Below are 115,343 nucleotides of genomic sequence, written 5' to 3' on the forward strand. Positions count from 1 at the left end.
ATGATGCCTTTCTTTCGATTCTTCCTGGGCGTCATGACCTGGCTGATCTCGGTGGTCGAAGCGGTCGTGGCTATTCCACTGGTGGCCTTAGCGCATTTGAACCCCTATGGTGACGATCTCCCCGCCAGCAGTGCCAGGCCGGCTTATATGATGCTGTTGCAGCTGTTGTTCCGTCCCTTCTTGATGCTAGTGGGCATGATTCTGGCGATTGTGCTGGCCAATTCGATGATCGCATTTCTGAACGCCACCTTCTGGAGTGCCCTGGCCGTCATCGACTCGACCACATCAGGGGGGGCGGCCATATCGACAACGCAAGGCGCGTTATCGCAACTTATCTATCTCATCATCTATTGCATCATGGCCTATTCGATCGTCACGATGTGCATGAAGCTGATCGACATTCTGCCCACAAATGCCTTGAAATGGATCGGTGCAAGCCCGGTCGGCGAAGGGGGACGTGTGGATGACAGCTTCATTGGCGCGGCGGCAGGTGCCGTAACCACCTATGTTGCAGGCGGCATGGTCAAGGATGTCGTCACCCAAAGCGGCAATATCGTCTCGGGGAGTGTGTCTGGCATTTATGATGCGAGAAAAGCGAAGAAGGATGAAAACGATGCTATAGAAGCGGCGTATCGTGAAAGAGGAATGTTTGAACTTATTAAGAGAAATAACCCCGATGTTACCGGTGCAGATCTTGTGGATATAGGGCGTAAGTCATACGAAGCCCAAAGTGCCAACGCTTCAAAAGCATCCACATCGGGGCAGAGCACGAATTCGCAGCAGGCAGCAGACGCACAACAACAGGCCCAACAAGCTGAGCAGAAAGCAAATCAGGCATTGCAAGCGCTTAAGCGTGGTGATTCCAAACCCAAGCCGCGAGATGCCTCTGCTAAACGCTCGACAGGAAGTCGATTGAACAGATTAATGGATATGCTGACCGCTTTTTTCTCGAGGAAACCTCCAGGAGGCTTATCTGGTAGCTGAAATAATTTCTACAATGTACACTTTCTTAGCAGGGCTTAAACATTCATCACCCCTGGGTTCAGGCACCGAACAAGAGGAAAACAGATTATGCCTCCATCTCAGCGTACATCCGTGACGGCCTCTCCTGGAGCAGGAAGCCATGCAGGGATAGCGAGTGCCGGTGCTTCGCCTGTGACAGAACAGAAATCTGGGGCCAAAACTGAACCGAAGTTTAGTTGGGATTGGCTTCCCACTGCGCTGGGCTGGGCGGGGGGTGTTGTGATCGGATTGTATGTCATCGGCACAGCTTGCTCGACTTACAGGTTCATGAGTAAACCAAGCAATCCCCATTATCTCAAACACCGACCCCAACCCTATTTCGGCGATGGGGCAAAGAGCGTGACAACGCCAAGCAGTCCTCCCCCTGTCATTCAGTCGGAGGAACTTAGGAAACTATTTGAAAGTGGCGCTCCCGTCATTATTCCCGATGAGAAAGCCCCGGATTCTTCCGTCCCAAAAACTGCCCCCTCAACGCGGGCCCCTGCCCTCCCTAGAAAGCAAGCCTACCTACCTGGAATCACCGCGAGTTTTACTCTTTAACTCTGTAGCACCCTCCTATCACCTAGGCACATCTGTTGAGCGCGCTCGTCTGGCACGACTGGAGGACTTGGAGCGGTCTTGGGGCTGGTCTGCGGCCTTACATATGCATATGGCGACAACGTAGTCTTAGAATTACAGTCAATTCACGGCGATGCCTTGCATGATCACGATCATCAGCAAGGCCGTCAGCTCTGTCAGTTGTTGGATGCTGTTGAGCAACGGCCCGTTATAGCGGTGGCTTTGAAAGCGGCTGGCGGCCAGTGCCAAGGCCAAAGCCACGATGGTGGCCGCGCCGATGACAGGCCCACAAGTCGATTGCAGCACGGAGAAAGAGATCATCAGTCCCAGCGCCAACGACATCACCACGCGCAAGCCAGACGGACGACCAAAACGAGCAGCAAAGGCATCGTTCGGGTCAGGTCCCAGCCACGCCGCGACGGGAGCCATCACCGCGCGTGACCAGGCTCCTGCCACGATCAAGGCCGCAAAGACCGTTTCGCTCTCGGACAATGTTGCCAGAGCGGCAGCGCGTATGGCCAAGCCCATCAACACGGCTATATTGCCATAGGCCAAATTTTGCGACTCGTTCACTAGGTCTTTGGGTACGGCTCCGGGCAGCCGCGACAGATAGTTCACCAAGCCCGCCAAGCCGTTCTCATGCACGGCACCCGTCAGCCATAACATGCAGATCAAGGTCATCGGGGCCACCACATAGGGGGGCAACCCCATAAAACTGGCCAATGCGTCCACTGCGCCACCAAACAGACCGATCAACGCGCCAACCAGCGGAAACCATGTCAGCGATCGCGCAGACAATTTCGAGCGCTCTTCCTCGGACTCCGGTAACAAGCGGGAAACAAAAGGCAGTCTTGTCAGATAAACAATCGCGATGGCGCATTCCGTCCAAAGACTGGCATGCCGCTCGGCGCGGGAAGGAGGAACATCGGGCGGTAACTCGGACAAAGAACGGACCTAATCACACGAGGGAGCGGACATGGCACTCTGTTTTCTATGGCACGACTCGCAGGTGGAAAAAAGAGGTTTTCAACGGGCTTGCTCGAAATAATACATGCCTTAATCAAGCCTTAACGTCTGTCATGGCATTCAGGCTAAGATGAACGTGGTCTGCAACCTTCGAACAGGAGAGCGTGGCATGGACGGCTTCAGCCTTTTTACCGTCGGTTTGGTGGTTTTGGTGTTCGTGGTCATCACCCAGGGCGTCAAGACGGTTCCACAAGGCCAGGAATGGACCGTGCAGAGGTTTGGCCGCTACATCCAAACCTTGGACCCGGGCTTGCATCTGCTGATCCCTATCATCGACCAAGTCGGTGCGCGCCTGAATATGATGGAGCAGGTGGTGGATGTGCCCAGTCAAGAGGTCATCACCAAGGACAACGCCATGGTCACGGTGGATGGCGTTGTCTTTTACCAAATCCTCGATGCCGCCCGCGCGGCCTATGAAGTCACCAATTTGCAGCACGCTATATTGAATCTCACCATGACCAATCTGCGCACAGTGATGGGATCGATGGATTTGGACGAATTGCTGTCTCAGCGCGACCGCATCAATCTTCAGCTGCTGCATGTGGTGGATGACGCCACCAAGCCTTGGGGCATCAAGGTGACGCGTATCGAAATCCGCGACATTCAGCCCCCGCGCGATCTGGTGGACTCGATGGCACGGCAGATGAAGGCCGAACGCGACCGCCGCGCCGCCATCTTGGAGGCAGAAGGCATCAAACAGTCCGAGATTCTCCAGGCCGAAGGCAAGAAACAATCCGCCATTTTGCAAGCCGAAGGCCGCCGCGAAGCGGCTTTCCGCGACTCCGAGGCGCGTGAGCGTGAAGCCGAAGCCGAGGCTAAGGCGACGCGCATGGTGTCCGAAGCCATCGCGGCGGGTAACGTGAATGCCATCAATTACTTCGTGGCCCAGAAATATGTGGGCGCGTTGCAAGCCATTGCCACATCCCCCAACCAAAAGCTCGTTCTTATGCCTTTGGAGGCATCCGGCGTGATCGGTGCCTTGGGCGGCGTGGCCGAGTTGCTGCGTACCCCACAATCGGCGGGAACCGAAAAACGGACATCCGTCCCGCCGCGTGTATAATCGGCTGGGATGGTAAAGCCATCTAAGCACCAAGAGGGAAGTAGACATGATCGTTCAACTGGAAGCTTGGCACTGGTTGTTGGCGGCGGCGGTTTTCGTGACGCTCGAGATCGTCGCTCCGGGCGTGTTCATGCTGTGGTTCGGTATCGCCGCCGCCTTTGTCTCTCTTATCAGTTTCGCCATTCCAGGCATGACCTGGACGGTGCAACTGGCTTTGTTCGGTGTGATTGCCCTTATGAGTTTCGGTCTCGGCAGGGCCTATGTGCGACAGATTGCCCATGGCAGCGAAGGATCGTTCTTGAATCGCCGCGCCGAACAATACAAAGGACAGATATTGGTCATGGAAACCGCACTCGTGAACGGTCACGGTCAGGCGCGGGTAGGAAACGACACAGTATGGTCAGTGATGGGGCCTGATTTGCCGGCAGGCGCACGGGTGCGCGTGGTAGGCAGCGACGGCATTGTGTTGAAGGTCGAATCCGTCACCGACATACCAGAAAACAAAAAGCGCCAGACGTGATCATCCCTCTGTCGAACACACAAAAAAAGGCGGCCCCTGATATAGGGTCCGCCTTCTTTTTTCCCGTTGGAACGAGAGAGGTCTTAGCGACCGTTGATCTCGTCCTTAAGGCCCTTGCCAGACTTGAAGCGCACTTGCTTCGAAGCCTTGACCTTGACCTTCTCACCCGTGCGCGGGTTGCGGGCTTCGCCGGCGGCGCGCTTGTAGGTGCTGAATGTACCAAAGCCAACGAGGCGGATATCGCCTCCCTTCTTCAACTCGGCGGACACCGTGTCGAGCAGGGCATCAATGACCATAGCCACCGCCGCCTTCGAAAGAGACGACTTGGCGAGTTCCTTACGACCGGCAACGGCCGCGACCAGCTCATTCTTGTTCACTTGGACCCCCATCTTGAGGTTGATTTGATTCAAGGATGTGGCGCCACATCATATAGCCAACCTGCCCGTCAAGGCGGTACAGGACAACCATCAGCAACGCGGAGCAAACTGTATAGCAGTGTTTTTCATGCCGTCAACCGTACCAGCCACTTTTTTTCAGATATGTCGCGGAGTTCCATATGCACACTTGCGTAAATACGCATCTTGCTTTAGAACCCTGACTATGCGGGAGAGCATGTCTTCCGTGTCGCGCCGCCAGGCACCAGGCCGTCAAAGACGGCGTCTCATCTTCATCGTCGCACTGGCAGCTTTCGGCACATTCACCCTTCCAGACCGCGCCGTACCGGCTGTGGCCGAGGGTGTGTCTGTGCCTGCGCCTTCCGATGTCAAGGGCTTACCCACCTCTTTGCCGATGCGGGACGCTTTGCGCTATAGAGCGGCTTTCTCACTGATTTCACAGAATAAATGGGATCGTTTGCCTTCCGTCATGCGGCAGATTGAGGACAAGATATTGATCCCCAGTTTGCAAGCCGAAGCCTGGTTGGCTGGCGCGCCGCGAGACCCGAAAGAAATAGCTTCTTGGTTAACATCTTATGCCGATAGACCTCAGGCCATCGCCTTGGCAGCTTTGCCGGAAAATGCCGAGTCGAGAAAAATCGTTTCGGCTGAACCGGGTTTGCCGTCGGGGGAGGAGGCAGAACTGACAGGATCTCGGCTAGATGATTCCGGAGCAGATCCGAAACTAGTGGCAGCTTTTCGCCGTGGTGGGTCGGATCGTGATGCGGCTTTGGCCAAGGCGCGCGCTGGAGAACGCCCCGAGGATATGGCGGCCGCTGCGGCCAGCCTGTTTTATGGCGGCGATAGCGAAGCGGCGCTGGAGATGGCGACAGAGGCCCTGCAAAAGGGCAAGGAAGCCCCACCTTTGGCATTTTGGATCGCGGGACTTGCGGCCTATGACTTGGATCGTGTTGACGAGAGCCTTCCACCGCTGAATGAATTGGCCAAACAGGCCGAGGGGATGGCCGCATGGGATCGTGCCGCCGTGTGGTTCTGGACGGGGCGCGTGCTGGCGCAGATGGATCGACGTGAAGAGTCCGAAGAGTGGTTACGCCGTGCCGCCGCATGGCCGCATACGTTCTACGGTCTTTTGGCAACGCGCGCGCTGAAATCGAAGGCTGAGCTGCATTGGGACATGCCGCCGACCGAGCCCACATATCTGGCTGCGCGAGCCGTGCAAGAACCGGCCTTAGCCCGCGCTTTGGCACTGATCCAGGTTGGACAGGACTCCCTGGCGGAACAAGAAATGTTGAGCTTACTGCGCCGCCGTGGCTCGGCTGTAGCAAAAGACGTCCTCGTTCTGGCGGAGAATCGTAGTTTGCCCAGTGTGTCCATGCGCGCCAGTGCCGTATTGCGGGCGCATACTGGTCAGGCCTATGACCGGGGGCTTTATCCCGTGCCGCCTTGGACACCTCCGCCTTTGGCACAGCCTGCCACCCATCCGCTGCTATTGGCGCTGATGCGTCAGGAATCGCGCTTTGATCCCACAGCGCAAAGCAGCAAAGGCGCGCGGGGTCTGATGCAACTGATGCCCCAAACGGCGCGGTTAATGATTGATCGCGGAGATAAAATTACAAAGGCCGAAGATAAGGAACTGGAACGTATCCTCCACGATCCCCGAGCCAACTTGACCTTGGCGCATGATTACCTGGTCAGCCTGACACGGCAGCCTTCAATCGGCGACAATCTGCTGGCGCTGCTTGTTGCCTATAACGCCGGTCCCGCCAAACTGCAGCGTATGAACATAGCCACCGGCGCGCCGCATGACCCGTTGTTGTTTGTCGAGCGTTTGCCCTGGCGCGAGACGCGAGATTTCGTCGAACGTGTCCTCGCAGGGCAGGCCCTCTATCAGGACCGCCAAGGACATGCCATGTCCGCCCTCGACTCCATGGCCAAGGGAGCTTGGCCAACACACGGCCTATCGCTGACATATGCGCGTCTAGCCACTCAAAACACCCGTAAGGCCACGGTATCTGATGGTTTGGATTAGCCGCGTTTCATCCCATGATCATGATATGGTGGCATAGCCTGCAAATATCCACCTGGCAGCCCTCCATGCTTAATTTACCGCTTGGGAGTTCCCAGAATCCTAGCCAAAGCAATATAGCTCGATACAGGAACATTTTCGGCGCGCCAGGTGGGGTCAAGGCCCAGTTTGGCCAATAGCTCCTCGCCGCCCAAGTTTCGCAAACTATGCCGAAGCATCTTGCGTCTTTGATGGAAGGCGGCCTGTGTCACGCGCTCTAGCATATCCAGCGGCACCGAGGCGGCATCGGGCAAAGGCCGCAGATGCACCACAGCTGAATCGACCTTGGGGGGAGGCGTGAAGGCTCGGGCGGGGACGGAGGCAACGCGCTGGACCTGTGCCACGGCCTGGGCAATGACCGAAAGACGCCCATAACCGGACGTGCCAACCGAAGCCGTGATGCGCTCGGCTACTTCCTTTTGAAACATCAAGGTTAAGGACTCATAATCCGTGATGTTTTTAAGCCAGGCAACCAGCAAAGGCGTGCCGACATTATAGGGCAGATTAGCCACGATCACGCGCGGCGCGGTGCCAAAAGTCGCAGGGTCCAGACTCATGGCATCGCCTTCGATGATCGTCAGCCGCCCTAGGCTTTCGGTCGCCATCGGCTGCAAAGCTTCGACAAAACGCGAATCCTTTTCGATGGCCAACACCGCGCGGGCCGGGCTTTCCAACAAGGCGCGGGTCAGGCCGCCGGGACCGGGGCCAATTTCGATCACCGTACGACCGGCCAAATCCCCCGCCGCGCGGACGATCTTGCGCGTGATGTTCATGTCCAACAGAAAATGCTGTCCCAGGCTTTTTTGCGCCGGTAGTCGCGCTAAGCCTATGCCTTGCCCGCCGCCGTTCATGCCGCTTGGGCTTTGGCAACGTCCGATCCACCGCGCGCCGCCACACATGCCGCCATCGTCGGAGAGGCGCGGGAAATGCTGTTGGACTGGTAATAAGATTCGCGCGTCACGGGCATCACAAAGGCCGTATCCGCATGGATATTCTTAAGATCGACGGTCGCCGTCGCGCCCGGCCACGGCGCGGGAGAGATGGCATCGCGCACAGCCAAATGCGGCCAGCGGCCAGCGATCGAACCGCGCAAAGATTCAAGGCTGTCATACGGCAAGGCCTTGCCCAAGATCTGCGCCAGAGCCTGAATAATCGCCCAATCCTCCCGCGCCTGACCGGGCGGGGACACCGCGCGTCGTCCTGCCTGAACGCGGCCTTCCGTGTTCACATACAGGCCTTCTTTTTCGGTATAGGCGGCACCAGGCAGAATCAGATCGGCACGCGCCGCGCCCGCGTCTCCGTGATGGCCCTGATAGACCACGAAGGCCGAACCCAGTTGGCGCATATCCACCTCGTCCGCGCCGAGCAGATAGACAACATCCATTTGGCCAGCCGAGGCCGCCGCCAAGATTCCGCGCGTGGTCAATCCTCCCGCCCCTGGCAGAAAACCGATATCCAACGCCCCGACACGGGAGGCGGCATGATGCAGGACATTGAATCCGTTCCACCCCTCGCGCACCAGACCAAAGGAATCGGCCATCGCGCAGACCAAATGATGCAGCGTCGCGCCGTCTTGGCGCGTCAACACGCCCGCCCCCAGGATCACAACGGGATTCTTGGCCGTGCGTAAGACATCGGCGAATGGACTGTGTCCTTCATGCACATCCTGCAAGGCTTGCAAGCCGTCGCCCAGATGCAGATAAGGATAGGTCAGATCGACCGCCGGGCCGATCAAGCCGATCTTCACGCCGCCTTGCCGCCACCGCTTACGCAGGCGGGCATTGATCAACGTGGCCTCGTGGCGTGGATCGCAACCGACCAGCAACACGGCATCCGCCTGCTCTAGCCCCGCAATCGTGGTGTTAAAGAGATATCCAGCCCGATGCGTGGCATCAAACTCCGCGCCATCCTGTCGCGCGTCCTGATGCGGACTGCCCAAGGATTCCCACAGGTCTTTCAAAGCGACCATGGATTCCAAATCACACATATCCCCGGCCAAGGCAGCGATACGCCCCGGATCGGCGGTGCGCAGACGTTCGGCTAGGGCCGAAAGGGCTTCGTCCCAAGTCGCCGGTTGTAGGCGACCTTCTCGACGGAGCCACGGGTGATCCAAACGCTGACGCTTGAGCCCGTCGCAGGCAAAGCGCGTCACATCGCCGATCCATTCTTCGTTGACCTGTTCATTCAGGCGCGGCAACACGCGCATCACGACGCCCGCACGCGAATCGACGCGAATAGCACAGCCCACGGCATCCATCACGTCCACCGTCTCGGTCGCTTGCAGCTCCCAAGGCCGCGCCGCGAAGGCGTAGGGCTTATTCGTCAAGGCCCCCACCGGACAGATATCGATCATATTGCCCGACAATTCCGAGGTCACCGCGCGATCTAGCACCGGCCCGATTTCGACATGCTCACTACGCCCGAACGCACCCATTTCCGGCATTCCGGCGATTTCGTCGGCAAAGCGCACACAGCGCGTGCAATGGATGCAGCGCGTCATGGCGGTCTTAATCAGCGGCCCCAGTTCCTTCTCGGTCACCGCGCGTTTGGCTTCGGCATAGCGGCCACGATCCAGGCCATAGGCCATGGTCTGATCCTGCAAATCGCACTCGCCGCCCTGGTCGCAAATCGGGCAATCCAGCGGATGGTTGATCAACAACAATTCCAGCACATTGTGCCGCGCCGCTTGCACCGTGGGGCTGTCGGTATGCACCACCATGCCATCCGAACACGGCATGGTGCATGAGGCCACAGGTTTAGGCGCTTTTTCCACTTCGACCAAGCACATGCGGCAATTGCCTGCGACCGAAAGGCGGTCGTGATAGCAAAAGCGCGGAATCTCGATCCCCAAAGCTTCGCTGGCTTGCAAAAGCGAGGTCCCCGGAGCCACGGTGATCGTTAGGCCGTTGATGGTTAGACTGGGCATATCTGTGGCCGCTTTCCTTGCTTATGGGGCCTTGGCGCGCTGCGGATCGCTGGCCAATTTACCCAGGAACCGTGCCAAAGCATCCCGCATGGCATCGGCCTTTTTGGCGTGAGCCTGAGGGGCCTCGTGCATGAACATCACGAACAGCTTGTCCGTGGTCATATAGAACAGCAAAGCAACATGCATATCCCCCGCCTTGCCCTTGCAATCCAACTGGACGGGGCTGAGGCTGATATCGGTATAGGTTTCGGTTTTCCCTTCTTTCATCTTGAAGGTGCCTTGGCAGTTCGTGCGAAAAGCGTCGAGCATACGGTTTCGCGCCTGGTCAAAGGTCACACCCGCATCCGTGATCTTTTGTTCCCGCGCCCCGCCAATCACCGGCCCCCGTTTCCAGACGAAATCCGTCGGACGTTGGTCGCGCGGCGTGCCCGATACATCCACGGGCGTCACATCTCCCAGCCCCGCCGATTGCAGCAGCCTGGCCAAGCCTTCAGGAAAAGCTTTTGTTAACTTTGCACTTACAGTGACTTTCTGCGGTGTAACCTGAGGAGAGGCAGGTGCGGCAACGGGTAAAGCAGCAGCCGAATCTTCCTTATTGACGGCCACTTCCGCCCTCGGCAGCGTCTTGACACATGTTTCTAGCGCGCTCAGAGCCTTGGGCAAACCGTTCAGGGAAAAACGCGCGGCATCCTCTGGCCCCGTCAGCAACAGCACCTTGGCTTGCTTCCATACGGACAGTGCCGAATTGGCCTGTCCCAGTTTAATTTCAATCAGATCGGGCGCTTTGGTCGAAGCCGGATAGATGTTCGGCTCCTTTTGGTCCAGGGCTAGGCTGACATCATAGGCTTCGCCATCCGCAAATCCGGCCTTAGGAACGGCGACGCGAAGCATCACATCCCGCGCGGCGTTTTGAATCAGATAAAGTTGCAGGCCATTCTCGAAATTGGCCCGTGCCGAGCAAGCGGGCTGGACCTTGCTTTGACCGCTTTTCTGAACGGCCCAAGGCCCCGTCACGGGAGAGACGGTCGGCACGGTCACCATGCCGCCGCCGGCCGCCTCGACGGTCCCGGCACAACAAACGCCGACCAACAAAGCCAAGGCCCAAGCCCAGCGCCCAGAACAAGCAGCGTATGACATGAATTGCACCTTCGATGGATGAAACAACTCGCCTAGCATGCCAAGTCTTCGCCCCGAGGTCGAGAGGATATACATCCGCCCCCAACTGTCCTGGCCAGATGCTGCTGCGCAGCCACGTGTAAGAGGATGAGGACGGCAGGATGACCACCTCCCCTCGCCTGCTACGCGCTGTAGGGCAACTGGCTCGGCACGGTTTCTGTTTTCAGATCAGTAATTCGACCGGGGAGCGGCGGAAGCTCGTTAAACTGCAGCCGTATGCGTGTCAATATTCACTTGCGAACCCAAGGACCGAAGCGCCGCGCATAGGCCGAGGCTCTCACGGATACTGAGCATGTCATGGACCGTGAACCAGCGCAGTGTCTCGTTATGGTCAACGGTCTTTGTTCCCAACTGCGACCGATCCAAGTCAACCAGATGCCAGAACGTGACGTCGGTGTGGATGATATCTGCGTCCTGTACATTGGTTCTTGTTACGAAGAACGGCTTAGGCTCGACTTTGTCGGGTCGCATACCAAGTTCCTCGACGAGTTCGCGTTCGATGGCACAGGCAGAACGTTCATTGACGTCTAAGTGTCCTCCGACCGGGATCCAGGCTTTTGCCTTGGAATGAAAGACGAGTAGGAATTCATCGCCTGATCGAATCATGGCATAGGCCGCCAGGTGCATTTTTGGCTCATCGGGCTTGCGAATCCGGTAAGGCGTGTCGCAGGTCCTCAACCATGAGAGAACTTGCGCTCTTTCCTTTTGGCTTCGATATCGCGCCTCCGCGCAATCGCTAAGCAGAAGGTTCCGCAATTCCGGATCAATCACGTCCGACCTCGTTCAATGATCTTTATTCGTGAATAGCATCCGGCGTCGTGGGCATACGGCGTGACAGCCAGGTATAGGCCACCGGCACCACGAACAGGGTCAGCATGGTACCAAAGCCCATGCCGCCCACGACCGTCCAGCCGATCTGTTGGCGGCCTTCTGCTCCCGCGCCTGAGGCTAATGCCAAGGGCATGGCACCCAAGATGGTGGCGGCTGTGGTCATCAGAATGGGACGCAGACGGATGGCGGCGGCTTCGCGCACGGCGTCATGGGCGCTTTCGCCCAAGGTCAGGCGGCGTTGATTGGCGAATTCGACAATCAAAATGCCGTGCTTGGCGATCAGGCCGATCAGGGTGACCAAGCCGATTTGGCTGTACACGTTCATCGTGCCCCCCACCAGCCATAGGACAAACAACGCGCCAACAATGGCCAAAGGCACGCTCAGCATGATGATGAACGGGTCCAACCAGCTTTCATATTGCGCGGCCAGGACCAAGAAGATGAATATCAAGGCCAAACCAAAAGTGAACGCCAACGTCCCCGAAGCCTCGCGGAAATCGCGCGAAATGCCGGCCAGGTCGAAACTGGCCTTATCCGTGCCGATCACCTGACGTGCCGTTTTATCCAAGAAGTCTAAGGCTTGCCCCAATGACACCCCTTCCGCCAGTCCGGCAGTAAGTGTCGCGGCGCGCAATTTGTTGAAGTGGTTCAGCTCTTTCGGGGCAGCGCGTTCCTCGCTGGTCACGAGGCTGGCCAATTGGACCATCGACCCGCCCGGCGCGCGCACAAAGATCGATGACAGATCCTGTGGCTCACGGCGACCATCCGCGCCGACTTGCAAGATCACGTCATATTCCTGAGCGTTGGCCGAATAGCGCGTGACCTTGCGGCCTCCGAACAAGGTCTCCAAGGCATCGCCGATCGTGGCCACGTCTAGGCCCATCAGAGCGGCCTTGTCGCGGTTGATGGTAAAGCGCAATTCCGGCTTGGTCAGTTTCAGGTCGGTATCCATGTTCGAAAACAACTTGCTTTCACCGGCCTTGGCCATCAGCTGGCCCATCATGCCGTTCAGCTCGGTCCATGAAGCGCCGGTTTGCACCACGAATTGCACCGGCTGTTGCCCTGGCCCACTCCCCAAAGGCGGCGGATTGATCGGGAAAGCCAACACCCCCGGCATGGACATAAACTGCCCGAACATCTGCCCGATAATCGCCTGCACGGGTCGTTTGCGATCCTCCCAAGGCTGCAACCCGATGAAGGAAATCGCCTGATTGACCACGGGAAAACCCACAACCATGAAATAACGAATCTGTTCGGGTATCTTGTCGTACATGGCCTCCATCTGGCGGGTATAGCCATCCAGGAAATCCAGCGAAGCGCCTTCGGGCGCAATCGCGATACCCATGAACAGGCTGCGATCCTCCGCCGGGGCCAATTCCTGGGGCAGGATTTTGACCATCACACCGCCTAGAACAAGAACCAACAGCAAGCCCAGAACGACCCAGCGTCTTCTGTCCAAAACGTCCGCCAGGCTGCGGCGATAAGATGCCGTCAGATTGTCTAACAATCCGCCCAGATAATTATCCGTCCGCGCCAAGATGCCAGGCGGCTTTCCCTGCGTATCGTGGCCGGCGTCCAGATGGGGATGGCGACGCAACAACCGCGCGCACATCATGGGGCTAAGCGTCAAGGCCACCACGCCCGAGACCAAGACCATCCCGGCCAAGGTCAGCGCAAATTCCGTGAACAACCGGCCCGTCTTACCACCCGCGAAAGCGACAGGCGCATACACCGCCGCCAGAGTGATGGACATGGCGACAATGGCCATCACGATTTCACGACTGCCCTTGAAGGCGGCCTGAAACGGCGTCTCGCCTTCTTCAATATGACGCTGAATGTTTTCAAGCATCACGATGGCGTCATCGACCACCAATCCCACCGCCATGACCAGCGATAGCAGGGTCAAGGTGTTGATGCTAAAGCCCAGCAGACTCATGATCGCAAAGCCCGCCGTCAGGCAAATGGGGATCGTGATGATGGGAATCAAGGTCGCGCGCAGGCTGCGCAAGAATAAGAAAATCACCAACACCACGAAGATCACGGCCTCGATAATCGTGTGCCAGACAGATTCGATCGAACGCTCGATAAACACCGAGGAGTCATAGGCGATCCCGACTTCCATACCCTCGGGCAACTGGCTGCGCAAAGACGGGAAAACGCCATACAAAGCCTTGGCCACCTCAATCGGATTACCGATAGATTGCTTCACAACGCCCAAGGCCACGGCGGGACGGCCATTATAGCGCACATGGGTGCGGTCATCGGCGGCGGCCACTTCGATTCGCGCGACATCGGCCAGGCGAACCAGATACCCCTTTTCAGCCCGCAAGACGATATCCGCGAATTCCTGCGGCGTGGACAGGCGCGTGCTGCCCGATAACGTCAGTTCACGATCAGGCCCTTCCAAACGACCGGCGGGCACGTCCAGATTTTGGCGGCGCAAAGCGGCCTCGACATCCGAGGGCGTCAGATGAAAAGCTTGCAGACGGTCGCGGTCCAGCCAAATTCGCATAGCCTGACGCCGCTCGCCGAAAATGCGCACCTGGGCCACGCCCGGCAGAGCCTTTAGCCTGTCGGCGACCACGCGATCCGCAAAATCCGTGATTTCAAGCGGCGTGTGCCGATTGCTGGAAAAAGACAAATAGATAATCGGCTGGGCATCGGCCTCGGTCTTGGCGATGATCGGCTCGTCGATTTGGGTGGGCAACTGGCCGCGCACGCGCGACACGCGGTCCCTCACATCCGCCGCCGCCGCATCGGAGTCTCGCCCCAATCGAAAGGTCAGGGTGATTTGGCTTCTTTCCTGCCGACTGACCGAGGTCATGATATCGAGCCCCTCGACACCGGCCAGCGAGTCTTCCAGCACCTTGCCGATTTGGCTTTCCATAATCTCGGGCGCCGCGCCGCGATAGGTGGTCTCGACGGTGATAACCGTGGCATCGGTATTGGGGTATTCGCGCAAAGACAAGCGCTGATAGGCGATAAGCCCCAGCACAATCAGCACCAAATTCATCACCGTGGCCAAAACGGGCCGCTTGATACACAATTCAGGCAGGGACATCGCACACCATCAATCGTGGAAAAGGGTTGCGTATGTTTGTACGCCGCGCCACCCGTTTTGTCACGAATTACGAGTCCTGCTTGCCTTCCTCTTCGGTTCGGGAGGCAAATTCCGTCAACGTCACATAATCCATCTTCCCGCTGGGCAAAACGGGCAGGCTGGGTAACACCACCACACGGCGCGGCAAGGCCAATTCGCTTAAGCCCAAAGACGGCGCAGCTTGTTGCAATTCCTGGCGGGTGGCTCCGATACGGTCCGTATATAATACCAGATGTTCGCCCTTGCGCGGGTCAGGCAGATTGACCACGGCATGTTTGGATACCGGCCACAGATGCCCGGCGGCTTCCTCGACCGCCGCCAGGGACACCATCTCGCCGCCGATTTTGGCAAAGCGTTTGACACGGCCCAGAATGGTCACGAATCCCGACTCGTCCACGGTCACGATATCGCCCGTGTCGTACCAACCATCGGCCAAAGGTTGCAAAACACCGGGGGCTTCCGCGCGCAAATAGCCCAGCATCACATTCGGTCCGCGCACGAATAACCTTCCACCCTCGGCGATCCATGGCACGGTTTCCAAACGCCATTCCACGCCCGGCAAGAAGCGTCCCACCCCCAAAGAGCGATTGAACAAACATGTGTTCAAGGACAAGACAGGAGCGGTTTCCGTCGCGCCATAGCCTTCGAATATGCGCACGCCGAATTTATCCGACCATTGCCGGCGGGTTTCCTCACGCAGACGCTCCGCCCCGGCGAAGACATAGCGCAGGCTGTAGAAATCATAAGGATGCGCCATGCGCGCGTAACCGGACAGAAACGTGTCAGTGCCAAACAGGATGGTGGCGTTGCTGTCATAGCTTAGCTTGGGAACGATGCGGTAATGCAAAGGCGACGGATACAAGAAGGTGCGCGTCCCCGCCAGTAAAGGCAGCAACAATCCCACCGTCAAGCCGAAGGCGTGAAAGATCGGCAAGGCGTTGAAAACGATATCGCCGGGATGAAAATCGATGCAGGCGGCAAGCTGATACCGATTGCTCAGCAGATTGCCGTGACTGAGAGCCACGCCCTTGGGCGAGCCTTCCGACCCGGAGGTGAACATCACCACCGCCGCATCATTCTCGCGCAGTCCATAGCCTCGATGCCAGCGCCGCGCAAAAAAGCGCAAAGCCCATGCCGTCAATCGTTGCCCCAGATCGATTTGCGAGACGAGATCCTCGATATAAATCAGGCGGCATTGTGCCGAGAGAGCCTCGACACTTTTGTCCAGACGCGCGGCCTCGATAAAACGGCGCGATGTCAGCACCAGGCGAACGCCCGCCGTGCGGCAACAGGCAACCTGTATCTTGGCCGCCGCCCCGACATTCAGCATGGCCGGAACCCGCCCAATAGCCTGAAGGGCCGTCACGGTGACCGCCGTGCCCACGGCATTGGGCAACAACACGCCGACCACTTCGCCGCGCAGGCTTTCATGCTGCAATCTTCGCCCTAGGGCCATCGCGCCGAGCAACAGGCGGTCATAGCTCATCGGGCGACGCTGCGGGTCTTCCAGAATGATATGTCCGCCGCCATGCATGGCGCGGGCGTCCAAGATAGCCTCGAACAACGAGGGCGGATGCGGCCGCGTCTGTACCATCAATTGGCACATCAGGTCGTAAAGCTGACAAGCGGCCTTTTGCCGCCGCACGGAAGACTTGCCACCTTCGGGAACGGCAAGACGTACGGGCGCGCCGATGGTGATGCGAATGCGCGGAAAGCGACGCAGACGCATCTTGCGTCCCAGCATCGAGAACGTAGAGTACTGCGCCCCCTCGATGCGCACCGGCACAATCGGCGCATTCGCCTTATCCGCGATCATGGCCGGGCCTTCATTCACCTTCATCAATGTGCCGGTGGTGGTGATGCGTCCTTCGGGAAAGATCACCAAATGCGCGCCTTCGGCCACCAGATGGATCAAGGATTTGGCGGATAGAGGATGCATAGGATCAATGGGAACCAAGCGCACCAAGGGCGTGATGAACTTCATGCACCACCAATTGGCCACGTTGCTGTGGATGGCGAAACAAGGCCGACCCGGCAGAAACACCGCCAACAGCACGCCGTCCAACCACGATACATGATTGGACACGATCACCGCTTTGTCCCCCGCCGCCACTATATTCTCCGCGCCGACGACACGCACGTCATAGGCAGCGCGCAACAGGGCGCGCAAAGCCGACTTCACGATCCCTTGAGGCACCAGCACGCATACCGCCACGCTGACGAACAAGCTGAGAAAGGCGACCAAGGCGAACAGGCTTTTGATGCTTCCACCCATGGAAGTCACGGCAATCGCCAACAGCGAAGATAGCGTCATTAAAGCCGCGCTGATGATATTATCAGCCGAGATGATGCGTGAAATACGATCCGGCGGCGAGCGATGCTGAATAAGGGCGTAAAGCGGCACGGAATAGAGTCCGCCGCAGGCTGCGATCAGTGTCAGATCGGCCATGATGCGCCACCCCGCCATCTGGGTAACAAAAGCCGAGAGCGTCAGCAGTTCCTGTCCCTGCTCGCGCACGAAAACCGCGCCGCTGGCAAGGCTTAGGTCAAACGAGAAAACGGTCATGCCCAGTGCCGCGAAAGGCACCAGATGCGCCTCGATCCTGCCCTTCAAAATACGGTTGCACAGCAACGAGCCGGTAGCCACGCCGCAAGAAAACAGAACCAGGAACAACGTCACCAATTCCTGCCCGCCGCCCAGGCTGTGTTTGACGTAACTGGGGAACTGCCCCAGATAGAGCGATCCGACGAACCAGAACCATCCGATCCCCAAAACCGCCGGAAAGATCGTGGGCATGGCCGCCGCTTGGCGCACGGTATCGACGGTCGAGGCAAAGACGTTGCGCCGCAACGGCAAATCGGGTGCCAGACTGGGCGCATGCGGGATATGCAAACTGACCCACCAGGCCAGGATGCTCAGTCCCAACATCGTCGCGGCCACGGCCCATGCGCCGCCCTCATGCGCCGCCATCACACCGCCCGCGATGGTGCCCAATAGGATGGATAGGAAACTACCTGCGTCGATCAGTCCATTGCCCGCCAGCAATTCGCGCTGTTCTAGATGCTGGGGCAGCAGACCATATTTCAGCGGTCCAAAAAACGACGACTGCGTCCCTGTCAGGAACAAGGTGAACAACATCCCCGGCACGCTTCCCGCGACCATGGCCACACCGCCCAGCGCCATAATGCCGATCTCGGCCAGCTTCAAACGCTGTATCAACATCGGCTTTTGGTATTTGTCCGCCATCTGCCCGGCCAGGGCCGAAAAGAAGAAATACGGCAACATGAACAAGGCCGTGGCCAAAGGCACCAGAATCCCCGCCTGACTGCCTCCGTCTTCTTGCAGCAGACGGAACGTCACCAGAATGGCAAAGGCGTTGCGAAAGACATTGTCGTTGAAGGCACCCAAGGACTGCACCACCATCAACGGCAAGAAACGACGACTACGCAGCAAATCCATCAAGCCTACGGAACCTGTTATCATAGAGCCCTCATCATTCTTCGTGCGGATTAGGGGCTATTGGATAGGCTCAATCCTTAAGGCGACCTTAATTAAACCGCCTTCTGCGACCAATTGCACAGATCATGCACCGGACACGCCATGCATTTGGGCGCGCGCGCCGTGCAGGTATAGCGTCCATGCAAGATCAACCAATGATGCGCGCCCACCAACCAACGCGCGGGGATCACGCGCATCAATTCGTCTTCCACCGCGCGCGGCGTTTCGCCTTTGGCAAGTCCTGTCCGATTGGCCACGCGAAAGACATGCGTATCCACAGCGATCAAAGGCGCATGATCCAAGGTGTTCAAAATAACATTGGCGGTTTTACGGCCCACCCCGGGCAAAGCCTCAAGCGCTTCGCGGTCATGGGGCACCTGACCTTGATGCTGCGCTTGCAAAATATGCGATAGCCCGATGATATAACGCGCTTTTGAACGAAAAAGGCCGATGGTCTTTATCAGGTCGCATAAATTTTCTTCGCCCAGTTCCAGCATCTTCTCTGGCGAGTCGGCCAGTTTGAACAGCCCCGCCGTAGCCTTGTTCACACCGGCATCCGTCGCCTGCGCTGATAACACCACCGCCACCAGCAAGGTGAACGGGTTCGTATAGACCAACTCGGTCGTGGGATCGGGGCGCTCTTGCTTGAGGCGCGCAAAGAACTGGTCAATCTGGCGTGGGGTCATGGGGAAGGATGTCCGGCGAGGTGACCAACTAACAGACTGGGCCTTCCTGATGCGATGTGGGCCCTAGCCTCTTGGCTGGACGATGACATGTCCTGATATCGGATCGCATATCACGCCATTCTTGTAAATTCGAATCAACTCTGCGTTTAATGTTTGTGGCCGATTCTTGTTCTTTCGATAGCAGTAGTTTCGGCAGCCTTTCCATGACGATTCCCTGCACAAGCTCAAAATCTATAGGCCGACCTATCCGTTTCTGAAACTCAGCTGCAATGTGTGGTGAGATATTTGGCTTGGACAATAGAGGCGTAAAAAAAAGATTTTCTGGGATATCTGTCTCTTTTACCGAGGCAATATCAATAATGCCGATCTTCCCGTTTGGTGCGTCCGTATAGTTGCCATTGCAAATGTCAGTATGAATTGATCCATGTATTTCAAACAGAAGCGCCGAGAATTCTCCCAATGCTCTGCCAATTCTCTCAATTTCTCGGGGATCGGTCACATCCCATCCATGGCCTTTCCCTAGACGCTGCATTTCTATGTAGTCTGGAGAAGCGCCCCATGAAATAGGGATCGGTGTTACAAAATATTCTCCATCAAGTGATTGCAGCCTTTGCAGTGTCTTAAATTCTTCCGCTACGGATAGGCCATGTGGCGTATGCCCCGGCTTAATAATTTTGATGATGTGTTCTGGTTGGGCTTCCGGGATTATAACAACGCTACTCGGCCCAACACGCACGATCCGTCCGTCTTGGAACATATCTCTGTGTTCTGCATCCAGTGTCAGAAACTGCGCGTATAGATGCTCAACATTCATTCAACACCTCGAAACAAAATGCCTCATCGCCTTGGATCTTAGCAAAAAAATTAATGCGGATCGTTATAAAAAAAACTTTCACAGCGCCGCTGTAGTACGAGCTTTGCATGACTCGTAAAGGCTTGGCTGAGTGGGCAACGATAACGTAATGGCATGGTCTGGTAGCCTTAGCTACAAATTAGATGCACGCCCCCCCCCTCTTCCTACCCCCGCCACCTGCTTTCCTTAAATCAGAAGGGGAAGGCACCGCCTTGATGTCCAGGCTATAGGGCCTCAACATCGCGTCAGCCACCTTCCCCTTCATCACGGCCTTGGCCCTATAATTCAAACGACTTCTTCAATATACCGCCACCAATAAGCTAAACCAGTTGTTATACACCGCCACATTATTCTATGGATTTATAAAAAGCCAAGACCACACCAAAATATATGTAGTATTGAAATTGGTATTTATAAAATGATTACTTTGTATATACTTGTATTTTAATGAATTATTAACAATTTGTATGAGATAAAATTATTATATTTGGACTTACTCATCAATAACTATTTTTGTGTGGAATCGATAGAATAAATATATTTTGTCGTACATTTCGATGACAAAAAGCATATGCGAACCTTTTCATATGGAAGAATGCGCCTCGCGTCAGGACCAGCCGCCGCCGATGACCTCCTGATGGAATCCTCGCGCCGCTGTAGTATAAGCTTTCCATGCTTCATAAAGGCTTGGCTGAGGGGGCAACGATGACGGAATGGCAGGGCTTGGTGGCCTTGAGCATACAAAATGTCGTGTTGATCGACCGGCTCGATATGGAGCTGCAGCCGGGGCTGTGCGCCTTGACCGGAGAGACCGGCGCGGGCAAATCGGTGTTGCTGGATTCTCTGGGGCTGGCACTGGGCGCGCGTGCCGAGGCCGCCCTGGTGCGCGAAGGTACCGAACAAGCCATGGTGACGGCCCAGTTCGATCTGCCGTCCGAACATCCCGCTCTTGAACGCGCCCAGGATCAAGGCTTGTCCATTGAAGGCACATTGATTTTACGGCGCACCATTTCGATCGATGGGCGCAGCCGCGCCTTTATCAATGATCAACCGGTCAGTCTGGCCCTACTCAAAGACATCGGCGCTTTACTGGTCGAGGTCCATGGACAATTCGCCGCTCAAGGCTTGTTGGATCCGTCCACGCATGGGCGTTTGCTGGATGCGTTCGGCGGCCTGCAAGACCAAGCCGCCAAGGTTCGCGCCGCTTGGTCCGCCTGGCGCGAGGGCGACAAAGCCCGCGAAGCATTGGCCCAGGCCCTGGCCCAGGCGCGACAAGAGGAAGGCTGGCTACGCGCTTCCTTAAACGAACTGGACGAGATTAATCCCCAGGCGGACGAGGCTCAAAGCCTGTCGGAGCGACGCAACTTATTACAAAGCAGTGGCCGCATCCTGGAGGCCGTGGCGACGGCACGCGACATGCTGGAAGGCTCGCAAGGCGCGGAACGTCAATTGGTCGCCGCGCAACGGGCATTGGCGCGCGCGGCGGAAAAGGCCCCCGCCGTCCTGGCCCCCGCATTGGCCGCATTGGATAGGGCGATGATCGAAACGCGCGAAACCCTGGACGCGCTGGACGCCTTGGACCGCACGGACGAGTTTGATCCCTTGGGGTTAGAGCGCATCGAAGAGCGTTTATTCACCTTACGCGCCCTAGCTCGCAAACATGGGGTGGAGGTGGAAGGCTTGGCGGGTCTGCGCCGCCAATTCGCCCAAAGGCTCGGCCTGATCGAAAACGACGACGACACTTTGTCCGGCGTGGCCGCCAAGGTTCAGCTCTTACGCACAGAATACGTCAAGGCGGCTGAGCGTTTATCGGCGTCCCGAGCCAAGGCGGCGGCGGAATTGGAAAAGGCCGTGTCCAAGGAACTGACGCCGCTTAAGCTGGGCAAAGCACGATTCGGCGTCAATCTGGTGACGCTGGACGAGGCCGAGATGGGGCCAGGCGGAGCCGAGCGGGTCCAATTTATCGCCGCCACCAATCCGGGCGTCGCCCCTGCCCCTCTGAACAAAATCGCATCGGGCGGCGAATTGGCGCGTTTCATGCTGGCGTTGCGGGCTGTTTTATCGGCGGCGGGCGGCGTGCCGGTATTGGTGTTTGACGAGATTGATGTGGGCGTCAGCGGCGCGGTGGCCGATGCCGTCGGGGAACGTCTGGCCCTGCTGGCGACGCGCGTTCAGGTGCTGGCCGTGACGCATAGTCCCCAAGTCGCCGCGCGCGCGCGCGACCATCTGCGCGTGGACAAGGTTATGCAAAAGGGCCGCGCCCTCACCCGCATCACCCGCCTTGACGACGACTCGCGTCGCGAAGAGATCGCGCGTCTGCTGTCCGGCGCGGAAGTGACCGATGCCGCCCGCGCCGCCGCCGATAGCCTGCTTTCCGCCGCCGTCGAGGCCGCGTAATGGCCGGTACGCGCGGGATGGATGTGTCAGAACTTTCCCCCGACCAGGCCCGCGCCGAGATGGCGCGTCTGGCCAAGGAAATATTCCACCACGATATATTATATTATCAGCATGACTCGCCTCTGATTTCCGATGCCGATTATGACGCGCTGCGCGCGCGGTATCGCGCATTGGAAACACGCTTTCCCGATCAAGCCCCGACGCTAAGTCCTGAAAAGCGCGTGGGTGTGGGCGTGGATGCCGCCAAAGGTTTTGGCAAAGTGCCGCATCTGGTGCCCATGCTGTCGCTGGACAACGCCTTTGACGAAAGCGACGTGCGCGATTTCGCCGCGCGTCTCCGCCGCGCCTTGGGGCTGGGGCCGGATGCAAGCTTGCGCTATATGGCCGAACCCAAGATCGACGGTCTGGCGATCACCTTGCGTTACCAGCATGGCCGATTGATCCAAGGCGCGACGCGCGGCGACGGCCAAGAGGGCGAAGACGTCACCGCCAATTTGCGAACCGTTGTCGATATTCCGCATAACCTAACGCCGCCCTTTCCCGATATCCTGGATGTGCGGGGCGAGGTGTATATCCGCCGCGACGATTTTGCCGCCTTCAACGAGCGTCAGATGGCCGAGGGCAAGCCGCTCTTTGCCAATCCTCGCAACGCCGCCGCCGGCAGTTTGCGGCAATTGGATTCTGCCGTCACCGCGCAACGTCCCTTGCGCTTTCTGGCCTATGCGCTGGGCGACGTGTCGCAGCCTCTTGCCGCCCGACAAAGCGACCTACGCCTTCGCCTGAAAGAGATGGGCTTTACGTTGAACGAGCCTTCGCGCCTGTGCGAAGGCGAAGATGATCTATTGGCCTATCAGCAGGAGATGGAGCGTCTGCGCCCTGCCCTGCCCTTTGACATCGACGGCGTGGTGTACAAGCTGGACGATCTGGCGGGGCAGGAAAAGGCAGGCAGCGTCAGCCGCGCGCCGCGCTGGGCCATCGCGCATAAATTCGCCGCGCAAAAGGCTTTGACCCGCCTGCGTCAGGTGACCTTCCAGGTGGGGCGCACGGGCGTTGTGACCCCCGTGGCCGAGCTGGAACCTGTAACCGTCGGCGGCGTGGTGGTGTCGCGCGCCACCTTGCATAACCGCGACGAGATGGCGCGTCTGGACATTCACGAAGGCGATATGCTGCGCCTGCAACGCGCGGGCGATGTGATCCCTCAAATCCTAGAGGCCCTGCCCGATCAACGCATCCCCGGCGCGCAGCCCGTTATCTTTGCCGCGCATTGCCCGGAATGCGGCGCGACGTTGGCTCGATTGGATGGCGAAGTGGCCACACGCTGCCCGGATCGCCTGGGCTGTCCGGCGCAATTGCTGGAAGGTCTGCGGCATTTCGTCAGCCGCGACGCCCTCGATATCGAAGGCCTGGGCGAGCGCAGCTTGCGCGAGTTTTACGACAAAGGCTGGCTGGCCAGCGCGGCCGATATTTTCCGCCTGGAATCGCGCAATCAAAATGCCGATCCGCCTTTGGCCAAATGGGACGGCTGGGGCGAGAAATCGGCGGCCAATCTGTTCGCCGCGATAGCGGCACGGCTTACGGTGCCTTTGGCGCGTTTCCTGTTCGCCTTGGGACTGCCGCAGATAGGCGAAGTGACGGCGCGATTATTGGCGCGGCATTTCATCAGCTGGGCGCGTCTGCGCCAAAGCATCGAACGGACCGATGATTCGCCCGACTCGCCGTCGCGCCTGGAACTGCTGCGCATCGAAGGCATCGGGCCGATCATGGCCGAAGCCATCATCGGCTTCTTCCGTGAAACGCATAATCGGGCCGTCCTGGACGATTTGGAAAGCGTGATGACGATTGAGGACGAGGTGCCTGTGCAAGCTCCGGCATCTTCGCCTCTTTCGGGAAAGCGTCTGGTCTTTACCGGCGAAATGACCGCCATGACCCGCCCCGAGGCAAAAGCCGCTGCCGAAGCCTTGGGCGCGAAGGTCAGCGATTCCGTCTCGGCCAAAACCGACATGCTGATCGCAGGCGAGTCCGCCGGCAGCAAACTGACCAAGGCGCAAGCCCTGGGCGTGAAGGTGCTGAACGAAGAAGAATGGCTGGCGGTGCTAAGCATTGCGCAAACAGCATAAGGGGGAATAGGCACTGCCCATTCCCCCTCTATCATCCAGCTCGATCAGGATGACGCTGATCGCTTAAGCGACCTTCACGATGCGCAAGGAGTTGGTGGAGCCGGTGACGCCAAAGGGAGCGCCAGCCGTAATGACCAGGGTTTGCCCCGGCTCGGCCAGCTGTTCCTGCTTGGCGATCTGGCAAGCACGATCCGCCATATCTTGGAAGTCCTTGATGTCCTCGGCCACCACGGCATGAACGCCATAGCACAAAGACATACGGCGCGCGGTTTCCAAACTGGGCGTGACGCACAGGATCGGAGTCATCGGGCGAACCCGCGCGGCGCGCAAGGCAGTTGATCCAGAAACAGTGAAGGTGACAATCGCCGCCGCTTCCAAGGTGTCCGCCACATGACGCGCCGCCGCCGTGATGGCATCGGCGGAGTTCTTCTCGGAAATGCGAATCTGCGAGCCGAGGCGGTCCTTGTAATACTCGTCATCCTCGACCGTCTCGATCACGCGATCCATGATGGTCACGGCCTCGACCGGAAAACTGCCGCTGGCCGTCTCGGCCGACAGCATCACAGCATCCGCTCCGTCATAGACGGCATTGGCCACGTCCGAAACTTCGGCGCGCGTGGGGGCCGGAGCCTGGATCATGGATTCCAGCATCTGCGTGGCCACGATCACAGGCTTACCCGCCTTGCGCGAGCAGGCCACGATCTTCTTTTGCAGCACCGGCACTTCGTCCAAAGGCATTTCCACGCCCAAATCGCCGCGCGCCACCATGATGCAGTCGGACAACTGCACCAGTTCTTCCAAGCACGAGATGGCCGATGGCTTTTCGATCTTGGCCACCAAAGCCGCGCGATTGCCGATCAGGCTGCGTGCCTCTTGCAAATCTTCTGGGCGTTGCACGAAGGATAGGGCGATAAAATCCACCCCCATGGCCAAGGCCACATCCAAATCCGCGCGATCCTTGGGGGTCAGAGCGGAGATAGGCAGCACGGCGTGCGGCACGTTCACACCCTTGCGATCCGACAGGCGCGTCCCATGGATAACCTTGGTCTCAGCCCAATGCATCTTATTGTCGCAGCGCGTGATGCTCAGGCGCACCTTGCCATCGTCCAACAGCAATTCTTGTCCAGGGGCCAGCACCTCGAAGATTTCGGGATGCGGCATGCAGACGCGCTTGTCATCGCCCGGGGCGGGATCTGTGTCCAAACGGAAAGTCTGGCCAGCCGCAATATCGATCGCGCCTTCTGCAAACTTGCCCAAACGCAATTTGGGGCCTTGCAGATCTGCCAAGACGCCGATGGGGCGTCCCATTTCTTTTTCGATCTTGCGGATGGTCTCGTACCGACCACGATGATCGTCATGCGTGCCATGGCTGAAGTTCAAGCGGATCACATCCACACCCGCCTGTATCAGGCTGTAGATGCGTTCATGCGAACTGCTGGCAGGACCAATCGTTGCCAATATTTTGGTCTTGCGGTTGCGGTGGCGCGGCTGAGTCGGGAAAGCCATTGTGATTCTTCCTTGAGGTTTACGTTTTGGGAATACCCGGGCGGGACCTTAGCTTTCCGGAATGCATCTGAAAAGGTGCTTCTGAGGGGGCCCCCAGAAAATAAGCCACGGATTGTTACCGATGTCACATAAGCACCAGGCGAGTACGGATCAAACCGAGCGGACGAAAAAGAAAGCGCATAGCTAACCCAATAAAATATATAGATAACATGACCAGGCGCGCCGGTGGCAGAGTGCGACGCAGTAAGATATGATGCGTCTTTAAGCTTGAAAGGAACGACACGACCATGCTGCGCGAGCAAATGAACGAAGCTCTCAAGGACGCCATGCGTTCGGGCCAAACGCGCAAGGTGGCGACGGTGAGGCTGATGATCGCCAAGCTGCGCGACAAAGACATTGAATCGCGTCCCAAAGGCATCGACCAGATTCCCGATGGAGAGATTCTGTCCATGCTGCAAGGCATGATCAAACAGCGCCGCGATTCGATCGAGATGTACCGGCAAGGCAAGCGCGACGACCTGGTCGAGCAGGAATTACAGGAAATCACAGTGATTGAGGCCTTCCTACCCCAGGCTCTGGACGAGGCCGCCTCGCGCGCCGCGATTGCGCAGATCATTGGTCAGACCGGGGCCATGGGCGTCAAAGACATGGGTAAGGTGATGGCCGCCATCAAGACCGACTATGCCGGACAGATGGACATGACCAAGGCATCGGGCTGGGTTAAGGAAGCCTTGGCTTCTTGCTCTTAGCCTAAACGCCGACATGCCCTTTCCTTCTGGATTCATCGACGAAATACGAACGCGCCTGCGCATATCCGAGGTGGTGGCTCCGCGCGTCAAGCTTACCCGCGCCGGGCGGGAATGGAAGGCATGCTGTCCTTTTCATTCCGAAAAGTCTCCCAGCTTTACTGTGAACGATGATAAGGGATTTTATCACTGCTTCGGCTGCGGCGCACATGGCGATGTGGTCGGCTTTGTCATGCATTTCGATCATCTGGCTTTCCCTGAAGCGGTAGAACAACTGGCAACCCAGGCGGGACTGAAAGTCCCCGCCTCTAACCCTGAAGACCGCGAACGCTATGACCATGAAAAGCGTTTGTATGACGTGATGGACATGGCGGCCCAATGGTTCCGTCAATGCCTGGATCAACCGGTCGGTGATGCCGCTCGGCAATATCTGGAACATCGCGGACTGACGCGCGAAGCTATGGAGCGTTGGCGCTTGGGGTATGCTCCCAATGATGGACGCGTCTTGCTTAAGCATATGCGAAGCAAGGGTGCCAGCGATGCCGAGCTATTGGAATTGGGCCTGGCGCGACGGCGCGAAGAAAGCGGCGAGCTATTCAGCTTCTTCCGCGACCGCGTGATCTTTCCCGTCGATGATCGGCGTGGCCGTGTGATCGCCTTTGGCGCACGACTGATGGAAGGCGACGGCCCGAAATACATCAACTCGCCCGATAGCCCCATCTTTCATAAAGGCGAAGGCCTGTTTGGCTTGGCACGCTCCCGCGTGGCCAGCGGCGCGGGGCAGTCTATGATCGTTGTCGAAGGCTATATGGATGTCATCACCTTGGCCGAGGCGGGATTCATCGGAGCCGTGGCTCCCTTAGGCACCGCGCTGACGGAATCGCAGATCACGTTGTTGTGGCGGCTCTGCAGTCCCGACGCTCTCACTGTCCCCGGTCCCTATCTGTGTTTCGACGGCGATGCGGCGGGCGAGCGCGCCGCCATGCGCGCGTTGGATCGCTTGTTACCTCAACTGCAACCGGATCGCAGCGCCCTCATCACTTTTTTGCCCCAAGGCGAAGATCCCGACAGCCTCATTCGCCGCCGTGGCCCCGATGCTTTGCGCGCGCAACTGAGCCAATCTCTGCCGATTTCCGAAGTGCTGTGGCGCACCACCGTTCAGCGGAGATCCCTCACCACTCCCGAAGCGCGGGCCGGATTGCGTACTGAGCTGATGAAGCGAATCGCCGCCATCCGTGACAACGAAGTGCGCGAATCGTATCGAGCCGAAATGACGGTCCGGATCAATCACCTGCTTTTACCGGCACGACGCAAGAAAGATTCCAGACATACGGCCCACTCTGTCGGGCATACCATGACGGAGGCTCATCAACGCCCCCTCCCATCTAATCCGCAATCGCAACGAGCTAAGCAGATGTTGGCGATTATGTTGTTCCATCCTTATATCTTTACCGAAATTGATGAGGATTTTGCGATGCTTTCCATGCCCGAGCCGCGTCTGGATGCCCTTCATACCGAGATGATCAACTGGTTGAGTGAGGCCACGGCGCAAGAAAATGCGCATGAAACCCTTGACGCGGAGGCATTTGCCAGCCATCTCATGCAGCGTGGCCATGCGGAAGCTCTGGCAGAGCTGGAAAGCTCGCTGCGCGCGCATGGTTGGGGGGCACTGCAACGCAAATCTTTGGACGAAGCCAAGGATTTGTGGGTCAGTACGTTTGAGCACTACCAAGGCCATACGGCGCGCAAAATGGGCGCTGTATAGCTAGGTTCATCTGTTTTTTATGGCGAGGGGAGCCGACGCATATGGCCAAGACATCCGCGGGCAAGGGCGCAGCTAACAAGCCCAAGGCTGCCATCAAAGGCAAGACCGAGATCAAGGCCAAGAAAAAGCCTGTCGTCGCGGCCACGGCGACCAAGGCCGCCGCGAAGGGTAAAACCACCACTCCTGCTCCAGCCAAAAAGACTGTGCCTGCCGCGAAAAAAATTGTCACTGCCGTGCCGGAAACACGCAAGCAAGCGACGACCCCTGTCTTGAAGTCGGTGGATGACGCGCACAAGCGCTCGGCACCGACTGCCGCCATACCTGAACCGCAAGACGCCTCACCTGAAACCGATCGTCCCGTTCTGGATGCCGCTTCCGCAGAGGCCATCAAAAAACTGATCCATAAGGGCAAGGATCGCGGCTATGTGACCATCGCTGAATTGAACGCCGTTTTGCCGCCCGATCAAGTCTCCTCGGAACAGATTGAAGACACGTTGTCCTCTTTGTCTGAGATGGGCATCAACGTCATCGAGGAAGGCGACGAGCCAGCCACAGACGGAGAAGAGGCAGAGACCGAAAGCGGCGGCAACGTGGACGATGCTGAGGCCAGCCGCACCGACGATCCCGTACGCTTGTATTTGCGCGAAATGGGCACGGTGGAGCTGCTGTCCCGCCAGGGCGAAATTGCCATTGCTAAGCGCATCGAGGCTGGTCAGGAGATGATGATCAGCGGCCTTTGCGAATCGCCGCTGACTATTCAGGCCATATTGGGATGGTACGAGGCCCTGAACGAGGGCAAGATTCTTCTGCGCGACGTGATTGATCTTGACGCCACTTATGGCGGTGGACCAGGTGTCCAGGGGGCTGAAGGCGAGCGCGCGGCCTTGCCCGAAGGTGCCTTGATCGAATCGCCAGACGCCGCGGTGGAAGAACCCGAAGTTGGGGAAGAGGCCGTTGGAGGTTTCGACGAAGAGGAAAACATCTCCTTGACCGCGATGGAGCAAAAACTGCGCCCTCAGGTCATGGATACCTTCGCCAATATCGCCATCACCTATGCAAAAATGTTTCGTCTGAACGCAAACCGGCACACATTGTTGCAGCAGAAAAAGCCGGTGCCGCCTACGCATGAGAAGAAGGTCCAATCGACCAAGGCGGAATTGGTAGACTTGGTGCGTACGGTGCGTTTGAATACCAATCGCACCGAGCAATTGGTAGATCAGCTGTACGGATTGAACCGCCGCTTGGTCAATCTGGAAGGCCGTCTGCTGCGCATGGCGCAAACATGCAAGATCACGCGCGAAGATTTTCTAGTCCGCTATATGGGGCACGAATTGGACCGCAACTGGCTGTCCGAAATGTTCGAAGCGCCCAAAGCCGCCAAGGAATCCGGTAAAACCGGCAAAGCGGTCAGCAAGACGGATATCAAGGCATGGACCGGCTTCATCGAACGACACGGACCGGAGATCGACCGCGTGCGCGCCGAGATCGCCGTGATCTGCGACGAGGCCGTTCTGCCCTTGTCCGAGTTCCGCCGCATCGTCAATACCGTGCAAAGCGGCGAGCGTGAAGCCACTCGCGCGAAAAAGGAAATGATCGAGGCCAATCTGCGCCTGGTGATTTCCATCGCCAAGAAATACACCAATCGCGGCTTGCAGTTTTTGGATTTGATCCAAGAAGGCAATATCGGTCTGATGAAGGCCGTGGACAAATTCGAATATCGCCGTGGCTATAAATTCTCGACCTATGCCACATGGTGGATTCGCCAGGCCATCACCCGTTCGATCGCCGATCAGGCGCGCACCATCCGCATCCCGGTGCATATGATCGAGACAATCAACAAACTGGTCCGCACCAGCCGCCAGATGCTGCACGAGATTGGCCGCGAGCCGACTCCCGAAGAGCTGGCCGAAAAACTGATGATGCCGCTGGACAAGGTTCGCAAGGTGATGAAGATCGCCAAGGAACCGATCAGTCTGGAAACCCCCATCGGCGACGAGGAAGACAGCTCGCTGGGCGACTTCATCGAGGACAAGAATGCCCTGCAGCCGGTGGAAGCTGCCATTCAAAGCAATCTGCGCGACACCATGACCCGCATCCTGGCCACGCTAACCCCGCGCGAAGAGCGCGTGTTGCGCATGCGCTTTGGCATCGGCATGAATACCGATCACACTTTGGAAGAAGTCGGCCAGCAGTTCAGCGTGACCCGCGAACGCATCCGCCAGATCGAGGCCAAGGCCCTGCGCAAACTGAAGCACCCTTCCCGTTCGCGCAAGCTGAGAAGCTTTTTGGATACTTGACAAGTAGGCACTGTTGACCGAGAGCAATGTGCATATATCGCCCCCCCCCGCGCTGGGTATCGGCGTCTGAATCAGGTATAGCCATCGGGCCGATCCTGTGGGTGGTGGCGATTCTGGCTGGCTTAGCCGCTGCCATTGCGGCGGCGTCGGGTTCGTTCAATGGCGATATCTCTGCCGTCAAAGCCAAGGCCCAAGCAACGGCCATTCTCGGTTATGTCAATGAATTGCAAATCGGCGTGGATAGAGTGATGTCGCGCTGTCCAGATACGGAAATCAGTCTTGCCAATTCCGTTGACCCTGAATATCCAGAAAATCCCCTCGCCCCTTCTGATAAGTCCTGCCATGTCTTTGATGTGAATGGCGGCGGTGTTCTATTCAAAGAACCACCACCAGATGTTAATTTAACCGCAGTCTCGCTAGAGGCAAGAAACTACGCTATCAATACACAGCATAATATACGCATACTGGGAAGGACTTTTGGTTATAGCGGTGTTTTAGACGATACAGGCAGAGACCTCGTTATTTTCTTGCCAGGACTAACCAGGGAACTATGTCTAAAAATAAATGAAATGGTAGGTGTAACGATAGAGAGCGGAGATGCGCCGATTCATGCGAATGATCTTTGGTGTTTCAAAGAATTAGATTATTGGACTAATGGTACCCACGGCCTACATTTTGGGTGTGGTCCTGGGCCGAATTGGAACAAGCTAACTTGCTGTACGAAATTAGCTATAAGCAACGACTCTCGAATCCCAGCGGGGTCTTATGTTCTTTACCACGCTCTGCATGTCAGATAGGGCGTCTTGTCCATCGCCTCTGCCCGGCTCCCTCGTTGCTTCGCCAAACCGTCTTTTGACTTTTGGGTTTTAACGGACCGTGGATGGTCCGGATGCCCCTGCCCTAGCTTTTCCCCTACAGGCCATTGCAACAGAGTGATAACGAGGGTTTCTGGCTGGCGCTGCCTGAATGAAATTGCGAGAGTGTTATTGGTGTAGGCAACTGTGTTGCACCATTTTATTCTGCCCATCTTGTCCTAGGCCTGTTTTACATACATCAAGACGTATGTCGCGAGATCAACCAAAGGCTTGGGGCTCCGATGCCTGCGAATGACGCAGCCTATCAAGATAGCGGGGTCTGTCTCCTGTGCTTACCCGTGCGGCGATTGGTTTTTCCGGCTGGCCATGGTGTTGAGGCGAGCGATTTGCATGTCGATATAGGTATTGATCATACCCACTTTTTGCTCGCGAATCAGATTGCGCACGGGATCGCCGTTATTAGCCTCTTCGGTGATCACATAACGTAAAAAGGGGCCGCTGGGGCCTAGGGTCTGGTGCAAGGCACCGGTCAGTCCGGCGGCAAGCATCGCTTCGGCACCCCGGCCCATGCTTTGCTCGGCCAAATGCATCAGGCCCATCAGACTTTCTTCGATCGAGCCGGCATGAATGGTGGTCAGCACCAAATGCCCCGTGGTGGCGGCGCGTAAGATCTGCTCGGCGGCGCGCGGCGAACGCACCTCGCCCACCATCATAAAGCGCGGCGTCCAGCGCAAAGCCAGCTTCAGCGGCGTGGCCCAATCTTCGTTATCAACTTGGACCTGATAGCAATATCCGTTATCACCGCATGGCCCTTCAAGCGCGTATTCCACCGGATCTTCGACCGTGATGGCAACGCCGCCCAGGCGCGTCAGATAGTCCTTGAGCAACGAGAAGCAGGTGGTCGTTTTACCGTGTCCTGTGGCTCCCGAAAGGATGATAAGTCCATCGCGGCGGCCCAATTGGCGCAAATAAGTGGTGATATGCTCGGCAAAAGACAATGACTCCATCGTCGGGATGTTTTCCTTGATCCGGCGCAAAATGGCCCAGCGTTCGCCTTTTGAGGTCATCTGATGAGACACGCGAAACCGCATGCCGTCATAGGCAAACGCCATATCGGCTTTTTCCAAATTGCTATGCGCCAGGGTCTGCGTCAGAGCGAGGCAGTCGCCATGAAATTCCTCGGGCAAGGGCCTGGTCCATAAATTGGACATATCGCGCGCCAATGGACGATAACGCGGCTCACCAGGCTGGTCCAACCGGATGTAGATGTCCATGAATTTCAGTTCGCGCAGCGGCATGCCCATGAGATGTCCCTTTCCTGGCCAAACACGGCAGTTCTTTGCCTGTCATTGGACAAGAAAGGCATTAACAAAAATTGAACAGCGGCAGTACCGGGTTAGATTCCGATGAAGAGCACATTTTGTTGCTATGTGGTTTGATGTCCGGCGGCGATGCGGGCAGCGATACGATCCGTGTAACTGACCACAGCCCCTAATTTACCCTCGCGAATGACCGCGCGGATGGGATCGCCGGTATTGCCCTCTTCCGTCACCAGGAACTTCGCATGCAACCCCTGGGGCAAAAGTTGTTGAAATATAATGGCGGTCAGGCTGTTGGCAAAAATTGTCTCCACCCCCTTGCCCATGGCTTGCTCGGCCAGGAACAGGATTCCCGACAGCGCCTCTTGAATTGAACCGGCATGGACGGTGGTAATCACCAAGTGGCCCGTGGTGGCAGCGCGCAACAATTCCTCGGCCGCGCGCGGCGTCCGAATTTCACCAACCAAGATATATTGTGGAGACCAACGCAATGACCGCTTGATATATTCGGCCCAGTCCTCTTCGCCACGGATCTCGGACTGAAAGCAATAGCCGCTGCTGCCGTGATGGCCTTGCAGGTTGTATTCGACAGGGTCTTCAACGGTAAAGCCAATGCCCCCATATTGAATCAGATATTCGCGCAACAGACTGACCGCCGTTGTGGTCTTGCCGTTGCAAGTAGGGCCAGCCACAAGAACCAAGCCATCGCGCCTACCTAAATTCATCAGATGCGGCAGTAGGTTTGGATCAAGACCCAGCTTATCGGGATGCAGAATCGTATTGTTGATCCGGCGCATACACACCCAATGCTCACCATCGGCCATGGTCTGGCTGGAGGCACGGAAACGCATCCCCTTATATTCCACCGCCGCCTCTGGTTCTTGCGACAGGCGCGCCTTGACCATGATCAAAAGATCATGCATTTCTGCCAGCACTGGCGCAGACAATCCCTTGCCCATACCCGGTAAGCATCCCGTATGACGTGCATTCGAAGATGAAGCCGCATGGCTTTCCGCATATTGGCGACGGAATTTGATGAGATAACGGATATCGCCGCTTTCATCGAGTCTAAGATACAGATCGGTGAACGGCACGGATTCAAGCGACATAAAGGCGGCGCTGCCCGACACATGAGAAAGCGGCGCCGCAGGCACCACCGGTTTATGAGCCGCATTCCCCGATGGCGAGTGTTCCGCCGTATGTGGCATTGAGGCCGATATGGATTCCAGCGATGTCAAAGCTGCAGCTCCCGACTCGTGAGAAGGTGTTGCCCGAGGAATCTTGGAATTATGCCTCGAATGGACAGAGGGGTCGGACGTCACAGAAGCCTTGATCGGATGTGACGCTGGGATGGTCGCCGACTTGACAAGGGCTGGTTGAGATTGATCTCCAGCCGCACGCCTGATGCCCGAGAACCAGCCTTTGCCTTCTTTCTTGCCATTGGCCTGGCTCAGCGGCAGCGATGGGCCACTGACGATATGGGCGACATTTTCGCCATTTACTGCCGGTCCACGCGCCGATGTCTCATATCCGTTCATTTTAGCTTCTCTAACGTCTGGGGTCATATTCAATTCGTTATGCTGAGCGCTATCATGCCGGACAGACGCGACATTAACAATCGTTTCATGTTCGTGCTCATTATTCTGGGCTTGTTTTTTAGATACGGATAAATCTTCACAGTCAATCTGGACGCCACCTTCATCCGTGATTTCTGTTGGCACAAGCAATGTGTCATCGGGCTTGATAAAAAGCGGCATAGTCGGCGATCTCCTCCTTCCTCGCATTCCACTGGTAGTCGAGGTCCCCCAACCTCATGCTCGCGATAAGATTAGCATCTATATGTAAATTTTTTTGTTATTTATATAGAACATTCCGAAATGCTCGAAAAAATTCTTCTATAACGTTTCGAAGAACCGGGGTTTAGAGGGCGCGGGGGGCTTGTCGCCGATATCTGGCACCTTGAGCCATAGAAGCCTTACGGCCCAGCACATACAGGACTAATTATTTTGCGCACCAACGACCCGGCTTGGCGCGGCAGATCTTGGCTTCCTGGATCCAAATTGTCTTGGCATGTTCGGACCACTTTTAGCTTGGTTTCGTTTTCTATGCTTTCATAGCAGTAAGGCCCCGTCTTAAGACCACCATCCTTAAGCCCCACAGAGATGGTATCTAACGTGTGGGGATTCCTAAAACGGATATGGCCATTATGGCTGGAAAAATTGACCTGCCCGTTATATGTCAGACTCGTGAGGTACTCTAGAGGGAGGGCGTTTCCAGCATGGAGATGACTCTCGATGAACTTTGTCTCTCTATCGATCGGCAGAAAGACCCCCTGAAACGGTAGAACTGAGCAAACCGCATCCCGTCTCCCGCTTTTTTCCGCGCAAACATAGTGTTGTTCATGATTGTAATAAATGCGCAGCGTGCCCGCACCTTTCCCGCCGCTGAGAACATAGCTTCTCGTGGCCAAATTGCCGCTAAAGATGACCTGCTGACTCTTGCAAATCGACGCCATGACTTCGTGCATGGCGTCATATGTCTCACCCGGGCCAAGCTTCTGGTATCCGAAATAACCCAATGCGCTCAAGGCAACAGCCCCAGTCAGCCCAACCAATGTGATTTTCAGGGCGCGGCTTGGCATTTTTCTCGGTGCGCGGGGCGGCTTGTCCATGTCTGTTCCTTTGGCGTTGTACACAGACATGCAACATACGTATACGCAATAGATGCGCAAGCGGAGTCTTATGTATCTGAACGCATTTTTAATCAAAATCCACCGTCACGGGCACATGATCGCTGGGCTGGTCCCAACCGCGCACGGGCTTGAGTATATCGGCGGCACGCACCGATGATGCCAAGCTTGGGCTGGTCCATATATGGTCCAGGCGGCGGCCTCGGTCCGATGCGGCCCAATCATGGGCGCGATAGCTCCACCAGGAAAACAGCTTTTGCGGCGGCGGATGGTGACGGCGCACCACATCCACCCAATCCAGGCTTTTGCGCAGGCGTTCCATGGCGGCCACTTCGACGGGGGTGTGCGAGACCACGCCCAGCATCTGCCGATGCGACCAAACATCCTCGGGCAACGGCGCGATATTGAGATCGCCGACCATCACGATACGCTGTGTGTGGGCATGATTGGCCTGGCCTTCCCACCATGAGCTAAGCTCCGCCATGAATTGCAGTTTATGCGCGAATTTTTCATTGGTCGCCGCATCGGGAATATCGCCGCCTGCAGGGACATAGACGCAGTGAATGTCTGTGCCGTCTTGCAGCATTGCGCTGATATGGCGGCAATCGGTCTTGTTCGCCCAGTCATGATGCAAAATAGAGTTCAAAGGATGAAGGGATAAAATGGCCACGCCGTTATATCCCTTCATGCCCCGAATGGCGTGATGGACATAACCGCGCTGCTGCAAAGGCTCCAGGGGAAAAAATTCGTCGGGCGTCTTTGTTTCTTGCAGACAGACGATATCGGGCCGCTCTTTCTCGACCAGGCGCAGCAATAGCGGTAAACGTAACCGCACAGAGTTGATGTTCCAGGTCAGCAAGCGCATCAAGGGTCATCCATGTCAGAAGGGGCGGAAAGGCGTGATGCGCCCATGCTATAACGGTGCGCGGTGCCAGAGGGCAAGAGGGAGAGATGAACGCCATGACCGAATCGACCGCATGGGCGGCCCTGCCACAACGTGGGATTTTGTCCGTGTCGGGACCGCAGGCCAAGGATTTTTTGCAAGGCTTGGTCAGTCAAGACGTCACGCTGGCCAGTCCCGCGCAGATGATCCACGCCGCTTTGCTGAGCCCCCAAGGCCGCTTTCGCCACGAGATGTTCGTGATCGAAGGCGCGTCGGGCGAATATTGGTTAGAGACCGTGCGGGATGATATCCCGGCCCTGATCGCTCTGCTGCAGCAATATCGTTTGCGTGCGCAGGTCACGTTCAAGGATATCAGCGACGCATGGGGCGTGGCTTGGGCCGATGGCGCGACGGCATGTGCAGCGCATGACAAAATCTTTATGGATCCTCGCTTGCCCGCTTTGGGATGGCGAGCTTTCTTGCCGCGCCCGATGATAGAGGACTGTCAAGACGGCACGGATGCCTATCGCAAACACCGCCTAGGCTTGGGCGTCGCCGATGCTCAGTACGACGCGAAACGAGACCATGATTTGCTAAGCGACCTTAATTTCGACCTGCTTCATGGCATCAGCTGGACCAAGGGCTGCTATATCGGCCAAGAAGTCACCGCCCGCATGCATCATCGACGACTGGTCAAGAAGCGCCTGTTCCCCGTGCATTGGCAGGGACAGGAAATCATATGGGGTAGCCCGGTTCATGGTTCAGACGACAAGCCCTGCGGCGAGATGCGCAGCTGTTTTTTGGAGCAAGGCCAATGGCAAGGACTGGCTTTACTGGATATGATGGTGGTTGCCGAACATGTACAGATGGCTCCGTCTTTATATGGTTCCCTGGGCCAAACTTTATATATGGCCTGGCCTTCTTGGATGCCTATTTCCTGCGTCGCTTCATAGTTGATTGTCCATAGCCCCCGCTCTCTGAGTTCTCGACAGAGAAAAGGTTGTGCCCATGGCAGCGTGCTTCCAAGGCTTATCTGTCATCCATGATATTCTCTCTCGGCTTGGCTCTGTTTGTTGAGTCCGTTAAGAGACAACCACGACCATCTGCTGCTCATACCAACCGGCTTTGCTTGGTCGCTGCCGCTATGAAGCTGACGAACAAGGGATGAGGAGCAAAAGGGCGGGATTTCAGTTCGGGGTGGAACTGCACGCCGATGAACCAAGGATGGTTGGGAATCTCGACAATTTCAGGCAAAAGGCCGTCGGGCGATAGGCCGGAAAACACCAGGCCTTTTTCCTCTAACTGCTTCATGTATGTGGCATTGACTTCATAGCGGTGGCGGTGGCGTTCGCTGATCGTGCTCGCGCCGCCATAAATCTCCTGCACGCGGCTGCCAGGCTTCAGCTGCGCCTGATACGCGCCAAGGCGCATAGTGCCGCCCAAATCACCGCCGCCGCGGCGGATTTCCAATTGTCCCTCGCGCATCCATTCGGTCATCAAGGCCACCACCGGATGCTCTTGGGGAGCGAATTCGGTGGAGCTTGCCTTTTCCAGGCCCAGCAGATTGCGCGCGGCTTCGATCACGGCCATTTGCATGCCAAAGCAGATTCCAAAATACGGCACGCTGCGCTCACGCGCGAAACGCGCGGCCATGATCTTGCCTTCGGTGCCGCGTTCGCCAAAGCCGCCGGGCACCAGAATGCCGTGGACATCGGATAAATGCGACGACACATCGCTGGCCTCGAACACCTCGGATTCGATCCAACGCACCTTGACGCGCACGTTATTGGCGATGCCACCATGCATCAACGCCTCGTGCAACGATTTATAACTGTCCAGCATGGCCGTGTATTTGCCCGCGATGGCGATGGTGATTTCATCTTCGGGATGCTGAATGCGATTCACGATATCGTGCCATTTGGACAAATCGGGCACGTCTTGCGTCGGCAATCTAAAACAATTCAGCACGGCGCGGTCCAGGCCGTGTTGATGATAGTTCAGTGGCACCTGATAAATGCTATCGGCGGTCAAGGCCTCGATCACCTTGTCGGGACCGACATTGCAAAACAGGGCGATCTTGCGCAATTCGGCGTCCGGGATGGGGCGTTCGCTGCGGCACAGCAAGATATCGGGTTGAATCCCGACGCTCAGCAATTCCTTGACTGAATGCTGCGTGGGTTTGGTCTTTAACTCGCCCGCCGTGGCGATCCAGGGCAGTAACGTGACATGCAGATATATCGCACGGTCACGCCCCAGCTCGTTGCCAAGCTGGCGGATGGCTTCCAGGAAAGGCAGGCTTTCGATATCGCCCACCGTGCCGCCGATCTCGCACAACACGAAATCCTCGTCCTGCAAATCGGCCAACACGAATTCCTTGATGGCGTCGGTGACGTGCGGAATCACCTGAACCGTCGCGCCCAGATAATCGCCGCGCCGTTCACGCGCGATGACGCCCGAATAGATTCGCCCGGTGGTCACATTGTCGGATTTGGTGGCGTTGACGCCGGTAAACCGCTCGTAATGGCCAAGGTCCAGATCGGCCTCGGCCCCGTCATCGGTCACAAAGACCTCGCCATGCTGGATCGGGCTCATCGTGCCGGGATCGACGTTCAGATAGGGATCCAGCTTACGCAGGCGAACCTTATAGCCGCGCGCCTGCAGCAAGGCTCCCAAGGAAGCCGAAGCCAATCCCTTCCCCAATGAAGAGACAACACCGCCCGTGATAAACACAAAGCGCGGTTTGCTGGATTCGGCCATGGCCATCACAGTCACCTATGAAAAAGGCGTGGTTACCGGGAAAGCGGAACGTCAGGAGCTATGGGCTGAGCCGGAGTCGGCGCAGGGGTTTCAGGCGGAGTTTCAATCTTGACCGCCGGATTCGCAGTCGGAACCGGAGCCTGGCTGACCGGCAAGATCAACTTGTCCGCCACGTTGCGGCTCTCATGCCGTGTCTGTCCAGCCAATATGGCCAGCAGAACGCTCGTCAGCATGAAGAGCCCCGCGACGATTGCCGTGACACGGGTCAGGAAATTGGCGCTGCCGCGCGCGGTCATTAAACCGCCCATCGTGCCACCGCCAATGCCAAGGCCGCCGCCTTCCGAGCGTTGCACCAGGATGACGCCGATCAAGACCAGCGCCAAAAGGATATGAATGACCAACAACACGGTTTGCATGTTCTGTCCTCGCCGATCGCAATCGATTCCGAATTCGCCGCTCATGTTATGGCAAATCCTTGGCCAATGCGGAAGGATTGTTTTGTTCACAGGACTGGATGCATTTTTATGGAGGAAACTATTTTTTTCGTAACAGATGCGACCTATTTGCGCGATACTAACGGAAGGCGTGAGAGACCGAAGTTAACCGATAAGGGGGGAATACGAAGATGAAATATGCAACGAGAATTTGTACAATCGCGGGAGCGGCAATTTTGGCAGGATGCTCTACCTTAGACAGAATCGGGACCATTGCTAAGACTGAGAGAAGTACCACAGCGAATGTCATTGTTGCGAATTATGGTTCTAACGGCAAAGCCGTCTTATGCCAGGAACATATGGCTGAGTTGCGCGAAATGGGGGGCTCTGTTGCCGTTATATTCCGAGAAATGACGGATCCAACCGTCAAATGTCCGCGTGAATTGACAAGCTATAAAACAGCCGTCCAGCAACCGGATTGCGTTGCGTATTCAGCACCGAATTCAAACACAAATCGTCCCATGACTATGAATGAGAATGGTGCGCTTCTGGTATGTGTGGCAAAAAAATCTATCAAGGGCTTCACTAGCAGACCTGTTGGCGAGCAGGAGAGGACTGGGGAAAGACCACGACAAGGCTTCGGAGAAAGGTTCCGAAGACTCTTCGATTTTAACTAGAAACACTCGGTTCCCAAATAAGCCGGCCAAGTTTCATACGCTTGGCCGGCTTTTTCTTTGACCGGCTGACACCAGGGGGCTAAGCGCGATATAAAAACAGCATGACCATTCCCGCAACCAAGCCTAAGTCGCATGAGAACGAAACCGATCAGCGCCAGGCATTGGCGGCGGCGGTGCGGGCCTTGGCGGAATTGCCGGAGCAGCGGCCTCTATTCGTCCCGGCATTGTCGGATTGGCCCAGTTCCTTGCTGGAGCAATTGGCCCTGCCCGGCGAGGAAAGACAGGCGGATTGGCGCGGCCAAGCGGATATGGCGGCCTTATGCATGAAGCATCACGACGCCGCCTTGCATCAGGGCTTGGCCCCTACCCAGGGCAGAGTGCTGTTCGACCGCCTGGAAGAGGCCCGATGTGCGGCGTTGGGCGCTTCGTTATTTCCCGGTGTGGCGCGTAATCTGTCCGTCCTGCTGGAAGGTCGCTGCCAACGCCATGGCCGAGAGCAGGCCAAGGGGCCGATGGACGCGCCCTTAGAGGAAAGCCTGCCCTTGCAGGTCTATGAAACGTTATATGGCCATGCCTTGCCGCCTGCCGCGCATCGCAGCGCGCAGCTTTGGCAAAGCTTTGTGGACGAACGCGCCCCCGATATTCTGCCGCAACTGGCGCGACTGATTCACGACCAATCGGCTTATGCCCGCGCCTCGATCGATCTGATGCGCCACGTGTTAGAGGATTTTCAAGAACCGGACGACACCAAGGCGGGACAGAATCCTCAGCCCCAAACCGCGCCGGACAGCGACTCACCCGACGATAATAAGAGCGAATCCACCGACGATTCCAGCGCGGCATCAGACGATGCCCCGCCCGGCGAGTCCCTGCCCGCCCCTGTGCATCCGGACCAGGACCAACCCGAACCCGCCCAGGACATGCCCGAAGGCGAGATGTCACCCGCAGGCCCAAGCCCCAAGGGACAGGATGGACCGATTCCAGCAGGCGGATACCACGCCTTCACCCGTGAATTCGATTGCATTGCACGCGCCGAGACGTTGTGTCCGGCTGATGAATTGGATCGTCTGCGCGCCCAGCTGGATGAACGCGGCCGCGCCTATCAACCTTTGGCCGCGCGTTTGGCCGGACGGTTGCAGCGACTGCTCTTGGCTCAAAATCAGCGTTCCTACGAATATGACCGCGAAGAAGGCATGTTGGACAGCGCGCGTCTGGCGCGGATCGTCACCAGTCCCGCCTCGCCGCTTGTGTATAAATGGGAAAAGATGACCTCGTTTCCCGATACCCTCGTCAGCCTGTTGATCGACAACTCGGGGTCCATGCGCGGACGACCTATCCTCATCGCGGCTTTATGCGCCGATATTCTGGCGCGGACATTGGAACGCTGCGGGGTTGGCACGGAGATATTGGGCTTTACCACCCGCGAATGGAAAGGCGGCAAATCGCGCGCCGCCTGGATCGAACAGGGCAAGCCGCCCGCGCCGGGACGGCTGAACGATCTTTTGCATATCATCTATAAAACAGCCGACCAACCTTGGCGACGGACTCGCCGGAATATGGGGTTGATGCTGCGCGAAGGAATGCTGAAAGAAAACGTGGATGGCGAGGCGCTGTTATGGGCGCGTGATCGTCTCTTGGCGCGTCCTCAGCAACGACGCATTTTGATGGTCATATCCGACGGCGCGCCGGTGGACGATTCGACCTTGGCCGCCAATGGCGCGGGGTATTTGGATTCGCATTTGCGCGCGGCGGTCTCAAGCGTGGAATCCACACCCGGCCTGGAGCTGACAGCCATCGGCATCGGCCACGACGTCACCCGCACCTATCGCCGCGCCGCCTATATCGATGATGTCCACCAATTGGGAGATGCGATGATGGGGCAGCTGAGCGTGTTGTTTGCACGCCCAACTGCTCGCCACCGTCAGGTTTGAATGTCGATCTTACGCGCGCCGCCATGGCCGGTGGAGTCGTGATCATCTCCCTCAGTCGCACCAGGCCCATAGGGACTGCCGCTCGGCGGACGCGGATTGTGGGATTCTCGGGCAGATGGTTGCTCGGGGATAGGTTCCGCCTCGATAATCGGTGCAGAAGACGACGACTCCCGTCCATCGCCTTGGGCCACGCAGACCAGTGCTTCACGCAATAGCCGGTCGTGAATCATGTAACCGCATTGCATCACCGCCACCACGGTGCCCGAAGGCTTGCCGGTCCCTGGCACCTCGGCCATGGCGCTGTGGCTATGCGCGTCAAAGGGCTGATCCAGGGGATCGAAACGTTTGATGCCAAATTGTCCAAACACCGAGAGCAATTGACGTTCGGTCGCCTCAATACCCTCGATGATGGTGGCGACGACGCCCTGCTGTTCGCGCGTTTCAGGCGGAATGGCGGCGAGGGCGCGTCCCAGATTGTCGGCGACGGCCAACAGATCCTTAGCGAACTTGCCGACCGCGTATTTGGCCGTATCCTCGCGCTCACGCTGGGCGCGGCGGCGCGTACCCTCGGCATCGGCCAGATAGCGCAGCGCCTTGTCCTTTGCTTCGGACAGCTCTGCTTCCAACTCAGCCACACGTTTCTTGAGAGAGTCGACGGTGTTTTCCACAGACATCTCTTGAACGGTCTCTCCTGACTTGGAGTCTTGGCTGTCGGCTTCCGATGAGGATTCCTCGGGAGCGTTCATATCTTGTCGATCTTTGTTCGTCATGCCTGTTGAAAACCCTTTCCTGTTTTTTCCCCGCCCATCTTGGACATTGGCGGCGGCGCAATCAAGCGTCCCAGCAATTGCGCCGTGTAATCCACCATTGGCACGATCCGGGCATAGTTCATGCGCGTGGGACCGATGACGCCGACGGCACCGATGATTCTTTCCTGGCTGTCCAGATAGGGCGAAACCACCAAAGAACAACCCGTACCTGCGAAGGCCGCATTTTCCGCGCCCACGAATATCTGCACGCCCTCGGCATCCTTGGTTAATTCAATCAATCGCGTCATGGATTCGCGCATTTCCAAGGCCTCGAACAAGCGACCGATACGATCCAAATCGCCCAAAGCCTCGACATCCTTCAGCAGCTGCGAACGGCCACGCACAATCAAGCGGCGGTTCTCGCCTTGGCCCAACCATATCGCCAAACCTTGCTGCACTACTCGCGCGGCCAATTCGTCCAATTGCGCCTGATGGGCCATGATTTCGCCTTCGATCGCCGCGCGCGTCTCGTCCAGCGTGCGGCCCGCCAAGCGCGTCGTTAGGAAATTGCCCGCCATCGTCAACGAGGAAGACGGAATTCCTAATGGTACTTCCATGACACGGTTTTCGACCATGCCATCTTCCGTCACCAGAACCACCATGGCCCGGCCTGGTCCCAGATGCACAAAATCAATCTGCCGCAGGGGCCGGTCAATCTTGGGTGCCAGCACCAGACCCGCGCAAGAAGACAGGCCAGAAATCACCTCGCCCGCCTGCTCCAGCATTCGATCAAAATGTCCCCCGACGGATGCAAAGCGATCTTCAAGGTCGCGCTGCTCATCCTCGCCCAGCGCCCCGATTTCTAGAATACCATGAACAAACAGGCTCAATCCCGCCTCGGTCGGCAAGCGTCCCGCCGAGCTGTGCGGAGCTTGCAACAAGCCCATTTCTTCCAGATCCGCCATCACATTGCGCAACGTGGCGGGCGAAAGGGTAGATCCCAGACGTCGCGCCAAGCTACGCGAGCCAATCGGCCCGCCCGTTTCGAGATAGGCATCAATTACTGCCCGCAACACATCGCGCGAACGTTGATTTAGTTCCTCAATCATATTCGGCAATGTAGGGAGCCGTTGCTGCTGTGACAACCACGACAATAGGCTTGATTAATATGCGACTCTTTGTCACAGAGGCAGCTACATAAATTTGTGTGTACAATGAAGATGATAGGGATTTTTTTCCTATTCTTGTCTCGTAAGTCAAAAAAGGGGGTGCCATGATTATGGTGCTCGTACCTCATACAGCTTCTCCTGCTCAAAGCATCATGAGCAACGATGATCTTGCAGCCGCTGAAACTCTTGGCCATCTCTTGAGCGCGCATGTTATTTTCGTCCGTACGGATAGCGCGAGGCTTGATGACATGCATGGTTCACGTCGAGAGCAGGCTCTACGCTCCTGGATTGTCAGTCATTATCCCAGCCTAGCCGCTCGGCTCAATGCCATCCATTGGGCGGATATACAGGCGTGCATGCATGCAGCGCTTGGCGAAGGGGGCGCGGCTGTGTTGTTGTCTTCGTCGCATGAATACCCTTTGGTCTGTCTAATCGAAGCCAAACCGACTGGAGAAGAGGATTGCACACCGCCTACGATGGCGCATCGGCGCTTAACGACCTTGGCACGCGCTTTGAACAGTAAGGATGTCGTCTTTATGCGGCGCACGATAGGATCCACGCAGCCCAATATGAATATCCATTTGTTCCAGAAAACCATGTGGTGTCGTTCTCTCAGTCTTCCTGAACGCCGGACAGGCGGTACTGGCCGTCCATATCCCTTAGCAACAATCCTTCCCCCAATTTACGCCGCAATCGATAGACATGCGAAGCCAGAGTGTGGCTGGTGACACCTGGCTGATATCCCCAGACCTCGGTCAGCAGGTCCCGAGCCGTCATGCCAGCCTTCTTCGACTGAGACAATTTCAGCAATAATTCCAGTTCTTTCTGTGTCAATTTTTGTCGACCACCTCCAGTATGGACAAGCTGGCGCCCTCTTTTGTCCACACGCCATGGACCGATGCGCCATTCACCAGGGCTTCGCGTGGACTCGGGCAGGCCTACATCCCGCACCAGATGAGCGATCGCTTCAGGGAAACGCACAGGGGGAGTCAAAACGCGCATTCTATCGTCCAAGGCTTGACGGCGTTTGCGTCCCAAGGCCAACAGTAGAATGGGGCCTGAAAAACCTTCTTGACGCCATTGGCGGCAGATTTCCCAGCCATCCATCGCTGCATGAACTGAATCGACCACCACAGCCGCCACAGCCTTTGAAGAAGGCGGAGCATCCGGTGAAACGGTGACCGCCACGCATCCTTCGCGGCGCAGGCATGCCACGATAATCGGTTCCATATCGCTATCTGCTTGAACCACAAGAATCTTGCGCGATGCGCTCACGTCCACAACCTCATTCTCATTCCTCATTGTAGATAGTTTTCTGGCACGGCGTTTGCACATCAGGCAAGGGGGGCACCAAAATGACTGATACAACATCAAACGTTTCCGAAATATCTACACGCCGAGATTGGTCGGTCGCGGCCCCCGGTGGCTACGCCGAATCAGGTGGCCCACCACAAAACGTTGTGGATTTTACATTTAAAGATGCAATCGATACGATCAACCCGTTGCATCATATCCCTGTCGTCAGCTCGCTATATCGCGGCTTGACCGGGGATAGCATCAGCGGACCGGCACGCAGCCTGGGCGATATGCTCTATGGCGGACCGATCGCGGCGGTGACAGGGGCCATAGCTTCATTGATCGAGGATGTCACGGGTAAGGAACCGGGCGCACATGCCATCGCCATGCTAACCGGCCAAGAAGGACCGATTGCAGATCTTCTGGCCCCAGGACAAGGTGACGGCGCGGTTGATTCGAAAGATCCGGCTGCAACACCTACCGCCCCTATTATGGTGGCCGCCTTGAGCATGCCCGACACGCCACCTCAATCTGTTGATAGCGAGCCGCCGTCCGAAGTGCTTTCAGCGGTTGAGCCTGCATTGGTCGAGCCGGCTATCTCGTCCGATGTCCTAGCAAACGAGGATGCAGAAGCCTCCCAAGCCGATGACGATGGGCCTGCTATCACAGATGAGGTGGAGTCAGGAGCGGCAGAGCAGAGCGACGAATTAGAACAATATGACAACAATGAAACCCATCCACCTGTCTCCACATCGCCGACACCCGAAACAACCGCGGCTAAAAATCCCTCTCACTTGGCCTATGGAGGCGTAATCGCACCCGCAGCCATGCCTGAGATGGTGACTGCCCCGAGGCAATCTGCCTTGGCCCTGTCTTCAGCCGCACGCAATATGCCCAGCACGTCATTTCATCCTCTGACACTCAGTAACCCTATTCAAAAGCCAATTGCTTTGACACCACAACAAGTTCAAAGCGTGCAATCCCATACCGAACCAGCCAAGCAGACACAAAATCGTGGCAGTGATCCACTGCCACCCGCTTTAATTCATGATATGATGATGTTAAACCTTCAGAAATACAGTCAGATGCAAGGAGCGGGCCTGCCATCCCCCGTTTTTGGTGGTGGAGACGGATAAGAAATTTAGCGTAATAATATACAATCCAAGACCTTCCGCATAAGGCTTGCCGAAACGACACGGAGCTTCCATACTGCCGGAACTGTGTGGATGCAAAAGAGTCTTGGTTAACAGGGCTAAGCTTGCATACAGTGTCGGCACCTGGTCGGGATACGTCTTTTGATTCGCTTTCAAGACGCAACTGACCGAGGCGGTGACTTTTGTAACTCATGGCAATAACGACGGTTCTGGCCAATGTCCGACAAAGACACTCAACACATCCACAAACCCGCTCAGATGGGCGACTGGTTGACGACCGCTGTATGGATAACCGGCCTGGCCGCTTTCCTTGGCTTGGCCGTTGTCACGGCGCAGGTCAAGTCAGAGTACGACCGCTTGGCAGTGGCGCCGGTGGCCAGTGCCACCGCAGCGGCCTTGCCGCCTGAGATGGAAGAGATCCGCCAGTCTTTGGGATATAGCGGTTTTTCGGGCGCTATGACTCGCTTCTTACGCGATCGCAAGCCCGAACAACAAATGGAAATGCGTCAGTCTCTGGACAAGGCTTTGGCCTCATTGGATCGTCTGCGCGCCAAGGCCGCCGGTCAAGAAGCCCGCGCGATGGAAGCCGAATTACGCGCTTTGATGGGGCCGTTTCAACAGATCGAGGAAACCGCCGCACGCGCCGTGACCAATAGCGACGTGACGTTTTCGGCCGGTACCGCCCTGCCCGCTTTGATGACCTTGCCGTTGATCGAAAACCGTTTGACACAGGCGCAAAACCTGATGGCCGGAGGTCAACAAAAGTCGACCGAAATCACGTGGCGTCAGGATCTTAGCCGCCTGAACCAACGATTATTCTTTCTGGCCGCTATCGGTTTGGGATTGGGACTCGTCCTGGCCGGATCATTGGCCTGGGCGGTACGACGTCAGTTCCTGTCGCCCTTGAATTCCTTAGCCCGCAGCCTGATCGGTCTTGAAAAAGGCCAATTGGATCGCCCGGTATGGGGGACCGAGGGCGAGGGCGAAATGGGAGAATTGGCGCGCCTTTTGGAGCGTCTGCGCCAACGCTTTGCTTCGGTTCCCGATGTCACCCTTCCCGAGGAGAAGGACCAAGAAGGCCTCCCCCTGCAGCTACGGTTTGAAGGCAAGGCGGCGGCGGTGTTTTCATCGTTGACCGACGAAATGTCGCGCGCCGTCGATTCCTTACAAGGTACCGAGCGCAAATTGATCGAAATGGTCGAACAAGAACGCAGCGGCTTCCAAGACGCCTCGCGTCATTGGCAAACTCAAAACGACTCCTTGTTGGTCCTGGCCGACCATATGCGCAATCAGATGGCGCAAACCGCCGACCGTCTCACCATGACTGAGATGAGCTTGCGCGAGATGCGCGACACAATCGTGGCGGATTTGGCAGGCTTGTCTGTCAGCCTGCGCGACCAGACGCAGCAGATGGGCATCACCGCCCAGCGTAGCGGCGAGGATTTGCGCGACTTCCTGGGCCGCGTAGAATTGGCCACCACCCAATCCTTGAACGATCTGCAAATATCCCTGCGCGAAGCCGTCGATGGGGCCAGCCGCTCCGCGCGTCAAGAAGGCGAAGGATTCCGTTCGACCGTGCAGGCTTTGGAGTCGGATATTTCCCAGACACTGCATCAATTGACCGACCGTTTGGAGGTCGAGGCCGCCTTGCGCATGCGTACCTTAAACGAGGAAAACGATTCGCTTCGCGCCGCCATGGCCGATCTGCGCGATACCTCGCTGGGCCAGGTGAAGGAATTGGCCGGTGACCTTTCTAATGAAATGCGCCAGATGCTTACAGACACACGCCGCGAAGGTGAAATCTCGCGTGAGGCGTTGCAGTCATGGCAGCAGGCTTTGGCAGAGCGCACTCAGGGACTGGCCGAGCAGCTTAGCTACCGTATGCAGGAATTGCAGGACAACGCCACGACCCACTTTCAGGCTCTGCGCGATTCCGCCACACAGCATATGGATGTGACCCAATCCGGCCTGACCGAGCAGGCGCGCCGTTTGGAGATGACCGCCCAGACGGGCCAGGAGATACTGGACAGAGGATTAAACGATCTACGCCAGTCTGTTACGGGCATTATCGGTCAAATTGCAAACGAGATGACCGGCGAATCCGCGCGTATGTGGCAGCGTCTGGAACAAGAGGCCATCTCGTCACGCGACGCTTCGGAAGGCTGGCGTCAGTCTGTCAGCGGAGAGATCCAAGCGACGCAGCGCATGATGATCGACGCCTTACGCCAGACCCAGGATAACTTCGTCAACGAGATCAACACGTCCTGGTCCGGCGCACAGCGCGGCCAAGTCGATCTGCGCGAGGCCTTGGCCGAGATCCACGGCGTGGTATCGACTGGCCTTGTCGAGGTCAAATCGGTTTTGGGTCAGCATATGGAAGGCGTACAGTCTTTGGCCGAGCGCGAAAGCAGCGTGACCGCCGAATCCTTGCGCGGTTGGCGCGACGCCTTGGATGTCGGCATGTCGGCTCTGCGCGACAATGTGGTCGCGCATATGCAAACGCTGGGCGATTTGGCCGGACAAGGGCAAGACCGCGTGTCGCATGCCGTTGGCGAACTGCAAGACGCATTCAACGACGCTTGGCAGCGTTTTGAGACTCAGCTGAACGAACGCACAGGAACGGTGACGGAAATCGTCCGCCTAACGGCCAACGAGACGCAAGACGCCCTGCGCGGCTTGCTGAACATCAATCGCAATCTGGGTCGCGCCAGCGAAGACGCGCAGTCCCTGGTGGCCAAATACGACGCCGGATTGCAGCGCAGCGTGGGCCGCATGGAAGCCGTGGTGCTGACCATGGAGAACGAGAGCGGCTCGGCTCGCCAAGCGGCCATATCGGCGCATCAGCAGGCGGAAACCACCTTGGCCTTACTGCAACAGGCGCAAGAAGCCATGCGCGATCTGTTGACGGGCCTGGCACGGCGCGTCAGCGAAACCGTGAATGTGACCCAGGACCTACGCCAAGCCACCAATCGCTTGACCGAACAGGGCCAACGCACCGCCGAAGAATTCTCGATGACACTGGCCGATATGCGCCAGCAGACCGGCGAAATCCAAGGTCGCTTGGTCGAGGCCCAGAGCCTGGTCGGCACGGCCAGCAGTTCGCTTCGTTCGGCCGAAGGCGAATTCGTCGCCGCCACCGCCGAGATGCGTTCGCGCCGCGACGTGTTGGACAATCTGGTTCTGGAATTGCGCCAATCGCTGCAAGGTGCCTTCGACTCAAGCCTGCAAAAGGAAGAAGACTGGCGTTTGATGATGAACCGCGTATCGGGCAATCTGGAATCCACCATCCGCGAAGTGATGAGCGAGATCGGGCAGCAGATCGCGCAGACGCAGCATCAATTCGGCATGCTGACCCAGCAGGTGGAACGTTTGTCGGATCAGACAGACTCGGCTTCGCAGCACACGATGCGCGTGATTACCTCTCTGTCGCAACAGGGCCAGCAGGCCATCTCCACCACGGGCGAGATCGAACGCCGCCTGGAGATGATGACCAGCCGTCTGGACAACGCCGCCAAGGACAACACGCAAAGCATCTCGCGCATGAGCGAGGATGTGGTGATGCGCGTCGCGACGCTGCAATCGTCGCTCAACGGCACGTTGGAGCGTCTGGCCATCCTCGGCCAATTGACCTCCACATTGGGCGCCGTGGCCGGTCAGCTGGGGCAGTTGGTGCCCGTTTTGTCCGCTCTGCCCTTAGTGGACAACGAAGCCCGCCGCGCGTAAACGCCTATCTTCCTGATAAGATGGATCACGGCTCGGCCTTCTTGGCTAAACGGGAGCGCATCTCGCGTCGATTGATCAAATTTTCAACAAATCCTCGGCATAATCAGCCGGATATCAATCATGGCCGTTTTATCATCCGATATAGCCCGATCTTGGGCAGAGGTGATGTGCCATGGTCGAACACAACAAACGAATTACCGAGATATCCTACAATAAGGACGGCTTTCGATCGAACCTGGCCGCCAAAAAAGGCGTCTATTACCTCGAGTTCGATCATGGGTTGGTCGATCGCGCCAAGATCACCGGTCATCCCGAGAGCGACCCCGCGCCGTTCTTCCCCAGGGCCTTTTTGCGTCTGGACCAGGGGTATGATGCCCCCGAGAAGGCGCAAGAAGTGGCCTCACTCGTGGAAAATCTGTTCCACGAGCATAGAAAGGATGTCTTTCCTAACGAAAAGGCTTCCTTGCGGCGCGGCGGCATGTTCCACGATGCCGAACAAGCGCGGCTGACCATAAAATCCCTTGCTGACTTCGCGCAGGCCGAGGGGCCACAGGCGATGGTAACGGCGATCGCCACCGGCCTTGGAATCCCTGTTCAGGAAATGTCACCCACAGACGCCAAACCCGCTTTGGACCCCGGACAGGAATGGGGCGGCAGAACATGGGCAAAAATGGAATCCGTGATTAAACTCGGCGACTCGCATTTCATGTGTGTATCCGCGCCCTATGGCGCGCCTGAGGTGCATTTTGTAAACAAACTGGGCGACGCGAAAGAATCGTACGCTTTCGCTTCTGCCATGGAGCCCGAGGAACTAAAAAAAGGAATCTCAAGTTTCGTCAATCATGCCTGCGATGGCGTCAAGCTGGGACGCAACGCCACGGCCCTAAGAGAAACGCTACTACAAGAGGGATTGTCACAACACAGGCTGTGCCGCCCACAAACAGAAGCCCCGCAGCGCCATGCCGAAAAGCCCCGCATGACACATGCGGCCTATGGACAGGTGCAGCTTAGGTGTGGATGAAGAATCTTCCGGTAAAAGCACGGAAGTCCTGGAACGCCCATTATACTGCAACAACGCCCTAGGCTCGAGCAGGCATGATGCTAAGCGGGCTGTTTAAGGAATTAGCAGAAAGATGCGGCGCTGACCCAAACGAGTAGTAAGAAAGAGAGGCGATCATCAAGGACCCAACCCATTTAACAGTCCTAGGCCGATCGCCTCAATCCCCCTTTTTGACTAATACCGATAACGATCGTCCTTATATGGACCACCCACCGGCACGCCCAGATAGTCGGCTTGCTTCTGGCTTAGATGAGTCAGCTTGACGCCGATCTTATCCAAATGTAGCCGCGCGACCTTTTCATCCAACTGTTTGGGCAGGGTATAGACCTTGTTTTCGTATTTCTTGTGGTTCTGCCACAGCTCGATCTGCGCCAAGACCTGGTTGGTAAAGGACGCGCTCATCACGAAGCTGGGATGGCCCTTGGCGCAGCCCAGATTGACCAAGCGTCCCTTGGCCAGCACGATCAGGCGCTTGCCATCGGGGAAGACCACCTCATCCACCTGAGGCTTCACCTCTTCCCAACGATAGTTACGCAACGAGGCGATATCGATCTCCGAGTCGAAATGGCCGATATTGCACAAGATCGCGCCGCTCTTCATGTGGCGCATGTGGTCCAAGGTCACCACATCGACATTGCCGGTGGCGGTGACGAAGATATCGCCATAGCCGGCGGCCTCCTCCATCGTGGTGACCTGATAGCCTTCCATCGCCGCCTGCAAGGCCGTGATCGGGTCGATCTCGGTCACCAAAACGCGCGCGCCTTGGCCGCGCAGCGAGGCGGCGGAACCCTTGCCCACATCGCCATAGCCGCACACCACGGCCACCTTGCCCGCCAACATGACGCCGGTGGCGCGTTTGATGCCATCCACCAAGCTTTCGCGGCACCCATACAGATTATCGAATTTCGACTTGGTGACGCTGTCATTCACATTGATCGCCGGAACCATCAGATTCCCCGCGCGGGCGCGTTCGTACAGACGATGCACGCCCGTGGTCGTCTCCTCGGACAAGCCCCTGACATCCTTCATCAGGTCTGCATGATTCGCATGCATGACCTCGGTCAGGTCGCCGCCATCGTCCAACAGCATATTGGGACGCCAGCCATCGGGACCGGTGATGGTTTGTTCGATGCACCACAAAGATTCGTCTTCGGTCTGGCCCTTCCAGGCAAAAACAGGGATGCCAGCCGCCGCGATGGCCGCCGCCGCCTGATCCTGTGTCGAATAGATGTTGCATGAGGACCAGCGAATTTCCGCGCCCAATTCACGCAAGGTTTCAATCAGAACCGCCGTTTCCGTGGTCATGTGCAGACAGCCCGCGATGCGCGCGCCCTTAAGCGGCTTGGTCTTGCCATACTCCGCGCGCAGGGCCATCAGGCCGGGCATCTCGCCTTCGGCAATGCGGATTTCTCGCCGACCCCAATCGGCCAACGACATATCTTGTACCTTGAAATCACCCGAAGCCGGCGGGGCGGCATGATCGTTTTTGGGGGAAGCGGCCTTGGCCGACATGGGATCCTCCTTAGAAAGACTTTGTTTCATGTGATAACGGAAGGCGCAGCATATCCCATGCCAATGCCTACGGCAACCAGGCCAACCGACCTAAAATAAGCCGAACCTAGTACGAGACTTTCACAGCCAGCCCTTACGTTTGAACAACCACACGGGAACCACGGCGGATAGCGCAATCACTACCAATGCCAAAGGATAGGCCCAAGGCTGCTCCAATTCGGGCATATGGCGGAAATTCATTCCGTAAATGCTGGCGATCAAAGTCGGCGGAAGAAATGCCGCAGCGGCAACCGAAAATATCTTGATGATGTTGTTTTGCTCGATGGAAATCAGTCCCAACACGGCATCCAGTAGAAACGTGGTCTCATGCGCCAGGAATTGCGCATGGTCGCTCAGCGAGCGCAAATCCGTGTCCAGGGTGCGGATGCGCGAGCTTTGCTCCTTGGTCAAACGGCCCAAGAAGTTCGTGTCCATAAAGACCTGAAGCCGCAACATGCCGTTCAGGCATTCGCGGATTTTGTGGATCATGTCGCCCGACTGGCTAAGGCCGCGCATGGCCGTATCCAGCCATTTGCCGTGATAGCGGGGGGTCAGTTGATGCTTTTTCTTTTGTTCCAGCGCGTGATCGGCGTTCTGCTGGAATATCTCGGTTGAAAGATCGTCGATCTGATGGGCGACATATTCCAGAATATCCGCCGTGCGATCAGCCACCGCATCCAACATGCACAAAGCCGCGTCAACAGAAGTCGCCAACATGTCCGGCTGACGGCGGATGCGGAACGCGAAGGTATCCAGGGCGCGCGGTTTGCAAAACCGCACCGTCAACATATGGGTGGGCGTGATCACGATGGTCAAATCGTCGACAGTCGGATGAATGCTCTCGGCCGCCGAGAGGATCGAGGTGGTCATGAACAAAGCATCGCCTTCCAGATATAAACGACTGGATGCCTCGATCTCCTCCATTTCAGACAGAGTCGGCAGGTCCAAGGATAATGCCTTCGAGATATAATTCCGTTCTTCCTCCTCGGGCTGCAACAGATCGATCCACACAGTGCTCTCGGGAACGTCCTGCCCCGGTTCCAAACGCACGTCATGCACGCGGCCATCACGCAAGGCATAGGCGGTAATCATTGCGGCACCCCCATTCCCTGGAGCGCGCAGGCCGCCTCAAGCGTATTGGCAAACAGACACGCAATCGTCATCGGTCCCACGCCGCCGGGGACAGGCGTGATGAATCCGGCTCGGGAGGCCGCCTCGTCAAACGCCACATCGCCCACAAGAGTGGTCTTGTCTGCCTGTTCGAGTCGGCTGATCCCCACATCGATCACGCATGCCCCGGGCTTGATCCAATCGCCGCGCACCATCCCAGCCTGACCTGTGGCCGCGACAAGGATATCCGCCTGCCGAGATTCGGCAGCCAGATCGCGGCTGCGCGAATGGGTGCTGGTGACCGTGCAATCCGCATGCAGCAGCATGGCCGCCATGGGACGCCCCACAAGATTCGAACGTCCCAACACCACAGCTTTTAATCCTGACAGATTCTCACCCAAAGCCTCGCGGATCAGCATCATGCATCCGCGCGGTGTGCAAGGCTGCAACCCCGGCAAGCCCAGATTCAAACGCCCGACATTCAACGGATGAAGACCATCGACATCCTTATCCGGCGCGATGGCGGCAATGATGGTCGAAGCGGATAACGGCTTGGGCAAAGGCATCTGCACCAATATTCCATGCACGTCGGATGCTTGGTTCAGCGTGCCAATCAGGGCCAGCAGCTCATCTTGTGGGATCGTGGCCGGCAGGGTATGCACCACCGAATGCATTCCGATACTCTCGGCGGTACGTTTCTTATTGCGGATATAGATTTGGCTGGCCGGATCATCGCCCACCAACACCGCCGCCAAACATGGAACCGTGCCGCCCCGCTTTTGCAGCACATCGACCTTGCGCGACACATCGCCCAAAAGCCGTGTCGATAACGCCTTGCCGTCTATGATGCGGGCCGCTGTCGTCATGATGCGTTCCGATATCTCCTCGTCATCACAATGGGCCGTATTCACGCATCAAATTGCGCAAAAATACGATCACAAGGATCACCACGATCGGCGATAGGTCCACGCCACCGATGCTGGGAAGGAAGCGACGAATGCGGGCCAAGACCGGCTCGGTGATCTGGTGCATAAAGCCCAGAATTGCCCGAACCGCCGGGTTATAGACATTGATGACGTTGAACGCCACCAACCAACTGACGATGGCCGAAATGATGATGACCCACAAATACATATCCAGCGCCAAATCCAGCACGATGAACAACGATGTCATCGGGTATCTCCATTCTTGTTTTCGTCTCCCGCACCCATCGGGCGGGTTCGTGGTGGAGGTTAGCAGCCTGGAAGGTCGCGTCAATCTTTTGCAGATTGACACCAAGAGATGAAAAAAAGCTCAAGTTGCGCTTATCGCCACAAGAAAGCAGCGCCGCGAGGGAAAGCGGCGCTGCCTGGGGAGGGATAAATGATGTAAAGAAAACACAGAAGAAGCAGTAATCACCCACGCAAAAAACCGATTTTTTCCATGGCATCCCTTATGTTGGCACATATGTCGATTTTGTAAGGGAACGCCATTCGTGATCGTGATCAGGCCGAGTCAGCTTGTGTTGATGGCGATTTCCAGCGTGTACTGCACGAGTGGGACCCGGATCTCGTGAACCTGGCTTGGTAATCAACGAATTACAGTAGTCTGACGCCACTTTAGGTAACGTAACATGGGCCTTTGCTGCCGCATCAACACACTGCTGGGCCGCTTTGGGGGCCAATGCTCTGTTAATAGCCATGACGACCTGAATAGCTTGATAATTGTCGATATGATCCTCTTCATGCCGGGATATCTCTGCTTTTGTGGTCGTAACCTCTTTGGAGATAGCGTCAAAGCTGTTGACTTTGCCTTCGGCATGAACTGAAAAGTCATCTATAGCTCTGGTGTCGCCAGTATAAGCCGCATATGAGGCAACCTCGCGAATGACCCCTTCACGAAGTTCAGCAACATCTTTGCTCGACCCAATCGGAACAAATTTAGGGTCAAGGAAACGCGCGAAATGTAAGAGCGCCAGATGACGGTAATAGGGCGAATTGTCACTATCCTTGTCATCTGGATGTGACTCATCCGAATTCAGCACATTATAGATCGCCCCAAGCCTTTCACGATAGACATTCTTTAGACTCACACATTGATCATCGCTAGCCCGATTATCGCCTGGGGCCTGCATTTTCTCGAAAAAATCTTCCATCACGGCCTTGTAATTTGCACGGCCAGCCTCCATCAATTTATAGCATTCAGTTGGCGGTATCGAGACGAGATTGAGACCAGGTTTTTCCGACCGATGTTCGAGAGCCGCATAACCAGATACGATGGTACTCATTGTTCCCTCCTGCCTCTCGTTATTCATGGCGTCATAGACATAACTTCTATGATGAAATTATATTTGTATAAAATTAAAAACGCAACTATTCTTTATGTGAATTGTCATATAGTTTCATTTTATCACAACTTGTTATGAATATTTACAGGATATAAAAACACCTACTTATCTAGTGGGCTTGATTTTTGCGGGTTTCGCTCTTTTTCCCCTTCTCATAATCCGTTTCTCGCCCCGCGCGCTGATTTGGTATGCAGATAACTCCGTTAGGCATACACACATCGCCCTGCCGGACAGGATAAATCTGTGGTAACGCCGAAAAAGAAGTATTGGTAGCAGCGGAGGGATTTGAACCCCCGACCAAGGGATTATGATTCCCCTGCTCTACCGCTGAGCTACGCTGCCACAAACGGAGACGCAGCATATACTGATCGGCTGGCTCTGCCAAGGGATTCAGCAATTCTGGTTTTATGGGAACGAGGAAGTTTAAAACGAGGAAAGGGTAAAAGCAGAAGCTGTTAGTGTCGGCACGTTGTCCATGTGGGAAGTTTTTACATGCGCCTGACAATCTTAATCATTCAACTGGCTTGGAAGTTGAAGAACCTCACGCACCCTGCAAAAGGCGACGCAGCAGATCCACATCCTGGCGCAGGTCCTTATCCGTCTGGCACAGCTCCTCCACCTTACGCACGGCGTGAATGACCGTGGTGTGGTCGCGACCACCGAAACGACGCCCGATATCCGGCAGAGAGCGCGAGGTCAGCTGCTTGGCCAGATACATCGCCACCTGACGCGGACGAGCCACCGCGCGCTCACGGCGCGTGGAGCACATCTCGGCCAGGCGCATATTGTAATGCTCGGCCACGCGACGCTGGATATCCTCGACCGTCAAGGTGCGGTCATGGGTGCGCAGAATGTCGTGCAGCACCTCGCCCACCATATCGAGGGAGATGGTCTGCCCCACGAGGTCGCCATGCGCCGTCAAACGGTTCAACGCGCCCTCTAATTCACGCACATTCGACGTGATGCGATGCGCCAGGAACTCCAACACATTGGCGGGAACGCCGCGCCGCGACTGCTCGGCCTTTGACTGCAAGATACCCAAGCGCAGCTCATAGCTGGTGGGATGAATATCCGCGCACAGCCCCCAGCCTAGACGCGAACGCAAGCGTTCCTCGATTTGGTCCAGTTCTCGCGGAGATTTATCTGCGGAAACGACGATCTGTCGGTTCTCATCCACCAAGGCGTTAAAAGTATGAAAGAACTCTTCCTGTGTGGAATCTTTGCCGCTGATGAACTGCACATCATCGATCATCAGCACATCGACCGAGCGAAACTCCTCTTTGAACGCCATCGTGTCTTTAAAGCGCAACGCCCGTACGAACTGATACATAAATTTTTCAGCCGACATATAGATCACGCGCCGACCGTTGTTCTGGCCACGAATATGCCAGGCAATGGCATGCATCAAATGCGTCTTGCCCAGCCCCACGCCTCCATACAGAAACAGGGGGTTAAACGACACAGAGGATGTTTCGGCCACGCGCCGCGCGGCGGCATGGGCCAATTCATTGGGCTTACCCACAACGAATTGGTCAAAGGTAAAGCGGGCATCCAGCGGCGCGCATAAATCATCGCGCCAGTCTTTCATGGCCGAGCTTACCGCCTTGGCAGGCAGACCGTTCACAGGCAACGCCGTCCCGATCAGCGGCATGGCCGTGCGGTCCGAATTTGCGGGAAGGTCGCCGATGGCACTTGTCTGGGTCTGACCAACCACAACGGGCTGTCCCGCAGATGCAACCTCGACCGATGGCAAAACGCCAAAGCGGATGTCTTCCAGCTCGTATCCCGCCTCGCGCCAAGTGGCCGAGATCATGGCACCGTAATGCGTCTCCACCCAATCGCGCATGAATCGCGTGGGCAGGCTGATGACCACCGTGCCGTCTTGGCCGCAGCGCTCACAGCGCATGCTTTCTAGCCAGCGGCGGAAATTTTCAGTGCCGACTTTTTTGCGCAACAAGGCGCGCACACTTAGCCACAACGCTTCGGTCGAAGGGGCGGAATCGGAATCGGCATTTGAAAGACTATGCGCAGCCGAGCGGCTGACCGCGGATGGGTGAATGTTGTCGGTGTGAATGGCCCGTGCGCCCATGCCCCCTACCCCCATCTGTCTACCTCTACCCTATGAAAGGCCTGCTCATGTCCGCCTTCCTGACCGAGCCACGGCATCGCACCGCACACTCCTTAGAAAGGATCCCTGAACAAGCCCAACTGCGCTGTTTTTGAACACGTCATACATTCGACTTTGACCTGGAAAGCCCGTTAGCCCCGCTTCTTCGAGGGTGAGCAGACTTTACAAATGATAACGTCGATTGCAAAAATATTATCTCTAAAAAATCAGAAAAAATCAAGTGTTCATTTGGCAACACCAAATGAACACTAGTATTTCAGGAGCGTTTCTTGTTTTTTCACTTGCGCTACTATAGTTATAAATTCTGTCGCAAGCGGACTTTATTTATTCAATACTCTTAATGCATCATTAATATTTACCTATCAATGGGATTTAGACGCAATCATGCAACGAAGCTATAAAACGATGGCCGCAAGTTGCGGCGCATCGCCTAAGCTTGAGCGGCAGGTGTCTTGAGGGCCTTGATACGGCTGCAAAGGCGCGAAATCTTGCGCGATGCCGTATTGCGATGAAGGACCCCCTTAGAGACCCCACGAGCCAGCTCAGGCTCAGCCTGGCGGAACGCTTCCAGGGCGGCATCCAACTGGCCGGACTGAAGGCTGGTCTCAACTTTCTTAACCGCCGTGCGGATACGCGACAAATGCGCGCGATTGCGCAAGCGTCGGCGGGCGGTTTGACGAACTCGCTTAATGGCAGAGGCGTGATTGGCCATGTGATTTAAGATCCCAAGCGGTGAAGATGCATTCGAAGAAGACCGTTGTATCCTTCCCAAATGTTTGCGTCAAGCCTTCATCGTGATGCCTTATCCTGATTGAAATTGAACACGCCTATCTTGACGAAAAGACCTGGCGGCTCCATATCATGAGACATGACATTGCCACATCTTGTGATCGCCCCGGATCCGCGCCTACGCCGCAAAACGCCCCTTGTGGGCAAAGTCGATTCCCGCATCGCCAAATTGATGGATGAGATGCTGACCGTGATGTATCCGGGTAACGGCATCGGCTTGGCCGCGCCGCAAATCGGTGTGCTGGAAAGCGTGATCGTCATGGACACGGGCGAAAAGCGTGACGGCACCGAGGCCATCTACTTGGCAGACCCGGAGATTGTCTGGAAAAGCGAAGAAACGATGGTTTATCGTGAAGGTTGTTTGTCCTTACCCGATATCTGGATCGAGATCACCCGGCCCGAGAAGATCCGCGTCAGCTATCTGGACCAACATAATAAGTCGCGCGAAATTGAGGCCAAAGGCCTGGAGGCCATCTGCCTTCAACATGAGATCGACCATCTACATGGCGTTTTGTTCGTGGATTATGTCTCGCAATTGAAGCGTGAGATGATCCTGCGCCGCTTGGACAAGGCTAAAAAACACGGGCGGATTGAAACGTGAATGTAAATATGGATACATCGGACGCGGCCAAGCCTGCCGCATCGGCTGTTCGCACAGCCATAGAGCAGGACGCCGATCTGCTGCATGTTGTATTGGGCGAAAATCTGCTGGACCTGCATGAAAATCGAGGTGGCCTAACGGCCTGTGTGCGGCGTGAAACGATTGCTGATTGCCTGCAACGCCTACGCACGGATCGCACATGCGCATTCGATGAACTGATGGATGTATGCGGGGTCGATTATCCCGCCCGCACGCCACGTTTTGAGGTGGTGTATCAACTCCTTAGCCTGACGCGCAATCGCCGCCTGACGATTAAGGTTGCCGTGGCCGAGGATGAATCCGTTCCCAGTTCTGCCGGTGTCTTCCCTGCCGCCGGATGGTTTGAACGTGAAGTGCTGGATCTTTTTGGCATCACGTTTTCGGACCATCCCGATCCGCGCCGTATCCTGACGGATTATGGCTTTGAAGGCCATCCTTTGCGTAAGGATTTTCCCCTGACCGGCTATGTGGAAGTCCGCTACGATCCCGATCAGCGCCGCGTGGTGCACGAACCCGTGCATCTAACCCAAGATTACCGCAACTTCGATTTTCTTAGCCCTTGGCAAGGCGATGTTCCCCTTACTTTGCCCGGCGACGAAAAAGCTTCAAAATAAAGGCGTTTCGCGAATTTCAGCGGATAACCCTAGGATAACTTCATAGCTCCGAGCCTCTACGAGAGCCTAGAGGAAACGCAAATCACGCATGCCCGATCTCAGCAGATAGACTGGCGGGGGTGATGCCCAATTGGGCGATGGCGCGTTCCCATTTGGTTTCCAAATGGTCGTCGAACAACAAGGTCTCGGCGGACGGGGCGACCAGCCAGCCATTGGCTTGAAGCTCGGTATCCAACTGCCCCGGACCCCATCCGGCATAACCCAGCGCCAGGAAACAGCGATTCGGGCCATGGCCTTGCGCGATGGCGCGTAGGATATCGACGGTCGCGGTCAGGCACACTTGGTCATCCACCGGCACCGTGCCCTCGGACTGATAATCCGCCGAATGCAGTACAAAGCCCCTATTGTTTTCGACCGGTCCACCGTAATGGATGCGAACGGGCGGCGTGGTGGAATCTGTTTTGATCTCCATCTGGTCGAGCAAAGAACAAAAATCCAGCGCACCAAATAGCCGATTGACCACAACCCCCATGGCACCCGCCGGGCTGTGTGAGCAGATATAAATCACTGTGCGCGCAAAGCGGGGATCGGCCATGCCGGGCGTGGCGACCAACAAAGTCCCTGCCAAAGATCCCGAATGCTTTTCTGTCTTGTGTTCGGACAAAGCTTCGCCTTCCTCAGCACGAGCGCGAGGGCGGATCTGCGGCTTTTTCTTGTCCTTTGCAGTCAAGGCCTGGTTCGTCTCCTGAACGTATGTTTTCCCTCGATCCGCGAAAACGATGCATGATCGAGTGAATGGTGTCACAATCTATTTAACAAATATGAGTATAAAACTTGGCGAAGGCCCAAGAAAACCAGAAAGGTTAAGACGTTTGAGGATTCTTCAATTCCCATCATTCCGTCCTGCCACGATAGGTGCCATGGCCTTAATGGCCTTGGTCCTTATTGTTTCTTTTACTATCGATACAAAAAAATCTTTAGCTAAGGAACCCGAATGGGTACGGGGGCAATATGTATCGGCACGACTAATATCTGGCGTCATGGCCGTGGGAGATTTGTCTGCCGTCCCCATGGGAGTGGGATTACGGCTGGATCCAGGCTGGAAAACCTATGGGCCGAATCCAGGACCCGCCGGATTACCTGCGCGATTGGATTGGGGGTTGTCGGACAACGTATCAAGCAGTCACATCGCATGGCCGCCGACCATGGATTTTGAGTTCCAAGGCATCCATGCGCGCGGCTATCAAGGTGATGTGCTGTGGCCCATGACAGTACGGCCCAAGGCGGTAGGTCAGCCGATAAATATGTATTTACGGCTGGAGATGCTGGTCTGCAAAGACGTGTGCATCCCGCAAAGCCTGACCTTGCCCATGTTCCTGACTTCCGGTCAGGCATTTCCCAGTTCCTATGCCGAGACTTTGGACGCAGCGCATAATCGCCAGACCGAACCTGCATCCGTACATAACGAGAATGGAGAAGGAAATTCTGGCATCTCATGGATTTTGGCTTTTGGACTGGCATTACTGGGCGGGTTAATCCTGAACCTGATGCCTTGCGTACTGCCGGTCTTATCGTTGAAGCTGCTGGCGGTATTGGGGCATGGCGGCGGCAATCGGCGTGACGTGCGATGGTCGTTTCTGGCCACGGCGGCAGGGATTGTCTTTTCCTTTTGGCTGCTGGCGGGATTCACGGTGATCTTCAAATGGGCCGGTGGAAATGTGGGATGGGGACTGCATTTCCAGAACCCCATCTTTCTGATCGGCATGATCCTGGTACTGATGCTATTCGCCGCGAATTTATGGGGCCTGTTTGAATTCCGTTTGCCGCAGTTTCTGGCTCGAAGCCTCTCCGCGCGGCACAACGGGATGCTCGGCGCGTTTCTAACAGGATGCTTCGCCACCCTATTGGCCACGCCCTGCTCGGCACCCTTTCTAGGAACGGCGGTGGGTTTTGCCTTGGCCAGCGGCGCTTGGGACATTATTACCATCTTCACGGCCCTTGGTCTGGGGCTGGCCGCGCCTTGGTTGATCGTGGCCGCATGGCCGCGACTGGCCACCGCCCTGCCGCGTCCGGGGGCCTGGATGATCCCGCTGCGACGCGTCATGGGCGTGGGGCTGGCCGTGACGGCGCTGTGGCTTGGCGCGGCGGCACTGCCCGATTCCTTGCGCACCTCCGATGATCCGCGTTGGCGACATTTTGACGAACGCGCAATCTCTGAGCTGACATCTCGCGGGGCCGTGGTTTTTGTGAACATCACCGCCGATTGGTGCCTGACCTGTCTGGCCAATAAGAAACTGGTCTTGGAACGGCCAACCATCCGCGCCCAATTATTCGATCAGCCGCGCCGATTGGTGGCCATGCAAGGCGACTGGACTCATCGTGACGAGGGAATCACCGCCTATCTGCTGCGCCACAAGCGTTACGGCATTCCCTTTAGCATCGTCTATGGCCCCGGCGCGCCCGAAGGGATTATTTTGCCTGAATTCCTTCATGAGGATGATATTTTGAAAGCTTTGAACCAAGCCAAAGGCTGACACCGCTGCGCATGCCGTTATAATACATATTTATCAATGTATAATGCTCGATATCGCATCCATTTTGTATGAATAAGACGCACAAAAAAAGATCCCCAATTATCCCGGCAATCTGGCCACACTCACAAATTCGGAATGACCTGCCCGCTTGGCAGGCTATTTTTCATGATCCCGACTTGACCCCAGCCCCACACTCGCGCAAAAAGACGTGTGCTAGGAAGGGAATCGCATGGCTAATCTCAAGGACTTACGCAATCGCATCGCCAGCGTGCGCGCGACGTGCAAGATCACCTCGGCCATGAAAATGGTCGCGGCCAGCAAATTGCGACGCGCTCAAACGCAGGCCGAGAACGCGCGGCCTTATGCCGAGTCCTTGCAGGATATGCTGGCCTCGGTCTCTCAAGGCATCCCGGCGCATGACGATTCTTTGCCGGCCTGGGCGCGTGCCAGCGGCAATAAAAGTCCGGCACTGGTGGTTCTGACGTCGGATCGCGGCCTGTGCGGCGGCTTCAACGCCTCGGTCGTGCGCGATGTGCGGCACAGGGTTGATGAGTTGGAGAAACAGGGAACGCCGCCCATCCTGATCTGCATCGGGCGGCGTGGGCGCGACATGCTCAAACGGACCCACAGCAAATATATCGTCCACAGCATGGATTTTGGCCGCACGCCCTCTTATGCCGTGGCGCAGGATTTGGCGGAAACCCTGGTTAAGCTGTTCACCCAAAGCAAACTGGACAGCTGCGATCTGATGTTCAACGCCTTCAAAAACGCCTTGCAGCAGGAGCTGCGCATGCGACGTATCATGCCCGCGCCCATGGACCCGCCCGAAGAGGCCGCCGCCAAGCCGACGGTCTGGCGTATCTATGAGCCGGGGCGAAACGAGATATTGGCCGGCCTGTTGCCCTTGAACATGAAGACGCAAATTTATCTGGCGATGGTCGAAAGCATGGCAGGCGAACATGCCGCGCGCATGACCGCTATGGACAGCGCCACACGCAATGCCAGCGAGATGATTGATCGCTTAAACCTGCGTTACAACCGGCTGCGCCAGGCGGCCATCACCACGGAGATGATCGAGATCGTCTCCGGCTCTGAGGCGATGTAGAGCATGAGCGAGGCGCCCATCACCGGCGGTCCCTTTGACGCCCACACACCGCCCCAGATGGCGGCGTTGCTGCGCGATTATGGTGTCAAGAAGGCGCGTCTTGCGCCCGTGGCGATGATGACCTTAGGCCTGCTGGGCGGTGCCTACATCGCCTTGGGCGGCATGTTTTATACACTGGTGATGACGGAAAGCGGCTTGGGTTTTGGGCCGTCGCGCCTGTTGGGCGGATTGGCCTTTTCGCTGGGTTTGGTTCTGGTGGTCGTGGGCGGGGCCGAATTGTTCACCGGCAACACCATGCTGACGATGGCCTGGGCACAACGTTTGGTGCGCACGCGCGAATTGCTGGCCAATTGGCTGGTCATTTATCTGTGCAACTTCGCGGGTGCCTTGGCCATGGCCTTGATGATGTACGCTTCGGGCGTGTTGCATATTCATGACGACGCCATGGCGGCAACGGCGATCAAAATCGCAAGTGCCAAGACCTCTCTGGGCTTTGCCGAAGCGTTCTTTCGTGGCATTTTGTGCAATGTGCTGGTATGCCTTGGCGTGTGGCTATGCCTGGCGGCACGCAGTGTGTCCAGCAAGATCCTGGCGATCATCTTTCCCGTATCGGCCTTTGTGGCTTTGGGGTTTGAACATTCGGTCGCCAACATGTATCTGATCCCCTTGGGCATGATGGCGGGTGCGCCCGTGTCCTTGGGCAGTTTTGTTGCCAACCTCATCCCCGTCACGCTGGGCAATATCGTCGGCGGCGGGGTGCTGGTGGCACTGGTGTATTGGCTGGTTTATCTTAAAGGCTCCCACGACAACCCCGCATCCGGAGGATGACAACCGTGACCTCAACACCCACACCGACAAAGCAACTGACAGGCAAGGTTACCCAGGTTCTGGGCGCGGTGGTCGATATCATGTTCGATGCCGGTCTGCCTCCGATCGAGAACGCGCTGGAGACCGACATTGAAGGCCGCCGCATGGTGATGGAGGTCGCGCAGCATTTGGGCGAGAACTCCGTCCGCGCCATCGCGATGGACTCCACGGACGGCATGGCGCGCGGCCAGATCGTGCGAGATATGGGCGGCCCTATTGCCGTTCCCGTCGGTCCTGGCACTTTGGGCCGCATTATGAATGTCATCGGCGACCCGGTGGACGAACGCGGCCCCATCGAAACCAAGCGGCGCGATCCCATCCACCGCGAAGCCCCGACCTTTATCGAGCAGTCCACCGAAACCGAAGTTCTGGTCACCGGCATCAAAGTGGTGGATCTGCTGGCCCCTTATTCGCGCGGCGGCAAGGTTGGATTGTTCGGCGGCGCGGGCGTGGGCAAGACGGTGCTGATCCAAGAATTGATCAATAACGTCGCCAAGGCGCATGGCGGCAATTCGGTCTTCGCCGGCGTGGGTGAGCGCACGCGCGAAGGCAACGACCTGTATCACGAGATGATCGGCTCGGGCGTCATCAACCTGGATGGTCCGGGGTCAAAGGTGGCCCTGGTCTATGGCCAGATGAACGAGCCTCCCGGCGCGCGCGCGCGCGTGGGTCTGACCGGCCTGACCTTGGCCGAATATTTCCGTGATGATGAAGGTCAGGACGTTCTGCTCTTTATCGACAACATCTTCCGCTTTACCCAAGCCGGATCCGAGGTCTCGGCCTTGCTGGGCCGCATTCCATCGGCGGTGGGCTATCAGCCGACTTTGGCGACCGATATGGGCGAGCTGCAAGAGCGCATCACCTCGACGCGCAAAGGCTCGATCACCTCGGTGCAGGCCATCTATGTGCCCGCCGACGACTTGACCGACCCCGCCCCTGCTACCTCCTTTGCGCATTTGGACGCCACCACGGTGCTGTCGCGCCAGATTGCCGAGCTTGGCATCTATCCGGCCGTGGATCCGTTGGATTCCACCAGCCGCATCATGGACCCGCGCATCCTGGGCCAAGAGCATTATGAAACGGCACGCGCGGTGCAAAAAGTGCTGCAAACCTACAAGTCTTTGCAAGACATCATCGCCATCTTGGGCATGGACGAATTGTCCGAGGAAGACCGCATGATCGTCGCGCGCGCGCGCAAGATTCAGCGCTTCTTGTCTCAGCCTTTCCATGTGGCCGAGGTCTTCACCGGATCGCCCGGCGTTCTGGTGCGTTTGGAAGACACCATCAAGGGCTTTAAGGGAATCGTGGCGGGCGAATACGATCACCTTCCCGAACAGGCTTTTTACATGGTCGGCACCATCGAAGACGCCGTCGCCAAGGGCGAACGCCTGCAAGCCGAGGCCGCTTAACCGGCGAACGCATCCTTTGGTAAGAAGTCGGATAAGGGACCGCAGGGTTAATTCCCCGGCCCCTTACCGAGTTACTTCCAGTTCGCCGCAATCACCGTGGCCAAAGAGTCCTGATAATGTTGCGGCAGGGTGTTCTCATTCGCCGCAGGCGGCGCGAATGCGGCCATGGCATTGACCAAATTCTCGACCTGGTTCGCCAGCAAAGCCTTGCCGTCCGAAGTCTTGAATTGCTCAATCTGGGCCACCGCTCCGCTGCCATACCAGCCACTGATGGTCATGCAATCTTCCGTTCCGATGATGCTGACCTCGAGATCGCTGTTCAGCTTTCTGAACCAGATTTGGTCGCTGGCGATACCTGAACCAAACGACATCATGTCGCTATTGCCGGCAGTGCTGTCATATTCCTGGATGGAGTCAACATACGAGCCACGAGCCATCACATAGGTGTCGTTGCCCTGCCCGCCAATCAGCCAATCACGCCCTGTGCCACCATCCAGCGTGTCATTGCCCGCATCGCCGTTGAGTGTATCATTGCCATCCTGGCCTTGCAGCAGATCGTCTCCATAGCCGCCGTTTAGAATATCGGCACCCACGCCGCCCGCCAGTCTGTCGTTGCCATCTTCGCCATTGATTTGATCATCGCCGCCATCGCCGCCCAGCGAGTCATGACCCGAGCGGCCATAGACGTAATCATTGCCGTCGCCGCCATTGATGGTGTCCGCCGTGGCATAGCCAGTTAGAACGTTATCTTCCGTTGTTCCTGCCAAAACCTTGGCCTTCACCGCATCGACTCTCCAGACGGTTCCATCGGCAAATTTGATATTCTCGATCACACTGTTCGTTGCGCCGTCCTGAGTGAAATAGCTCGACACATTCAGCGTATCATCTGTGCCTACGAGGCTGATCACCAGGTTGCCATTGTCGTTCCTTAGCATCGTCTGTGCAGCGGAGATTCCCGCACCCAACAGAACCGTATCGGCATTCACGCCCACGGCGTCAACGTCACCGTTGTTGATCGTGTCTTGCCCGCTTCCAAAGCCAAACAGATAAGTATCGGCACCGTTGCCCCCACTCATCTGATCATCACCTGTACCACCGTCGAGCGTATCGGCTCCGTCTCCCCCGTAGAGATTATCGCGACCTTCCATACCGCGCAGCACATCATTCCCCGCGCCGCCATCCAGTGTATCGTCGCCAAAACCCGCACCGCCGGTCAGCGTATCGTTACCGCCATCACCGTATAAACAGTCATTGCCGTAACCGCCGTCGATGATGTCATTGCCGCCATGCGCATAGATCGTATCATCGCCAGAGGCCCCGGCCAGGGAATCAGCCGTCTCAAATCCTATCAGAGTGTCACTGGAGTTGGTGGCGACCGTCACCTTGGCCTTGATCGCCGCCACATTCCACACCGTGCCATCGGCGAATCTGACGTTCTCGACGGCATGAGGCGTCGCTCCATCCTGACTGAAATAGTTTTGAACCGTCAGTTTGTCATTGGTGCCGATGATCGATAAGGCCAAATTATCCCACTCGCGAGAGGCCACCACATCCGCGACCGCCACGCCGGCAGAAAACTGGATGGTATCGGCTTTTACGCCCAACGCATCCACGTCGTAATTATTGATCGAATCCTGTCCGCTGCCACGCCCGAACAGATAGACATCCGCGCCATCGCCTCCCGACAACACATCATTGCCCAAGCCACCATTAAGAGTGTCATTGCCGCCATAGCCGTATAGCGAGTCGTCACCCACCCCACCCAGCATGCTTTCCGACGCCGCCGTGCCCGCCTTGTACATGGCAGCAGGAGCGGCGCTCAATCTGCTCTTGACCGCGGCATAGTCCCATACCGTACCGTTGGCAAAGCCAATAAGCTCCACCGCGTTGGCTGTCGTGCCGTCCTGCGAGAAATAGCTTTGAACCGTCAGCCTGTCATTGGTGCCGATGATTGACAGAACCAGATCATCGCCCAAACGGGAAGCAGCCACATCCGCCGGCACGATTCCTGCCTGAAAAATGATGGCGTCCCTGGACTGGCCGAGAGCATCATTGTCATTATTGCTGATGGTATCCTGACCGCTGCCGCGCCCGAACATATAGCTATCAGCCCCATCACCCCCGCCAAGCGTGTCATTGCCTAGACCACCATAGATGCGGTCATTGCCCGATTCCCCATAGAGGGTATCGTCACCCTCATCGCCGTAGATCGCATCATCATCGGCGCCGCCATATATATAATCATTGCCCGCGCCGCCCAATAACCCGTCATAGCCAGCGCCGCCACTGATGTTGTCAGTGCCGTCACTGCCGCTGATCGTGTCAGATCCATCATAGCCATTGATCTGGTCATCGCCCGCGCCGCCATTGATGTTGTCCGCGCTGGCATAGCCGTACAGCGTGTCTTTTTCATTCGTGCCCAGCAAGGTCTTGGCCTTCATTGTGGCCACGTCCCATACCGTGCCGTTAGCAAAGCCAATAAGCTCCACCGCGTTGGCTGTCGTGCCGTCCTGCGAGAAATAGCTTTGAACCGTCAATCTGTCATTGGTGCCGATGATCGACAGAACCAAACTATCGCCCAGACGGGAAACAGCCACATCCGCCGGCACGATTCCTGCCTGAAAAATGATGGCGTCCCTGGACTGGCCGAGAGCATCATTGTCATTATTGCTGATGGTATCCTGACCGCTGCCGCGCCCGAACATATAGCTATCAGCCCCATCACCCCCGCTAAGAGTGTCATTGCCTAGACCGCCATACAGACGATCATTGCCCGATTCCCCATAGAGGGTATCGTTACCCCCGTCGCCGTAGATCGCATCATCACCAGCACCACCATTGAGGCTGTCATTGCCCGCGCCGCCGAGCATCCCGTCATGGCCATCCTCACCATAGAGGACATCGGCCCCATCATCGCCATACAGCGAATCGCTGCCGCCATTGCCTTGGATTGTGTCCCCACCCGCGCCGCCACGAATAGTCTCTGCACTGACAGAGCCATACAGCGAATCCGCCTGAGCCGTCGCCGCCGTCACCTTAGCCATGATCGAGGCCGCGCCCCAAACCGTGCCATCGGCAAATTTGATCTGCTCGACGGCGTAACACAATAACCCATCCTGAACAAAATGCCCCCGCACCCGCAAGCTGCTGGACGCGCCATTGATGGTCACGATCAGATCGCTCCCCTCGCGTCGCAGCACCACATCGGCCACGGCGATCCCTGCGCTTAGGCTGATGGTGTCGATATTCACCCCATAGGCGTCTGCATCCCAATTGTCGACGATATCCTGGCCAGAGCCGCGCCCAAACACATAGATATCCGATCCATCATTCCCGCTCAAATAGTCATCACCGGACTGTCCATCCAGAATGTCATTCCCTGCGCCGCCATACAGATAATCATTGTGATCCCCGCCAAAAAGCGTGTCGTTGCCGTTACCCCCATAGACGGTATCGTTGTCTCCCCCGGCATAAATCAGATCATTGCCATCGGCACCTTGCAGAGAATCATTTCCCGACAAGCCAAACAGCACATCATCGCCAACATTGCCTTCCGACTGATCGGAACCCGAACTTCCATATTGCCGATAGGCCTGAAGCATCTTAGCGTAAGTCAGAACGGACGAGCTGGAACGAATAGCCGCATCCAGCGCCGACTGAGTTGCCGCACTGATCCCGGTCAGGCCCACCGAATACTCGATCATGCTCAGCACATTCACCCATTGCTGCACCGCCGCCTCGGTCGTCTTACCCGCCGCGCCCAGAGTCGTCAGCGCCGCCGGCGTAAAGCTTAGACTACCGCTGAATGTGTCCGTGATGGGATCATATGTCGGGACCTGGGCAAGCAAGGACTGGCCACAGCTTTGCAGCATCAGGCGCGAAGCCACCGCTTTTTCTATCGGGCCAACGACCTGACCCAAAGCATTGCCCCTGAAATCTCCAGCCAAAGCATCGCCCACGCTCCATAGTGTCTTCCCAAAGAACTTCTCGCAAAACGCCACATCGCGCGCGTCCGCAAAAAAGTCGCTGCTGGTCCCCGACACGCCGCCCAATGAGCGGCTCGTCCGGTCCAGATTCGCAACCCCTGCCCACAGATACATAATCTCGCGCACTTTTCCCATCACCGCCACCGGGCTGATGGTCAGCAGGTTCAGCTTGGTGAACGCCTCGACCTTGGCCAGCAGCGCGGCATTTTGGCTCATGGCGATGGCAAGGTCGGGCAGTTGTCCATAGCCGCGCATCTGCGGCAGCAGCAATGCGCGCGGGTTCAGGGCCACATTGCCGGCATACACCGTGTTCACATTGTCATAGGCAAACCACGCATCCACCACCTTGCCCGTCGCGCCAGTCGTGCGTGTAAAGCTGGATTCCTTGGTCACCAGATTGCCCGCGATGGCATAATTGCTCGCGGTGGCGTTCAGGTTGATGCTGGCGATGCCGGTCTCTGCCAGAGTCTTTAACTCAGCTGCCTGGCTGACGCCGTCCTGGTTCAGATCGCGCCAGACTTTCAAATTGGCGAACTGAGCATCCGCCGTGCTGATCTTGCCGTCTTTGTTCGAGTCCAACGTCGCCAGCGCCAGAAACCCATCCGCCTGACCCGTCTTATCCCCAAACAATTCCCCATGATCGTCAATCACCCCATTCCCATTCGCATCCCGCGCCAGCAACCCATCATCCGACTTCACCCACGCGCTCGCCTCGCGGAAACCATCCCTATCAATATCCCAATACACCCCATTCGGACCCGTCAACTCAACGCCATCTCCGTCAAGGTCCAACACCAGAGGCGAGCCTTGCTCGGAGGCTTGGTTGAATTTATCAATCAATCCAAACACCCAATCCGCCAAAGGCCCGGGCTTGCCGTCCCCGTCTGAAATGCCCAGCGCATGCAGCAGCATATCGCCCAATGCCATGGACGCCTTAGTGATCTGCTCACCCGCATGCGTCCCATAAATTCCTGTCAACATACCCACGGTCACAGCCGTCAAGAAAATGATCGACCCTGCGACAAAGCCCGTGGCCACCCCCGCCACCAATGCCGTCCCCAGAATAGCTCCCGCCAAGGCCCCCGCCGTGCCCAGGGCCAACCGCCCCATCAGACCACCCATCACTTCGGCCGCGCCCGCAATATTGCCGGCATCCGCCTTGGTCTTGGCATCGTCCATACTCAGCTTGATATCCACCGCGATCAGCGCAGCACCCAACGCGCCAGCCCCCGCACCTACTAAACGCTTGGCCACTTCCTTCGCGGCCATACCCTCTTCGATCCCCAGTGCCGACAACAATTTGCGCGCATCAAATACGCCCGAATCGTTCCCCGTCAGCTTGCCAATAACCTGCCCCATCGGAACTTTCCCGCCAGGCGTCTTCACCGTCCCGTCCGGATACGCCTCAAATTTTCCGTTGCTGTTCTTAAAACCAGGCGTGTTGTTCAGGGTTTCATGCGGCTGCATCCACGCTTTTCCATCACTGGCACGTAAACTCGGATTGCCCTGAGCCACCGCATTATACGCTGCAGGAGGCATACGCCCCGATTTCACACCATCGTTCGCATAATCAACTGTTGTTTCTCGAACTTTTGAGTAATCCTGGCCAAGAGCTGTGCTGTTTGGATTGAATATCCCATCGTTAGATACAAGCCGAATATTATCTTCTGGCACCCCTTGAGCGATAAGCTTATTCCGTGCCTCGACCATCGCTTTCTCGCCAGCGTTTTTCGAGGGGATTTCTCCTTTTGCTACTTTGCTTGGTATTGTTGTATCAACTTGTTTAATTGTTCCATCTTTTGTGAAATCACGTATAGCCCTATCTCTCGGAAAATTATCATCTACAACGGCCTCCTTGTATACTTAGTCCGCTATCACTAAATCATATTCCTTCGATGCGCTGATAATTTCGTTCCGCGCCGCCTGCTCCCCCAATGAGTCAAACATCTTTGTCAGGTGGTCATTGTCAAGGATTTTGATTTTCTTACTCATCACTGGTCTCCAAGTTTACGTTTCTTATCTAAAGTTTCATTCAGGAAAGGTTAGTGATCTAACCCAACCATAGCCCTTGCCGTCCGGCGGACCTCAAACATTAATGAGATTACGACTCCGTTCGACTCCAATTTAAAATGATCTTTTATAATAATAAATAATTTATTCATATAATCTTGAAACTTATCTTCAATTGCGATACGTTCTTCTTCATTGTAAATATTATTAGCAATATTTAATTCTCTACTGCTTGTTACATATATGATATCAGGGTGATTATCATATACATATTTAATAACTTGACGCATCAAGCCTTCATCAAAGAAAATACTATGCTCATAGGGCACCTCCGGCAGCGGCGGCAATTGGGGCTTAGAAGTGGTGGATTCGGGCTGGTCGGTCACGGTGAGGTTCTCCTCTTGTAAAGTCGTTGGTGTTGAATGCGTCTGCTGTTCTCTTTTCTAAGGTTGTGCCAATTTATCACGCCGCCAAGCGGCATGTAAATTCTTTCACAATGCGACACGATGCCACATTTGATTGGGTTACCGGCGTATTGTCGTTAACCACGATCAAATCGCTGTCCTGGCGTTGCAGCACCAGATCGGCCACGGTCAGACCCACCGAATAAGAGCAACCCTGGCATAGGCTTCTCCAAATTTCCTTGTTAGTTCGGCAGAAAGCAATTGATGTCTATATGCATCTGCTGGCCCGTTCTCTCTTCCGCCCAATTTAGATATAATGGATTCATTAACAACAGCTGCAACGACTCCACCAGTTAGTCTGTCATATGTTGTAGTCACTTTTCTCTCCTGTAGTTATTTTCATGGGTTGGATAGGAAGCAGTAGTAGTCTGGATCACACACGCAGAACGCATGGCCATTCCCGCTGTAGTGAACTGTGTAACTGCAGCTTACCTTTCTATCATCATCTTTTGTTATACAACCAACTTTTTCTATTGTTCCAGACACTTTAATATCAAAGCTTATTGACTCAACAAGAGAATTTTTAGTTTTAAAAAGGAAGACACGCTTAGATAGGCCTTCTTTATTGCCATCAATAGCTATATTGCTGTCAGTCACCATGTTTTTGTTAATGTAACTTCTTAGTATATATACACTTTCGTTCGTATCATTGTAAAATGACACATCATTATCTTTTGTTCTCATAAAAAAATAATAAAAAGATAGCACTATAAGGGCAACAAACACAGGTATAAGCATGCATGTGGTGAAACGAACCCCGCATAGTTTACATATGTACTTAGTCATTCTAGCCTTCTCCTAGCCAACCATTACGCTGCATGATGCCGTGTAAATTCTTTCACGCCACGATACAATATTGTATGGTGTGCGTTGAGCGGCAGGTTGTCGTTGCTGCCCGCGATGGCATAATTGCTCGCGGTGGCGTTCAGGTTGATGCTGGCGATGCCGGTCTCTGCCAGAGTCTTTAACTCCGCTGCTTGGCTGACGCCGTCCTGGTTCAGATCGCGCCAGACTTTCAAATTGGCGAACTGAGCATCCGCCGCGCTGATCTTGCCGTCTTTGTTCGAGTCCAACGTCGCCAGCGCCAGAAACCCATCCGCCTGACCCGTCTTATCCCCAAACAATTCCCCATGATCGTCAATCACCCCATTCCCATTCACATCCCGCGCCAGCAACCCATCATCCGACTTCACCCACGCGCTCGCCTCGCGGAAACCATCCTTGTCAATATCCCAATACACCCCATTCGGACCCGTCAACTCAACGCCGTCTCCGTCAAGATCCAACACCAGAGGCGAACCTTGCTCGGAGGCTTGGTTGAATTTGGCCAGCAACTCCGCCTGCCAACCGGGAAGCGCGACACACTGATTACCAAAAATGTTCATTACCTTGTTATAAAAAGGAATAATATCTTGACGAGAAAGTAGCGTTCCTGGGGTATCAACACCTTTAACAAAACTAGATCCTAGGCCATCATGATAGAATGCATAATAATATTCAGGGCCAAGGCCCTGGCGCTCACATTTATCTTTAATTTTATTAAAGAATGATACCATTGTCTGAATGCTTATATAAGCATCAAACTGACCAGCCTGCCCAACTGGCGTACTCACAGACGTGTTTTCTTTCCAAGTGGTGTTGATAAACTGGCCGAGACCCGCCGCTGTTGTCGTCCCAGCTGCAGCATCCGGATTAAAACCAGATTCTTCTCTTATAATCGACAATATAAAAGCAACACCACTATTGCTCATGCCCTTTTCTTGACCGGTCTGAATGACCATGTCGATAACTTTCATCTGAACATCTGGATCTGCATCGCCAACCTTGCGGCTACGTCCGGCTAATCTTCCAGCTGTACGATCAATTGGATCATTGTAGTGACTTTCTTTTATAACTTGGTCAGCTCTATAGGATCCACCTTTTTTGCTATTTACATACAGCTGATATAATTTACTATTGTTTGACATGATTATTACCTCCAGCTTGATTAGATAGGTTACATGGTTTCAATTTTACTGATTTTCCTTCGCATCTTTTAGACGCGCCCACGGTATATTATCTAAAAAAATTGACATTCCATGTTTAATAGTTTCTTTATCCTGAACGAACATTTTTTCAAAAACATCCCAGAATTTATTTTTCTTACTTATATAATCTCCAGATCGCGCAATTAATTTTCCTTTTATTGTATCAATAATAATATGCTCTTCGCAACTATCACAATTTCCGTAATTTGCTACAGAAACAATGACATATTGTCCTTTTTTTATTGATTCAATACAAGAAAAAGCTAAAACATGCATATTCATAACATTTATACTATTCTTTTTATCTAGATCATAAAACCTAATATACTTCTTGTTTGCTAAATAATCTTCCTTATTTCCAATACTCATAGTTTGAGAGATACATGTTTTATATGATTCTTCTCTTGTACACACAGAGTACAAGCTGACATCACTTCCATCAGAACACGTTGCCGAAACTGTATAAAGGGCAAAACCCGGATCAGCGCACACCCCTACAGACGCTGTAAAAACAGAGAAAACGAGAATTATAAAGAAGAACACCACTGTTCCACAAAGGTTCTTGCACAATCTGATGCCAGTACACTCCGTGTTTATTCTAGAAGGTTTCGATGTTTTATTCATAGGGTCTCCACATCTGGCTGTTATAAGTTGACCACTCACGCTTCTATCACGCCGCCAAGCGGCATGTAGGTTCTTTCACAATGCGACACGATACCGCATTTGATTGGGTTACCGGCGTATTGTCGTTAACCATATCGTCATTTCTTCCTCCACGATTTATATAGACATACCAAACATAAGACGCGCACGTAATCGTGCTTCCCAGAACAGATCTGTAGTTAGAACAGAACCATCAATATTCAAATGCGATCCTATATAATAATAAGAATCTCTGGGAACAGAAGAATAATACTCGTTATTCAACACTTCAAGGTCTGTCTCCTTCTCTCCCTTTCTTTCCCATTCGGCTATCCTCAGAAAAAGATCAGGTCGTTCGTCATAAATAGTCTTCATCACTTTATCCACCAGTTCCTGGGGGCATCTCTTAGGGTGAAACGCTTCCAACTCCGGCAGCGGCGGCAATTGGGGCTTAGGTGCAGTGGATTCGGGCTGGTCAGTCACGGTGAGGTTCTCCTCTTGTAAAGTCGTTGGTGTTGAATAGGTCTGCTGTTCTCTTTTCTAAGGTTGTGCCAATTTATCACGCCGCCAAGCGGCATGTAAATTCATTCACAATGAGACACGATGCCACATTTGTATGAGCTTGAGGCGTATTGTCGTTAACCATATCGTCATTCGCAGCCACCGGGCTGGCGGTCATCAAGTTCAGCTTGGTAAACGCCTCGACCTTCCCCAGCAGAGCGGCGTTTTGGCTCATGGCGATGGCAAGGTCGGGCAGTTGTCCATAGCCGCGCATCTGCGGCAGCAGCAATGTGCGCGGGTTCAGGGCGACGGTGCCGCCATATACCGTGTTCACATTGTCATAGGCAAACCACGCATCCACCACCTTGCCCGTCGCGCCAGTCGTGCGTGTAAAGCTGGATTCCTTGGTCACCAAGTTTCCGGCAATCGTATAATTGCTCGCAGTGGCGTTCAGGTTAATGCTGGCAATGCCGCTTTCCATTTTGGTTTCAAATCGCTAGACTGGCGCGCTGTTTCGTCCCTGCATAAGGTTCGCGTCAAGGCCCATGTTCACCTGGTCATCACTGCTGCCTACGCGCCGCGCCCTGATCATCTCGCATGACACGCTGATGATGATGTTGGCTTTGGTGGCCGCTTTGTATGCTCGCGTGGGCGGCGATGCCTTTGGTCGATATGCCGACGCCTTGACCTTGGGCCTGCCCTTACTGGCTTTGTTGTCCGCTTTTGTCTTTTTAGCCTTTGGTCTGCATCGAGGATTATGGCGCTATGTTTCGACCGCTGAGCTAGTGGTGATCGTCAAGGCCGTGACCGTGGTTGTGGCCGCCTTCTTGGCCGCGATGTTCGCCCTGACGCGGCTTGAGATTCTGCCTCGTTCCGTTCCTTTCATCCATTGGTTCATGGCCCTGGTCCTGCTGGGCGGTCCGCGTCTTGTGTACCGTATGAGCCGCGACCGACGCCGCGACCGAGACATGGCCCCAGCCGCCGAGCGCATCTGCGTGCTTTTGGTGGGCGCGGGGGACGAGACGGCGCAGTTTCTGCATGCCCTGGCCACCCGCCCCGGGGCACCCTGGCAAGTGGTGGGCATCTTGGACGACAAGGGCCGCCGCACCGGTCAAACCATTTTGGGCCAAAAGGTGCTGGGCACATTGGATGAAATGGACGAGGTGATCGCCCGTTTACGCGCAAACAATGTGGTGGTGCGTAAATTGGTGCTGACACGTCCCGGCGAGTCCGGAGATAGGATACGCAAACTATTCGATCGCGCGGATCGCCTGGGCCTGTCGCTGGCCCGTCTGCCGCCGGTCACCGAATTGCGCGAGGCCGAGAATCATCCGGGCCAAGGCCTCACCCTGCCCTCGATCTCGGTCGAAGATTTGCTGGGCCGCCCGCATGTCAGCTTGGATAGCACGGTTCTGAGCCAGATGATTTCGGGACAAAGGGTGCTGGTAACCGGCGCGGGCGGCACCATCGGGGGTGAACTGGTGCGCCAGATCGCCGCCTTGTCCCCTGCCCGGCTGATCTTGGTCGATCATAGCGAGTTTAATCTGTACTCCATCGAGACGGAATTGCGCGCGCAAGCCCATCTGCCTCTGCCCGCTTCGGCATGGCGCGGAGTGCTGGGCGATGTGCGCGATGGCGATGCGATGATGCGCCTGTTCGAACAAGAGCGGCCCGATCTGGTCTTTCACGCCGCCGCGCTCAAGCATCTGCCGATCGTCGAATCCTTTCCCTGTCAAGGCGCGTTGACCAATGCCGTGGGAACGCATCATGTGGCGCAGGCAGCGGCTGCATGCGGCTCTAAGGCGATGGTCCTTATCTCGACCGACAAGGCCGTGAAACCTTCCAGCGTCATGGGGGCGACCAAGCGTTTAGCAGAAATGCTCTGCCAGGCCCGCGACGCCCAAAGCGCTCCCGGCAGCACACGCTTTCTCACAGTCCGCTTTGGAAACGTGCTGGGGTCCAGCGGCTCGGTCGTTCCCCTATTCCAGCGCCAATTGGCCCAGGGGCAACCGCTGACCGTGACGCATCCCGAGATGCGCCGCTATTTCATGACCGTGCGCGAAGCGGTGGAATTGGTCCTGCACGCATCGGCCTTTGGCTCGGCCCAAGAAAGTGTGCGTGGTACGGTCTTTGTGTTGGATATGGGCGAGCCGGTGCGTATCCTGGATTTAGCACGCCAGATGATCCGCCTGGCCAATCGGCAGCCCGACGATCCAAACGCCATTATCTTTACCGGAACCCGTCCGGGCGAGAAGCTGAACGAAGAATTGTTCGACCCTGCCGAATCTCCGCGTAAGGTTGCCGAAGGCCTTATGGCCGCGACCCCGCCCTTGCGTCCCTTGAACGAGATGGAACGCCTGGTATCGCAGATTGAGCTTGCCGCCCATACGGGCGACGATGAGATGGTACGACATCTGGTTTTCGAGGCGTTAGAAGGCAAACAGGCGCAAGGTGCGACTTAGGACTAAGATAGATGCCAAAGAACAGAAACATTGTGCAACAGAATGTGACTGGCACTATTGTGTAGGCAAGCTAAACTGACGCAACGCCCAACCAGATCAACCAGGGATTATGCTCATGGCCAACAAACTCTTTGGAACAGACGGCATTCGCGGCACCGCCAACCGTGAGCCGATGACTCCGGCCACCATTTTGCGCGTGGCGATGGCGGCGGCAATCCATGTGAGGCGGCAGCAGCCTACCGAAGGCGCGCAACGTCATCCCCTGGTCGTGATTGCCAAAGATACGCGGCTATCGGGCTATATGGTCGAAGGCGCGCTGGAATCGGGATTCGTGGCCATGGGCATGAATGTGCGCCTGGTCGGCCCGCTGCCGACCCCGGCCCTGGCGATGCTGACTCGTTCGCTAAGGGCGGATATGGGTGTGATGATCTCGGCCTCGCACAACCCTTATGAAGACAACGGCATCAAGATATTCGGCGCAGACGGCTATAAATTATCGGACGAAACGGAACGCGCCATCGAAGCCATGGTCGCCGACTACGACTTCAATCAGGATTTGGCCACCGATGGCCGTATGGGGCAAGCGCAGCGCGTCGACGACGCCAGTGGCCGTTATGTGGAATATGTGAAGGCGACCTTCCCGCGCCATTTGCGACTGGACGGATTGCGTGTCGTGTTGGATTGCGCCCATGGCGCCGCCTATCGCGTCGCGCCGCAGGTGCTGTGGGAACTGGGCGCGGATGTGGTGCCTATGGCCGTGAATCCCGACGGCATGAATATCAATCGGAATTGCGGAGCGACCGCTCCGGCAGCTTTGTGCGAAGCCGTGGTCACCCATGGCGCGGATATCGGTATCGCTCTGGACGGCGATGCCGACCGCTTGATTCTGGTGGATGAAAAGGGTCGTGTGATCGACGGCGACCAGATCATGGCTTTGGTGGCGACGGCCCTGGCCAAAAGCGGCCAATTAAAGGGCGGCGGCGCGGTGGCCACCGTGATGTCAAATTTGGGCTTGGAACGTCACCTCGAGCAAAACGGCCTGCGCCTGGTGCGCACCCCTGTGGGCGATCGACATGTGATGGAGCGTATGCGCAAAGACGGCTTCAATTTTGGCGGCGAGCAATCAGGCCATTTGATCTTCACCGACCACGGCACCACGGGTGACGGGTTGATGGCCGCCTTGCAGGTATTGGCCGTGCTGCGCGAGTCGGGAGAGAAGGCCAGCAAATTGCTGCGTGTTTTCCCGCCCGTGCCGCAGAAACTCAGAAATGTGCGCGTCGCCTCGACCGCCGTTTTGCAAACCGCCTCGGCGCAAGAAGCCATCCGCCAAGCCGAAGATGCTTTGTGCGCTCAAGGCGGCCGCTTGCTGGTCCGCGCCAGCGGCACCGAACCCCTGATCCGCGTGATGGCGGAAGGGGACAATGCCGCCCTCGTGGAAGAAACCGTCAGCGCTTTGTGCTTATATCTGGGACAAGGGGCAAAGGCGGCTTAGGAAAAGCCATCTTTCCGTGGATTGTAGAAGATGACGGGGAAGCCGTGTAATCCGCTTGAACTCGCCGCGCCGGATTAGGCAATGGGCAAGCGCAGATGTGCGAACGGTCAAGGCACTGAGCACACTGAATAACCCTTCCCGCTCGAGCAAGCTGGGAATCTTCTTGGATACATGACGGGCATGCATTTTTGACAGATATCAGCGCTTTTATTCACTCGCTTTTGGCGAAGAAATGTGCGAAAGATCATGGACAATCAAGAGGAAGCAAGAAGGAAGAAGAGGTAACAAGAATGTTCAACATCCATCAAAAAGAAATCGAATGGGGCGGCCGCAAGCTGACCTTACGCACCGGACACATGGCGCGCCAGGCGGCCGGTGCCGTGGAAGTGCAATATGGCGACACCTTTGTGCTGTGCACGGTGGTGGCGGCCAAGACTCCGCGCCCGGATATCGATTTCTTTCCCCTGACCGTGAATTACCAGGAAAAGGCTTTCGCCGGCGGCAAGATCCCCGGCGGCTTTTTCAAGCGTGAAGGTCGCCCCAGCGAAAAGGAAGTGCTGACCAGCCGCTTGATCGACCGTCCCATCCGCCCCCTATTCGCCGATGGCTTCCGCAACGAGACCCAGGTGATCGCCACCGTGCTGTCTCACGATATGGAGAACGATCCCGACATCGTGGCCATGATCGGCTGTTCGGCGGCCTTGACGCTGTCGGGCATTCCCTTTATGGGGCCGATCGCCGCTTGCCGCGTGGGGCATGTCGATGGCGCATTTGTGCTGAATCCCACTTTGGCGCAGATCCCGCAATCCAAACTGGATTTGATCGTCGCCGGAACCACCGAAGGCGTGTTGATGGTGGAGTCCGAGGCGCACGAGCTGACCGAAGAAATGATGCTCGAAGCCGTGACCTTCGGTCATACTTCGTTCCAGCCGGTGATCGAGGCGATCATCAGCCTGGCCGAAAAGGCAGCGCGCGATCCGTGGCCGTTGCCCGAGGAATCTGCCGGCCACAAGGCCCTGATGACCAAGCTGGAAGAGACCATCGGCGCGGACCTGCGCGCCGCCTATGCCGTCACCGTCAAGCAAGAGCGTCAGTCTCTGTTGTCGGCGGCCAAGACCAAGGCCAAAGGCGCGTTGCTGAGTGCGGAAGTTTCGGACGTTCAGCTGAGCGGCGCGATCCACGACTTGGAAGCCAAGCTCGTGCGCAACGCGATTTTGGATACGGGCAAGCGCATCGACGGACGCGATACGCGCACCGTGCGTCCTATCCTGTCGGAAGTGGGCGTATTGCCCCGGGCGCATGGTTCGGCGCTGTTCACGCGCGGCGAAACCCAGGCCCTGGTGGTCACCACCTTGGGCACAGGCGATGACGAGCAGATCATCGACGCGCTGGAAGGCGAGTTCCGCGAACGCTTCTTGCTGCACTACAACTTCCCTCCCTATTCGGTGAACGAAGTGGGCCGTATGGGGTCGCCCGGTCGGCGTGAAATCGGTCATGGAAAATTGGCTTGGCGCGCGATGCGTCCCTTGCTGCCCACGGCTGAGGAGTTCCCCTATACCATCCGCGTGGTTTCTGAGATCACCGAGTCGAACGGCTCGTCCTCGATGGCCACGGTGTGCGGCACGTCGCTTTCGTTGATGGATGCGGGCGTTCCCTTGCCGCGTCCTGTGGCGGGCATCGCCATGGGCTTGATCAAGGAAGGCGACCGCCATGCGGTGCTGACCGACATCTTGGGCGACGAAGATCATCTGGGCGACATGGACTTTAAGGTGGCCGGCACCGATAAGGGCGTGACCTCGCTGCAGATGGATTTGAAGATCACCTCCATCACGCCCAAGATCATGCATGAGGCTCTGGTGCAGGCGCGCGAAGGCCGGTTGCATATCCTGGGCGAGATGGCCAAGGCGTTGGTCGGCGCGCGTGACGGTGTGAACGAAAACGCCCCGCGCATCACCGTCATCACGATCCCCAAAGATAAGATCCGCGAAGTCATCGGCACGGGCGGCAAGGTCATCCGCGAAATCACGGAAAAGACAGGCTGCAAGATCGATATCGAGGATGACGGCACCATCAAGGTCGCCGCCGTGGATCAGTCCAAGGCCGATGCGGCGATCAGCTGGATCAAAGGCATCGTGGCCGAGCCTGAGATCGGCGTGGTCTATACCGGCAAGGTCGTCAAAATCATGGAGTTTGGCGCGTTCGTGAACTTCCTGGGCAGCCGCGATGGTCTGGTCCATATTTCCGAGCTTGCCGCCGGGCGTGTGGCCAAGGTCGGCGACGTGGTCAATGTCGGGGACGAGGTCAAGGTCAAGGTGCTGGGCACGGATGATCGCGGCAAAGTCCGCCTGTCCATGAAGGCCGTTGGCCAGCCGGATGCGCCCATCTCCGATTAAGACCGGATTGAGTGTTTCCATATAAAGAAGCGGAGAGCCAATCGGCCCTCCGCTTTTTTGTGACGAAATCATATCTGTTTCGTAAAATAGACTGTCGTGATCTTTATAGGGAGTCGCCGATATGAGCACATACCAACAATATGCCGATGGCGAAGAAAGGAGAGTATTAACTAAAGATAGATTGCTCCAAAAACTCAGCAAGGAATTAATGGCTCAAAGCGAACAAAACAAGCTCATATCTATCTCAAATTAACACTCTCCCATGCGCAGCGTTTATGCGCTTCGGCGATGGGTATTTTGACTTATGGCAATACGGAACATGCACCGCCGTTTGAGAAAGTGAAAGAGTCGCTATCAAGTTTGGGGCGCTCTTACGCGCCATCGTCATCTTCCACGCGGCCCAGTGGCATAAAACAAATGGTCAAAGGCTATTGGAATCGTCTGTCGCCCACGAATGGGCAATAACGCTTTGAATGACGCGCGAAGAGCAGCTCATAAGGATGAAGAACATCGAGATTTAAAAAAATCCAGCATCGCCGCTGTTCCTTAAAAAACCATCCAAAGCACTTCGATATTCAAGCCTGGCTACGCACATAGCAACCCTACCTCTGTTGCTTTGGGACAATCCTTGATATGGTACGCGCTGGATTCTACCATCAGAATCAGCCATGAACTTGTGAGTTGGACCATGCTAGAATTGAAACGTCCTTGCCCCGTCGTGCTGTGCATCCTGGATGGCTGGGGCCATCGTGCGGAAACCATCAATAACGCCGTGGCCCAGGCGGCCACCCCGATTTTTGACCGCCTATGGAAAACATGCCCCCACAGCCTGCTGGACGCCAGTGAACGCCATGTGGGCCTACCCGAAGGACAAATCGGCAATTCCGAGGTCGGCCATATGAATATCGGCGCAGGCCGCGTGGTCTATCAGGACTTGCCGATGATCGACCTGGCTATCGCGGCCAATGAACTAAGCTCTAAACCCGCCCTGATCGATATGATCACCGCGCTTAAAGCCAGCGGAGGGACATGTCATATCATGGGCCTGGCCTCGCCCGGCGGCGTCCATGCCCATCAGGACCATATGGTGGCCCTGGCCCGGGTCATGTCAAATGCCGGCATTCCCGTGGCGGTCCATGCCTTTTTGGATGGTCGTGACGTGCCACCGCGCAGCGCGCGCACACAGATCGCGCGTTTCGCAAAAGACCTAGCCCCCCTGCCGGGCGTGCATCTATCCACATTATGTGGCCGCTATTACGCCATGGACCGCGACAATCGCTGGGACCGTGTGACACGCGCCTATGACATGCTGGTTGATGCGAAGGGCCAGGCGGCACCAGACGCCTTGTCGGCAATCGATGCCAGTTACGCCACCGACAAAGGCGATGAATTCGTCGAGCCTGTCGTGCTGCCTGGTTATGTCGGCATGAAAGACGGCGACGGCCTGATCATGGCCAATTTCCGTTCGGATCGCGCGCGTCAAATGCTATCCGCTTTGCTGGATCCCGCTTTTGCGGATTTCCCGCGCGGACGCGTGGTGCGCTTTGCCGCGGTTGCGGGGATGGTCAGTTATTCGAAGGCCCATGACAAATTGCTACCGGCCCTGTTCCCCCCCAAGCAGATTGAAGACAGCCTGGGCGAGGTGGTCTCCAAAGCGGGCTTGCGTCAATTGCGCTTGGCCGAGACCGAGAAATACGCGCATGTCACGTTCTTCTTCAATGGCGGACAGGAAAAAGTTTATGAGGGCGAGGAACGTATCTTGATTCCCTCGCCCAAGGTCGCAACCTATGACCTGCAGCCCGAGATGTCGGCCCAGACCGTGGCCGATGAGGCCGTCAGAAGCATCGAATCCGGCACCTTCGATTTGATCGTCATCAACTTCGCCAATCCCGATATGGTCGGCCATACGGGAATGCTGATGGCGGCGCAAAAAGCCGTGGAGGCTATTGACCATTGTGTGGGACGCATTGAGCAAGCCCTGCATCAAAAAGACGGGGCCATGTTCATCACCGCCGATCACGGCAATTGCGAGACCATGATTGACCCTGAAACCGGTCAGCCGCATACGGCTCATACACTCAACCGCGTACCCGCGATCTTGGTCGGCGCGCCTTCGCGCGTTGTAGGGCTAAAAGACGGCAAGCTGGCGGATATAGCCCCTACCTTGCTGAAACTGATGGGCATGAACCCGCCCCCAGCGATGACCGGAACCAATTTGCTGGTCGAGGGATAAGCATGGGCCGGGCAGCCCAGGCGCGAATCATCTGCTTGGGCCTGGCTCTGCTGCTGGGACCTACAGGGGGATTGACGGCATCGGCGCAACCCGCGCCCCATGCGGCCAATCCGCCACCTGCCGAGCGCATGTCGCAAGTCGAACGCGACCTTGAAAACAGCCGCCGCACCCTAGAGACGGTTTCCAAACAACAGGAAGACGCCGAAAAAGAACTAAGTGGCTTGCGTGAACGCCTGGTCGAGGCCGCACGGCACGAACGCACACAGCAAGAGCGAGTCTCGGCCATTGAGGACTCTCTGGCCACCCTCAATCAACGCGAACAGGTCAGCCGTTCCGCCCTGGCGGCGCGTGAGCGTGACATGGCGACCTTGATCCAAGCCATGTTGCGTCTGGCGCGATCCCCGCCGCTGAGCCATTTGCTGCAGCCCGATGGACGGATGTTGGACCGCATTCGCACCGTGCATTTGTTACAGTCTCCCATGCCGTTGCTGCATGCACGTCAATTGGCTTTGATGCAGGATCTGCGTTCCCTGGCGCGTCTGCGCCGTCAGCTGGACCGTAAGCGCAGCGAGGCCGAGGGTGCGCGCGCCGAACTCAAAAGCCGCCGCGAGGATATCGAAGGCCTGATTCGCCAGCGCGATACGCTGCTGGGACGCACCCACGAAGTCCGCGCCGCTCAAGAGAGCCTGACGGCTCAACTGACTAAGGAAGCCCAAGATCTACGCCAACTGATGGAAAAGGTTTCCGCGCACGGCTTGGCCCCGCGCCTAAAGCCGGACAACGATTCGGCCAGTCTGCGCTCAGGCCTTATTCTGCCAGTCGCATCGCCCATTCATGTGCGTTTTGGCCAAGATGATCGTTGGGGCGACAAAAGTCGTGGCCTGACTTTCAAGGCAGAACCGGGAAGCCGCGTGGTCGCGCCTTTGGCCGGTACTGTGGCTTATTCGGGGCCTTTTCGTGGCTACGGGCAAATCTTGATCCTGCGCCATGAGGGCGGCTACCATAGTCTGCTGGCGGGGATGGGACGAATCGACGTGACACCCGGCACAAAGGTGGATGCCGGAGAGCCAGTAGGGGTGACGCCGTCCGACGGCGCCGTGGATGGGCTTTATTTCGAACTGCGGCTGCACGGCGATCCCGTGGACCCGCATCACAAAGGTGGAAAGACATGAAGCGTTTGGGAACGAAGCGTCAAAGATCATGGACCCTGGCGCTGGCCTTGACCGCCGCTATTGGGTTGGCGGCAGTACCGCCCTTGGCACATCATGTTCTGGCCGCCGATGCCGCGCAAGAGGGCGAGGCCACGTTTCGCAATCTCAGCCTATTGGCCGATGCCTTTGAACGGGTGCAGGCGGATTACGTGGACGAGATCGGCGAAGAGAAGCTGACGGAATACGCGCTTAACGGCATGCTGTCTTCCCTGGATCCGCATTCCGCCTATATGAACGCCAAGGCGTTCAAGGATATCCAGACCGTCACGCGCGGCGAGTTTGGTGGACTTGGGATAGAAGTGACGATGGAAAACAGCATCGTCAAAGTCATCTCGCCTTTGGACGAAACTCCCGCTGCCAAGGCCGGACTGCAATCGGGCGACCTTATCACGCATATCGATGGCAAATTGGTAACGGAGCTGACGTTGTCGGAAGCGGTGGATCGCATGCGCGGACCACCCGGCACCAACATCAAACTGACCGTGCGCCGTGGCGGCCTCAGCGGCGAACCGTTCGACGTCACATTGACGCGCGCCATCATCAAGGTGCAGTCGGTGCGTTTCCGCGCCGAGGACAATGTGGGTTATGTCCGCATCACAACATTCAACGAACAGACCCAGCCCGGTTTGGAAAAAGCCTTAAACGAACTGGAGACTAGCATCGGCAGCGACAAGCTGGTGGGCTATGTGATCGACCTGCGCAATAATCCGGGCGGATTGTTGGATCAGGCCATCTCGGTCAGCTCGACCTTCCTGCAGCCTGGGCAAGAGGTCGTCTCCACGCGGTCACGGCACAAAAAGGACAATCAAAGCGCCACCGCCTCCGGCGGCGACCGCACCAAAGGGCGGCCTATTGTCGTTCTGATCAATGGCGGTTCGGCCTCGGCCTCAGAGATCGTCGCGGGTGCCCTGAAAGACCATCACCGCGCCATCGTGTTGGGCACGCGCTCGTTCGGGAAGGGATCGGTTCAGACCATCATTCCCTTGCCCAATAGTGGCGGTGCGATGCGTTTAACGACCGCGCGCTATTACACGCCCAGCGGTCATTCCATCCAGGCTCTTGGTATCGATCCTGACATCGTGGTGCAACCGGCCAAGCTTGAGCAAATCGCGCAATCGGGGCCAGGCATCAGCGAAGCCGATTTGCGCGGTGCGCTGACCAATGACGACAAGGACGCCGTGGAAGCCGCCCGCAAGCGCCGCGAACTCGAAGAGGCCGAGGCCAAAAAGAATCCCGATAAGAAGTCCGAGACTTCCCCATCCGCAAAGCCGTCAAGCGGCAAAGGCGACTCATCCGCCAATGACAAAGCGGATAAGGACAAGAAGGACGCCAGCAAGGAAGACTATCAGTTACAGCGCGCTTTGGACTTACTGCGTGGAGTGCGTTTATTCAGCAGGCCAGAACAGCCCGCGACCAGCGCCAAATCTGCCGAAGCCGCCGAGAGTACTGATGACACAAAGAAACCCGCCGAAGGCGGTACCAAGAAGCCCAAGATTTAGGCACATCTTCAGGGCTTGGGGATAGAGACGGGTTCTGCGTCGTTGGACACGATGCGGCCATCCGAAGACAGCAGCACGGCGATCCATTTCGTCTGAGGAAAGTGCGAGCAAATGATCATGGCGATTCCGGTCAGCGGCGTGCATAAAAACATGCCTGCCACGCCCCAAATGCTGCCCCAGAACGCCAAGGACAACAAGATAACGAGTGTGCTTTGATTCAAGGATTTCCCCATCAAAGCCGGTTCAAGCATGTTGCCCGTAATAGCCTGGACAGCACCAAGACCGACAAGAACGATCAGGAAAGGCGCCAATGGCTCGGGGAATTGGACCAGAGCCAACAAAGCCGGGAATAACACGCCCACCAATGCGCCGATGGTAGGGATAAAACTCATCAGGAAGATGACCAAGGCCCAGAAACTGGCATAATCCACGCCGACCATCTTCAAAAGTACAAAGCTAAGGGCGGAGCTTAGAACGGCGATCAAGGTCTTGACGCGCACATAGGCTTGGGTCTGCATGGCGATCTGATGTAACAGACGCCTCACTTTGTTTTGACGGTCGGCATGTGGATACAAGGCGCGCAGTTTGGAATCGAAACTTCTTTGCTCTAGGAACAGAAAGGCCAGATAGATAAAGATCAGCCCGGCATCGCCCGCCAATCCTCCCAAGGAATCCACCAACCCCCGCACGGCGACCTTTAAGTCCAAGCCGCGCGCCAGTTGTCCGAAATCCGGCAAGGGCGTTCCAAAGCGCTCTGACGTGAAGACGGAGAGTTGCCCGAGGGCTGAATCCAAATTCGCCTGATAATGCGGTGCCGCCGCCGCCACTGCGGCCACATTGCTGCTGACGATGCGACCGATCATGAAGACGCAAAAGCCTATGACGACAAATGCGGAGACCAAAGCCAGCCATCTGGGCAATCGCCATTGTTTGCTTTTACCCCAAGGACGGCCTATGGCCTGGGCCAAGGCGTTGATCAGGTACCATAAGACCACGGCGACCGCCAAAGGAATCAGCAAATCCCGTCCCAAAATCAGCGCCGCGATCATCAACGCCGCGCCCAACATAAATTGCGACGGCGACATCATTACCGTACCACCGGCTTTTTTTGTATCCGACATCATCCTCATATCCCCTCTACGACCAAGCTTTGTGAAGGCCTAGCGATATATGGCCCCATTCGCCGCCATAGCACAACAACCTGGAATCAACATTCCTCGTCTTTGAAGCGCAATCTCCTTGATTGTGTTACGGTATGTTATTCATATTCTTATTTTTCCATGGGGCTGCCGCTCTCTCCAAACCATACCCAGTTTCATGCTCCCAAGGCCCAGCTTAATGCCTGAACACTTCACCCGTCCTCGACGTATCTTCTTCTACCGCCTTTGGAGGATGCGGAACGGAGGGTTCTTCATCCGGCTCTTTCCATTCGATGGGCGAGAACGGACGCGCAAGGGCCGCACGAAGTGCTTCATCGACCGTGGCAACGGGAATAATTTTCATGCCCTTTTTCACATTGTCGGGAATCTCGGCCAGGTCCTTTTCATTGTCGGCGGGGATCAACACGGTCTTTAACCCCGCGCGCAGAGCCGCCAACAATTTCTCCTTAAGCCCGCCGATAGGCAAGACGCGACCGCGCAAGGTGATCTCGCCCGTCATGGCCACATCGCGCCGCACGGGGATGCCGGTGAGGACCGAAACGATGGAGGTCGCCATCGCCACGCCCGCCGATGGGCCGTCCTTGGGCGTCGCTCCTTCAGGCACATGGACATGGATGTCGCGCTTATCGAAGAGAGTCGGCTTGATGCCGAAACTGGTCGAGCGCGAGCGTACATAGCTTTCTGCGGCCTGCACGGATTCCTTCATCACCTCGCCGATCTTGCCGGTGACGGTGACGCGCCCTTTGCCATGCAGCATGACGGCCTCGATCGAGAGGATCTCGCCGCCCACCTCGGTCCAGGCCAAACCCGTGGTCACGCCCACCATATCGGTGGCCTCGACTTCGCCGAAACGGAACCGCTTGATACCGGCGTATTTCTCCAGATTGCGCATCGTGATGCGTACGCCCTTTATACCGCGCATCAAGATGTCCTTGATGGCCTTGCGCGCCAGATTCGCAATTTCGCGCTCAAGATTGCGTACGCCCGCCTCACGCGTATAAGTGCGGATCAACTCACGCAGCGCCTCCTCACCCAGATTAAATTCGCCCTTCTTTAAGCCGTGCTGCGTGGTTTCCTTGGGTAGCAAATGGCGCTTGGCAATTTCGACCTTCTCGTCTTCGGTATAGCCCGAGACGCGGATGATCTCCATGCGGTCTAACAGAGGCTGGGGCATCCTCAGCGTATTGGCCGTGCAGATGAACATCACATCCGATAGATCGTAATCGACCTCCAGATAATGGTCGTTAAAGCTGTTGTTCTGCTCGGGATCCAAGACCTCCAGCAAGGCCGAGGAAGGGTCGCCACGCCAATCAGCACCCAGTTTGTCTATCTCGTCCAACATGAACAAGGGATTGGAGGATTTCGCCTTGCGCATCCCCTGGATGATCTTGCCCGGCATCGCGCCGATATAGGTGCGGCGATGGCCGCGAATCTCAGCTTCATCCCGTACGCCGCCCAACGAGATGCGCACGAAATTGCGGCCCGTTGCCTTGGCGATGGATTTACCCAGCGAGGTCTTACCCACGCCCGGCGGTCCCACTAAACACAGGATCTGCCCACGCATTTTGTTGGTGCGTTGCTGCACGGCCAGGTGTTCGAGGATGCGTTCCTTGACTTTCTCCAAGCCAAAATGATCCTTGTCCAACACGCCTTTGGCTTGCTTGATGTCGCGCCTAACCTTGGTACGCTTACTCCAAGGGATACTAAGCATCCAATCCAAATAATTGCGCACCACCGTGGCCTCGGCCGACATAGGCGACATGGATCGCAATTTCTTCAACTCAGCCAGGCATTTCTCGCTGGCCTCCTTGTTCATACGCGCCTTGTTGATCTTGTCTTCCAGCTCGTCGGATTCGTTCTTGCCATCCTCGCCTTCGCCCAGCTCTTTTTGAATCGCCTTAAGCTGCTCGTTCAGATAGTACTCGCGCTGCGTCTTTTCCATCTGCTTCTTGACGCGGTTACGGATGCGGCGTTCGACCTGCAGCACGCCGATCTCGCCTTCCATCAGCGCATAGACTTTTTCCAAACGCTCGGTAACCGAGGAAGTTTCCAACAAAGTCTGTTTATCAGCGATTTTTAGTGTCAGATGCGCAGCCACGGTATCAGCCAGCTTGGCCGGACTGCTGATTCCGCCTACAGATACCATCACCTCGGGCGGAATTTTCTTGTTGAGCTTTATATATTGCTCGAACTGCGTGACCACAGCGCGCATGAGGGCCTCGGACTCAGCCTGGTCCTCGGGCTGGGATTCGTGGGTCGGTTCGGCCAGAGCCTGAAAGAATTCCTTATTCTCGGTAAAGCGAGCCACCTTGACGCGCTGCCCACCTTCGACCAGAACCTTGACGGTCCCATCCGGCAGCTTCAGCATCTGGAGTACCGTACCCACAGTGCCATACTCGTACAGGTCGTCCGGCAAAGGATCGTCTTGCGCCGCGTTTTTTTGCGTCAACAGCAGGATATGCTTGTCATCCTGCACCACGTCTTCCAAGGCGCGCACCGATTTCTCGCGCCCGACAAATAGCGGCACGATCATATACGGAAACACCACGATGTCCCGCAGCGGCAGAACGGGATACAGCAATTCTCCCTTAGGTGTTTCCATATTCTTTCTCCTGGGACAAGATTCAATCAGACGTCACGCACACACTCGAGCACGGGTCGATTCGAAGCGTGCTGCCATTCGACTCATTGCAGCGATATAGAACTGTACCATGCTCAAGCAATGGGGCAAGTTTGCGACCTCAATACGAATAAGAGGTTAACGACCCTTCATATTTATTGAAACCATTAATTCGGGCGATTCTCTTTCATGACTCCCATCTGCATGGCCAACTGGCATCCCTTCTTGCAGCCTGCTATAAGCGCCGTGGGAGAGCGGCGGCGGACGTAACGCCCGCCAACCCGGTCAGGTCCGGAAGGAAGCAGCCGTAACGGGATCGGTGCGGGTCGTCGTTCGTTCTCCCACCTTATTTTGCTTGGTTCTTCAATGGAGCGCGGATGTGTCGGACGAGGCGACGTTAAGCTTAAGCCTGGGACTGGATGACGCCGCGACCGAATCGGCCGGGGCGTATCGAGTTTTGGCGCGTAAATACCGCCCGTCGAGTTTTGAAGACATCATCGGTCAGGACGTTTTGGTCCGCACCTTATCGAACGCGCTGGAAAGCGGACGTTTGGCGCAAGCCTGGATGCTGACCGGCGTGCGCGGCGTGGGTAAAACCACCACGGCGCGAATCATCGCCAAGGCTTTGAATTGCGTTCAGGGACCGACGCCGCATCCGTGCGGCGTGTGCGAAACCTGCATCGCCATCGCGGCGGATCGGCATGTCGATGTGATCGAGATGGACGCCGCATCGAATACCGGCGTGGAAAACGTGAGGACGGTGATCGAAGGCGCGCGTTACGCGCCCGTCTCGGCGCGTTTTAAGATCTATATCATCGACGAAGTCCATATGCTCTCGCGCCAGGCGTTCAACGCCTTGCTGAAGACGCTGGAAGAACCGCCGCCGCATGTGAAATTCGTCTTTGCGACCACCGAGATTCGCAAAGTTCCCGTGACTGTCCTGTCGCGCTGCCAGCGATTTGATCTGCGCCGCATCACCACCGCCGAGCTTGCCGATCTGCTGACGCGCATCGCCACGAAAGAGGGCATGACGTTAGAGGAAGATGCCGCCGCCCTATTGGCGCGCGCGGGCGATGGCTCGGCCCGCGACGCCATCAGCCTGTTGGATCAGTCGATCGTGCGCGCGGAAAGCGGCAGCGTGACGGCCGATGCCGTACGCAACATGCTGGGGATCAACGCGCGTGACGGGGCAGCCCTATTGCTGGATTGCCTACTCACAGCCAAACCCGCCGAGGCATTGGAACAAGCCGCCGATCTGCGCCAGTCGGGTGCCGATGCGGTGACCGTGCTTCAGGATTTGGCCGGACTGGTGCATCTGTTGACCCGTGCGCGGCTGGCTCCCCAACAGGCCTTGTCAGACCCACTTCTGCCGCAGGCCGAGCGTGAATTGGCGCAGCGTTTAGCTCCTGGCCTGTCATTGGCCGAACTGACACGCGCCTGGCAGATTTTGCTCAAGGGTCTGGGCGAAGTGCAATCCGCGCCCGATTCATGGGCGGCGGCCGAGATGGTCTTGGTGCGCCTGGGTTATGCCGCCAGTCTGCCTACGCCGGCCGAGTTGATCCGGGAATTGCGCCGCGAGCCGCCAAGCCTTGGCGGCCCTACCCTGCCCGCCTCGACTGGCGGTGGACGTGTTGTGGCTGGCACCTCAATCTCTGGAAACGAGGGAGGCGCCATCGCGCTGTCCCTGCCCAGCCATCGGGCACAGGGCACGCAAACCGTCGCCACGCGCGGCAATCTGGCTTTGGCCATCACGCCTTCCCAATCCGCCAGCCCCGAAATCGCCTTGGCCCCCTGCCCTGTTACCTTTGAAGATTTGGTGGTGTTGTTCGAGCAGCGGCGGGAACCCGTTCTACGCGCCCAGTTGTACAAACACGCGCATAAAGTCCATATCGAGCCGGGCCGCTTGGAATTGCGCCTAGAGGCCGATGCCGCGCCCGATCTATCCAGCCGCGTGGCGCGTTGCCTGACTCAGTGGACGGGGCAGCGTTGGGTTGTCAGCCTGGCCAGTTCAGGCGGCGACCCGACATTGGCTGAACAAGAAGAAGCGCAAACTCAACGACTGCGCGAACGCGCCCTGGCCACGCCGATTGTGCAGGAAGTGATGGCGCAATTCCCCGGCGCTACATTGGCCGCCGTACGTCCAGCACCTACGCCCACTGCGCCATCATTCGAAGAATCCGGCCCGCTCACAAACGATGGCATGGTCGAGACCGATATGGATTTAGGCTCTTTCCTCTTCGATTGAAGGCAGAAGAATCTTGGGCTATCGGTTTCCCTGCATGGCTTTGACCAAGAGCGTCACATTGTGTCGGAACATTTGCTGATAGGTTGACGCTGGCCCCTTCATATCGGACAGAGAATCCGCATACAGTTTGCCGCCCAGCGCGGCACCTGTCTCATTCACCAATTGCTGCATGATCTTTGGGTCCGACATGTTCTCTAGAAATAGCGCGCGGGTTCCGCCGTTACGGATTTGCTGGATCAACCTGACCAATTCCTTCGCGCTGGGCTCGGCTTCGGTACTGACACCCACGGGGGCCGTAAACTGCACGCCATAGGCATTGGCGAAATATCCGAATGCATCGTGCGAGGTGATGACAGACCTTTTGGCGACTGGAACAAGGGCGATCTGCTCCCTTACCCATTTGTCGAGGAATTCCAAATCTTGCGCCATTTCTTCGGATCGCTTGAGATAAAACTGGGCATGCGGCGCGTCGATCTGCGCCAGCGCACGGGCAATGTTTTCCACATAGGCTTTCCCGTTGGCCAGATTCTGCCAAGCATGCGGATCATGGGCACCGTGATGATGGTCGCCATGTGATTCCTCTGTATCCTCACCGTCAAGAACGACCGGTATTTCATCACTGGCTTGAACGATCTTACCCGAATAACCCGAAGCCTTGATCAAACGTTCAAGCCATCCTTCAAAACCCAGGCCGTTCACCACGACCAATTGCGCCTTGGCCAAGTGCCGCGCATCGGAAGGGGAAGGTTGATAGGTGTGCGCATCTCCGTTAGGTCCAACCAGGCTTGTGACTTGGACATATTCACCGCCGATCTGACGCACCAGATTGTCTAAAATCGAGAAGCTGGCGACGACCTTCACAGGCTCTGCCGATGCAGGGGAAGCCCCCGCCAGAAATACAGCCAAAGCCCATGCCAAAGACTTCATGGTCGCCCTCTCCCTAGTTCGTGAAGTGCTTGCGCGTGAAGTATCTAGCCCGAACGCTGCCCAACGGGCCGCAGAGCAGCGAGACCATATAGACCGCCCCGGCCGTTAAGATGATCGCCGGCCCCGATGGCACGTTATTGTGATAGGACAATAACAAGCCAAAATAACCAGAGAATACGCCGATTCCGACAGCCGTGCCGGCGATGCCCATGAATCCATGCGACCAAAAACGCGCGGCGGCGGCAGGAAGCATCATCAGCCCCACCGACATCAAGGTCCCCAAAGTCTGGAACCCCGCCACCATATTGATCACGACCAGCATCAAGAACATCAAGTGATACAAAGTCCCGTTCCGATGCACCATGCGCATGAAAAGCGGATCGAAGGATTCGGCGATCAACGGACGATAGAACACGGCCATCAAGCTTAACGTCACAGAAGTGATGCAGGCCATGAAACCCAAGGACACGTCATCCGCAGCCAGCACCGAGCCAAACAACAGATGCATCAAGTCTATCGACGTGCCGCGCCATGAGATCAACAAGACGCCAAGAGCCAAGGCGATTAGATAAAACGCCGCCAAATGGGCGTCTTCCTTCATCTGGGTTAGCCGTGTTGCCAGGCCCACCAGAATGGCAACGGCCAATCCTGCCAGCATGCCGCCAAGCCCCATGGCAGGCACGGAAAGCCCAAAGAGTAAGAATGACGCCGCGATCCCCGGCAACACCGCGTGCGATATAGCTTCGCCCATCAGGCTCATGCGCCGCAGGATCAGCAATACGCCAAGCGGAGCAGCCCCCATGCTGAGCAGACAGCACCCAACCAACGCCTTACGCATAAAAGCGAAATCCGCAAAGGGCGATAGAAATATATCCATCACGGTATTCATGAAGCGTCCTGCCCTTCATCCACATGACATTCATCGGCATGGTCGTGCCAGATATTGGCCATGCTGGCTGCCTTGCGCATATGGGCCTCGGTCAGCACATCGGCGGTTTTACCGAAAGCGATAACCTCGCGCGCCAAGAGCATCGCTTGAGGGAAATAATCTTGCACCTGCCGCATATCATGCAGCACACATAACACCGTCTTGCCGGCTTCTTGCCATCCCCGAATGATGGCCAGCAAATCCTTGGTGGTGCGGCTGTCGATGGCCGAGAAAGGTTCATCCAGCAAATAGCAGGCGGCATCCTCGACCATCAGCCGGGCGAACAACACGCGCTGAAACTGCCCGACGGACAACGCCGCGATAGGCCGGTGCGCGAAGGCCGACATACCTACTTGTTCCAGGGCTTGCGCCGCCCTTTTTCTTTGCCGAGTCGTCAAACGAGAGAAAAAGCCGCTCTGCCGCCAGCATCCCATCAACACGACATCCGTCACGCTCATGGGAAAGGACCGATCAATCTCGCTCATCTGGGGTAAATAGGCCGTCTTGCAACAGGCGGCATGTTGACCAGAAAAGACAATCTCGCCCGACATAGGCGGAAGCAATCCGACCAGAGCCTTAAGAAACGTGCTTTTCCCGCCGCCATTGGGACCGGCGATCGCCGTCAACGACCCATCTTCAAATGTTGCGCTGATATGATGTATGGCGGGGCGGCGTTCATACCCTGCCGTCAAGTTGGAAACGACCAAACTGGACATGCCAACTCCTACCCTTTGGCCCACAGCACGGCCAGCCACGCCAAGCCAATCAAAGCTAGTACGTAGGCAAGTCGGCCTATGGCCGAGAAGGAAAGGATCGTGCGGGGCAATAATGAGCGGTGCATCGCTTTTTAACTAGCATGCCCGTGCGCCTTCCACAATCCAGATGTTATCTTATATCGTGCCTTGTCCGTGCCGTCTTCTACGGTGGCGCTGCGCGCCGATCTCGTCCAGATCAGCCGTGGCGCGACGTTGTTCTTCTTGGCGTTCCTCGGCCTGCTTCTTATCCTGCGCGATTTCATAACGTTTTTGCTCGGCGAACGCTTCCAACAGGATGGTGCGGGATTTCTCCACAGCCTCTTCGGCCTCGCGCAAAGCCCGAGCCAAAGCCCGACGCCGCGATTGCCCCGCTTGCAGATAAGCCCCAAATGTCACGCCGACTTCCGGTTTTTGGCGCAAGATATCGCATTCACGCGCCAGAGACTGACGTAAGGATTCATCTTCCTGGAGCAAGGCGTCGTATATGGCCTGCTGCGCGGCCAGTTCTTTTTGGCGTTCCTTGACGCGCCACCGCGACAAACGCACCAGGATCGGCAAAGCGCGGCGCATGATCCGGACTATCCTTTGATGAGGGGGTTACGTCGTTTCCTCATCCCTAACGGCCCTGCGGCGCGTTTAGCCCCAGTATCTGGGCCAGTTTCTGATAGCCCAAGGCCAAATCCGACCGCTCACTCTTGTCCTGACGCAGAAAATCCTCCAATGCGGCGCTGTACAGAATGGCTTCATCCACTGCCGCATCACTGCCCTTGCGATAAGCGCCCAGACGAATAACTTCGGCCATCGAGTCGTAATCGGCCAACAGCCGCCGCGCGCGGGTGACCAATTCGTTCTCATCATCCGCATTGCAGCCAGGCATGGTACGCGAAACGCTACGCAAGACATTGACCGCCGGATAACGGCCCCGCTCGGCAATCGCACGATCAAGAACAATATGGCCGTCCAGAATGCCGCGCACGGCATCGGCAATCGGCTCGTTGTGATCGTCGCCATCCACCAGGACCGTGAACAATCCCGTGATGGTGCCGCTTCCCGCCGCGCCGGGACCTGCACGCTCCAACAAGCGCGGCAATTCGGCAAAGGCCGTCGGCGGATAGCCCTTGGTCGTGGGGGGTTCCCCCGCCGATAGGCCAATCTCGCGCTGCGACATGGCAAAGCGCGTGACGCTGTCGATCAGACACAACACGTTCTGGCCTTGGTCGCGGAAATACTCGGCCACCGCCAAGGTGACATAGGCCGCTTGACGGCGCAGCAATGACGCCTCGTCCGAGGTTGCCACCACCACCACGCTGCGGGCCAGACCTTCGGGGCCCAGATCATCATGCAAAAAGTCTTGGACCTCGCGTCCGCGCTCGCCCACCAAGCCAATCACGCATACATCAGCCGATGTATAACGGGCGATCATCGACATCAGCACCGACTTACCCACGCCCGATCCCGCAAAAATGCCCATACGCTGGCCTAGGCAACAGGTTAGGAAGGTATTCAAAGAACGAACGCCAAGATCAATCTTCCCGCCCACGCGCTGGCGCGTATGGGCAGGCGGCGGGGCGTTACGAATCGGCACGGCGGCAGGGCCGGCGGGTAGCGGCCCCTTGCCATCCAACGGCTCGCCCAAGGCGCTGACCACCCGCCCCAGCCAAGCCGCAGTCGGACGGATGCATGGTTGGGTCTCTGCCACTTCGGCCCTGCATCCCACGCCGATTCCGTCCATGGCCCCGAAAGGCATCAGCAAGGCGCGTTCCTCGCGGAAGCCGACAACCTCACACAGGACCTTTCTTCCACCCCGCGCGGCGACATAACATCTTCCGCCTATGGAAAGATGATGTTCCACACCCGAGACTTCAATCAAAAGCCCCATGACCGAGGATACACGGCCAAAGATACGGTGGGACGGCACAGAATCTATATCGAATCTGAACCGCGACAATATTGCAGAGTCAACGTGTTGTGCGTGCTTGTTCGTCATGCACCAGTCTTGGCAGAAGCTGGTTTACAGAATATTAACGAATGTGGTGTTTGGTAAGCGTTGAGTTAAGAGTCGTTCACAATTGCGTGGGTCCAATTCTGGAGCCACGCTGCCACCAATAGGGGGACAGCATGCGCGTCCTGCTCGTCGAAGACGATGCCTCGGTTTCCAAGACGCTGGAGCTATTGCTTCAAGCCGAAGGATTTGTCGTGGATATCACGGATCTGGGCGAAGACGGCCTGGAGATCGGCAAGATCTATGATTATGACATCATCATCTTGGATCTGATGCTGCCGGACATCGACGGCTATGAAGTCTTGCAACGCTTGCGCCAAGCCAATGTGACGACGCCGATCATGATCTTGTCGGGCTTGTCTGAGTTAGAAAACAAGCTGCGCGGTCTGGGCCGTGGTGCCGATGATTATCTAACCAAGCCTTTTGACCGGCGCGAATTGGTGGCGCGCATCCACGCCATTATCCGCCGCAGCAAGGGACACTCGGAAAGCATTATTAAGACCGGTCGCCTGACGGTCAACCTGGACGCGCGTACCGTGGAGATCGAGGGCCAGCCTCTGCATCTGACCGGCAAAGAATATGGGATCATCGAACTGCTTTCCCTGCGCAAGGGTACGACCCTGACCAAGGAAATGTTCTTAAATCATCTGTATGGCGGCATGGACGAGCCGGAATTGAAGATCATCGACGTATTCGTGTGCAAATTGCGCAAGAAACTAGCCCAAGCCACCGGAGGCGATAACTATATCGAGACCGTCTGGGGCCGTGGCTATGTCCTGCGCGATCCCAATAATCCGGGAGGCATCGCGCCGATCGGTGATCTGACGGCAGATTCACAATCGGGCGGCGGACTCCCATCGTCATCGTCTCCCACGCGTAAAGCCTCTGCTACACATCAAATCGTCGGCTAAAACATCACTGCCCAAATCCGACATCCCGCCCAATGATTGGATTGGGCGGGATGTTTCTTATTGCTGTAAACATTACACACTCATAGAAAGTCGATCGCGTTTGCAGCCAGAATCAGGGTGACAGCCATAATGGGCAGCCATAGCGGATAACGTCCGCGCCGCGCCATGATCACGAATAGGCTGGCGAATAAGGTCGCCGATAGCAGCAGCAGAGCGGCTTGCAGGGTTAGGCCGAAAATAGCCGCCAGGATCGCACCGCAAAGTCCCATTCCCAAATCGAACGCCAATGCCTCTATGCCAATGGAAGTATGGCAGGTACGGCAGCGGCCCTTAAAGATCAGCCAGGAATAAACGGGGATCAGGTCGCGTGAGGTCAGTTTCCGCGCGCAAGCGGGGCAGTAGGACGGCTTGACCAGAATATCCTCGCCCCGTGGCAGACGATAAGCCAGCACTCCCGCAAAGCTGCCAAGGACAGAGCCCAGGGCGAACCCCGCCAGGAACAAAAAGATTGTGGGAAGCGATGCCATCACGATGCGGATTATGGCTTAGCGGAAATTCACTAGCAAATGCCTATATTTTAGTGGCCAACCCATTCCGCGCCTCCGAAAATTACGTCCTCGCGGTTTACCACGGAACTGAGCGGCGGCATGTCCAATACTGCACACGCTGACCTCTCTACAATAAGCTCCGGATTCGTTCGTGCCTTATGTTTGGGGGGAAGGGAAATCAGTTCCTTTGCACTAAAGGGGGCTGATACAATACGCCGCTGAACATATGCACCTCGCTTGAATAGGGTCGGGTAGTTGTTCCAGTTCACGTCTTTTGCATGAAGCATGTCGTGCTTCTGCTGGCTACTTTTTCCTATAAGGTCCTTGTGGCTATAATATGCGCTTGCTGCCATGCTCAAGCTGTTTTTAGTGGCGTCAATTTCGCGCCATAGGAAAACGTTAGCAGCTTCTGTGCGGTTTGGAACATTCCATACCCGCGCGTCGAATGTCGGCATTTTATCGGCGTATATCGGCATTCTCTCAAGAATTAAGCGATAGAATACCAAAGTTGCCTGCGCAGCAAGCTGACTTGTCATCTTGGCCACGCGCCCATCAAACCAAATTTGACTCTGGAAAGTGTCGCAGTGCCAAGTCAAGGTTATCTCGTCGCTTTGTGTATAGCCCATACATGCGCCGGTATCGCGAACAAGTGCTAATGTTGTGTCAACCATACATCCTGAAAACGTCGCATCGAATGGTCGGTCCATACCACGTGTGAAGTTGTGAAATGATCTACCGTCAATCCGTGCCATAGCAGGTAACATTGGCATCAAGCGCCGATTCGCCTCTATCCCCTCATACAGCTTCATTCTGTTGCCAAGAACGTCTTTTATTGTTCTAAGCTTAAGCATCTAGTTCTCCATTTGGTTCCACGCAGAATTGCCACAGAGCCCTTCCATAATTCAACATTCTGAATTGATTATTCACAAAATTTTGTATTCGTAAAGGTGATGACGGCATTTGTCTGCTAACAAGGTTACAATGGCCACAGATGGCCCGACACCATCAGCATGCGTTAGATTATATATGCACAAGATGGAGCCGCGCACAGACGGCAATCATTCCTGCCGTGCCTATTGCTGGCGGAACATGTTAAGTTCGAAAAATGATCGTCCTTGGAATCGAAACAAGCTGTGACGAAACCGCCGCCGCCGTGGTGGATGGTGATCGCCGCATTTGGGCCAATAGCCTGTTTTCGCAGGCCGCCGATCATGCGCGCCATGGCGGCGTGGTGCCCGAGGTGGCGGCGCGGGCGCATCTGGAGGTCTTGGACGGCCAGATTCGGGCGGCCATGGAGCAGGCGGGAATTGCTTGGGACTCCCTGGACGCCATCGCGGCGACATGTGGCCCGGGCCTTATCGGCGGGGTGTTGGTGGGCGCGACGACCGGCAAAGCTTTGTCCTTGGCGTTGGGTAAGCCCTTTGTGGCCGTCAATCATCTGGAAGCCCATGTGCTGACCGCGCGTTTGTCGAATGACGTGCCTTTCCCTTATCTGTGTCTGCTGGTCTCGGGCGGCCACTGCCAATTGATCGAGGTGGAAGGGATAGGGCTCTATCGCTGCCTTGGGACCACGCTGGACGATGCCTCGGGCGAAGCCTTTGATAAGGCCGCGCGTCTCTTGGGTCTGGGTTATCCTGGCGGACCGGCGATTGAAAAAGCGGCAATTGGCGGTGATCCGACACGTTTTGCTTTGCCGTGCCCGATGTTGGGACGGCCTGGATGCGATTTTTCGTTCTCGGGCCTTAAGACCGCCTTGCGTCTGGTGGTAGAGAAACTGCCTTACCCTTTAAGCGAAGCAGATCGCAAGGATGCGGCCGCCGCATTTCAGAACTGCGTGGCGCGCGCTTTGGCCGACCGTACCGCCCACGCCGCGGAGATCTTTTCTCAGCGTCACGGCCCAGGCGGCACCTTGGTGGTCGCGGGGGGCGTGGCGGCCAATGGGGCCATTCGCGCGGCTTTGCAACAGATAGCCGAAAAAGCCGGCTTGAACTTTGTGGCACCGCCCGTGGCCTTATGCACGGATAACGCCGCCATGATAGCCTGGGTCGGTGTGGAGCGGCGGCGATTGGGGCTTAGCGATTCCTTGGATATTCAACCTCGACCGCGTTGGCCGCTTTCCGAACTAAAAGGTGCCGCCTGATGTTTGACATCGGATTGTCAGAACTGATCCTGATTGCCGTGGTGGCCTTTGTGGTGCTGGGGCCGGAAGAGATGGTCCATACATTGCACCGTCTGGGGCGTTTGGTGGGCAGGGCGCAACGATGGGCGTATCATTCCACGCGCGAATGGCGCGATATGACGGGCATTCTTTCCCAAACCGATGATCCGCCGCCTCCTTCGCCCAAGCCCATTGAACCCCCCGCGCATGAGAAACGACATGACGGATAACACGCCGATGCAAGAGGCCGAAGCCGACAAACAGCACATGACCCTTATCGGTCATTTGTATGAATTGCGCCGCCGCTTGTTATGGTCGTTGGTGGTGTGGGCCCTGGCCTTTGCGTTGGCCTATGTCTATGCGCGCGACATTTATTCTCTGTTGGTTCAGCCCTTGGCCGCCGCGATGGAGGGCGAGAATCGTCGCCTGATCTATACCGGCCTTGCCGAGGCCTTCGTGACCTATGTGCGACTTGCGCTTTGGGTGTCCGGGATGGTCGCCGCGCCGTTCATCCTGGTGCAGACATGGCTGTTCATCGTGCCGGGCCTTTATGAGAAAGAGCGCAAACTGGCAGCCGGGATGATGGCCTGCGCGCCGGTTCTTTTTGCCCTGGGCGCTTCCTTCGCCTATTTCGTCGTGATGCCCCTCGCATGGAAATTCTTTGTGGGTTTCGAGATAACCACCCCGCGCGTGGGCAGTCTGCCCGTGGAGCTTGAGGCCAGGGTCAGCGAATATCTCGGTTTCGCGCTGGGCCTGATGATGGCGTTTGGATTGGTGTTCGAATTGCCGATTATCTTGCTGTCCTTGGTGCGCGTGGGGCTGGTGACGCCGCAGACTTTGCGTAAAAATCGACGTGTCGCCATCGTCGCGGCCTTCGTCGTGGCGGCTGTTCTGACTCCTCCGGACGTGATTAGCCAGATCGCCCTGGCCATGCCGATCATCATTTTTTACGAATTGTCTATCCTGTTGGCGGGAATGGTGGCCCCGGTGCATAAGCCATGAAGGTCAGACTTTACGTCCATCATGACCTGTCCGAAGGTGCGAGCCTGCCGCTGGGCGAGACGCACGACCATTATCTGCGCCATGTGTTGCGCCGCCAGTTGAATGACACGGTTTTCCTGTTCAATGGCCGTGACGGCGAATGGCAAAGCCATATTCATAGCTTGGATAAAAAGGGCGGCGCTCTGCTGGTGGAATCGCGCGCGCGTGAACAATCCGTGGCTGTGCCCCTCGGGCTTGCCTTTGCCCTTATCAAGCGTTCGCCCTGCGAATGGATGATCGAAAAAGCCAGCGAACTGGGTGTGACCGAGCTATGGCCCCTGACAATGCAGCGCAGCGCCGTTCATGACGCCAACATCGCCCGCCTGCAAGCCATCGCCACCGAGTCGGCGGAGCAATGCGGTCGCTTGGATGTTCCCGTGGTGCATCCTGTGCAGTCGTTGGAAAAGTTTCTAAAGACGGCGCCTACTGGCCAGAGCATCTTCTTTGCCGCCGAGTCAGGCCAGGCGCGCCCGTTGCGCGATGTTATGAATATGCAGCCTGCTTTGTTTCTCATCGGTCCGGAAGGTGGATTTTCAGAGCAAGAACATGTGCTGCTGCGCCGGATTGATCAAGTCATCCCCATATCGTTAGGTCGGAATATTCTAAGGGCGGAAACGGCGGCATTGACGTGTCTGGCTCTGCGCTGCTGTGGGGACGATGGCATAAAAATTAAGTGATACCAATAAGATGATAAAGAAAACCAGCCGAAACAAAGAATATGACTAAGGACGATTAACTAATTCTTGGTCAATTGCACCTAGTGTGATCGGGCGTAGCCTGGCTCTGTCAAGATGGGTGCATTTGTGAGTCAATCAGTCACCGTAGATCATTCAGGGGAACATCTGGAAATCCCCAAACGCCAATTTCAATTGGCGCTGGCCGAGCAGGGCGTGCATGCGGCGAAGGGACGTCATTTCACAATTCCCGAGATATTGCAGCGCAATGGCTTTTATTCGTTGGTTCCTATCTCGAAGGAACGCAAATCCTCTAATGGCGCAGTGCGTGATGACTTGACGGCTCAAGGATTGCGTCTTTATGTTCCCGCATCCATGCAGACGGCTATGGGCATTTGTTTACTGGAATTACGCAAAGGCGTATTGCGTATTGCCGCCGGAGACCGAGTTTCAGACGACGATGTCGAAAATATCCGTCATGTGCTGCAGATATCCAGCCGTGATGTCAATCGGGTCGAAATAGAACCCTGGGACCGCGCCGATCTTGCGCGACTGATGCGCGAACAGTCAGAGGTTCCCAGCGAACGCCTATTGCGCATCTTTAATGCACTATCCAAAGATCCTGACGACGCCACGCTTGTTGAACAAGCCGTGAATGACATTCTGGCAGAAGCCTTGCAGTTGCGCAGTTCGGACATTCATTTGACCTTGCTGGAAGAAGACACGCGCTGCTGGATTCGTTACCGTGTGGATGGCGATATCATGTATCGCCATTTACTGCCGCATTCCGTGATGGCTCCTATTGCCACGCGCATCAAGACTGACGCCAAGATGGACGCCGCTGATCGTCAGCACCCTCAAGATGGTCGTCTTGGCTGTGACTGGCAGGGCCACAATATCGACGTGCGCGTAGCCTGTCTGCCTATTGCTCCTGCGGGCGAGAAATTGACCTTGCGCCTTCTGGATCGAGAAAATCTGCGCACATTTAATGAGCTGTTCGCCTATACGCCCAATGTCGCGCAGCGTCTGCGTAGAGCATTGCACGGGCATGTGAAGGATGGCGGCATCATCATCGTTAGCGGTCCGACTGGCTCGGGAAAATCCACGACGCTTTATGGCGTCATTCAAGAAATCGACCGCTCGGCACGGGCCGTGTATTCCATCGAAGCGCCCGTTGAATACGAAATGCCGCTGGTGGATCAGACGTCTGTGACGGATAATTCGGCCAATACGATCGCCGATATGATCCGCGCTTTGATGCGACACGACCCCGATGTGATCATCATCGGTGAAATGCGCGATGGCGACACGGTGGAAGCCGCGCTGCGTGCAACGGAATCAGGGCATCTTGTGGTCACCACCTTGCACGCCGTGGATGCCATTCATACCATCGACCGCATTGACGGTTTCTTAGCCTCCAGCTATCGCACCAGCGGCCTATATATTCTAGGCCATGCGCTTGTGGCCAGCATTTCGCAGCGGCTGATCAAGACAGTATGCCCAGCCTGCCATGAAATGGTATCTGCCGGAGAAGTATTCGAGAACGATGCGGAAGTTCTGTCGATCCTGGAAATGAATGCAGCCGACAAGGTGGCGCGCGCGCATCCAGGTGGTTGTGACCTGTGTAACCATACTGGATTTTTGGGTAGAGCCTTGCTGCTCGAGGCCTTGTTTCCTCCCGACGACCATGCAGGACGCCGATCATTTACGGAGATGATCCTGGCTAATGTGACGAGTTCGGTTACAGATATCCCCGGCACTCTATTCATTCCCCGCAGCCGATCAATTGCCGATCTGATGCAGCGTCAGGTGGTGGATGCAAACATGGCATCAAGCTTGTTGTTCGAAGAAATGTCATCCAAGAGGACTCGTGAATCGTCATGAAACTTTGGCATGCCAAATATGCTACGGTATTACCCAGCGGCCTGGTGAAGGTCGACGAGGAAGACTATTACCTTCCCACCATGAACGATGTTCGAAGGCAATTGCGTACCCATGGTCATTGGCCCATTCGCATCGAGCAGCGTCGCAAGCCGCTGTTGGAATGGATGGATGTGCGTACGCGGGCTTGGCAGTTGCAGTTGTTGCGTGCCCTACGCTTTCAGACAACAACAACCTCTGCCGGCACCGCTCTGCTTAATATTATCGAGAACGAAAGCGATGCTCGCCGCCGTGTGGCTTTTCTTCCAACCCGTACCGTGCTGAAAGGCGGCGGCGCGTTCGCCTCGGCACTTAAGGAATTGCATCTGTTCGATGCGGCCACGCTTGCTATCATCCTAGCAGGCGAACGCGGCGGCGATCTGAAAGGCGTTATTAATCATGCCATTCAGCATATCGAAGAGAAGGGGCATCAGATTAAGGCGTTTACGGGCGCATTGGGCTGGCTGATGTTTGATATCATCTCCGTGATCGGCTCTCTCTGGGGCGCTCAATACGGATTCATTCCGTATCTACGTGACGCTGGAATCAAATCTGAAGATGCGGCTGCCGTTGAGAAATTTACTAAATCCTTGAACCTAGCGGCCACAGTCAATGGCTGTTTGATGTGGCTGTCTACCCTTGTCAGCATCGGTGCCGCCTGGGTGGTTTATTCCTTCTGGATGAACCGCCATAAAACGGACCACTTGGCTGCCCGAATCATGACGCGGGTACCGTTCTTCAGCGCATATTTGCAGAATAGCTCTTTCCATGACACGGGAAAACTGATGGCGCGACTGCTGCGTGGGCGTGTGCCATTGGACGAGTCGATCCAGATCCTGGTGGGTTCATCGGTTGAGCCGAGTGTCAGAGATTACTGGTCGGGTTGCCACCGGCGCATTATGGCCGGTGCGGATCCCATGCGAGCCATGGCACGTCATCCACTGAACAAGGCGGAACGCGACCATATGGCGAAGATTCAGTCTGTAGACCAGCTGGCGGAAGTGTTTGAAGCCATCGCCACCGAACGTCAGTTGGCTGCTAAGGATGATCAACGTCGAATCATTCTTATGGGCATTATGGCCTTAGTATTTTTGTTCACAGCGGTCGTACTAACCATGATTTATCTACTGACCTTGCAAAACCAGGGCCTTAATGAGAGCCTTAAGGGCATGCGAGGAGGCAGCTAATGTGGGGTCTGGACGGATTCTTGCAACAAAAAACTCATAGTCAGGAAACAAGCCTGGCTGTGGGAGAGGCAAGCTTACCTAAAGAAATATCGCTGACGACGATTGAAGCGCGTGAGGCATTCTTGCCGGCAGGCTTGACGGGAGGATGTTGCCCCTATGTGGATGGCGAAGCGGAAGTCATCGCCTGGCATGCGGCGGCAGAGGCGTGCGACAGTGAACGCTTGCACCTTGTTTGGACCGTTTACGAGAGCCATGTCTGGTATCTTGCCGTGCCGTCCGCCGATTTGTCGTCGCATCCGGATAGTTGGTGTCCTTTGGTGGCCTTTCTGCCTGGAATGCCGCAGGCATCAGAAGGCGCAGGAACATACATTTATGGTGATGTCGAAACCTCCGCCTTGATGGCGTTGTCTTCCAACAGTTTAACGATTCATCGCGGCACACCCGCCGTGTTGAAGGCCAAGGCCGAGAAGGTCAGTCGTGAACTCGGCGGAGTGCCGCTTGTTGAGTTGACCGAGGAACGTTTGTTGCAGTTACGCCCAGTGGCCTGGAAATCCCTGTCGTTGATCGAAGACACAAGTCGTCGTTGGTTGACCCGCATGGCAATTTTTTGCGGCTTAGGCGTTGCGACTGTCGCATTGGGTATCTCTCTGCTGGCCGGAAGCGCCTTGCTATTCAGTCAACGTGAATTAGCAGAGACCAAAGAGAACACACGGAAACTATCTCAGGAATTGCTGTTGAATGCACATAACGCAGCCATCAACCCACTGCGTAATCAAGTGGCCGATTTCGTTGATCTGAACCAATCCCTGGTTAATCTGGGATCGTGGCTTAAGCGCTATGAGATTAAGGCGGGCAAGTTGCGCTGGGTGGCCATGGTACCGCTAAGCGTCACTGCTGACCGCATTCGTGCGATTGGCGGCTATGTCCTGGAAATAACGCCAGAGGGGGCCATTGTTGGTAACCAAGGGGAAGTAGAGGCGCGCGAAAAAGAGCGTCAAGGGAGCAAATCATGAATACCACCGCCGAAAATGGAAATTTCCATAAGATGATTCTGCCGAATCATCTGAAGGTTACCTCGATGGTGGCCTTAGATAGAGCGACCATGATGTTGTTGATAACGGTGTGGCTGGCCGCATTGCTGATGGTAGGCATGGCAGTCTTTACTACCGGCATGGCTTTTGAAACCATGAGGCAATCTCACGAGGCAAAAGCTATTATTCCGATTGTCCCTTCAATCCGCTCGGCGGCAGCGAATTCAGACCAGGTTAAAGAAATAGGGAAAAGGATTGAAAAAATGTTCACCGGCATTAAGACTGAGGCGTCTTCGAACACTCTAAGAATATTTACCGGAAGTGCCGATATGTACATGAGTTGGGTGACATCCCTAGGCTATGTGGATGTCATTCAGCGGGATGTGCGCTGGTCCATTCGGGACATGTGCGTGGGAAGCGAATGCTCGGGTAGTCAGAGCAGCCTGATGTCAGCGCTTTTGATCGCTGAAAGTTTCACCTTCGAGGAGAAACAATGAGACTTGGTTCTGTCAGACCCCCTAACATGCAGCCATGAACGACTAATTGAATGATGATTTACAACACAAAAAGGGCCGGTCAACGACCGGCCCTCGCTGTAGGTGGGCAGATACATTTAAGCGATACGTCTTCGCTGTTGATCAAGTGCGTCTTGATTAGAGATCATACGCTGCATGCTGGCGATAAGGTCTTTCAGTGAAAGTTTGCGGTGTTTAAGACTTGCAACCAGGTTCTGGTCCGACCATGGACGGGCCAGCTCCACCGCAAGGCGGGCATCCACCTTGGCATGTTGCCGCTTGAGTGATTGAAGACGCTGTACGATTGGCATTTTCCGGCCCCCCTCTTGCTGGTTTAGGTGCAATCAACGGGATGACAGTGCGCCATGCTCCTTACACGAAGCATGTGGGAACATACTAGCCGATTTTAGGTCTAGGATCAGCAAGAATCTTTTTGCACTGACACATGAGGCCATACGGCCTCCATCAACACGAATATTCGCTTATCAATCAAAAATATCTTAGACTGCCGACCACACGGAACTATCCGCTTTGCATAGCTACAAGCGAGGTTCGATATGACAGGACGCATTATTGCCGTCGCTCAGCAAAAGGGCGGATCGGGAAAGACGACGTTGGCGGCGCATATGGCGGTCGCCTGGGCGCAAATGGGGCATCGGGTCGCCACGATGGACATCGATCCACAAGGCAGCCTCAGCCGCTGGTTCGCGGTGCGTGAGGCGCAAATGGGAAACGAATCCGGTCTGGTGCATTGCCAATTGGCCGGATGGCGCGTGCAAAAGGAAGTTGAGAATTTGGCGGCGCAGCACGATATCGTGTTGATCGACAGTCCGCCCCATACCCAGACCGAGGCCCGTCTGGCTCTTCGCGCGGCGGACCTGGCCTTGATCCCCTTACAGCCCAGCCCCATGGATATGTGGGCCACTCAGCCCATTTTAGACCTGGCGCAAGACGAGCAGACCCCTGCCCTATTGGTCCTAAACCGCATGCCCCCGCGCGGAGCCTTGGCCGAGGCAGCCGTGGCGGAATTACCGAAACTGGGCGTACCCATCGCGCGGACGAGACTGGGCAACCGCATCGCCTATGCCGCCGCCTTGGTCAGCGGCCGCAGCGTCACCGAAACCGGCGGCTCCCGCCGCGCCAGCGAAGAAATCAGCGCCTTGGCGGAAGAGGTCTTGAAGCATATCATCCGCCTCGAACGGAAAACTTCATCTACAATGCGGCGCAAAAGCGCGTGACCGATAGGAAGAATCCACGACTCAGCGACAGCGTTGATGGCAAGTGATGGATGCTCGCCTACGCGGGCATGACTAAGTTGTGAGGGTAGATTTCATATGAATACGGCAAGCCTTGTCGTGAGTCTCCCTCTCCTCATGCGTCACTCCCGCGAAGGCGGGAGTCCATCTCCTGCCCTGGTCGATAGTGCTGGGGTTTAGAAATAAGCCCATACCGGCAAAACTCATCAGCAATTCGACGCTTTATCTCGGCGCAAAAGCGCGTGATTGCCCAGCCATCCTATCCAGGGCCATATTCAGCTCCAGCACATTGACCCTTGCTTCGCCCAAAAGGCCGAATTGTCGGGGCGCGGTGTGCGCGGCCACCAGAGCGCGCAGGGATTCCGGCGTCAGGCCGCGCACGACAGAAGAAACTTATTTGAAGTTTCAAGAAATTCGAAATTTTTATTAAATTTATATTTACTCTTTGATGGTAAATAGATTAATACTCAGTAAAATATCAACTTTGTTGAAGGAAAGGATCATCTTCATGATTAAAACTTTTATTATTTCGTTCCTCTTGGTTGTTTTCGCAGGCTGTTCAAGTGCATTCGCCACATCAGATAACTTTTCTGACACAGAACAACTTAACCGTTGGATCACATACTATTATTCCAAACCAGAACCTCTGCGCGTGGCTGATGCGATAAGCGCTGCCAGTTCCAAAGGCTTGACGCATAACGGACAAGAGACAACACCTTTTATTGGATTTATTGCAGGTGTAATTAATAAAACTCCTTCTATGGCACAACATTTAGCCAAATATCTTGTATCTTTACCCCATGCGGATCAACACATGGTGATTTTGAGTATTTGGTATTCCTCATATCCTGATGCAGAACATCTATTGCAAAATATCAAAACATCAATACCTCAGCACAAAGAGATTATTGATAAACTGTTAGCCAATAATCGTCCTAGCCTTCTAGAATTGCCTATGGAGAAAGGGCCTTGGGTGCTTGATATGCTTTGGGGTTATTTCATGGCTACTGGAGACGAAGCGCCAGTCGTGAGAATTATTACCGCACTACCATGGATTAACATTCGTGACGACACATCGCGTCTCTTGGTTGGCGGCGCGGCAAGATGGTCACTTACTTCAAACGCCACCCAGCATGAGCGGGTCATGGCGATCTGCCGCAAAGAAGTAGAATCTCAACCTGATGAGGTTAAGACGCTTCTCCAAGAGGTCATCACATCAGCAGAGAATGACATTAAACAAGACAAGAAAGGGTGAGACCTTCTTGCCTATCACTTTAGAAGTAAGCTTGGCGGATCAGCAGCAAGAAGGCCAGTCACATGCGGAATCACCATTTATCCCTCGCATAAGCGTGACTATTGATGATTCCTATCCAGGGCCATGTTCAGCTCCAGCACATTGACCCTTGCTTCGCCCAAAAGGCCGAATTGTCGGGGCGTGGTATGCGCGGCCAGCAGGATGCGGAGCTGTTCCACCGGCATACCGCGCACGCGCGCCACGCGCGGCAACTGATACTGCGCTGCCGCAACGGTGATATGCGGATCAAGGCCGCTGGCCGATGCGGTGACCAGATCGACAGGCACCGGCGAGTCATTTCCCGGATCGACATGTCTAAGTGCCGTCACACGCTGCGCGACATCGGCCAGCAAAGCGGGGGCGTTCATTCCCCAATTGCTTGCCCCTGAGGCGGCGGCATTATAAGGGACCATCATGGTGGCCGAAGGGCGTGACCAGAAATAACCCGGCGCAGAAAAAGACTGACCGATGAGCGATGATCCCATCAGCCGCCCCGTCGCATCATAGATCAAGCTACCCTGCGACTGCTGCGGGAAGGCCCCTTGCAGCACAGCCGTCACCAATGCCGGATAGACCAATCCCAGCAGCACGGTAAAGGCCGCCAACAGTGTCAATGCAGGGCGCAAGGCTTGCCGGATCATCACACGGCCCCCATCATTTTAAGCATCATATCCACCAGCTTGATTCCCACAAACGGGGCCGCCACGCCGCCCAATCCATAGACCAAACTGTTGTGCCGCAACAACGCCGCCGCGCCGATGGGCCGATACCGCACGCCGCGCAGAGCCAGAGGAATAAGGGCCACGACGATCAGCGCATTAAAGATCACCGCCGACAAAATGGCACTGCCGGGACTGGACAGCTGCATCACATTCAAGCGCATCAGTCCCGGATAGGTTCCGGCCAAAGCGGCGGGGATGATGGCGAAATATTTAGCCAGATCATTGGCCATGCTGAAAGTCGTCAACGCGCCGCGAGTCATCAGCATTTGTTTGCCGATCAAGACCACCTCGATCAATTTTGTGGGGTCGCTGTCTAGATCGATCATGTTCCCGGCTTCCTTGGCCGCCTGGGTGCCGCTGTTCATCACCACCGCCACATCGGCCTGGGCCAAAGCGGGCGCATCGTTGGTGCCATCGCCCACCATGGCCACCATCTCGCCCCCCGCTTGCATCTTGCGGATATATTCCAGCTTGGTCTTGGGCGTGGCCTCGGCCATGTAATCATTCACCCCCGCTTCGGCGGCGATGGTGGCGGCGGTCAGCGGATTGTCGCCCGTGACCATGATGCTTTTGATTCCCATGCGGCGCAGATCAGCCAGTCGTTGGCGAATGCCCGGTTTGATGATGTCCTTTAGATGAATAATGCCCAGCACCTGCGCGCCATCGGCCACCCATAGCGGCGTGCCGCCTTGACGCGCGATCTGTTCGGCCAGGTTACGGGCATCTTGCGGCACGACACCGCCCAAGCTGCGCACATGACGCTCTATGGCATCGCCCGCGCCCTTCATGACGCAATGGCCGTTGCCCTTGATTCCGGACAAACGGGTTTCAGCGCTAAAGGGAATAAACTCGCCCTGCGGAAGCGACGCATCCGGCGCGACCTGTCCCAAAGACTGGGCCAAAGCCACGATGCTGACTCCTTCGGGCGTGTCGTCGGCCAGTGACGACAGCATCGCCGCTTGGGCAAGCCGAGCCGAGGATACGCCTTCGACCGGCATAAAGGCCGCCGCCTGACGATTGCCAAGGGTGATGGTGCCCGTCTTATCCAGCAACAACACATTTACATCGCCCGCCGCTTCCACCGCGCGGCCTGATTTGGCGATCACATTGGCGCGGATCAACCGGTCCATGCCCGCAATGCCGATGGCCGAAAGCAAACCGCCGATGGTCGTAGGGATAAGGCACACCAGCAAGGCAATCAACGTCACCACGCCCACGGAAGTCCCCTGCCCCGCCCTTTGCACGGCAAAGATCGAGAACGGCAGCAGCGTCACCACCACGATCAGAAAGATCAAGCTCATCGCCGCCAGCAGGATCGATAAGGCGATCTCGTTGGGAGTCTTCTGCCGTTTCGCGCCCTCGACCAAGGCGATCATGGAATCGAGAAAGCTTTCCCCCGCCCCTGCCGTAATACGCACCACGATCTCATCCGACAAAACGCATGTGCCCGCGATGACCGAATCGCGGTCGCCATTCGCTGCGCGGATCACCGGCGCGCTTTCACCCGTGACCGCGCTTTCGTCGATTGAGGCCGCGCCTGCGATCACCTGACCGTCCCCGGGCACCATGTCGCCCGCGCAGACAAGCACGATATCGTCCCGCTTCAAGGACGTGGACGAGACGATCTTATACAATTCGCGTTTATCGGCGTTTGCTAGCAATTTGGCGGGCGTGTCTTGCCTGGCGGCCTTGAGCGTCGCGGCTTGGGCCTTACCCCTGCCCTCGGCCAAACTCTCGGCGAAATTGGCGAATAGAATCGTCACCCATAGGCACAGCGCAATCGACACCACGAACCAAGAAGGCTCGGCACTTCCAGGCATAGGGAACACGGCGCATAGGGTGCTGACTAGGGCACCCATATAGACGCAAAACATCACCGGATTGCGCAACTGGTGCATCGGCCACAGACGCTTAAAGGATAACAGAATCGCCGCGCCCAAGATCGGGCCGGAAAGCAAAGCGGATGATGCGGCAGGGTGGCGAGGCATGATGGGTGCGGTGGCTCCTTTTACTGCTCAATCATGGACAAATGCTCGGCCACGGGTCCCAGTGCCAGACTGGGCACATAGGTCAGCAAGCCCACCATCACCACCACGCAGACCAACAAGGCTCCGAACAATGGCGTATGCGTGGGAAGGCTTCCCGGCGAAGGCGGCACGGCAGGTTTTGCCGCCAGAGAACCGGCGATCGCCAAGACGGGCAGGATCACGCCAAAGCGTCCCGCCAACATCACAAGCCCCAAGACGATGTTGTAAAAAGGCGTATCGGCGGACAGCCCCGCAAACGCGCTGCCATTATTGGCGGCGGCGGAAGTGAAGGCATAAAGCACCTCGCTAAACCCGTGCGCGCCGGGGTTAAGAACGCCCGTCCGGCCCGCCTCGCACATCACGGCCAAGGCCGTGCCGCCCAATGTCATCAAAGGCGGGATGATGATGGCGATCGAGGCCATCTTGATCTCGAAGGATTGAATCTTCTTGCCCAGATAATCGGGCGTGCGGCCTACCATCAGCCCCGCCATGAATACCGTCAGCAGAACAAAGATCAACATGCCATACAGGCCCGATCCCACACCGCCAAAGATCACCTCTCCCATCTGCATCAACAGCAAGGGCACCATCCCGGCCAAAGGCGCAAGGGAATCATGCATGGCATTGGTCGATCCGTTCGACGTGGCCCCCGTGACGGTGGCCCATAGCGCCGAAGCAGAGGGGCCGTGGCGCACTTCCTTGCCTTCCATCGAACCGCCCGATTGAGCCAGGCTGGCCAGTTGATCCACGCCCAACCGGGCAAAATGCGGGTTCCCGCCTTGTTCTTGCAGCAAGACCAATATCAAGAGCGGAATCAGAATCACCGTCATCACGGCCAGGATCAATTGACCCTGCCGCGCATCCCCGGCTATATGGCCAAAGCTGTGACACAGTGCCGCCGGGATCAGCAGGATGGCCAGCAACAACAGGAAATTGGATAGCGGCGTCGGGTTTTCAAAAGGATGCGCCGCATTGGCGTTGAAATATCCCCCGCCATTGCTGCCCAACTGACGGATAGCGATTTGCGAGGCGACGGGACCAAGGGCAATCTTTTGCTGTGTAACAGCCTGCCCCTCCTGCCCCATCACCGGCTGTGCAAGCTCGACCGTGACGGATGTTTGAAAGGTCTGCACCACGCCTTGCGATCCCAGCGCGATGGCAAACACCAAAGACAAAGGCAGCAGGATATAGAGCGTCCCGCGAGTCAGATCGACCCAGAAATTCCCGATGCCTTGGGCGTCTCCTCGTCGTGTCATGCCGCGCACAAGAGCCATCAAAACCGCCATACCCATCGCCGCCGACAAAAAGTTCTGCACCGTCAGCCCCAGCATTTGAGAAAACGGACTGAGGCGGGCTTCGCCGCTATAAGACTGCCAGTTGGTATTGGTGACAAAGCTAACCGCCACGTTAAAAGCCAAAGCCGCGTCGAGTCCCGGCTTGCCATCGGGATTCAAAGGCATCGCGCCTTGCAGCATCAACAAAGCGAATAGTGCCAAGAAACGAAGCCGCCACGAAGACCATCATATGTAGGGCATAGACGGACCAGCCCATTTCCTGATCCGGCTTGATCCCTGCCAGGCGATATAAACCGCGCTCCAACCTACCCAAAATCGGCGTTAAGAACGTGCGTTCCCCGCCATAGACCCGCGCGATAAAAACTCCCAGAGGCCGAATGCACACAGCCAACACCGCGACATACAGCGCCAATAAACCCCATGTGGCACTGGCGGGTAGGGCTATCATGGAAACATCTCCGGTTTCAGCAATGCCACCAATAGATAGACGAAAAGCCCTCCGACCAAGAGGCTTAGAGCAAGATATGCGACGGTCATGACGAATGCTCCATAACGAGCATAAAGCACGCGAACCCTAGCCAAGTCAGCCGATGGGAAATCGCCTGAGGGAAGATGCGCCTTGCGTCCAAATCAGGTTCTCCAGGATTCGTGTCGCGACTCTGTTGTTTAGGATACCTTAATCCCGCTCTTATGCCAGCCGTGACAGCATAAATATTTCATGCAGGGCTTGGAGCTTGATAAAGGGCACGTCTAAGACCGTATTGATTTAGGGGGTAAGTTTCGATTCAAAAAATCCCGACAGTCGTGAAGATACCAAACGATAATGCCCTTCTGGAAGAAAGACAAAAAATCCCATAGGCACTTGACGCGCCATCATGGCCCCTTGAATCTTGCGTCCAGTTGCATGTTGTTTCGTGTGTCGGCCTTCGCTA

General features: G+C 56.4%; 88 protein-coding genes, 1 tRNA gene, 1 other RNA gene and 1 pseudogene (1 of these 91 running past the window's edge). 40 read left to right on the plus strand and 51 right to left on the minus strand.

Annotated features, from left to right (window positions below; all coding sequences use genetic code 11):
• A protein-coding gene (locus tag IPI58_01645) for a DotA/TraY family protein (GenBank protein ID QQR69410.1) crosses the window boundary here: on the plus strand, positions 1 to 984 show its end. It extends 1,722 nt beyond the left edge of the window; the window shows 984 of its 2,706 coding nt (coding positions 1,723-2,706); its start codon lies off the left edge, out of view; the stop codon is at positions 982 to 984.
• A gap of 717 nt (positions 985 to 1,701) precedes the next feature.
• On the opposite strand, the gene IPI58_01650 is transcribed toward IPI58_01645, so the two are convergent.
• Positions 1,702 to 2,526 carry an adenosylcobinamide-GDP ribazoletransferase gene (locus IPI58_01650; protein QQR69411.1) on the minus strand — a complete coding sequence of 275 codons (825 nt, stop codon included), beginning with the start codon at positions 2,524 to 2,526 and terminating at the stop codon, positions 1,702 to 1,704.
• A 190-nt stretch (positions 2,527 to 2,716) separates the two neighbouring features.
• On the opposite strand from IPI58_01650, the gene IPI58_01655 reads away from it, so the two are divergent.
• Together IPI58_01655 and IPI58_01660 are read left to right on the plus strand one after the other, a co-directional pair.
• Positions 2,717 to 3,667 (plus strand): SPFH/Band 7/PHB domain protein, encoded by a 951-nt coding sequence (locus IPI58_01655; GenBank protein QQR69412.1) that lies wholly within the window; start codon positions 2,717 to 2,719, stop codon positions 3,665 to 3,667.
• Positions 3,668 to 3,713: 46 nt separating this feature from the next.
• On the plus strand, positions 3,714 to 4,187 hold the full coding sequence (locus IPI58_01660; GenBank protein QQR69413.1) for an NfeD family protein: 474 nt from the start codon (positions 3,714 to 3,716) through the stop codon (positions 4,185 to 4,187).
• Between the two features lie 83 nt (positions 4,188 to 4,270).
• On the opposite strand, the gene IPI58_01665 is transcribed toward IPI58_01660, so the two are convergent.
• Positions 4,271 to 4,564 carry an HU family DNA-binding protein gene (locus IPI58_01665; GenBank protein QQR69995.1) on the minus strand — a complete coding sequence of 98 codons (294 nt, stop codon included), beginning with the start codon at positions 4,562 to 4,564 and terminating at the stop codon, positions 4,271 to 4,273.
• A gap of 235 nt (positions 4,565 to 4,799) precedes the next feature.
• Here IPI58_01665 and IPI58_01670 point away from each other — a divergent pair, with 235 nt between their 5' ends.
• Positions 4,800 to 6,611, plus strand: coding sequence for a transglycosylase SLT domain-containing protein (locus IPI58_01670; protein ID QQR69414.1), 1,812 nt, complete (start codon positions 4,800 to 4,802; stop codon positions 6,609 to 6,611).
• A gap of 74 nt (positions 6,612 to 6,685) precedes the next feature.
• Here the strand turns inward: IPI58_01670 and rsmA are convergent, their stop codons facing one another.
• The 8 genes from rsmA to IPI58_01710 form a co-directional block, all read right to left on the minus strand.
• The gene (rsmA, locus tag IPI58_01675) at positions 6,686 to 7,498 is read right to left on the minus strand and encodes a 16S rRNA (adenine(1518)-N(6)/adenine(1519)-N(6))-dimethyltransferase RsmA (GenBank protein QQR69415.1); all 813 of its coding nucleotides are present in this window, start codon (positions 7,496 to 7,498) and stop codon (positions 6,686 to 6,688) included.
• Positions 7,495 to 9,573, minus strand: a complete 2,079-nt coding sequence (locus IPI58_01680; GenBank protein ID QQR69416.1) for an NADH-quinone oxidoreductase subunit G — start codon at positions 9,571 to 9,573, stop codon at positions 7,495 to 7,497. The genes rsmA and IPI58_01680 overlap by 4 nt, the downstream gene beginning before the upstream one ends.
• 21 nt (positions 9,574 to 9,594) lie before the next feature.
• Entirely contained in the window at positions 9,595 to 10,710 is a 1,116-nt protein-coding gene (locus IPI58_01685; GenBank protein ID QQR69417.1) for a hypothetical protein, read from the minus strand.
• Between the two features lie 240 nt (positions 10,711 to 10,950).
• A complete protein-coding gene (locus IPI58_01690) occupies positions 10,951 to 11,520 on the minus strand; it encodes an NUDIX hydrolase (GenBank protein QQR69418.1) in 570 nt (189 codons plus the stop codon).
• A 22-nt stretch (positions 11,521 to 11,542) separates the two neighbouring features.
• Positions 11,543 to 14,641, minus strand: a complete 3,099-nt coding sequence (locus tag IPI58_01695) for an efflux RND transporter permease subunit (GenBank protein QQR69419.1) — start codon at positions 14,639 to 14,641, stop codon at positions 11,543 to 11,545.
• Positions 14,642 to 14,708: 67 nt separating this feature from the next.
• On the minus strand, positions 14,709 to 18,140 hold the full coding sequence (locus tag IPI58_01700) for an acyl-[ACP]--phospholipid O-acyltransferase (protein QQR69996.1): 3,432 nt from the start codon (positions 18,138 to 18,140) through the stop codon (positions 14,709 to 14,711).
• Between the two features lie 92 nt (positions 18,141 to 18,232).
• Positions 18,233 to 18,865, minus strand: a complete 633-nt coding sequence (gene nth / locus IPI58_01705; GenBank protein ID QQR69420.1) for an endonuclease III — start codon at positions 18,863 to 18,865, stop codon at positions 18,233 to 18,235.
• A gap of 28 nt (positions 18,866 to 18,893) precedes the next feature.
• The gene (locus tag IPI58_01710) at positions 18,894 to 19,679 is read right to left on the minus strand and encodes a hypothetical protein (protein QQR69421.1); all 786 of its coding nucleotides are present in this window, start codon (positions 19,677 to 19,679) and stop codon (positions 18,894 to 18,896) included.
• A 744-nt stretch (positions 19,680 to 20,423) separates the two neighbouring features.
• Between IPI58_01710 and recN the strand changes: the two genes are divergently transcribed.
• Positions 20,424 to 22,115, plus strand: coding sequence for a DNA repair protein RecN (gene recN / locus IPI58_01715; protein QQR69422.1), 1,692 nt, complete (start codon positions 20,424 to 20,426; stop codon positions 22,113 to 22,115).
• Positions 22,116 to 22,132: 17 nt separating this feature from the next.
• Entirely contained in the window at positions 22,133 to 24,232 is a 2,100-nt protein-coding gene (gene ligA, locus IPI58_01720; protein ID QQR69997.1) for an NAD-dependent DNA ligase LigA, read from the plus strand.
• A gap of 63 nt (positions 24,233 to 24,295) precedes the next feature.
• Here the strand turns inward: ligA and pyk are convergent, their stop codons facing one another.
• Positions 24,296 to 25,738, minus strand: a complete 1,443-nt coding sequence (gene pyk / locus IPI58_01725) for a pyruvate kinase (protein ID QQR69423.1) — start codon at positions 25,736 to 25,738, stop codon at positions 24,296 to 24,298.
• A gap of 287 nt (positions 25,739 to 26,025) precedes the next feature.
• On the opposite strand from pyk, the gene IPI58_01730 reads away from it, so the two are divergent.
• From IPI58_01730 to IPI58_01745, 4 genes are all read left to right on the plus strand, one after another.
• Positions 26,026 to 26,487 carry a GatB/YqeY domain-containing protein gene (locus IPI58_01730; protein QQR69424.1) on the plus strand — a complete coding sequence of 154 codons (462 nt, stop codon included), beginning with the start codon at positions 26,026 to 26,028 and terminating at the stop codon, positions 26,485 to 26,487.
• A 13-nt stretch (positions 26,488 to 26,500) separates the two neighbouring features.
• Positions 26,501 to 28,249, plus strand: a complete 1,749-nt coding sequence (locus IPI58_01735) for a DNA primase (protein QQR69425.1) — start codon at positions 26,501 to 26,503, stop codon at positions 28,247 to 28,249.
• A 41-nt stretch (positions 28,250 to 28,290) separates the two neighbouring features.
• A complete protein-coding gene (gene rpoD / locus IPI58_01740) occupies positions 28,291 to 30,546 on the plus strand; it encodes an RNA polymerase sigma factor RpoD (protein ID QQR69426.1) in 2,256 nt (751 codons plus the stop codon).
• Positions 30,547 to 30,650: 104 nt separating this feature from the next.
• Positions 30,651 to 31,343 carry a hypothetical protein gene (locus IPI58_01745; GenBank protein QQR69427.1) on the plus strand — a complete coding sequence of 231 codons (693 nt, stop codon included), beginning with the start codon at positions 30,651 to 30,653 and terminating at the stop codon, positions 31,341 to 31,343.
• Between the two features lie 350 nt (positions 31,344 to 31,693).
• On the opposite strand, the gene tadA (IPI58_01750) is transcribed toward IPI58_01745, so the two are convergent.
• The 4 genes from tadA (IPI58_01750) to IPI58_01765 all read right to left on the minus strand — a co-directional run bounded on the left by tadA (IPI58_01750) (position 31,694) and on the right by IPI58_01765 (position 36,234).
• On the minus strand, positions 31,694 to 32,665 hold the full coding sequence (tadA, locus tag IPI58_01750; protein QQR69428.1) for a Flp pilus assembly complex ATPase component TadA: 972 nt from the start codon (positions 32,663 to 32,665) through the stop codon (positions 31,694 to 31,696).
• Between the two features lie 122 nt (positions 32,666 to 32,787).
• Positions 32,788 to 34,218: a Flp pilus assembly complex ATPase component TadA gene (gene tadA / locus IPI58_01755; GenBank protein ID QQR69429.1), complete on the minus strand. Its 1,431-nt coding sequence runs from the start codon at positions 34,216 to 34,218 to the stop codon at positions 32,788 to 32,790.
• A gap of 437 nt (positions 34,219 to 34,655) precedes the next feature.
• A complete protein-coding gene (locus IPI58_01760; protein ID QQR69430.1) occupies positions 34,656 to 35,351 on the minus strand; it encodes a hypothetical protein in 696 nt (231 codons plus the stop codon).
• An 88-nt stretch (positions 35,352 to 35,439) separates the two neighbouring features.
• Positions 35,440 to 36,234 carry an exodeoxyribonuclease III gene (locus tag IPI58_01765; protein ID QQR69431.1) on the minus strand — a complete coding sequence of 265 codons (795 nt, stop codon included), beginning with the start codon at positions 36,232 to 36,234 and terminating at the stop codon, positions 35,440 to 35,442.
• 95 nt (positions 36,235 to 36,329) lie between these two features.
• Here IPI58_01765 and IPI58_01770 point away from each other — a divergent pair, with 95 nt between their 5' ends.
• Positions 36,330 to 37,205 carry a folate-binding protein YgfZ gene (locus IPI58_01770; GenBank protein QQR69432.1) on the plus strand — a complete coding sequence of 292 codons (876 nt, stop codon included), beginning with the start codon at positions 36,330 to 36,332 and terminating at the stop codon, positions 37,203 to 37,205.
• Between the two features lie 157 nt (positions 37,206 to 37,362).
• On the opposite strand, the gene IPI58_01775 is transcribed toward IPI58_01770, so the two are convergent.
• Complete coding sequence (locus IPI58_01775) at positions 37,363 to 39,009, minus strand: CTP synthase (GenBank protein QQR69998.1); 1,647 nt, start codon at positions 39,007 to 39,009, stop codon at positions 37,363 to 37,365.
• 32 nt (positions 39,010 to 39,041) lie between these two features.
• Complete coding sequence (secG, locus tag IPI58_01780; GenBank protein ID QQR69999.1) at positions 39,042 to 39,425, minus strand: preprotein translocase subunit SecG; 384 nt, start codon at positions 39,423 to 39,425, stop codon at positions 39,042 to 39,044.
• Positions 39,426 to 40,221: 796 nt separating this feature from the next.
• Between secG and IPI58_01785 the strand changes: the two genes are divergently transcribed.
• Positions 40,222 to 42,051 (plus strand): cobaltochelatase subunit CobT, encoded by a 1,830-nt coding sequence (locus tag IPI58_01785; GenBank protein QQR69433.1) that lies wholly within the window; start codon positions 40,222 to 40,224, stop codon positions 42,049 to 42,051.
• On the opposite strand, the gene IPI58_01790 is transcribed toward IPI58_01785, so the two are convergent.
• The 3 genes from IPI58_01790 to IPI58_01800 form a co-directional block, all read right to left on the minus strand.
• Entirely contained in the window at positions 42,042 to 42,821 is a 780-nt protein-coding gene (locus IPI58_01790) for a nucleotide exchange factor GrpE (GenBank protein QQR69434.1), read from the minus strand. The two genes, IPI58_01785 and IPI58_01790, sit on opposite strands and share 10 nt — an antisense overlap.
• Complete coding sequence (gene hrcA, locus IPI58_01795; GenBank protein ID QQR69435.1) at positions 42,818 to 43,909, minus strand: heat-inducible transcriptional repressor HrcA; 1,092 nt, start codon at positions 43,907 to 43,909, stop codon at positions 42,818 to 42,820. The genes IPI58_01790 and hrcA overlap by 4 nt, the downstream gene beginning before the upstream one ends.
• A 672-nt stretch (positions 43,910 to 44,581) precedes the next feature.
• Positions 44,582 to 45,244 carry a response regulator transcription factor gene (locus IPI58_01800; GenBank protein QQR69436.1) on the minus strand — a complete coding sequence of 221 codons (663 nt, stop codon included), beginning with the start codon at positions 45,242 to 45,244 and terminating at the stop codon, positions 44,582 to 44,584.
• Between the two features lie 80 nt (positions 45,245 to 45,324).
• Here IPI58_01800 and IPI58_01805 point away from each other — a divergent pair, with 80 nt between their 5' ends.
• The 3 genes from IPI58_01805 (at position 45,325) to IPI58_01815 (ending at position 51,163) form a co-directional block, all read left to right on the plus strand.
• Positions 45,325 to 46,401: a hypothetical protein gene (locus IPI58_01805; protein ID QQR69437.1), complete on the plus strand. Its 1,077-nt coding sequence runs from the start codon at positions 45,325 to 45,327 to the stop codon at positions 46,399 to 46,401.
• A gap of 234 nt (positions 46,402 to 46,635) precedes the next feature.
• Positions 46,636 to 50,142, plus strand: a complete 3,507-nt coding sequence (locus tag IPI58_01810) for a hypothetical protein (protein ID QQR69438.1) — start codon at positions 46,636 to 46,638, stop codon at positions 50,140 to 50,142.
• Positions 50,143 to 50,314: 172 nt separating this feature from the next.
• Positions 50,315 to 51,163, plus strand: a complete 849-nt coding sequence (locus IPI58_01815; protein QQR69439.1) for a hypothetical protein — start codon at positions 50,315 to 50,317, stop codon at positions 51,161 to 51,163.
• 213 nt (positions 51,164 to 51,376) lie between these two features.
• Here IPI58_01815 and IPI58_01820 read toward each other — a convergent pair whose 3' ends face one another.
• The 8 genes from IPI58_01820 to rpsT all read right to left on the minus strand — a co-directional run bounded on the left by IPI58_01820 (position 51,377) and on the right by rpsT (position 59,029).
• Complete coding sequence (locus tag IPI58_01820) at positions 51,377 to 52,714, minus strand: adenosylhomocysteinase (protein QQR69440.1); 1,338 nt, start codon at positions 52,712 to 52,714, stop codon at positions 51,377 to 51,379.
• A 120-nt stretch (positions 52,715 to 52,834) separates the two neighbouring features.
• The gene (locus tag IPI58_01825; GenBank protein QQR69441.1) at positions 52,835 to 53,845 is read right to left on the minus strand and encodes a magnesium transporter CorA family protein; all 1,011 of its coding nucleotides are present in this window, start codon (positions 53,843 to 53,845) and stop codon (positions 52,835 to 52,837) included.
• Entirely contained in the window at positions 53,842 to 54,729 is an 888-nt protein-coding gene (gene folD / locus IPI58_01830) for a bifunctional methylenetetrahydrofolate dehydrogenase/methenyltetrahydrofolate cyclohydrolase FolD (GenBank protein ID QQR69442.1), read from the minus strand. Before folD ends, IPI58_01825 begins: the two co-directional genes overlap by 4 nt.
• A 25-nt stretch (positions 54,730 to 54,754) precedes the next feature.
• The gene (locus IPI58_01835; protein ID QQR69443.1) at positions 54,755 to 55,036 is read right to left on the minus strand and encodes a YggT family protein; all 282 of its coding nucleotides are present in this window, start codon (positions 55,034 to 55,036) and stop codon (positions 54,755 to 54,757) included.
• Positions 55,037 to 55,295: 259 nt separating this feature from the next.
• Entirely contained in the window at positions 55,296 to 56,129 is an 834-nt protein-coding gene (locus IPI58_01840; GenBank protein ID QQR69444.1) for a hypothetical protein, read from the minus strand.
• A gap of 327 nt (positions 56,130 to 56,456) precedes the next feature.
• Positions 56,457 to 56,531 (minus strand) — tRNA-Met (locus IPI58_01845).
• Positions 56,532 to 56,730: 199 nt separating this feature from the next.
• Positions 56,731 to 58,278, minus strand: coding sequence for a chromosomal replication initiator protein DnaA (gene dnaA, locus IPI58_01850; GenBank protein ID QQR69445.1), 1,548 nt, complete (start codon positions 58,276 to 58,278; stop codon positions 56,731 to 56,733).
• A 469-nt stretch (positions 58,279 to 58,747) separates the two neighbouring features.
• Complete coding sequence (gene rpsT / locus IPI58_01855) at positions 58,748 to 59,029, minus strand: 30S ribosomal protein S20 (protein ID QQR69446.1); 282 nt, start codon at positions 59,027 to 59,029, stop codon at positions 58,748 to 58,750.
• A 156-nt stretch (positions 59,030 to 59,185) separates the two neighbouring features.
• Here rpsT and def point away from each other — a divergent pair, with 156 nt between their 5' ends.
• Positions 59,186 to 59,707 carry a peptide deformylase gene (gene def, locus IPI58_01860; GenBank protein ID QQR69447.1) on the plus strand — a complete coding sequence of 174 codons (522 nt, stop codon included), beginning with the start codon at positions 59,186 to 59,188 and terminating at the stop codon, positions 59,705 to 59,707.
• 8 nt (positions 59,708 to 59,715) lie between these two features.
• Positions 59,716 to 60,360, plus strand: coding sequence for an NADH-quinone oxidoreductase subunit C (locus tag IPI58_01865; GenBank protein QQR69448.1), 645 nt, complete (start codon positions 59,716 to 59,718; stop codon positions 60,358 to 60,360).
• Between the two features lie 82 nt (positions 60,361 to 60,442).
• On the opposite strand, the gene IPI58_01870 is transcribed toward IPI58_01865, so the two are convergent.
• Positions 60,443 to 61,024 (minus strand): YqgE/AlgH family protein, encoded by a 582-nt coding sequence (locus tag IPI58_01870; protein ID QQR70000.1) that lies wholly within the window; start codon positions 61,022 to 61,024, stop codon positions 60,443 to 60,445.
• 382 nt (positions 61,025 to 61,406) lie between these two features.
• Here IPI58_01870 and IPI58_01875 point away from each other — a divergent pair, with 382 nt between their 5' ends.
• The 4 genes from IPI58_01875 to atpD all read left to right on the plus strand — a co-directional run bounded on the left by IPI58_01875 (position 61,407) and on the right by atpD (position 66,275).
• Positions 61,407 to 62,894: a thioredoxin family protein gene (locus tag IPI58_01875; GenBank protein QQR69449.1), complete on the plus strand. Its 1,488-nt coding sequence runs from the start codon at positions 61,407 to 61,409 to the stop codon at positions 62,892 to 62,894.
• 229 nt (positions 62,895 to 63,123) lie between these two features.
• Positions 63,124 to 63,999 carry an ATP synthase F1 subunit gamma gene (gene atpG, locus IPI58_01880; GenBank protein ID QQR69450.1) on the plus strand — a complete coding sequence of 292 codons (876 nt, stop codon included), beginning with the start codon at positions 63,124 to 63,126 and terminating at the stop codon, positions 63,997 to 63,999.
• Between the two features lie 3 nt (positions 64,000 to 64,002).
• A complete protein-coding gene (locus tag IPI58_01885; protein ID QQR69451.1) occupies positions 64,003 to 64,827 on the plus strand; it encodes a formate/nitrite transporter family protein in 825 nt (274 codons plus the stop codon).
• Positions 64,824 to 66,275: a F0F1 ATP synthase subunit beta gene (atpD, locus tag IPI58_01890; protein ID QQR69452.1), complete on the plus strand. Its 1,452-nt coding sequence runs from the start codon at positions 64,824 to 64,826 to the stop codon at positions 66,273 to 66,275. The genes IPI58_01885 and atpD overlap by 4 nt, the downstream gene beginning before the upstream one ends.
• Before the next feature lie 71 nt (positions 66,276 to 66,346).
• Here the strand turns inward: atpD and IPI58_01895 are convergent, their stop codons facing one another.
• The 7 genes from IPI58_01895 to IPI58_01925 all read right to left on the minus strand — a co-directional run bounded on the left by IPI58_01895 (position 66,347) and on the right by IPI58_01925 (position 76,386).
• Positions 66,347 to 71,728 carry a hypothetical protein gene (locus IPI58_01895; GenBank protein ID QQR69453.1) on the minus strand — a complete coding sequence of 1,794 codons (5,382 nt, stop codon included), beginning with the start codon at positions 71,726 to 71,728 and terminating at the stop codon, positions 66,347 to 66,349.
• 575 nt (positions 71,729 to 72,303) lie between these two features.
• Complete coding sequence (locus IPI58_01900) at positions 72,304 to 72,657, minus strand: hypothetical protein (GenBank protein QQR69454.1); 354 nt, start codon at positions 72,655 to 72,657, stop codon at positions 72,304 to 72,306.
• Positions 72,658 to 72,733: 76 nt separating this feature from the next.
• Positions 72,734 to 72,874, minus strand: a complete 141-nt coding sequence (locus tag IPI58_01905; GenBank protein ID QQR69455.1) for a hypothetical protein — start codon at positions 72,872 to 72,874, stop codon at positions 72,734 to 72,736.
• Positions 72,875 to 73,544: 670 nt separating this feature from the next.
• Positions 73,545 to 74,702 carry a transglycosylase SLT domain-containing protein gene (locus tag IPI58_01910; protein QQR69456.1) on the minus strand — a complete coding sequence of 386 codons (1,158 nt, stop codon included), beginning with the start codon at positions 74,700 to 74,702 and terminating at the stop codon, positions 73,545 to 73,547.
• Positions 74,703 to 74,747: 45 nt separating this feature from the next.
• Entirely contained in the window at positions 74,748 to 75,386 is a 639-nt protein-coding gene (locus tag IPI58_01915) for a hypothetical protein (protein QQR69457.1), read from the minus strand.
• A 156-nt stretch (positions 75,387 to 75,542) separates the two neighbouring features.
• A complete protein-coding gene (locus IPI58_01920) occupies positions 75,543 to 75,887 on the minus strand; it encodes a hypothetical protein (GenBank protein ID QQR69458.1) in 345 nt (114 codons plus the stop codon).
• 76 nt (positions 75,888 to 75,963) lie between these two features.
• Positions 75,964 to 76,386, minus strand: coding sequence for a hypothetical protein (locus IPI58_01925; GenBank protein QQR69459.1), 423 nt, complete (start codon positions 76,384 to 76,386; stop codon positions 75,964 to 75,966).
• A gap of 64 nt (positions 76,387 to 76,450) precedes the next feature.
• On the opposite strand from IPI58_01925, the gene IPI58_01930 reads away from it, so the two are divergent.
• From IPI58_01930 to IPI58_01955, 6 genes are all read left to right on the plus strand, one after another.
• Complete coding sequence (locus tag IPI58_01930) at positions 76,451 to 78,367, plus strand: polysaccharide biosynthesis protein (GenBank protein ID QQR69460.1); 1,917 nt, start codon at positions 76,451 to 76,453, stop codon at positions 78,365 to 78,367.
• A 115-nt stretch (positions 78,368 to 78,482) separates the two neighbouring features.
• Positions 78,483 to 79,859, plus strand: coding sequence for a phosphoglucosamine mutase (locus tag IPI58_01935; GenBank protein QQR69461.1), 1,377 nt, complete (start codon positions 78,483 to 78,485; stop codon positions 79,857 to 79,859).
• Positions 79,860 to 80,149: 290 nt separating this feature from the next.
• Positions 80,150 to 82,252, plus strand: a complete 2,103-nt coding sequence (gene pnp, locus IPI58_01940; protein QQR69462.1) for a polyribonucleotide nucleotidyltransferase — start codon at positions 80,150 to 80,152, stop codon at positions 82,250 to 82,252.
• A 688-nt stretch (positions 82,253 to 82,940) separates the two neighbouring features.
• Entirely contained in the window at positions 82,941 to 84,485 is a 1,545-nt protein-coding gene (locus IPI58_01945) for a 2,3-bisphosphoglycerate-independent phosphoglycerate mutase (protein QQR69463.1), read from the plus strand.
• A gap of 2 nt (positions 84,486 to 84,487) precedes the next feature.
• The gene (locus IPI58_01950; GenBank protein ID QQR69464.1) at positions 84,488 to 85,657 is read left to right on the plus strand and encodes a peptidoglycan DD-metalloendopeptidase family protein; all 1,170 of its coding nucleotides are present in this window, start codon (positions 84,488 to 84,490) and stop codon (positions 85,655 to 85,657) included.
• Positions 85,654 to 87,195, plus strand: a complete 1,542-nt coding sequence (locus tag IPI58_01955; protein QQR69465.1) for a S41 family peptidase — start codon at positions 85,654 to 85,656, stop codon at positions 87,193 to 87,195. The genes IPI58_01950 and IPI58_01955 overlap by 4 nt, the downstream gene beginning before the upstream one ends.
• 8 nt (positions 87,196 to 87,203) lie before the next feature.
• On the opposite strand, the gene IPI58_01960 is transcribed toward IPI58_01955, so the two are convergent.
• Together IPI58_01960 and lon are read right to left on the minus strand one after the other, a co-directional pair.
• Positions 87,204 to 88,319, minus strand: a complete 1,116-nt coding sequence (locus tag IPI58_01960) for an AI-2E family transporter (GenBank protein ID QQR69466.1) — start codon at positions 88,317 to 88,319, stop codon at positions 87,204 to 87,206.
• A 211-nt stretch (positions 88,320 to 88,530) separates the two neighbouring features.
• Positions 88,531 to 90,957: an endopeptidase La gene (gene lon / locus IPI58_01965; protein QQR69467.1), complete on the minus strand. Its 2,427-nt coding sequence runs from the start codon at positions 90,955 to 90,957 to the stop codon at positions 88,531 to 88,533.
• A gap of 267 nt (positions 90,958 to 91,224) precedes the next feature.
• On the opposite strand from lon, the gene ffs reads away from it, so the two are divergent.
• Both ffs and IPI58_01975 read left to right on the plus strand, forming a co-directional pair.
• Positions 91,225 to 91,320, plus strand: an RNA gene (ffs, locus tag IPI58_01970) — signal recognition particle sRNA small type.
• A gap of 70 nt (positions 91,321 to 91,390) precedes the next feature.
• Entirely contained in the window at positions 91,391 to 93,220 is a 1,830-nt protein-coding gene (locus IPI58_01975; GenBank protein QQR70001.1) for a DNA polymerase III subunit gamma/tau, read from the plus strand.
• An 18-nt stretch (positions 93,221 to 93,238) separates the two neighbouring features.
• On the opposite strand, the gene IPI58_01980 is transcribed toward IPI58_01975, so the two are convergent.
• The 5 genes from IPI58_01980 to fliI form a co-directional block, all read right to left on the minus strand.
• Positions 93,239 to 94,147 (minus strand): zinc ABC transporter substrate-binding protein, encoded by a 909-nt coding sequence (locus IPI58_01980; protein QQR69468.1) that lies wholly within the window; start codon positions 94,145 to 94,147, stop codon positions 93,239 to 93,241.
• A 13-nt stretch (positions 94,148 to 94,160) separates the two neighbouring features.
• Positions 94,161 to 95,036: a metal ABC transporter permease gene (locus IPI58_01985; protein QQR69469.1), complete on the minus strand. Its 876-nt coding sequence runs from the start codon at positions 95,034 to 95,036 to the stop codon at positions 94,161 to 94,163.
• Positions 95,033 to 95,791, minus strand: a complete 759-nt coding sequence (locus tag IPI58_01990; protein QQR69470.1) for an ABC transporter ATP-binding protein — start codon at positions 95,789 to 95,791, stop codon at positions 95,033 to 95,035. Before IPI58_01990 ends, IPI58_01985 begins: the two co-directional genes overlap by 4 nt.
• A gap of 174 nt (positions 95,792 to 95,965) precedes the next feature.
• The gene (locus IPI58_01995) at positions 95,966 to 96,400 is read right to left on the minus strand and encodes a flagellar FliJ family protein (protein QQR69471.1); all 435 of its coding nucleotides are present in this window, start codon (positions 96,398 to 96,400) and stop codon (positions 95,966 to 95,968) included.
• A 46-nt stretch (positions 96,401 to 96,446) separates the two neighbouring features.
• Complete coding sequence (gene fliI, locus IPI58_02000) at positions 96,447 to 97,817, minus strand: flagellar protein export ATPase FliI (GenBank protein ID QQR69472.1); 1,371 nt, start codon at positions 97,815 to 97,817, stop codon at positions 96,447 to 96,449.
• 131 nt (positions 97,818 to 97,948) lie between these two features.
• Here fliI and IPI58_02005 point away from each other — a divergent pair, with 131 nt between their 5' ends.
• Positions 97,949 to 98,743, plus strand: a complete 795-nt coding sequence (locus IPI58_02005; protein QQR69473.1) for a response regulator transcription factor — start codon at positions 97,949 to 97,951, stop codon at positions 98,741 to 98,743.
• A gap of 80 nt (positions 98,744 to 98,823) precedes the next feature.
• Here IPI58_02005 and IPI58_02010 read toward each other — a convergent pair whose 3' ends face one another.
• Positions 98,824 to 99,273, minus strand: coding sequence for a prepilin peptidase (locus IPI58_02010; GenBank protein QQR69474.1), 450 nt, complete (start codon positions 99,271 to 99,273; stop codon positions 98,824 to 98,826).
• Positions 99,274 to 99,320: 47 nt separating this feature from the next.
• Positions 99,321 to 100,142 (minus strand): tRNA(His) guanylyltransferase Thg1 family protein, encoded by an 822-nt coding sequence (locus IPI58_02015; GenBank protein ID QQR69475.1) that lies wholly within the window; start codon positions 100,140 to 100,142, stop codon positions 99,321 to 99,323.
• Positions 100,143 to 100,396: 254 nt separating this feature from the next.
• Here IPI58_02015 and tsaD point away from each other — a divergent pair, with 254 nt between their 5' ends.
• From tsaD to IPI58_02055, 8 genes are all read left to right on the plus strand, one after another.
• Positions 100,397 to 101,431 (plus strand): tRNA (adenosine(37)-N6)-threonylcarbamoyltransferase complex transferase subunit TsaD, encoded by a 1,035-nt coding sequence (tsaD, locus tag IPI58_02020; GenBank protein QQR69476.1) that lies wholly within the window; start codon positions 100,397 to 100,399, stop codon positions 101,429 to 101,431.
• Positions 101,431 to 101,679: a hypothetical protein gene (locus IPI58_02025; GenBank protein ID QQR69477.1), complete on the plus strand. Its 249-nt coding sequence runs from the start codon at positions 101,431 to 101,433 to the stop codon at positions 101,677 to 101,679. Before tsaD ends, IPI58_02025 begins: the two co-directional genes overlap by 1 nt.
• A gap of 7 nt (positions 101,680 to 101,686) precedes the next feature.
• Positions 101,687 to 102,451 (plus strand): twin-arginine translocase subunit TatC, encoded by a 765-nt coding sequence (gene tatC / locus IPI58_02030; GenBank protein QQR70002.1) that lies wholly within the window; start codon positions 101,687 to 101,689, stop codon positions 102,449 to 102,451.
• Positions 102,448 to 103,167 (plus strand): 16S rRNA (uracil(1498)-N(3))-methyltransferase, encoded by a 720-nt coding sequence (locus IPI58_02035; GenBank protein QQR69478.1) that lies wholly within the window; start codon positions 102,448 to 102,450, stop codon positions 103,165 to 103,167. Before tatC ends, IPI58_02035 begins: the two co-directional genes overlap by 4 nt.
• A gap of 126 nt (positions 103,168 to 103,293) precedes the next feature.
• Positions 103,294 to 105,048 carry a Flp pilus assembly complex ATPase component TadA gene (gene tadA, locus IPI58_02040; protein ID QQR69479.1) on the plus strand — a complete coding sequence of 585 codons (1,755 nt, stop codon included), beginning with the start codon at positions 103,294 to 103,296 and terminating at the stop codon, positions 105,046 to 105,048.
• Positions 105,045 to 106,271 (plus strand): type II secretion system F family protein, encoded by a 1,227-nt coding sequence (locus IPI58_02045; protein QQR69480.1) that lies wholly within the window; start codon positions 105,045 to 105,047, stop codon positions 106,269 to 106,271. The genes tadA (IPI58_02040) and IPI58_02045 overlap by 4 nt, the downstream gene beginning before the upstream one ends.
• Positions 106,271 to 107,284, plus strand: coding sequence for a hypothetical protein (locus IPI58_02050; protein ID QQR69481.1), 1,014 nt, complete (start codon positions 106,271 to 106,273; stop codon positions 107,282 to 107,284). The genes IPI58_02045 and IPI58_02050 overlap by 1 nt, the downstream gene beginning before the upstream one ends.
• Positions 107,281 to 107,799: a hypothetical protein gene (locus IPI58_02055; protein QQR69482.1), complete on the plus strand. Its 519-nt coding sequence runs from the start codon at positions 107,281 to 107,283 to the stop codon at positions 107,797 to 107,799. Before IPI58_02050 ends, IPI58_02055 begins: the two co-directional genes overlap by 4 nt.
• 116 nt (positions 107,800 to 107,915) lie before the next feature.
• Here the strand turns inward: IPI58_02055 and IPI58_02060 are convergent, their stop codons facing one another.
• The gene (locus IPI58_02060) at positions 107,916 to 108,128 is read right to left on the minus strand and encodes a DUF465 domain-containing protein (GenBank protein QQR69483.1); all 213 of its coding nucleotides are present in this window, start codon (positions 108,126 to 108,128) and stop codon (positions 107,916 to 107,918) included.
• 246 nt (positions 108,129 to 108,374) lie between these two features.
• Here IPI58_02060 and IPI58_02065 point away from each other — a divergent pair, with 246 nt between their 5' ends.
• Positions 108,375 to 109,055 carry a ParA family protein gene (locus IPI58_02065; GenBank protein ID QQR69484.1) on the plus strand — a complete coding sequence of 227 codons (681 nt, stop codon included), beginning with the start codon at positions 108,375 to 108,377 and terminating at the stop codon, positions 109,053 to 109,055.
• Positions 109,056 to 109,295: 240 nt separating this feature from the next.
• On the opposite strand, the gene IPI58_02070 is transcribed toward IPI58_02065, so the two are convergent.
• On the minus strand, positions 109,296 to 109,454 hold the full coding sequence (locus IPI58_02070) for a potassium-transporting ATPase subunit C (protein ID QQR69485.1): 159 nt from the start codon (positions 109,452 to 109,454) through the stop codon (positions 109,296 to 109,298).
• 127 nt (positions 109,455 to 109,581) lie between these two features.
• On the opposite strand from IPI58_02070, the gene IPI58_02075 reads away from it, so the two are divergent.
• The gene (locus IPI58_02075) at positions 109,582 to 110,328 is read left to right on the plus strand and encodes a hypothetical protein (protein QQR69486.1); all 747 of its coding nucleotides are present in this window, start codon (positions 109,582 to 109,584) and stop codon (positions 110,326 to 110,328) included.
• Positions 110,329 to 110,426: 98 nt separating this feature from the next.
• Here the strand turns inward: IPI58_02075 and kdpC are convergent, their stop codons facing one another.
• The 4 genes and pseudogenes from kdpC to IPI58_02095 form a co-directional block, all read right to left on the minus strand.
• Positions 110,427 to 111,008 carry a potassium-transporting ATPase subunit KdpC gene (gene kdpC, locus IPI58_02080; GenBank protein ID QQR69487.1) on the minus strand — a complete coding sequence of 194 codons (582 nt, stop codon included), beginning with the start codon at positions 111,006 to 111,008 and terminating at the stop codon, positions 110,427 to 110,429.
• Positions 111,008 to 113,077, minus strand: a complete 2,070-nt coding sequence (gene kdpB, locus IPI58_02085) for a potassium-transporting ATPase subunit KdpB (GenBank protein ID QQR69488.1) — start codon at positions 113,075 to 113,077, stop codon at positions 111,008 to 111,010. The genes kdpC and kdpB overlap by 1 nt, the downstream gene beginning before the upstream one ends.
• Positions 113,078 to 113,097: 20 nt before the next feature.
• Positions 113,098 to 114,859 (minus strand): annotated as a pseudogene (gene kdpA, locus IPI58_02090) (potassium-transporting ATPase subunit KdpA).
• On the minus strand, positions 114,856 to 114,948 hold the full coding sequence (locus IPI58_02095; protein ID QQR69489.1) for a potassium-transporting ATPase subunit F: 93 nt from the start codon (positions 114,946 to 114,948) through the stop codon (positions 114,856 to 114,858). The pseudogene kdpA and the gene IPI58_02095 overlap by 4 nt, the downstream one beginning before the upstream one ends.
• Positions 114,949 to 115,343 lie beyond the last annotated feature (395 nt).

The organism is Alphaproteobacteria bacterium (assembly GCA_016699305.1).
Taxonomy (GTDB): domain Bacteria; phylum Pseudomonadota; class Alphaproteobacteria.

Coding starts and splice junctions, on each gene's coding strand:
- pnp (QQR69462.1), top strand. CDS start 80,150: ATGTTCAACATCCATCAAAAAGAAATCGAATGGGGCGGCCGCAAGCTG.
- nth (QQR69420.1), bottom strand. CDS start 18,865: ATGACCCCACGCCAGATTGACCAGTTCTTTGCGCGCCTCAAGCAAGAG.
- IPI58_01980 (QQR69468.1), bottom strand. CDS start 94,147: ATGAAGTCTTTGGCATGGGCTTTGGCTGTATTTCTGGCGGGGGCTTCC.
- IPI58_01810 (QQR69438.1), top strand. CDS start 46,636: ATGTCCGACAAAGACACTCAACACATCCACAAACCCGCTCAGATGGGC.
- IPI58_02050 (QQR69481.1), top strand. CDS start 106,271: ATGTGGGGTCTGGACGGATTCTTGCAACAAAAAACTCATAGTCAGGAA.
- rpoD (QQR69426.1), top strand. CDS start 28,291: ATGGCCAAGACATCCGCGGGCAAGGGCGCAGCTAACAAGCCCAAGGCT.
- tatC (QQR70002.1), top strand. CDS start 101,687: ATGCAAGAGGCCGAAGCCGACAAACAGCACATGACCCTTATCGGTCAT.
- IPI58_01815 (QQR69439.1), top strand. CDS start 50,315: ATGGTCGAACACAACAAACGAATTACCGAGATATCCTACAATAAGGAC.
- IPI58_02065 (QQR69484.1), top strand. CDS start 108,375: ATGACAGGACGCATTATTGCCGTCGCTCAGCAAAAGGGCGGATCGGGA.
- fliI (QQR69472.1), bottom strand. CDS start 97,817: ATGACGAACAAGCACGCACAACACGTTGACTCTGCAATATTGTCGCGG.
- IPI58_01945 (QQR69463.1), top strand. CDS start 82,941: ATGCTAGAATTGAAACGTCCTTGCCCCGTCGTGCTGTGCATCCTGGAT.
- IPI58_01960 (QQR69466.1), bottom strand. CDS start 88,319: ATGATGTCGGATACAAAAAAAGCCGGTGGTACGGTAATGATGTCGCCG.
- IPI58_01790 (QQR69434.1), bottom strand. CDS start 42,821: ATGACGAACAAAGATCGACAAGATATGAACGCTCCCGAGGAATCCTCA.
- IPI58_01770 (QQR69432.1), top strand. CDS start 36,330: ATGACCGAATCGACCGCATGGGCGGCCCTGCCACAACGTGGGATTTTG.
- def (QQR69447.1), top strand. CDS start 59,186: ATGACATTGCCACATCTTGTGATCGCCCCGGATCCGCGCCTACGCCGC.
- hrcA (QQR69435.1), bottom strand. CDS start 43,909: ATGATTGAGGAACTAAATCAACGTTCGCGCGATGTGTTGCGGGCAGTA.
- IPI58_02055 (QQR69482.1), top strand. CDS start 107,281: ATGAATACCACCGCCGAAAATGGAAATTTCCATAAGATGATTCTGCCG.
- IPI58_02075 (QQR69486.1), top strand. CDS start 109,582: ATGATTAAAACTTTTATTATTTCGTTCCTCTTGGTTGTTTTCGCAGGC.
- IPI58_01895 (QQR69453.1), bottom strand. CDS start 71,728: ATGCAGCCGCATGAAACCCTGAACAACACGCCTGGTTTTAAGAACAGC.
- IPI58_01915 (QQR69457.1), bottom strand. CDS start 75,386: ATGAATAAAACATCGAAACCTTCTAGAATAAACACGGAGTGTACTGGC.
- IPI58_01995 (QQR69471.1), bottom strand. CDS start 96,400: ATGCGCCGCGCTTTGCCGATCCTGGTGCGTTTGTCGCGGTGGCGCGTC.
- IPI58_01925 (QQR69459.1), bottom strand. CDS start 76,386: ATGGAAAGCGGCATTGCCAGCATTAACCTGAACGCCACTGCGAGCAAT.
- IPI58_01835 (QQR69443.1), bottom strand. CDS start 55,036: ATGACATCGTTGTTCATCGTGCTGGATTTGGCGCTGGATATGTATTTG.
- IPI58_01670 (QQR69414.1), top strand. CDS start 4,800: ATGTCTTCCGTGTCGCGCCGCCAGGCACCAGGCCGTCAAAGACGGCGT.
- IPI58_01955 (QQR69465.1), top strand. CDS start 85,654: ATGAAGCGTTTGGGAACGAAGCGTCAAAGATCATGGACCCTGGCGCTG.
- IPI58_01805 (QQR69437.1), top strand. CDS start 45,325: ATGACTGATACAACATCAAACGTTTCCGAAATATCTACACGCCGAGAT.
- lon (QQR69467.1), bottom strand. CDS start 90,957: ATGGAAACACCTAAGGGAGAATTGCTGTATCCCGTTCTGCCGCTGCGG.
- IPI58_01685 (QQR69417.1), bottom strand. CDS start 10,710: ATGTCATACGCTGCTTGTTCTGGGCGCTGGGCTTGGGCCTTGGCTTTG.
- IPI58_01785 (QQR69433.1), top strand. CDS start 40,222: ATGACCATTCCCGCAACCAAGCCTAAGTCGCATGAGAACGAAACCGAT.
- atpD (QQR69452.1), top strand. CDS start 64,824: ATGACAACCGTGACCTCAACACCCACACCGACAAAGCAACTGACAGGC.
- IPI58_02045 (QQR69480.1), top strand. CDS start 105,045: ATGAAACTTTGGCATGCCAAATATGCTACGGTATTACCCAGCGGCCTG.
- IPI58_01735 (QQR69425.1), top strand. CDS start 26,501: ATGCCCTTTCCTTCTGGATTCATCGACGAAATACGAACGCGCCTGCGC.
- IPI58_01730 (QQR69424.1), top strand. CDS start 26,026: ATGCTGCGCGAGCAAATGAACGAAGCTCTCAAGGACGCCATGCGTTCG.
- rsmA (QQR69415.1), bottom strand. CDS start 7,498: ATGAACGGCGGCGGGCAAGGCATAGGCTTAGCGCGACTACCGGCGCAA.
- IPI58_01760 (QQR69430.1), bottom strand. CDS start 35,351: ATGGACAAGCCGCCCCGCGCACCGAGAAAAATGCCAAGCCGCGCCCTG.
- tadA (QQR69429.1), bottom strand. CDS start 34,218: ATGAACGGATATGAGACATCGGCGCGTGGACCGGCAGTAAATGGCGAA.
- secG (QQR69999.1), bottom strand. CDS start 39,425: ATGCAAACCGTGTTGTTGGTCATTCATATCCTTTTGGCGCTGGTCTTG.
- IPI58_01910 (QQR69456.1), bottom strand. CDS start 74,702: ATGTCAAACAATAGTAAATTATATCAGCTGTATGTAAATAGCAAAAAA.
- IPI58_02095 (QQR69489.1), bottom strand. CDS start 114,948: ATGACCGTCGCATATCTTGCTCTAAGCCTCTTGGTCGGAGGGCTTTTC.
- folD (QQR69442.1), bottom strand. CDS start 54,729: ATGACGACAGCGGCCCGCATCATAGACGGCAAGGCGTTATCGACACGG.
- IPI58_01680 (QQR69416.1), bottom strand. CDS start 9,573: ATGCCCAGTCTAACCATCAACGGCCTAACGATCACCGTGGCTCCGGGG.
- IPI58_01695 (QQR69419.1), bottom strand. CDS start 14,641: ATGTCCCTGCCTGAATTGTGTATCAAGCGGCCCGTTTTGGCCACGGTG.
- kdpC (QQR69487.1), bottom strand. CDS start 111,008: ATGATCCGGCAAGCCTTGCGCCCTGCATTGACACTGTTGGCGGCCTTT.
- kdpB (QQR69488.1), bottom strand. CDS start 113,077: ATGCCTCGCCACCCTGCCGCATCATCCGCTTTGCTTTCCGGCCCGATC.
- pyk (QQR69423.1), bottom strand. CDS start 25,738: ATGGCTTTCCCGACTCAGCCGCGCCACCGCAACCGCAAGACCAAAATA.
- rpsT (QQR69446.1), bottom strand. CDS start 59,029: ATGGCCAATCACGCCTCTGCCATTAAGCGAGTTCGTCAAACCGCCCGC.
- IPI58_01700 (QQR69996.1), bottom strand. CDS start 18,140: ATGGATTTGCTGCGTAGTCGTCGTTTCTTGCCGTTGATGGTGGTGCAG.
- IPI58_02015 (QQR69475.1), bottom strand. CDS start 100,142: ATGCTTAAGCTTAGAACAATAAAAGACGTTCTTGGCAACAGAATGAAG.
- ligA (QQR69997.1), top strand. CDS start 22,133: ATGGATGTGTCAGAACTTTCCCCCGACCAGGCCCGCGCCGAGATGGCG.
- atpG (QQR69450.1), top strand. CDS start 63,124: ATGGCTAATCTCAAGGACTTACGCAATCGCATCGCCAGCGTGCGCGCG.
- IPI58_01710 (QQR69421.1), bottom strand. CDS start 19,679: ATGAATGTTGAGCATCTATACGCGCAGTTTCTGACACTGGATGCAGAA.
- tsaD (QQR69476.1), top strand. CDS start 100,397: ATGATCGTCCTTGGAATCGAAACAAGCTGTGACGAAACCGCCGCCGCC.
- IPI58_02035 (QQR69478.1), top strand. CDS start 102,448: ATGAAGGTCAGACTTTACGTCCATCATGACCTGTCCGAAGGTGCGAGC.
- IPI58_01825 (QQR69441.1), bottom strand. CDS start 53,845: ATGATTACCGCCTATGCCTTGCGTGATGGCCGCGTGCATGACGTGCGT.
- IPI58_01930 (QQR69460.1), top strand. CDS start 76,451: ATGTTCACCTGGTCATCACTGCTGCCTACGCGCCGCGCCCTGATCATC.
- IPI58_01660 (QQR69413.1), top strand. CDS start 3,714: ATGATCGTTCAACTGGAAGCTTGGCACTGGTTGTTGGCGGCGGCGGTT.
- IPI58_01840 (QQR69444.1), bottom strand. CDS start 56,129: ATGAGTACCATCGTATCTGGTTATGCGGCTCTCGAACATCGGTCGGAA.
- IPI58_01990 (QQR69470.1), bottom strand. CDS start 95,791: ATGTCCAGTTTGGTCGTTTCCAACTTGACGGCAGGGTATGAACGCCGC.
- IPI58_01655 (QQR69412.1), top strand. CDS start 2,717: ATGGACGGCTTCAGCCTTTTTACCGTCGGTTTGGTGGTTTTGGTGTTC.
- dnaA (QQR69445.1), bottom strand. CDS start 58,278: ATGGGCGCACGGGCCATTCACACCGACAACATTCACCCATCCGCGGTC.
- IPI58_01985 (QQR69469.1), bottom strand. CDS start 95,036: ATGAATACCGTGATGGATATATTTCTATCGCCCTTTGCGGATTTCGCT.
- IPI58_01935 (QQR69461.1), top strand. CDS start 78,483: ATGGCCAACAAACTCTTTGGAACAGACGGCATTCGCGGCACCGCCAAC.
- IPI58_02025 (QQR69477.1), top strand. CDS start 101,431: ATGTTTGACATCGGATTGTCAGAACTGATCCTGATTGCCGTGGTGGCC.
- recN (QQR69422.1), top strand. CDS start 20,424: ATGACGGAATGGCAGGGCTTGGTGGCCTTGAGCATACAAAATGTCGTG.
- IPI58_02060 (QQR69483.1), bottom strand. CDS start 108,128: ATGCCAATCGTACAGCGTCTTCAATCACTCAAGCGGCAACATGCCAAG.
- IPI58_01865 (QQR69448.1), top strand. CDS start 59,716: ATGGATACATCGGACGCGGCCAAGCCTGCCGCATCGGCTGTTCGCACA.
- IPI58_01820 (QQR69440.1), bottom strand. CDS start 52,714: ATGTCGGCCAAGGCCGCTTCCCCCAAAAACGATCATGCCGCCCCGCCG.
- IPI58_01885 (QQR69451.1), top strand. CDS start 64,003: ATGAGCGAGGCGCCCATCACCGGCGGTCCCTTTGACGCCCACACACCG.
- IPI58_02005 (QQR69473.1), top strand. CDS start 97,949: ATGCGCGTCCTGCTCGTCGAAGACGATGCCTCGGTTTCCAAGACGCTG.
- tadA (QQR69428.1), bottom strand. CDS start 32,665: ATGGGCATGCCGCTGCGCGAACTGAAATTCATGGACATCTACATCCGG.
- IPI58_01950 (QQR69464.1), top strand. CDS start 84,488: ATGGGCCGGGCAGCCCAGGCGCGAATCATCTGCTTGGGCCTGGCTCTG.
- IPI58_01765 (QQR69431.1), bottom strand. CDS start 36,234: ATGCGCTTGCTGACCTGGAACATCAACTCTGTGCGGTTACGTTTACCG.
- IPI58_01775 (QQR69998.1), bottom strand. CDS start 39,009: ATGGCCGAATCCAGCAAACCGCGCTTTGTGTTTATCACGGGCGGTGTT.